Origin of the sequence: Streptomyces xylophagus, from assembly GCF_000716435.1 — a bacterium.
GTDB lineage: Bacteria > Actinomycetota > Actinomycetes > Streptomycetales > Streptomycetaceae > Streptomyces > Streptomyces xylophagus.
This window is the reverse complement of the sequence record NZ_JNWO01000014.1, coordinates 1-112,179: the sequence shown is the minus strand read 5'-3', so window position 1 is coordinate 112,179 and position 112,179 is coordinate 1. Positions and strand designations below refer to the sequence as shown.

The following is a 112,179-nucleotide window of genomic DNA, read 5'->3' as shown; positions in this document are numbered from 1 at the left end:
GGCTACGACCCCCGGCTCACCGGCGACGTCGACGCCCTCGCCGGACGCCTGAGCGAAGCCGTGCGCGAGCGGACCGGCGTCAAGCCGGTGCTCGACATGCGCACCGAGGAGGACCTGTTGAAGACCATGACCAGCGTCGCCAAGTTCCCCCGGGTGGTGAAGAGTTGATGGCCCGCGCCGACACCCTGGCCAGGGCCCGCACCCTGGACCGGCCCGAACTCGCCTACCTCGTCCGCTTCCCCACCTCCGAGGGCATCCGGGACATGGAACTGACCTGGACGGAACTCGCCCGCGACACCGACTGGGTGACCGCCCGCCTCCGGGACCACGGACTGGCCGCCGGACAGCGGGCGTTGCTGACCACCTCTGGCTTCGAGGGCTTCTGGGGCCACGCGGTGATCGGCGCCCTGCGCGCGCTGAAGGTGCCGTACGGCATCGCCGAGGCGATGGGCTGGGACCACCGCAGGACCGCCGTCTTCCACCGCGAACTCGCCCCGCACGCGGTCATCGGCCTGTCGGCGGAGACCCTGGAGGGGCTGGCCGGTGCGGCCGACGTCGGTGAGATGTTCCGGACGACGCCGGTCGTGCTGGCCCGGCCCGCCGCCGTACCGGTACTGCGCGGGGTGGGCGTGTCCGCCGCCCTGATCGCGACCGTGGGACCGGCCCTTGCCCTGGAGTGCCCCGAGCGCGGTGGCGCGCACGTCAACGCGGCCGAGTGGCGGGTCGACGCGCGGGACGGACAGCTGTCCGTGGCGGCGGGGGAGGAGCGCACCTCACTGCTTCCCGAGACCCCGCTCGGCATCGCCGGACGCGTGCTCACCGGCCGCTGCGCCTGTGGCAGCGAGGACCCACGGGTCCTCTTCGCCGAGGCCAACCAGCCCACATCATCGAGGAGTTGAGGATGTCCGAAGGAGTGGTCGACGGCCGGGTCGTGGTCGTCACCGGCGCCGGCAACGGGATCGGCCGGGCACACGCCCTGGCGTTCGCCGCGCACGGTGCGAAGGTCGTGGTCAACGACCTGGGCGGCGCGCGCGACGGCGGAGGCGCCTCGGCCGGACCCGCCCAGACCGTGGTCGACGAGATCGTCGCGGCAGGCGGCGAGGCGGTGGCCAACACGGACGACATCTCCGCCTGGGACGGCGCCGCCCGGCTCGTCCGACAGGCCGTCGACACCTACGGCGGACTGGACGTCCTGGTCAACAACGCCGGCATCCTGCGGGACCGGATGATCGTGTCGATGACCGAGCGGGACTGGGACAGCGTGATCGCCGTCCACCTCAAGGGCAGCTTCGCCACCCTGCAGCACGCCGCCGCGTACTGGCGCGAGCGCGCCAAGTCCGGTCACGACAACGACGCCCGGGTCATCAACACGACCTCCCCGTCCGGCATCTTCGGCAACCCCGGCCAGTCGAACTACGGCTCGGCCAAGGCCGGCATCGCGAGCCTCACCGTCATCGCCGCCGCCGAACTCGCCCGCTACGGCGTGACGGTGAACGCCATCGCGCCCACCGCGCTCACCCGGCTCACCGAAGACATCGAGATGATGCGACAGGCCGCCGAGGCCCAGGACCTCACCCCCGAAGCCATCTCCCCGCTCGTGGTGTGGCTCGGCTCGGCCGCCTCGCGCGAGGTCACCGGCCGGGTCTTCGGCGTCGTCGGCAACCGCATCACCGTCCTGGAGGGCTGGGTCAACGGCCCCGGCGCGAGCGCGGAGTCGCGCTGGACATCGGAGGAACTGACCTCGATCGTCCCGAACTTGGTGGCCAAGGCGGCTCCGAACGCCGACGCCCTGGGCAACCGGAACGGGGCATGAGGACATGACGACCACTCAAAAACCCGTCGCTGAAGGCCTGTTCACCTGGCCACCCGATGAGAGCACGCCTCTGCGGCTCATCGGCTCCGAGTGCACGGTCTGCGGACTGGTGAGCTTCCCCGCCGCCTCGGACTGTGTCCGGTGCGCGAGCACGGAGTCCAAGGAACGGCTCCTGGCGGAGCGCGGGACGCTCTGGACGTACACCACCCAGGACTTCCGGCCGCCGTCCCCGCCGTACGACGGCCCCGAGGCCTTCGAGCCATACGCGGTCGGCTATATCGAGCTCCCCGGCGAGTTGCTGGTCGAGGCCCGCCTCACCGAACCGGACCCGAACAAGCTGCGGCTCGGGCAGGAGATGCGGCTGACGCTCGTGCCCTACACCGTGGACGACGACGGCACCGAGATCGTGACGTTCGCGTTCGCCCCGGCGGAAGAGGAGACACCGTGACCGAGGCCGTCATCATCGGCGTGGGGCTTCATCCCTTCGGCCGGTTCCCCGGGAAGCCGGCACTGGACATGGGCGCGGACGCGGTACGGCTCGCGCTCGCCGACGCGGGCGTCAACTGGCCGCAGATCCAGGGGGGTTACATCGGCAGCTACGAGGTCGCCAACCCGGACGCGATCGTCGCCCGGCTCGGCCTGACCGGCGTACCCCTGCGCGGGGTGTTCAACGGCTGTGCCACGGCCGGTACTTCGGTGGCACTGGCCGCCCGCGCGATCGAGACCGGCGAGCACGACCTGACCATCGCGATCGGCCTGGACAAGCACCCGCGCGGAGCCTTCGCCGCCGACCCGTCCGTGGCCGGCATCCCCTCCTGGTACGGACAGACCGGCCTCTTCCTCACCACCCACTTCTTCGGCATGAAGATCAACCGCTATATGCACGACCACGGCATCTCCCACGAGACGCTCGCGCGCGTGGCGGCCAAGAACTTCGGCAACGCGGCCCGGAACGAGAAGGCCTGGCGCCGAACTCCCCTGTCCGTGGCGGAGATTCTCGCCTCGCCCGTGCTCAACTACCCCCTCCGCCAGTACATGTACTGCGGCCCGGACGAAGGAGCGGCGGCCCTCGTGCTGTGCCGGGCCGACCAGGCCCACAAGTACACCGGGAAGCCCGTACGGATCCGGTCAACCGCTCTGCGCAGCCGCCGACTTGGCGCCTTCGAGGTGCAGAGCCCGTCGTTCCCGGTCGGGGAGGTCGTCGCCAGCCCGACCGTGGACGCCTCGCGGGAGGCGTACGAACGCGCGGGCATCGGACCCGAGGACGTCGACGTCGCCCAACTCCAGGACACCGACGCCGGATCGGAGGTCATCCACATGGCCGAGAACGGCCTCTGCAAGGACGGCGAGCAGGAACGCCTCATCGCCGAGGGCGCCACCGAGATCGGCGGCAGACTCCCGGTCAACACCGACGGCGGGCTCCTCGGCAACGGCGAACCGATCGGCGCGTCCGGACTGCGCCAGATCCACGAGATCGTCCTCCAACTGCGCGGTGCGGCGGGAGACCGACAGATCCCCGGCACCCCACGCGTCGGCTACACCCACCTGTACGGCGCGCCGGGCGTCTCGGCGGTCACCATCCTGAGCACCTGAGGGCAGAGCGGACATGGCAGACGACATGCAGGACTTCGCGGCCGAGGCACGCGCCTTCCTCGACGCCCACGCGCCGAAGGCCCCCGACCGCACCGCCCCCACCTGGGGCGAGGGCGACGACTCGATGGCGTACTTCAGCAGCCTCCCGCCCGAGGCAGAGCGGGAGCACGTGCAACGGGCGCGCGACTGGCAGCGCGTCCGCCACGAGAACGGCTTCGGCTGGATCACCGGCCCGGTCGAGTACGGCGGCCGGGGCCTGACCCCCGTCCACGATCTGCTCTACGACGCCGTCGAGTCCGAGTACGAGGTCGCCGACACCGGAGTGCTCAGCGTGATCGGCCTCGGCATGATCGGGCCGACGATCCTCGCCCACGCCCAACCTCACATCAAGGAACGGTGGTTGCCCGCGATGTACCGCGGGGACGCCATCGCCTGCCAGCTGTTCAGCGAACCCGGCGCGGGCTCCGACCTGGCGAGCGTCGCCACCCGCGCGGTCCGGGAGGGCGACAGCTGGGTGCTGAACGGCCAGAAGGTGTGGACCTCGGTAGCCCAGCACAGCCAGATCGGGCTCGCCCTCACCCGCACCAACCCGGACGCGCCCAAACACCGAGGGATCACGGCGTTCCTGGTCCCCATGGACGCCCCCGGCGTCGAGGTCAGGCCGCTGCGGCAGATGACCGGCGGCGCGGACTTCAACGAGGTCTTCCTCACCGACGTCCGCATCCCCGACGACCACCGGCTCGGCGAGGTCGACGGCGGCTGGACGGTCGCCCTCACCACCCTGATGAACGAACGTGCGACCGTCGGCAGCGAGGGCGTGGGCCCGGTGGCCGCCGCACTGTCCCCGGACCACCTCTCGGCCCTGATGCGCGCCACCTGGACCTGGGACGACCGCGCCCTGCGCGCCCGGCTCGCGGAACTCCTCGTGGACACCCTCGCCACCCGGCATCTCAACACCCGTGCCCTGCGCACGCTGCGCGCCGGCGGCACACCGGGCCCCGAGATGTCCGTCTCGAAGCTGATGTACGGCCAGAACCTCACCCGCGCCGCACACTTCGTGTCCGACGTGCTCGGACCCCGGATCATCGCCGACACCGGGCAGTGGGGTACCTACGCCTGGTCCGAACTCCTCCTCGCCACACCGGCGTTGCGCATCCTCGGCGGCACCGAGGAGATCATGAAGAACATCCTCGCGGAACGCGTCCTCGGACTGCCCAAGGAGGTGCGGTCATGACCGCCGACGAGAGCGAACTCCGCGAACTACGGTCCTCCGTACGGGAGTTCCTGGAGGCCAAATCACCCGAGGAAGCCGTCCGCAAGCTCATGGAGAGCGAGCCGCGCTTCGACCCGGCGGTGTGGACACAGGCGGCTGATCAACTGCGGTTGCCGGGCCTGGCGATCCCGGAGGAGTACGGCGGTGACGGCTTCGGCCTGGTCGAACTCGGCGTCGTACTGGAGGAGATGGGCCGTGCCCTGCTGTGCGCCCCCTTCTTCTCGACGGTCGTACTCGCGGCACAGGCACTGCTCGCCTCCGGTGACCGGGAAGCCTGCGCACATCACCTCCCCAGCATCGCGGCCGGCGGGACGACGGCCGCGCTCGCGGTATCCGAGGACAGCGGGTCCTGGGACCCCGCCCTGATCTCCGCACGGGCCGTACCGGACGGGGACGGCGGCTGGAAGCTGAGCGGCCGTAAGTCCTTCGTCATCGACGGTACGACCGCCGATCTGGTCCTGGTCGTCGCCCGCACCGTCGCCGGTCCCTCGCTCTTCGCGGTGGAGAGGGAAGCCCCGGGACTGGCGGCAGAGCCCATGGAGACCCTCGACGCCACCCGGGCGATGGCCCGGCTGACGTTCGACGCGGTGCCCGCGACACTCGTCGGCGCGGACGGGGCGGCCGGGCGCACGATGGCCAAGGTGCTGGACGTCGCGTCGGTCGGGCTCGCCGCCGAGCAGGCGGGCGGCGCGCGCAGGTGTCTGGAGGCGAGCGCCGAATACGCCCGTACCCGGCACCAGTTCGGCCGGCCGATCGGTTCCTTCCAGGCGGTCAAGCACAAGTGCGCGGACATGCTCGTCCAGGTGGAACTTGCCGAGGCCGCGTCCCGGGAAGCGGCGCGACTGGCCGACGAGGGCTCCGCGGAGTTCCCCGTCGCGGCGGCCGTGGCGCACGCCTGCTGCTCACGGGCGTACATGTTCGCGGCCATGGAGAACATCCAGGTCCACGGCGGCATCGGCTTCACCTGGGAGCACCCGGGGCATCTGTACTTCCGGCGGGCGAAGTCCTCGCAGCTGCTGTTCGGCGGGCCCGCCGTGTACCACGAGCGGCTGCTGGACCGGCTCGGGATCTGAGGGTTCCATGGAGACGAGGAAGGCCCCGGGGTGAATTGAACCCCGGGGCCTTCCTCGTTGGTGCCAGTCAGCCCCGGGCCGCCTCGCCCAGCAGCGCCTTCGCGATGATGACCTGTTGGATCTGGCTCGTTCCCTCGTAGATGCGGAAGAGGCGGGCGTCGCGGTAGAAGCGCTCGACGGCGACCCCGCGCATATAGCCCGCGCCGCCGTGCACCTGGACCGCGCGGTCCGCGACCCGCCACACCATCTCGCTGGCGAAGTACTTGGTGCAGGACGGGCCGATCTTGGTGTCCGTACCGGCGTCGAACGCGCGGGCGGCCTCCAGGACCGTGGCGCGGCCGGCGTAGTAGTCGGTCATGGAGTCGGCGATCAGGCCCTGGACGAGTTGGAAGGAGCCGATGAGCTTTCCGGACTGGCGGCGGGTGCGGGCGTACTCGACGGACTCGTCGACCAGGCGCTCGGCCATGCCCACGCACAAGGACGAGATGTGCACCCGGCCGTGCGCGATGCAGCCCATCGCCGTGCCGAAGCCCCGGTTCAGCCCGGCCTCGCCACCGACGAGGGCGGACGCCGGTACGCGGACGTCGTCGAAGTACACGTCCGCCGTCCAGGCGCCGAACTGGCCCATCTTGTGGTCCTTGGGAGCCACCGTGAGGCCCGGAGTGCCAGCCGGGACAAGGAAGGTGGAGATGCCGCGGGTGCGCGGGGCGTCGGGGTCGGTGCGGGCGAAGACCATGAAGACGTCGGCGAGCGGGGCGTTGGTGATGTACCGCTTGGCCCCGTTGATCACCCAGTCGTCGCCGTCCAGGTGCGCCCTGGTGGTCAGGGTCGAGGGATCGGAACCCGCCTCCGCCTCCGTGAGCGCGAACGACGCCAGGACCTCGCCCGAGGCGATCCTCGGCAACCAGTCCGCCTTCTGTTCCTCGGTGCCGCCGACCATCAGGACGTGCCCGGCGATGCCGTTGTTCGTGCCGAACATCGAGCGCAGGGACGGGGTGGTGTACCCCAGCTCGAACATCAACTGCGCTTCCTCGTACATCGACAGCCCCAGCCCGCCGTACTCCTCGGGCAGGGCGAAACCGAACAGGCCCATCTTCTTGGCCGCCTCGCGGATCTCCGCAGGCATCTCGTCCTTCTCGTCGATCTCCGCCTCAAGCGGTACGACGCGCTCGCGCACGAAGCGCCGGACCTCGGACAGCACCGCGCTGAAGTCAGCCGTGTCCATGTCGACTCCCTTATTGCCCTTGGTTATCTGTTTCGGTCTCGTCCGGCTTCCGCTCCGGCCGGTAGCACACGGCCAGCAGCGCGGCGGCGCCCGCTGTACCGACTCCCACGGCCAGCAACGCGGGCCCCGCGCCCGCGCGTTGGCGGCGCAGCACCCCGTCCAGCGAGTACCGGCCGGGGCCCAGCGCGGCCAGGGCGACGGCCGCGCCGCCCACGACACCGACGTACTCCCAGCCGCCCTTGAAGACGAAGAAACCCTTGCCCCGATGGTCGGTTCGGGCCGCCACCGTCATGAGACCGACGGCCGCCGCTGCCGGGAGGGGGTTGCCCGCGCCGAGCGCGATCCCCACGCCGGCTGCCATCTCCGTCCCGGCGGCCATGCGCGCGTGCACCTCGGCGGGCCGCAGTCCTAGTGACTCGAACCAGCCGGTCGTGCCCTTGAGTCCGCCCGGCCCGGCGACCTTGTTCCAGCCGTGCGCGAAGAGCATCGGGCCGAGCGTCGCGCGCAGGACGAGCGCGGCGACGTCATGGCCCGCTGCCTTCACTGGCCGACTCCGGTGGCCCGTCCCGCGGGCGCGACGCCGTACAACTGCGGTACGGCGTCCACGAGTTCGTCGTAGGTGAGAGCCTGTCCCGACGCGCTGGGGTGGACGCCGGCGACGGTCCAGCCCTGGAGCCGGTTCAGCCGGTTGCCCTCGATGCGCAGGACCTGGCCGGTCAGCCAGGCCGCGCTGTCGGAGGCCAGGTAGACGACGACGCCCGAGGCGTTGGCGGGGTCGCGCGGGTCGAAGCCGTCGACGGCCTGGAGGGAGGCGCCGACGGACAGGCCGTCCGTCATCCGCGTGGCCGCGATCGGCGAGATGGCGTTCGCGGTGACGCCGTACTTGCGCATCTCCAGGGCGGTGAGGACTGTGAGCCCGGCGATCCCGGCCTTCGCGGCACCGTAGTTGGACTGCCCCTGGTTGCCGAACAGGCCTGTCCCAGAAGTCGTGTTGATGACGCGGCCGGTGACACGCTCGCCCCGCTTCGACGCCTCGCGCCAGTACGCGCACGCGTGCCGGGTGAGCGCGAAGGTGCCCTTGAGATGGACCGCGATCACGGCGTCGAATTCGGCCTCGGTCATCGAGAACAGCATGCGGTCGCGCACGATCCCCGCGTTGTTCACGACGATGTCGAGTCGCCCGAACTCCGCGACCGTGTCCGCGACCATGGTCTCGGTCGCCGCCCAGTCCGTCACCGACGCGTGGTTGGCGACCGCCTGCCCGCCCAACTTGGTGATCTCGGCGACGACTTCGTCGGCGGGGGAGTCGCCGGTACTCTCGCCGTGCACGCCGGAGCCGAGGTCGTTCACCACCACGGTCGCTCCGGCCTCGGCCAGCGCCAGGCAGTGCGCCCGGCCCAGACCCCGGCCACCGCCGGTCACGACGGCGACCTTGTCGTCGAGGATGCCCACCTGCTACCTCCCGGTTGTGTCGAGTTCGCGGAGTACGTCGTCGGTGTGCTCGCCGAGCGTCGGCGCACCGCTGCGCGGCTTGTCGTCAACACCCCAGAAACTGACGGGGGTTGCCACGGTCCGCAGCGGTGGCGCGTCACCCATGCCGGGCTGTTCGACGAACGCCCCGACGGCTTCGGCCTGCGGATCGGCCGCGACCTCCGCGAGCGTCTGCACCGGCGCCCACCAGACACCCTCGGCGTCGAATCGCGCCGCCCATTCGTCCAGCGGCCGGCTGGCGAACTCCTCGTCGAACACGGCGATCAACTCGCGTACGTGCGCACGCCGTTGCTTGCCCGTCGCGAACCGTTCGTCCGTCTCCAGGTCCGCGCGACCGAGCGCCTTGACGACGCCGGGCCAGTGCCGGTTGCCCTCCAGACCGACCAGCCAGAACCAGCGGTCGTCGGCGGCCCGGTAGGAGTTGTAGAGCGGGGACTCGTGCTCGGTGCGGTGGCGGGTGCGGCCGCGCCTGCCGAAGAAGTTCTGCAGGGCGAGGTCGTTCCCGTTGGCGTACGTTCCGGACCGCAGCAGCGATACGTCCACCACGCCGCCCTCGCCGGTGCGTTCGCGGCGCAGCAGCGCGGCCAGGACACCAGCCACCAGGTTTGCCGCGGCCGTACGGTCACCAAGTCCCGGACGGATGCCGGGCGGTGGCTCCCCGGCCGGATTGAGCATGGCGGCGATGCCGGGCCGCGCCCAGAAGGCGGAGACGTCGTAGCCGGCACGGTCGCGCTCGGCGCCCGTCCAGCCGTAGCCCGTCAACGTGCCGACGACCAGGCGGGGATGGCGGGCGCGCAGCTCGTCCGGGGCCAGGCCCAGGCGTTCCAGCGCGCCGGGGCGGAGGTTGGTGACGAAGACGTCGGCACGCTCAAGTAGCCGTTCCAGTACGCCTTTTCCGTCCTCCGAGCGCAGGTCGAGGACGATCCCGCGCTTGCCGCGGTTGTCGGTCTCGAACGGGGGCGCGCTGTCGATGTCCTGGCCGACGTGCCGGAGCGTGTAGCGGTTGGGATCGCCGGTCGGCGCCTCGACTTTCACCACGTCCGCGCCCCAGTCCGCGAGCATGGTGGCCGCGGCCGGAGCCGCCACCCACATGCCCAGTTCGACGACCGAAATGCCTTCCAGTGGCCGCACAACCCACCTCCCTGTCTGTCGGTACGACTGCTAGATGCCGCGGAAGTCGCCAGGGCGGCGTTCCCGGAAGGCCTTCAGTCCCTCGACCCGGTCCTCCGTGGAGAACAGCACCGAGACGGTCTCGCGTTCGTACGAGATCGCCGCCTCCAGATCCATCCCGAGGCCGTAGTCGATCAGCCGCTTTCCCGCCGCGAGGGCCAGCGGGGCGCCGGCCGCCAGCGCGGCGGCGAGTGCCTCGGCGGCGTCCAACACCTTGCCGGGCTCGGCGAGTTCGTTGACCAGGCCGAGCGCGTGGGCCCGTTCCGCGTCGATCGGTTCGCCGGTGAGGATCATCTGCTTGGCGATCGCGGGCGGGATCAGACGCGGCAGCCGCTGTGTGCCGCCCGCGCCCGGCAGTACGCCGAGCTTCATCTCGGGCAGGCCGAGCCGCGTGCCCCGCTCCGCGACCCGCAGGTCACAGGCGAGCGCGAGTTCGAGACCGCCGCCGAAGGCGAACCCGTGGACGGCCGCGACCGAGGGCTTGGGGAAGTCCTCCAACAGTGCGTATGCGTCGGTAAGTTGCTGGACGAAGGAGTGGAACTGCCGTGGTGCCGTGAACGACTCGATCTCACCGATGTCGGCCCCGGCCGAGAAGGCCCGGCCCGCTCCGGCCACGACCAGGGCACGTACGTCGTCGTTGTCGCGCAACCCGGTCAGCGCGCGGGTGAGCCGGTCCACGGTCTCGGAGCCGATCGCGTTGAGCTGCCCCGGCCGGTCGAGGGTCAACACGGCGATCCGGTCCCGGAGTTCGACACGCAGCACGGTGTCCACCTCAGACCATCGTGAGTCCGCCGCTGACCGAGAGCGTCTGCCCGGTCATGTAGGCGGCGTCGTCGGACGCGAGGAAGGCCACCACACCGGCGATGTCGGCGGGCTGGGCGACGCGGCGCAGCGGGATCGCCCGCAGGGTCGCGTCGTACATCTTCTGGCTGTACTCGGCGACCTGCCCGAGCAGCGCGGTGTCGGTCGGCCCGGGGCAGACGCTGTTCACGGTGATGCCGTGCCGGGCCACCTCGCGGGCCAGCGCCTTGCCGAAGGCGATGACACCGCCCTTCGTCGCCGAGTACACGACCTCGCCGGACGAGCCGACCCGGCCGGCGTCCGAGGCGATGTGGACGATCCGGCCGCCGCCCCGCTCGATCATCGGGTCGAGGACGGCCCGGGTCATCGTGATCGTCCCGCGCAGATTGACGGCGATGATCCGGTCCCAGGTCTCCTCGCCGCTGTCGACGAACCGGCCGATGACGTCGACGGCCGCGTTGTTCACCAGGACGTCCACCGGGCCGAGTTCGACGGTCACGCGTTCCACGGCTGTGCGTATGGCTGCGCTGTCGGAGATGTCCGCGCCGACTCCCGTGGCGCGCACGCCGTACCGCTCCGCGAGCCGGCCCGCGACCTTGCCGGCCGCCTCCGCGTCGAGATCGCAGACGGCGACCGCGGCTCCCTGGGCGGCGAGTCGGTCGGCGATTGCCTCGCCGATGCCGCGGCCCGCTCCGGTGACGAGTGCCACCTTGTCCCGTACGCTCACGCGCCCTCCCTCGCCCGGCTGCCGATACAGCGCTATCGTATAACTACTTCAGCTAAATAAGCGAGATGCCTGAGCGGAGTCGAGCATGCGCCGAACGATCTTCACCGAGGAGCACGAGCTGTTCCGGGAGACCGCCCGCTCCTACTACCTGCGGGAATGCGCTCCGTACGCCGAGCAGTGGGAGCGGGACGGGCAGGTGAGCCGGGCCGCGTGGGCGGCGGCGGGCAAGGCCGGACTCATCGGCTGGCAGTTCCCGGAGGAGTACGGCGGCCAGGGGATCTGGGACTTCCGCTACAACGCCATCATGGCGGAGGAGATGGCGGCCACCAGTTCGGTCGGCATCGGGCTCGGGCTGCAGAACGACGTCATCCCGCCCTATCTGACACGCCTCACCACCCCTGAGCAGAAGGCCCGTTGGCTGCCCGGAGTGACCAGCGGCGAGACGATCTGCGCACTCGCGCTGTCCGAGCCGGCCGCCGGATCCGACCTCAAGGCCATCCGCACCACCGCCCGCCGGGACGGCGACGAGTGGGTGATCGACGGCTCCAAGACGTTCATCACCAACGGCATCCTGGCCGACCTGGTAGTCGTCGCCTGCAAGACCGACCCCGACGCCGGGCACAAGGGCATCAGTCTGATCGTCGTCGAGCGGGACACGGAGGGCTTCGAGCGCGGGCGCAAGCTCGACAAGGTCGGCATGAAGGCGCAGGACACCGCCGAACTCTTCTTCCACGACGTCCGCGTCCCCGCCGAGAACCTCATCGGGCAGGAGAACCGCGGTTTTTACCACATGATGGGCAACCTCCCGACCGAGCGCCTCGCCATCGCCGTCTCCTCACTGGCGGCGGCCGAGCGGGCCTTCGAGCTGGCGCTGGACTACGCCAAAACGCGCACGGCGTTCGGGCAGCCGATCGGCGAGTTCCAGGCCAACCGGTTCGCCCTCGCCGACATCAAGGCCAAGCTGGGCGCTGCCCGCGTCTACGTCGACGGCTGCATCATGGCCCTGTTCCAGGGCGAGTTGACGCCCGAGGAGGCCGCGGCGGCCAAGTACTGGACCTCGGAGACCGGCTGGCAGGTCATCGACCGCTGCATGCAGTTGTTCGGCGGCTACGGCTACGTCAACGAGTACGAGATCGCCCGGATCTGGCGCGACAGCCGGGTGCAGCGGGTGTTCGGCGGCACCTCGGAGATCATGCAGGAGATCATCGGGCGCTCGCTGGGCCTCTGATGCCGGCCGGACTCATTGACTGGCTTGGATAAATAGGTTAGCTATTTAAGCGAGATGTGCGAGATGTGGGATGCGGCTCAAGGAGGCAACCGTGGTCACGGTCGACGTGAAGCTGCACCAGGACAGAGCCAAGCACGACCTGCCGCGCCCCCGCCTGGTCATCGGCGGCAAGGACGTCACCGACACGAGCGGCGGCCAGTACGAGCACCGCAACCCGGCGACCGGCCTCGTCCAGGCGCACATCCCGCTCGCGGGCCCCGCCGAGGTGGACCGGGCCGTCGCAGCCGCCCGCCAGGCCTTCGAGGTGTGGGGCACCATGCGCCCCACCGAGCGCCGCCGCCTGCTCACCCGCTTCGCGCAGCTCCTCCGCGACCACATCCCCGAATTCGCCGCGATCTGCCCGCTGGAGAACGGAGTCTGCATCGGCGGCTGGGCCTCGAACGTCGGACCGCACGTCGCCGAATGGACCGAGTACTACGCCGGCTGGGCCGACAAGATCGAGGGCATGGTCGGCGCGGCCTACAGCCCGCACGAGAACGTCGAGTACACCATCGCCGAGCCCTACGGCGTCATCGGCCACATCATCACTTGGAACTCACCCGCACTGTCCCTGGCGATGAAGGTCCCGCCGTCGCTCGCCGCCGGCAACACCGTGGTCATCAAACCGGCCGAGTCCACGCCGTTCTCCGCGCTGCTCTTCGCCGACCTGGCCCGCGAGGCGGGCATCCCCGAGGGGGTCGTCAACGTCGTCACCGGACTCGGTGACGCGGGATCGGCGCTGGTCACCCACCCCGGCGTGGACAAGATCTCCTTCACCGGAGGCCCCGCCACCGCACGCCGCATCATGGCCGATGCCGCGCAGAGCCTCAAACCCGTCGTCTTCGAGCTCGGCGGCAAGTCCGCCAACCTGCTCTTCGCCGACACCGACCTCGACACCGTGGTGCCGTACTGCGCGGCCTTCGCCATGAGCAACACCGGCCAGGGCTGCGCACTGCCGACCCGGCTGCTGGTCGAGCGGTCGATCTACGACGAGGTCGTCGCGCGCGTCGCCGGTGTGGTCGCGCACCTGCCGGTCGGTGACCCGCTCGACCCGGCAACGTACATCGGACCCCTCATCGACGAGGCCGCCCGCGACCGGGTCCAGGGCGTGATCGACAAAGCGGTCGAAGGTGGTGCGGGGCGGCTCGTGTACGGCGGTGAACGCATCGACGCCGACGGCTACTTCGTCTCCCCGACCGTCTTCGCCGACGTCGACAACCGCAGCGACCTCGCCCAGCAGGAGATCTTCGGCCCTGTCCTGGCCATCACCCCCTTCGACACGGAGGACGAGGCCGTTGCCCTCGCCAACGACACCGAGTACGGCCTGTCCGCCTACATCCAGTCCCGTGACATCGGGCGCGTGAACCGGCTGGTGCCGCGTCTGAAAGCCGGGACGGTCTACGTCAACCCGGGCCCGAACCCCATCAGTTCGCCCACCACACCGTTCGGCGGCGTCGGGACGAGCGGGTTCGGCCGGGAGGGCGGCAAGGCGGGTCTCGACGAGTTCATCCACGTCAAGGGTGTCGGCATCAGCCGCGCCTGACGCCCGCCTTCCGAAAGCCCTGGGAGCCAAGAGCATGCATTCCGCACGCCGCCTGACGTTCGGCGACATCATCCGCGAGCACCGAAGGTCCTTTCCCGACGGCATCGCCCTCGTCGACGGCGAAGTCCGGCTGACCTGGCCGCAGTTGGACGAGCGGACCAACCGTCTCGCCAACGCCCTCACGGCCGCCGGGGTCGGCCCCGGCGACCGCGTCCTCTGGCTGGGACAGAACTCCTTCCGCATCTGGGAACTGCTCGGCGCCGCCGCGAAGATCGGTGCCATGGTCTGTCCCGGCTACTGGCGCTGGGCCGCCCCCGAAATGGCGTTCGCCGTAGAGGACTTCGACCCCCGGGTGGTGATCTGGCAGGACGAGGAGATCGGCGACACGGTCGGCAAGGCGCGGGCCGAACTGGGCAGCGACCACCGGGCGTTGTGGCTGCGGCACGACTCCGAGGCCCCCGGCTCCTACGAGTCCTTCCTGGCCTCCGGCGCGGCCGAGGACCCGGCCGTCGCCGTGGACCCGGACTCCGCGCTCCTGGTCATCTACACCGCGGCGATCTCCGGACGCCAGTCCGGCTCGATGCTCTCGCACCGCAACCTCCTTGCCATGGGCGCGAGTTCCGCCTGGATGGGGGACATCGGCACGGAGACCGCCTTCCTCGGCGCGGGCCCGATGTTCCACATCGGCAACTACCAGTTCTGGGGCGTCCCGGCCTTCGTACACGGCGGCAAGAACGTCGTCGTCCGCCGGGTCGTCGCCGAGGAGTTGCTCCCGCTGCTGGCGGCGGAGCGGTGCACGCACGCGTACCTGATGCCCCCGACGATCGCCCAACTCGTCGCCCTCAACCGGGAAGCGGGCCACGACCTCTCGCACCTGCGGGCCAGTGTCGCGGCCCCCCTCTGGCAGGGCACGGTCCCCACCGACACCAGCCGCTTCACCCGCAACGGCGGCGGCGAGGGCCGCGGCTACGGCCAGACCGAGGTGACCGGCTTCGCCGTGACCGGCGCCTACGGCGGCACGGGCACCGGCAACGCGGGACGCCCCGGCCCCTTCACCGCCGTACGCATCCTGGACGGCACCGGCAAGGAGTGCGCAGTCGGCCAGGCCGGTGAGATCTGCGTCCGGGGCGACCTGGTGCACCTCGGTTACTGGAACCGGCCCGAGATCAACGAGCAGCGTTTCCGCTTCGGTTGGTGGCACACCACCGACCTCGGCCGGCGCGAGAGCGACGGCACGATCAGCTTCCTCGGCACCACGACCCGCATGCTCAAGTCGGCCGCCGAGAACATCTTCCCGGCCGAGGTGGAGAACTGCATCGAGTCCCACCCGGCGGTGAAGGAGGCCGCAGTGATCGGTGTCCCGAACGAGCGCTGGGCGCAGGACGTCAAAGCGGTCGTCGTCCTCCACCCCGACGCCGAACCGGTCACGGCCGCGGACGTCATCGAACACTGCCGGGCGCGGATCGCCTCGTACAAGAAGCCGAAGACGGTGGAGTTCGTCGAGGCGCTGCCGCGCACCAAGGACTTCGCCAAGGACTACGAGGCGCTCGACGAGCGCTTCGGCGGGGGCGGTTACCCCGGCGGCGACCAACTCGGTGCGGGGCGGTGACGCCGTGAACGGCCGCCAACCCGTCGTCGTCGGCGTGCACGCCACCGAGCAGGCGCTGTCCCTCCCACACCGCGACGCGATGGGCCTCGCCCTCGAAGCGGTGCGTGGCGCGATCGAGGACGCCGGGCTGACTCCGGCGGACGTCGACGGCGCCCAGGTCGACTGGCCCGGCCCGGGTGGTGTGCCCGGCGAGGGCAGCTCCTGGGCGCGGATGCTCGGCCGGGACCTGCGCTGGACCAGCGACTCGATGCTCGACAACGCCGGCTCGCGGGGCCTGCTGAAGGCGGCGGCGGCCGTACGGGCGGGGTTCGCCGACACCGTCGTGGTCGGCGGCTGCAAACTGGTCTCGCGCGGTGCGGGCCCCGTCGGCGCCGGAGTCCCGCTGGAGTTCGCCGACGTCTGGGGCAGCTACGTCGTCGCCCAGTTCGCGCTGGTAGCGGCCCGGCACATGCACCAGTACGGGACGACCGCCCACCAGCTCGCGGAGGTCGCCGCCACCGTCCGCAACAACGGCACCACCAACCCGGAGGCGATGATGTACGGCCGCGGCCCGTACACCGCCGACGACGTGCTCGCCTCCCGCATGGTGGCCACACCGTTCCACCTGCTGGACTGCTGCATCGTCGGCGAGGGCGGCGCCGCCCTCGTGGTGACCACCGCCGAACGGGCCCGCGACCTGCCCCACCCGCCCGTCGCCGTGCTCGGCGGCGGCATGGAGTACCACCAGGCCGCGTACGCCAACCCCGCGCTGTACCGGGAGGTCGGCCAACTCGGCCGGGACGCGGCCACTCGCGCCTACGCCATGGCGGGCATCGGCCCGCAGGACGTGGACGTCTTCTCCCTCTACGACCCCAACTCCTTCGAGATCATCCGGCAGTTGGAAATCCTCGGGCTGTGCGGCGAGGGCGAGGGCGGCCCCCTGGCCGCCAGCGGCGCCATCGCCGTCGGAGGCAAGCACCCCGTCAATCCCGACGGCGGCTGCCTGGCGTACGCGTGGAACGGAACCCAGCAGATGACCCTCAAAGTCGTCGAGGCCGTACGGCAGTTGCGCGGCACCGCCGTCCACCAGGTCGAGGGCGCGGAGCTGGCGGTCGTCGGCAACGCGGGCTCCGGCGCGCAGCACTACGAGATGAGCGTGCTGGGGAGGATCCGATGAGCCGCCCCGTGCCCGTGGCCACCCCGCTGTCCCGGCCGTTCTGGGACGCGGCCCGGCGCGGAGATCTGGTCGTCCCGCACTGCCCGGCCTGCGGGCTGCGCTTCCTCGTGCCCGAACCCGCCTGCCCCGGCTGCATGTCGGCGGACTGGCGGTACGTGCCCAGCGCCGGCCGGGGCACCGTCTACTCGGTGACCGTGGTCCACCGCGCACCCGGCCCCGGCTTCGAGACACCGTTCGCGCTGGCCGTGATCGACCTGGACGAGGGCGGCACCCTGCTGTCCCACGTCGACGCGGGCGACCCGGACGACGTGACCATCGGCATGCGGGTGCGCGTGGACTTCCGGCCCCTCACCGACGAGATCACCTTGCCGTACTTCGTGCCGGTCCCAGGCGACTGAAGGAGATGGATGCCGTGGCGAACACGCCGGTACGGGTCCCGAAGATGGCCGAGCTGGTGGCGGCACAGCTGCGCCGCAAGATCGTGCGCGGGGAACTGGCCGAGGGGGAGGCGCTGCCCGCCGAGACGGCCCTGATGGCGGAGTTCGCCGTCTCCCGGCCGACGCTGCGCGAGGCGTTCCGGGTACTGGAGTCGGAGTCGCTGATCAGCGTGCGGCGGGGCGCCCGGGGCGGGGCACGGGTGCAGGTCCCCGAGGGCACGGTCGCCGCCCGCTACGCGGGAGTCGTCCTCGAATACCGCGGTACGACCCTCAAGGACGTCTACGACGCCCGTACGGTCATCGAGGCACCGTGCGCCAGTCTGCTGGCCGAGCGCCGCACCGACCGGGACCTGGAGCGGCTGCGGGCCTCCGTCGCCGAGGCAGAGGGGCTCATGGACGACCCCTCGGCCTTCATCCGCGCCCACATGGAGTTCCACGCCCTCGTCGTCGAACTCGCCGGCAACGAGACGCTGAGCGTCCTCAACGGCATGGTCCGGCACATCATCGACCAGGCGAACTGGTCCCACGTCGACCTCGACGCCGGCAGCCCCGAGAACATCCGGGCCAACCGCCGGGGCTTCCGCGCCCACGGCGCCCTCGTCGAACTGGTCGCCGGGCGCCGCACCGAGGCCGCCGAGGAGCTGTGGCGCCTCCATCTCCAGGAGGCCGAGGACTACCTGCTGCAGAGCAGGTCCATGACGACGGTCCTGGACCTGCTCTGCTGACGTACGGTCAACTCCCGTGCAGCTCCTGCACGATCGGCTCCCACACCTCGGCGTCGATCTCGTACGCGGTGTAGAAGGACACCCGGTCGACCAGACTCCCGTACCGGCGCGTGATCTCGCCCGCGACCCGCTCCGGCTCCGCGACGACCGCGAAGGTGTTCAGCACCTCGTCGTCGACGAGCCCGCCCATCGCCTCCCACTTGTCCTCCCGGGACGACTTCGACAACGCGTTCAGCTCGTCGCCGAGTTCGCCCCAACCGTGCAGCTCCAGGACTCCGCGATAGGCGGGTGTGCTGCCGTAGAAGGCGATCTGGCGGCGGGTGCAGTCGATCGCGCGCGCCAGCTCCTCCTCGGTGCGGCCGGTCGCGGTGAGGAGGAGATGGGAGACGGAGAAGTCGCCGCGCGTGCGGCCGGACCGTTCGAGGCCCAACTCGACGGTCGGGAGGGTCACTTCCCGCAGATACCGCTCGGTGGTGAAGCCGTGTGCCAGGAGCCCGTCGGCTACCTCGCCCGCCACCCGGGTCATCGCCTCACCGACCGCCGCTACGAAGACCTTGGGGGCGCCGCCGGGCGTGGGCGGGGGAGAGAAGAAGGGGGACATGAGCGTGTGCGTGTAGAAGTCGCCGCGGAAGTCGAGCTTCTCACCCTCGTTCCAGGCGGCCCAGATCGCGCGCAGCGCGCTCACGTACTCCCGCATACGGGCGGCGGGGCGGCTCCACGGCATGGCGAAGCGCCGCTCGATGTGCGGTTTGATCTGGCTGCCCAGGCCGAGCGAGAAGCGCCCGCCGGAGTAGGCCTGCAAGTCGTGTGCCGTGTAGGCGAGTTGCATGGGGGAGCGGGCGAACGCCACCGCGATCGCCGTGCCGACCTCCAGCCGTTCGGTGTGCTCGGCCGCGAGCAGCAGCGGCAGGAACGGGTCGTGTTGCGACTCCGAGGCCCACAGGCCGTCGTAGCCCGCCTTCTCGTGGTGGAGGGCCTCCGCCACGACTTCAGCGGTTCCCCACACACTGAGCTTTCCGTCGACCTTCATGCCGTTCCCTCCACTGTGACCGCGTCCAACCCGATGTGCCGCGCGAGCAGTTCGCGATGGAACGCCGGGTCCCCGAACAGGAGTTGTGACGTCTTGGCTCGCTTCAGATACAGGTGGGCCGGGTGCTCCCAGGTGAAGCCGATGCCGCCGTGGACCTGGATGTTCTCCGCCGTCGCCTGCAGACACGCGTCGGAGCAGAACGCTTTGGCAAGACTCGCCACCGCGGGCAGGCCCGGGTCCTCGTTCGCTGCCGCGAGCAGCGCATAGTGCGCGGCGGCACGCGCCGATTCCACTTCGAGGAGGACGTCGGCGAGCAGGTGCTTCACCGCCTGGAAGGAACCGATGGCCCGCCCGAACTGGTGCCGTACCTTGGCGTACTCCACCGCCATGTCCAGTGCGCGGGCGGCCACCCCGACCTGCTCGGCGGCGAGTGCCACCGCGGCCCGGTCGAGCACCTGCGAGACGAGGTCCCAGCCATCGCCGTGCGTACGCAGCCGGGTCGCCGGTACGTCGTCGTAGTCGAGGCGGGCCTGCCGGCGGGTCGGGTCCATCGTGGGGAGGGGAGCGCGGGTCAGTCCGGCCGCGTCGCCGTCCACCCAGAAGACACCGATGCCGTGTTCGGTCCGGGCGACGGTGAGGACGACGTCGGCGGTGGCACCGTCGAGGACGAACATCTTGTGTCCAGTCAGCAGCCAACTGCCGCCCGACTCGCGGGCGTTGAGAGCGATGCCCGTCGCATCCCAGCGGGCCGAGTCCTCGGTCAGGGCCAGTGTCCCGACCAACTCACCCGAGGCGAGCCCCGGCAGCAGACGCTTGCGGGCGTCCTCGTCGTCGCAGCGCAGCAGCGTGGTCGTCGCCAGTACGGCCGAGGAGAGAAAGGGCGTGCACACCAGCGCCCGGCCCAACTCCTCCATGACCACGCCCACTTCGACCGGCCCGCACCCGGCGCCGCCGTACTCCTCGGGAACGGCCAGCCCCTGCAGGCCGAGTTCCGTCCCCATCCGGCGCCACAGTGCCCTGTCGAAGCCCTTCGGTGTCTCCATCAGCCGCCGCGTCTCGGTCTCGGGCGAGGTGTCCGCGAGGAACGCCCGTACTGTGCGCCGCAGTTCGTCCTGCTCGTCGCTGAACGCGAAGTCCATGCCGCTCAGCCCTCCGTACCGGCTCGGCGACGCCCACGCGAGGCGATGATCTGCTCCACCGCGGCGATGTGGCCCGGGTCGTGCATGCTGTCCCGTTCGGCGAGCAGCGCCGGCTCCAGTACGGCGGCCATGGCCTGCTCCAGATGGAGGTTCACCGCCCGCTTGGTGCCGCGCAGCGCCTGTGTGGGCAGGGCGGCCAGGCGTCCGGCCAGGTCCATGGCTTCGTCCAGGAGCTTGTCCTTCGGTACGACGCGGTTGGCGATGCCGAGCCGGACTGCCTCTTCGGCGTTCACCCGCTCGCCCAGGAAAAGGAGTTCCTTCGCGCGGGTCAGGCCGACGAGCAGGGGCAGGACGAGCGCGCCGCCGTCGCCCGCGACGAGACCGACCTGGACGTGCGGGTCGGCCACATAGGCGTCGTCCGCGATCAGCACCAGGTCGCTCAGCAGGGCCAGGCTGCAACCGAGGCCCACGGCGGGCCCGTTGACCGCCGCGATCACCGGCAACGGGCAGCGGACCAGGCCGGTGATGATCCGCCGGGCCTCGTCGACGTTCTGCTGCCGGAAGGCGGGGTCGCGCTGGACCCGGGTCATGATGTCGAAGTTGCCGCCCGCGCTGAACGCCCTTCCCCGACCGGTGAGCACGACCACCCGTGCCTCGGGGTCGTCGGCGACCGTGTCCCAGACCGACGCGAGGCCGGAATGCAACTCCTCGCTCATCGCGTTGAGCTGGTCCGGCCGGTTCAGCTCGATCAGCCGGACCGGCCCGACGGCCGTCACCACCAGATCCGTCATCTCCACCGCCACCATCCAGGAACAGTTCAGTAGAGTTGAATGCTATAACTAATTGAGCTTTATGAGAACCAGGTCGTGGAGTGCAGAGCCCGACGGAGGACGCGCATGCCGGAGCAGGAGTACGAGACCGTGCGGGCCGAGGTGGCGGACCGGATCCTCACCGTCACGCTCAACCGGCCCGAGAAGCTGAACGCCTTCAATCCGCAGATGATGGGCGACCTGCTCGACGTCCTGGACGCGGCCGACGCCGACGACGACGTACGGGCGATCGTGGTGACCGGAGCCGGGCGCGGTTTCTGCGCGGGGGCCGATGTCAGTTCCGGCGGGTCCTCCTTCGACCACCGCAGGGCGGGTGCCTGGCACCGGGACACCGGCGGCCGGGTCGCGCTGCGGATCTTCTCCAGCACCAAGCCGGTCATCGCGGCGGTCAACGGCCCGGCGGCCGGCGTCGGCGCCAGCATGACCCTGCCCATGGACATCCGGCTGGCCTCGACCTCGGCGAAGTTCGGCTTCGTGTTCGCGCGCCGGGGCATCGTGCCGGAGTCCGCGGCCAGTTGGTTCCTGCCCCGGGCCGTGGGTATGCAACGGGCCATGGAATGGGTGGCCACCGGCCGCGTCTTCGGCGCCGACGAGGCCCTGTCGGCCGGGCTGGTCCGCTCCGTCCACCCGCCGGAGGAACTGCTTCCGGCGGCATACGAACTCGCCCGTGAGATCGCCCAGAACACCTCGGCGATTTCGGTCGCCCTCTCCCGCCAGATGATGTGGCGGATGCTCGGCGAGCCCCACCCGATGGCCGCGCACCGCCTCGACTCGCGCATCATGAGCCAGATCGGCGGCGGTCCGGATCCCGTGGAGGGCGTCGAGTCGTTCCTCGCCAAGCGGCCGCCCGAGTTCCCGGGCCGGGTCAGCAAGGACATGCCGGCCGTCTATCCCTGGTGGCGGGAGGAGGAGTTCCTGCCCTTGGGGGAGTAGGCGGCACTGGAGCAGGGGGAGAGCGCGCTCGCTTGCGGACTCCGGTGTGCGGACGGGCAGTTGTGCCGACTGGAGCGCGCTCTTCCGTCGTATGCCCTCAGCTCTTCTGGTCAGATCAGAAGGGATCGGTGAACGAGATCGGCTTGCCGGTGGCGCGGGCGTACGCGATCTCCCTGCTCGTGGACTCGCCGATATACCCGCCCGGGTTGACGACCAGAACCCGGTCGGCCAGGTCGATCTTGCGCAGGTGGAGGGCGCCCAGCGCGGTCCTCTGCTCGTCGGTGATCAACTCATCCGCTTCGTGATCCTCGGCGCGCAGGAAGACGCCCGGCGCGACGACGATGACACCTGCGAAGGTCAGTTCACGGTTGGCCGCGCTCATCTCGTCCACGAACCGAGTAGAGCCGCAGATGCAGACGATCTCAGGTCGGTCGGGCACGGCTCAGTCCTTCGGCTCGAACGGGAAACCGTCAGTGCGCGCGCAGCCATCAAGGGCGGGCGCAGGAGCCAGCAGTTTACGCAGCGAGATGGACGCCCCGCGGCTGGACCGTCGCAGGCGGAAGGCGTGGCCCGTGCTGGGAATGACACTGCTCGACGCCGGAGTCCATGGTGCACCCGGCTCACCACCTGCCGTTGGCAACACGGCCTGGGGACCGCTCCAATCGCCGACCGGATCATGGCCGAAACGCTCCCCGGCCCCACCGCCCGAGACGACCGGGCGATCATCGAGGCGGCCCTCGGCCACTGCCGCCGCGGCCACCACGCGGTCGTAACCCGTCCGGCGCGACCGGCCGAGGACGATCTCGTGGACGCCCGGCTGGACGTGCGCGGGACCGCCTGCCTGCGGATCGTCTGCCGCCCGCCTCCGCCGGCCACGGTCTCCGGCATCCTCGACGGGTCGATCATGGCTACGATCCGACGGCCCGCGGCCCCCCGCCCTGGACACGGCCCGACCCGCCCCGACACTTTGACGGACCGATGAGATCTGTCCGAAACATTGTCGTCGTATCCCCGAAGTGTTAGCGTCCGGACGGCGGGCATTCAGTTGAATGCGTTAGCTATTCCGCCCGGGACGGTGACCATGAGCGATGGTTTCCTGCACGATTCTTTCCACGGTGTCGACTGGGGAGTCGCCACCGCGGACGCCATCGCGGCCCCGCCGCCCCCTCCGCCGGAACGCGCGGGGCACTTCCGGCAGTGGACCGACGACATCCGGCAGCTGGTCGGCGTCACGCCCGACACGCACCGGATGGTCGCCGGATGGCCGCTGGTCCAGCCCGACGGCCCCGGCAGCTGGGACCACGTGGCCCTGGACCGCTGCGACCGCGAACTCGACTCCCTGCTCGCCCTCGGCCTGCGCCCTTGTCTCACTCTCTTCGACCGGTCGCTGCCGCCCTGGCTGGAGGAGCGCGGGGGCTGGCTGGAGCGCGACACCGCCGAGCACTTCGCCGCCTACGCCGCCGAGCTGGGCCGCCGCTACGGCGACCGCGTCATCCGCTGGATCACCTCCACCGACCTGGCCGGACCCACCCTCGCCGACCACGTGGCCGGGATGTACACCCCGGGCCGGGGCATCGGCCGCGCCGGCCTGCCCGCGGTCCACCACATCCTGCTCGCCAACGGACTCGCGACCCGCGCGCTCCGCGCCGCCGGCGTGAGCGGCCGGATCGGTACCACGGTCACCCTCGTCGGCGGCTACGCGGCCACCGAGGACCCCTTCGACCGGCTTGCCCTGGACCGCCTGCTGAGCTGGACCAACCGCCTCTTCCTCGACCCCCTGCTGCTCGGCGAGCACATGGTGACCGAGGACGACGTCTCACCCATCGAGGACACCGACTGCGTACGCCTCGGGGACATGGACGTCATCGCCACCCCGCAGGACCTGCTCGGCCTGTCCTGGCACACCCCGTTCCGCGTCACCGCACCGGAGAACCTCGCCCGCGCCCTGCCCGCCGACAAGTGCCAGAGCAGGCTCAACGAGGTCAACCGACTCCTCGTCGGCCTGGGCTTCGCGGTCGTCCCCTTCGACGACGTGGAGACGACGGCGTACGGCTGGCCCATCCTCCCCGAGGGCCTGGCCGACGCCGTCGCGGACCTCCACGACCTCTACGGTGACCTGCTGCCGCCGCTGTCCGTCGTCGACAACGGCATGGGCGACCTGGACCTCGTCGACGAGACCGGCCACAGCGACGACGCCCGCCGCCGGGCCCTGCTGCGCGCCAGGTTGTCCTGGCTGGGCCGGGTGATCGAGCGCGGTGTGGACGTCTGCGGCTACGAGTACTGGTCGGTGCTCGACAACCTGGAGGCCAAGTTCCGCTACACCCGCCTCTACGCGATGGCCGTCCCCGACCACGAACCCCCGCCGCGCCCGCCGATGCCCTCGGACTGGCTGCGGGCCGGAGCCTTCGCGGGCCCCGAGGCTCCGGGGCCGACGGCCGGGCTGACCCTGGTCCCGCCCGGCCCCCGGGATCAGCGCGTCGGAGCCTCGTAGTCCCGGCCCCGGATCAGCCGCACCGGCGTGTAGACGAGCACGTCCTCGTCCCGCTGGTTGCGTACGGTGATCCGGCTGGTCACCACGCCCCGGCCGGGTTTGCCCGACGGCCGGGAGGCCGTGGTCTCGACGACGGCGTACAGGGTGTCGCCGACGTACACCGGTCCCCGCACGGTCAGTTCCATGTGCAGGAAGGCCAGGCCCGTGCCGTGCAGCACGTTCGTCTGCAGGACGAGTCCCTCGGCGATGCAGTACGTCAGCGCGCCCGGGACCAGGCGCCCGCTGTAGCCGCCGTCGGCCGCGTGCGAGGCGTCCCAGAAGAGCGGCTCGTTGAATCCGCCCCAGGTGACGAAGTTGACGAGGTCGGTCTCGGTGACCGTGCGGCGGGCGGTGCGGAAGATCTGCCCGACCGGCATCTCCTCGTAGGTCAACCCCCTTACCAGCGGGGGGATTTCGGTGGCGGTGGTGGGCTCTGCCGTCATCGCGCGCTCCTCGTGCTTCGTGTGTCCGTGGGTCACAGGTCGATCGGGTGCTTGCCGCCCACGCCCTCGAAGTCCGGGGCGCGCTTCTCGCGGTGGGCGGCGAGTCCCTCGACGACCTCGTGCCCGCCGAACCCGAAGAACTCCAGCCCCAGCGAGGCCTCGAAGAGCGGCTGGGCCGTGCGGTACCAGTGGTTGAGGGACCGCTTGGTCCAGCTCAGCGCGCTGGCGGGCCCGGCGGCGAGCAGGGTCGCGACCCGTAGTCCCTCGGCGTGCACGTCCTCGTCGTCCACGCACTTCGACACCAGGCCGATCCGCTCGGCCTCCTCGCCGGTCAGCGTCTCGCAGGTCAGCAGGTAGTACTTGGCCTTGGCCATCCCGCACAGCAGCGGCCAGCAGATCGCCGCGTGGTCGCCGGCCGTCACCCCGAGCCGCGTGTGCCCGTCGACGATCTTCGCCTTGCGTCCGGCGATCGAGATGTCCGCCAGCATGCCGATGACCAGCCCCGCACCGACCGCCGGGCCGTGGATCGCGGAGACCACGGGCTTCGAGCAGTTGATCACCCCGTAGACCATGTCCCGCGCCTCCCGCATCACTCGGGCCCGCACGGCGTAGTCCTCGGTCAGGGCCTCGATGGAGTCGAAGGTCCCGCCGGCCGAGAAGGCCTTGCCCGCTCCCTGGACCAGCACCGCGCGGGTCTCCTCGTCCCGGTCGACGACCGGCCAGACATCGGCCAGCTCACCGTGCATGCGCGGATCGACGGCGTTGAGGTTCGGCGCGTCGAGCACGATGCGCAGCACACCGGGCGCGGGCCGCTCGAAGGTCAGGCTCGTGAACGGGGCGTAGGGATCGGTCACGTCGCGCTCCTGGTGTATTCAGTGCGGATACTATAATTATCTAACTGTATCGAGAGGCGGGCGGCAAGCGTCCGGCACACGGGCGCACCGAGGACGGGAAGCTCGGCATGGATCTCACCTTCAGCGAGGAACAGGACGAACTGCGCACGGTCGTACGGTCGTTCCTCACCCGGCACGCCACCGAGGCCGACGTGCGCCGCCTGGCCGCCGACCCGCGCGGACACGATCCGGGCATCTGGCGGCGGATGGCCACGGAGATCGGACTCCAGGGCCTCGCCGTACCGGAGGAGTACGGCGGCTCCGGCTTCGGCTACGTCGACCTCGGCGTCGTCTTCGAGGAGACGGGCCGCGCCCTGCTGTGCGCCCCGTACTTCGCCACCGTCGCCCTGGCCGCCGAGGCGCTGCTGCGCTGCGACGACGAGGCCGCCCGCGCCGACTTCCTCCCGGGCATCGCCGCCGGCGAGACGGTCGCCACGCTCGCCCTCACCGAGGACGACGGACGCTGGGACGAGCCGGGCATCCACCTCAACGCCCGCGCCGGAGCGAGCGGTTGGCGGCTCACGGGCGCGAAGACCTACGTCCCCGACGGACACCTCGCCGACCTGATCCTGGTCGCCGCCCGCACCCCCGCCGGCGTCAGCCTTTTCGCGGTCGAGGCCGCCGACGCCCCCGGCCTCACCCGCGACCCCCTCCCCACCCTCGACCAGACCCGCAAACAGGCCCGCATCACCTTCACGGACACCCCCGCCCGCCTGCTGGGCACCGACGGCACGGCCTGGCCCGTGATCGAACGCACCCTCGCCACGGCCGCCGTCCTCCTGGCCGCCGAACAGGTCGGGGGAGCCGCCGCCGCCTTGGACGCGGCGGTCGCGTACGCCAAAATCCGCGAGCAGTACGGCCGCCCCATCGGCTCCTTCCAGGGCATCAAGCACAAGTGCGCCGACATGCTCGTCGAGATCGAGTCCGCCCGCTCGGCCGCGTACGCCGGACTGTGGGCCCTGGACGCCGGCGACGAGACGGAGATCGCCGTCGCGGCGGCCCTCGCCCAGGCCTTCTGCTCGGAGGCCTTCACCAAGGTCGCGGGCGACAACATCCAGGTGCACGGCGGCATCGGCTTCACCTGGGAGCACCCCGCGCACCTCTACTTGAAGCGGGCCAAGAGCTCCGAGGTGCTGCTCGGCACACCCGCGCACCACCGGGAACTGCTCGCCGCCCGGCTCGGCATCTGACACCCAGGAGAGACAGACATGGAAGTGGACTTCGGGCCCGCCGTACGCGACTTCCGCGACGAACTGCGGGACTGGTTCGCGGACCACCTCGTGGGGGAGTTCGCCGAACACCGGGGCGTGGGTGGCCCCACCGACGGAGCGGCCTGGGACGTACGCCTGGCCTGGGACCGCGAGTTGTCGGCCGGCAACTGGCTGGGCGTGGGCTGGCCGAAGGAGTACGGCGGACGCGGCCTCGGACTCCTGGAGGAGATCGTCTTCGAGTATGAGTACGCCCGCGTCAACGCTCCCTACCGCGCCACCGTCAACGCCCTCGACCTGCTCGGCCCGATGCTCCTCGCCATGGGCGACGAGGCCCAGAAGAAACGCTTCCTGCCACCGATCCTCGCCGTCGAGGAACTGTGGGGACAGGGCTTCAGCGAACCCGGCGCGGGCTCCGACCTGGCCTCCGTCCGCACCCGCGCCGAACGCGACGGCGACCAGTGGGTGGTCAACGGGCAGAAGGTGTGGACCTCGTTCGGCATCCACGCCGACTGGCTCTACGTCCTCACCCGCACCGACCCCGACTCCCGGCGCCACAAAGGCCTGACCCTGCTCCTCCTCCCCACCGACCAGCCCGGCGTGGAGATCCGGCCCATCCGCAACCTCGCAGGCCAGGACGAGTTCGCCGAGGTCTTCCTCTCCGACGCGCGCACCGGCGCGGACATGGCCGTCGGCGAGGTAGGTCAGGGCTGGCGCACCGCGATGGCCACGCTCGGCATCGAACGCGGCACCACCCTGCTGCCCCAGCAACTCGGCTTCGAGCGGGAGGCCGAGGCACTGATCGAACTGGCCCGCTCCCGGGGCGCGTTGGACGACCCCATGCTGCGCCGCCGGATCCTGGACGCCTGGATCTCCGTACGCATCATGCGCACCACCAACCTACGCACCCTCGCCGAACTGACCGCGGGCCGCACACCCGGCGCCCAAGCCACCACGGCGAAGCTCTACGCCTCGACCCGCCACCAGCAACTCGGCCACCTGGCAATGGAGTTGGCCGGACCCGCCGGACAGATCGTCGGCGAGGACTACGAACTCGACACCCGACAGCGCTCGTTCCTGCTCTCCCTCGCGGAGACGATCTACGGCGGTTCCAGCGAGATCCAGCGCAACATCATCGGGGAGCTGGTCCTCGGTCTGCCGAGGGAGCCGCGGCCATGACCTCGACCGAGGACCGCCTCGACCGCATCGAGTCCCACCAGGCCATCCAACAACTGCCCATCCGCTACGCCCTGGCCGTTGACTCCCGCGACCTCGACGCCTGGGTCGGCTGCTTCCGCCCGGACGTCGACATGGGACGCCACGGGCGAGGACGGCAGGTTCTACGGCAGCACATCGAACCCCTCGTGCGCGGCTTCCACCGCTCGGTGCACCAAATCTGCGGCCACCGCGTCGAGTTCACCGGCCGCGACACCGCGACCGGCGCGGTCTACTGCCGCGCCGAGCACGAGGTGGGGGACCGGTGGATCGTGATGGCGATCTGCTACTTCGACGACTACGCGCGCGTCGACGGCGACTGGTACTTCTCCCGGCGCCGCGAACAGCACTGGTACGCGGCCGACGTGACCGACCGCCCGCAGGCCGTCGGCTTCAACGGGTGGGAGGGCGCGGGAAATCCGGCACTGCCCGACGCCTTCCCCACGTGGACGGCCTTCTGGAAGGAGACGTGATGGCACGGTTGGCAGGCAGGACGGCGCTGGTCACCGGCGGAGGACAGGGCGTGGGCCGAGGCATCGCCCTGGCGCTCGCGGCCGAGGGCGCGGCTGTGGTCATCACCGGCCGCACCGAGACCAAGCTGAAGGACACCGCAGGGGAGATCGCCGAGCGCGGCGGCAGGGCCTACACCGTGGTCGGGGACGTGGGGGAGCGGGACGACATCGACCGGATGGTGGCCGAGACGGTACGGGAGTTCGGCGGCCTCGACGTGCTCGTCAACAACGCCCAGTCCTCGGTGCAGCGACGGCTGGAGAAGACGTCGTACGACGATGTCGAACTCACTTACCGCAGCGGGCCGTTGGCCGTCTTCCACGCGATGCAGGCGGCCCTGCCCCACTTGAGGGAGAGCCGGGGCAGTGTCGTCAACCTCGGTTCCTCGGCGGCGGTGCAGGGCGAGGCGACCTTCGCGGCGTACGCCATGGCCAAGGAGGCGATCCGTGGGCTGAGCAGGGTCGCCGCGCGGGAGTGGGGCCCGTACGGGATCCGCGTGAACGTCGTCTGCCCGGCCGCGCTCAGCCCGGCGGCGGAGGATTATCTCGCCGCGCATCCGCGGAAGGCGGAGGAACTCGCGCGGGAGATTCCGCTGGGGCGGCTCGGCGAGCCGGAGGCGGACATCGGCAGGGCGGTGGCCGCGCTGGTGAGCGACGACATGGCCTATCTGACCGGCGCGACACTGATGTTGGAGGGCGGCAGGACCCTCATCGGGTGACCGTTGTTAGACGACACCCCGCGCGCGCAGTCCCGCGAGCTGATCCTCCGTCACCCCGGCGAGCCCGCACAGGACTTCGGCGGTGTGCTCGCCCAGCGCGGGCGGCGGGGTGTAGCCCTCGACCGGGGTCGCCGTGAGCCGTATCGGATTGGCGAGCAGGGGCAGGGGGCCCGAGACCGGATCGTCGACCTCGACCAGCATCCCCCGGTGCTGGATCTGGGGATCGGCGAAGACCTCGGGCATCTCGTTGAACGGGCCCGCCGGCACGTCGTGTTCGTCCAGGAGGGCCAGCCAGTCGTCCCGGGTCCGGGTCCGCATGATGTCTTCGAGCACCGGCAGGATCTCCTCCCGGTGGGTGATCCGGGCGGAGGTGGTCGCGAACCGGGGGTCCTGGAGCAGGTCGGTGCGGTCGGCCGCCGCGCAGAAGGCGGCGAACTGCTTGTCGTTGCCCGCGACGAGGAAGAGCGGTTTGTCCGCGCAGTGGAAGGCCTGGGAGGGGATTCCACCGTAGCCGCCGTTGCCGCGCCGACGCGGAACCTCTCCGGAGACCAGGTAGTTCATCGCGAAGTGCGACAGCGAGGCCAGCCCACAGTCCAACAGGGACAGGTCGACGAACTGGCCCTCGCCGGTTGCGTCCCGGTGCCGCAGCGCCGCCAGGACGGCCGTCGAGGCGTACAGGCCGGTGAGGATGTCGACCATGCTCACGCCGACCTTCATCGGCTCGTCTGGGTGGCCGGAGACGCTCATCATCCCGGACATGGCCTGGAAGATGCCGTCGTAACCGGGGCGCCCGGCATAGGGACCGGTCTGGCCGAAGCCGGTGACGGACAGGTAGACCAGGCGCGGGTTGAGCGCCAGCAGACTCTCGTGGTCGAGGCCGTACTTCGCCAGCGTCCCCGCGCGGAAGTTCTCCACCAGGACGTCCGAGCGCGCGGCGAGCGAGCGGATCAACTCCTGTCCCTCGGCGGTGGCGTGATTGACAGTCACGGACCGCTTGTTGCGGTTGCAGGAGAGGTAGAAGGCTGCGGTGTCCGTCCCGGGGGCGAACGGCGGACCGTACGTCCGTGAGTCGTCGCCGGTGCCCGGCCGCTCGACCTTGATGACCTCCGCGCCGAGGTCGGCCAGCATCTGGGTGGCCAGCGGTGCGGCCAGGATGCGGGACAGGTCGAGGACGCGGATCCCGGCCAGGGCGGTCGACGGCATCGAGGTCTCCCTCTGTTCACAGGCATCGAATGAGTTATATAAATAATACATCTGGCGCCCTGGCTGTGGCTCGGATGATTGCTTCAACTATCCAATTCATGTAACTATATGGATCGGCTGACCGGCCGAGACCGGAGGGCGTGCGGATGACCGTCGCGGCGAGAACCCTCACCGACCAGGAGCAGCGCGAACGCCGCGAGTGGTTCCGGGCCCGCTGGGAGCGCGGCGTCGCGTTCAACCGCCTCTGTCGGGTGCGCATGGTCCGCTGGGACCCCGACGGCGTCGAGGTCGTCCTTCCCTACGCCGAGCAACTCACCGCCCACGAAGGCGTCTTTCACGGCGGAGTGATCTCCGCGCTCATCGACACCGCGGGCGCGGGAGCCGTGATCGCCGGGCACGACTTCCAGAAGGGGAGTCTGCTCAGCACCGTCTCGATGTCGGTGCAGTACCTCGCGCCCGCCCGGGGCCCGGAGGCCGTCGCCTACGCGCGCTGCGTCCGCCGGGGCCGCAGGCTGCACTTCGCCGACGTCGACGTGATGACCGACGGGGTCGTCTGCGCCCGGGGGCAGGTGGTGGTGACGATCTCCGGAGAGCGACCGGGCGTCGGCGAACCCATCCAACCCATTCAACCTATTCAATCCATCCAACCCATCGACGCCATCGAACCGCTGACCGAGGAGTGACGCGATGCCCGACGAACCCGACCGGGACCTGGTGCTCTACGAGGTCGACGAGGACGGTGTCGCCACCGTCACCCTCAACCGGCCCGAGCGCAAGAACGCGTGGAGCCTCCCCATGGAGCGCCGCTTCTTCGCCCTCCTGGACGAGGCCGCCGCCGACCCCGCCGTCCGCGTCGTGATCGTCACCGGCGCGGGCCGGGCGTTCTGCCCCGGCATGGACGTCCAGCGGCTGGAGCAGAACGCGCAGCCGGGCCAGTCCCTCAACCTCCAGGCCCGCGTGCCCATGTACAGCAGGCGGAACATGCCCAAGCCGCTCATCGCGGCCGTCAACGGCGCCTGCGCGGGCATCGGCCTGGTCCAGGCGTTGATCTGCGACGTACGCTTCGCCGCCCGAGGCGCGCGCTTCACCACCGCCTTCACCCGCCGCGGCCTCGCCGGCGAGTACAACCTCCCGTACGTGCTGCCGCGCGTCATCGGCCTGGAGAACGCCCTCGACCTCCTCCTGTCCGGCCGCGTCTTCGACGCCGACGAGGCGAAGCAACTCGGCCTCGTCAGCCGGGTCGTGGAGCCGGAGGATCTGCTCGACGCGGCCCGCGCCTACGCCCGCGACATCGCCCGCAACTGCTCACCGCGCGCCATGGCCGTCGTACGGCATCAGGTCTACGGCGATCTCGACCGGCCCTTCACCGAAGCGCTCGCCCGCTCCTACTCCGCCATGGAGTTCTTCGCGGGCTCGCCCGACTTCCGTGAAGGGGTGGCCAGTTTCGTGGAGAAACGGGAGCCCAAGTTCGAGGGACTGCCCCCGGACTTCGACCCGGACGAGGCCACTCGCGACGCGTTCCTGCCGTACTGACCGAGGAGCAAGACCGCTTCTGTGTGCACTGACAGAGGAGAAGGAAGATGACAGGGCAGCCGTTCCCCGTCGAAGCCGGGCACATCCTGATGTTCGCCCGGGCCATCGGCGACGAGAACCCGGCGTATGTCGGCGAGGGCGCACTCGCACCGCCCACCTTCACCATGGCGAGCGCGCACCACGATCCCGACTACCGGCTGCGGCCCAAGCCGGGGGAGGAGTGGTTCGGGTCCGGCGCCGGGCCCGGCGTGATGCCCGAGGGCGGTGGCGGCCTGCACGCCGAGCAGCACTTCACCTACCACCGGCCGGTACGCGCGGGGGAGACCCTGTACGCCACCACCGTCACCGGCCGCAGCTGGGAGAAGCGGGGCCGCACCGGCCTGCTCCTGTTCAGCGAGCGCATCACCGAGTACCGGGACGCCGACGGCGAACCCGTCGTCAGCGCCCGCACCGTGGCCGTCGTGCCCGAAGGCCCCGCCACCCGGAAGGACGACGTCCGATGAGCCTGAGTGCCGACGACGTCAAGGTCGGCGAGACCCGCGAGAGCGTCCTGGTCGACGACCTCAAGCGCACCCGAATCGTCCAATACGCGGGCGCGTCCGGCGACTTCAACCCGCTGCACACCGACGAGAAGTTCGCCACCGAGGTCGCGGGCTACCCCGGTGTCTTCGCCCACGGCATGCTCACAATGGGCATGACGGGCCGTGTCCTGACCGACTGGGTCGGCGTCGAAGCGCTGCTGACCTTCGGGGTGCGCTTCAAGGCTCAGGTGTGGCCCGGCGACACCCTGACCGCCACGGCGACCGTCGAGTCGGTCGAGGACTCGCCGGACGGCCCGGTCGCCCACTTCTCGCTGCGAACCGTCACCCAGGACGGCGCCGAGGTGGTCACCGGCACCGCTTCGGCCCTGCTGGAGTCCTGAACCGGTGGGCGCCGAGGCGGAGTTCACCTGGACGGCGACGGTGACCGCCGCCTACGACCACTCCCGTCCCGCCGTCCGGTTCGGGGACCTCACCTGGACCGGACGCGAACTCCTCGACCGGGCGGCGGGCGCCGCGGACTGGCTGGACACCCTCGGCCTCGACCCCGGCGCCCCGGTACCCGCCCTGGCCGCCACCTCCGCCGACGCCCTCGCGCTCGTCATCGGCGGCGCCGGGTCCGGCCACCCGCTCGCCCCGCTCGGCGTCCGCATGACGCCGTACGAGATTGCGGCCGTCGTCGAGGCCTCCGGAGCCCAACTCCTCCTCGCACAGCCCGAGTTCGCCGAACTCGGCGATCAGGTCGCCCGGCTGTCCGGCCGCCGCGCCGTCGTCGTCCCCGAACTCGGCCCGAGCACAAGACCGTTGACCGCCGAGCAGGACGACCTCGCCGTCGTCCTGCACACCTCCGGCACGACAGGCCTCCCCAAACCCGTCCGCATGACCCAACGCCGCCTGGCCGCCCGCGCCCGCGTCAACGGCCGCCTCTGCGCGCTCGATCCGGACAGTTTCTACGGGGGCAGCGCCCCCTTCCACCACATCGCCGGCCTCGGCAACATCGCCGTCGCCCTGGCAGCGGGCGCGCTGATCACCGGCCTGCCCCGCTTCACCGTCGAGGGCTGGGCCCTGCTGCGCGAGCTCGGCGTCACTCACACCAGCATGGTCCCGGCGATGCTGGAGACCCTGCTGACGGCAGGCCAGGCGCACCACGAGACGCTGCGGGTCCTGCAGTACGGTGGCGCGCCGGTCCGCCCCGGCACCCTGCGGCGGACGTACGAGGCGATGCCCGGCGTCCGCATGCTCAACATGTTCGGGCAGACCGAGGGTTCGCCCATCAGCGTGCTCACCCCCGAGGACCACAGGGAGGCTGTCGCCGGCCGCACCGAACTGCTGCGGTCCGTGGGACGGCCCGCCCCCGGCGTCGAGCTGCGGGTGCGGGACACCGGGCCGGACGGCGTCGGTGAGATCCACGCCCGCGCCGACCACTTCTTCCGAATCGACGCCGAAGGCTGGCTGCACAGCGGCGACTTGGGCCGCGTGGCGCCGGACGGCTACCTCTACCTGTACGGCCGCGGCACCGACATGATCATCCGGGGCGGCGAGAACGTCCACCCGTTGGAGGTCGAGACCGTCCTGGCCGCGCACCCCGGTGTCGCGGACGTGGCCGTCACGGGCGCCCCCGACGAACGGCTCGGCCAGACCGTCGTCGCCTTCGTCGTGCCGGCCGACCCCGACGCCCCGCCCGAACCCGCCTCGCTCAGGGCGCACGCCCGCACCCGGCTGTCCGGATTCAAGGTCCCCGTCCGCTGGTGGTTCGTGGACCACCTGCCGCGCAACGCCAACGGCAAGGTCGTACGGCAGCGACTGCGCGAACCCGGCCAAGGAGAAGCCCATGACTGACCACTCCGTCGTCGACCCGGAGAGCGTGGGGGTGGACCCGCACCGGCTGGACGTCCTACTGCGCCGGATCCGCCTGGAGGTCGAGCAGGGACCGCTGCCGTCGGCGCAGGTCGCCGTCGCGCGGGGCGGTCGCCTGGTGGCGTTCGAGACCTGGGGGAACGCCGGCCCGCACACCCGATACGTCCTGCAGTCCGTCGGGCGGTCGATCGTCGCCGGAGTCGTGTGGAAGCTGCTCGGCGAGGGACTTCTGCACCTGGACGAGCAAGTCGCCGCGATCATCCCGGAGTTCGCGCCGAACGGGAAGGAGACAGTGACGGTCGAGCAGGTGCTCACGCACACCGCCGGCTTCCCCTTCGCCCCGCTCGGGTACCCGAAGATGCTGGACCGCGAGCAACGGCTGGCCGCCTTCGGGCGCTGGCGGCTCGACACCCCGCCGGGGACCCGCTTCCAGTTCCATCTCACCGCCGCCGCATGGCTGATCGCCGAGATCGTCGAGCGGCGCACGGGGCTGCCCTTCGCCGACTACCTCCAGGAGCGGATCGCCCGGCCGCTGGGCCTCACCTCGATCGAACTCGGTGTACCGGTCGACCAACAGCCCGGCACCGTCGCCCCGATGACCGCCACCGACCGCACCGACGACACCCAGGAACCCGACCCCTGGGGGCCGTGGTACCTCGCCGACCCCCGCGTCCTGGCGGCTGGCGAGCCCAGCCATGCCCTGGTCGCCACCGCCGCCGATGTCGCCCTGTACTTCCAGGCGTTGGAGCACTCGGGCCTGTGGAAGCCGGAGGGGGTGGCGGAGGGCACCCGGATCCGGCTGACCCAACTCCCGTACGGGGAGCAGATCTACGGGGGCGGCGGCAGTCGACGTACCAGCATGGGCCTGTTCGTGACGGTGGCCGGTCCGGACGCCGGCAGCCAACTCCCGTCCACGGGCTCGCCGTCGCTCTTCGGTAGCGCGGGCGCCGCCTACCAACTCGGCTTCATCGACCCGGAGTCCGGGCTGTCCTTCGCCTGTCTGAGCAACGGTTATCCGCTCTCCGGCTACGACCACTCCCGGCGCGGCACGGCACTGCTCACCAACATCGCGAACCTGGCGGCGGACCTGGTCCGATGACCCGGTCCGCCGCCAGGCGGGGCGCGTTCGAGGCTCAGCGGCTGATCAGCTGCTGGGCGTTGTTGTACATGATGTCGTCCTGGACCGACTCGTCGAGCTCGGCGAGGAGCTTGCGGTAGTCGGCCGGGTTGGCGATGCCCTCCGCGTGCGGGAAGTCCGAGCCCATCACGATCGACTCGTGGTAGCCGAGCCGCTTGACCAGGCTCGGGATGTCGTCCTCCGGGTAGGGCACCACGCGGATGTGCTTGCGGAACACCTGGCTGGGCCGCTCCGCCAACTGGCCGCCGATCCAGGGGCCGTTGCGGCCCATGCCACGGCTCTTGTCCATGTGCCGGACGAAGTGGGGCACCCATTCGGCGCCGAACTCGGAGACCAGGACGTTGATGTCGGGGAAGCGCTCGAAGAGGTTGTCGAAGATCAGCGCGGAGAGCGTCTCCTCGATGGGGCGCTGGCCGTAGGTGTTCATCCACTGCCAGGCCGACATCCGGAAGTGGATCGGGCTCGCGTCGTGGCCCCAGGCCGGGGCGACGTGCGAGTTGTAGTAGAACTCGCTGATGTGGTAACAGACGCTGGCCTTGGCCTCGTTGACCAGTTTCCAGAACGGGTCGAAGTACGGGTCGCCCGGTGAGCGGCCGTACTGCGGACCGGTCGGCAGCATAATGAACCGGGCGCCCTTGTCCAGGACGTACTCCAGTTCCTTGACCGCGTGGTCCAGGTCGCGCAGCGACAGCAGCGCGGGGGAGTAGATGCGGTCCTGGTGGTTGAAGCCCCACACCTCGTTCATGTAGCGGTTGAACGAGTGGTAGTTGGCGTAGAGCGGCTCGACGCCCTGCACGTACTCCTCGGCGACCAGTGCCCAGCCGCCCGGGTAGATGATCGTCTGGTCCAGGCCCTGCTCGTCCATGACGCGCAGCCGGGCCTCGCGGTTCTGGTACGACTCGTGCATCGGCTCGAACTGGTACGTCTCGTCGGGGTTGCCCGAGGCCATCGCCTTGAGCATCTCCTTGAGCGAGCCGGGCCGGTAGACCTGCCCGAACTCCGGCTCCAGACAGACCACGATCCGGTCCCCGGCGAGGATGACCTCGCGGCCGTCCGGGAGCGTCACCGGGGCCACCGCCTGGCCGAGGAACTCCTTCGGGAGGTAGCGGGTGAAGGAGTCCCGTTCCTCGTACATGTGCTGGTCGCAGTCGAAGATTCGCTTGCGCTGTTCGGCCATGGCCGTCGCCTCCGGACCCCAGGTCTATTCAGTACGCCTCCTATAATTATCTAACTGTTTCGGAGATGCAAGGGGTGAGGGTGGGAACGGCTCGGTGATCCTTGATCCGCGCGGTCGGTCGAAGAGGGTCTGCCCGGTCAGTCGAGGAGTTCGAGCACCGTCTTGGGGCCGGCCCCGTTCACGACGTCGTCGGCGCCGCTGATGTGGCGCTGCCACAGCTTCTCTGCCTCGTCCGCCTTGCTCGACTCGATCAGGCCGACCAGCCGCACATGGGCCCGGTGCCCCTTCAGGGCCTGCGCCTTCTGGGTCGCGGCGTCGGTGGCGGCCGCGGTGTACGAGGCGTTGGCCCGGTCGATGATGTTGCGCAGCATGCCGCACAGGAGGATCAGCGTCTGGTTGCCGGTCAGCTCGACAAGCAGGGCGTGGAAGGTGTCCTGGGCCTCGACCAGGCTCAGCGGGTCGTCCAGTACGGCCTTCTCGGCCGCCACCGCGTCACGCAGTCGCTTGATGTCGTCCGCCGTGTGCTTGGCGGCCAGTTGGCGCACGCACGGCGGCTCGATGACGGCCGCGGCGCGGTAGACGTCGCCCAGGGTGGCGCCGCGGTATTCGAGGATCAGGCCGGCGAAGCGGGCCGCGACATCGGAGTCCGGCGCGCTCACCCGGGCGCCGCCGTGCGCGCCGCGGCGTACCGTGATCAGCGACTCCGACTCCAGGACGCGGAACGCCTCGCGCAGCGTCGGTCGGGAGATGCCGAACTGCTCCATCAGTCCCGACTCCGGCGGCAGGGCGTCGCCCGGCTTCAGCTCGCCCCGTACGATCTGGCGGCGCAGCTCCGCGGCCACCAGCTCGGCGGTCTTCGGGACACGCACCTGACGTCCGACGCGGCCACGCGCGGGGACGGGCACGATCGGCGTTTCTGCGCGGGCTGCCTCGGCCACGGCGGGCTCCTCCATATAGCAAAATGAATCGTCTTAGTGCATCGAGGGTACCAGGTCAAGGTCTGTGTGATCTTCCCTCGGCGGGGCCTGAATCTGGTGCCCGGACCGTGGTTGGGTATATAGATGATTCATCTAGCTATAAAGCCAACGCGGGCTCTGGGAGTGACCTCGATGAACGAGCATGCGACCCCGGTGATCCTCAGCGAGCTGACCGGCGACGGAGTCATGCTGCTCACCCTGAACCGGCCCGAGCGGCACAACGCCTGGACGCTGGAGATGGAACTGCTCTACAACGAGCTGTTCGACCGCGCCGAGGCGGATCCGGCGGTACGGGCCGTCGTGCTCACCGGCGCGGGACGCAGTTTCTGTCCCGGCATGGACATGAGCGTGCTGGACGGCGCGTCCTCCGGCGCGCGCCCGTGGCCGACCGACCGGCTGCCGCCACGCACCCGGCCCATGTCGTTCCCCAAGCCCCTGGTGGCCGCCGTCAACGGCGCGTGCGCCGGCATCGGCTTCAACCAGGCGCTCATGTGCGATGTGCGATTCGCGGTGCCTGGCGCCAAGTTCGCCGCCGCGTTCAGCGCGCGCGGCCTGGTGGCCGAGGACGGCGTCTCATGGCTCCTGCCCCGGCTCGTCGGCTACGGGAACGCGAGCGACCTGCTGCTGTCCTCGCGCCGCGTCACTGGCACGGAGGCGGAGGCGATGGGCCTGGTCAACCGTCTCGTCGAGCCGGAGGAACTGCTCCCGACGGCGCTCGCCTACGCCACGGAACTGGCCCGCTCGGCCAGCCCGTACGCGATGTCCCTCATCAAGCGGCAGCTCGCCGACGACCAGGCGAGAAGCTTCACCGAGAGCCGCGACACCGCTGCCGCGCTGCTGGCCACGGCGAAGCGCGCGCCGGACTACCGCGAGGGCGTGCGCAGCTTCATCGAGCGCCGGCCGCCGGAGTTCGCCGGGCTGGGCGAGAACGCGCCGGAGCCGGCGGAGGCCTCGTCGTGAGCCGCGTCGAACTCCCGCTGCATCGCCGGACCATCACCGTCACCGCCCACCAGGAGCCCGGCGGCGAGGAGATCTCGGTCGAGGCGGAACTGCGGGACGAGCGGCCGTGGGCCGAGCCGGAAGCCGCCGACATCCATCGGATGGTGCTGACGGTGCGGGTCCGCCTCACGGACATGACCATCGTGGCCGCCGACGCGGACATGCGGACGTTCCCGCACGCCGAGTGCCCACTCATCACCCCGGTCTTCGACAGCCTGGTCGGCCTCGGCGTCACCGCCGGATACAACCGGGCGATCCAGGAGCGGTTCCGCGGCGTCCTGGGCTGCTCCCACCTCTACGAACTGGCCCGGGTGCTCGGCCCCGCCGTGGTGCAGGCGGCCATGTCCGCCAACGCGCGCCGCCGTGACGCGGGCGAGCCCGCGAACGGCCCGCGCGCCACGGCCGGGGTGTTGAACAGCTGCCACATTTGGGCGCCGGACGGCGTGGGTCTGCGCAAGCTGGAGGCGGGCTGGCGCCCGGGGACCGGGCCGCGTCCAGTACCTGAACTCGGGACGTTCGAGACACGCGAGTGAGCCCGCGAGGCTGCGCGGCGGCTGCGTGAAGGCGAGGCCGGGGTGGTCGGGGCGGGGTGGTCGAGGCCGACCGCGCGGACGCGGAATCGGCCCCGGGCGGGCCTACTTGGACCCGACCGGCACGGCGGCAGCCGCTGGCCGACCGCGACCTGAGACGCCGCCGGACTTGTCGATACCAGCCCTCCCTGAATCGGCCTCGGCCGGCTGCCGCCGAACTTGTCGTAACCGGCCGTCGCTGAACCGGCCTTGACTGGCTGCCGCCGAACCTGTTCGCAATCAGCCCTCGCTGAACCGCCCTTGACCGGCCGCCGCTGAGCCTGCCGCAGCCAGCCGTCCTGGAGCCGGCTTTAGTCGGCCGCCGCCGAACTTGCCGTAACTAGCCGTCGCTGAACCAGCCTTGGATCGGTCGCCGCCGAACCTGCCACAACCAGCAGCCACCGCCCCCGCCTCAACCAGCCGTCGCCCTCGGCTCCCGCGGCAACCCCAGCACCTTCTCCGCGAGGATGTTCCGCTGTACCTGCGAGGTGCCCGCGTAGATCGTCCCGGAGCGGGCGATCAGGTACGTCGTCGACCAGGACGCCGAGGAGTTCGCGGCGCCGGGGTCGTCGGTGCGGTACGTGCGCAACGGTGGGCGGCCGACCGGCACTTGGCCGTGCAGGCCCATGATGTCCATCGCGAGATCGGTGACCTTCGTGTGGTACTCGCTCCAGTACAGCTTGGCGATCGACGACTCGGGCCCCGGCTCCGCGCCCTTGAGCCAGCCGGTGAGAATCCGGTAGCCGAGGTAGCGCATGATCTCGACCTTGGACCAGCACCAGGCGATCCGCTGCCGGATGACCGGGTCCTGGTCCTTCCGGTACAGGCGGGCCAGTTCCACCAGGCGTTCCACTTCGGCCCGGAACAGGATCGGGTTGGTCGCCGCCTCCTCCCCGCGCTCCACGCCCAACAGGCTCTGCGCGACCGTCCAGCCGTTGTCGACGCCACCCACGACGAGGTCGGCGCGGGTGCGGGCGCCGTTGAAGAAGACCTCGTTGAAGTGGAGTTGGCCGCTCATCATGCGGAACGGCCTTACCTCGACGCCGGGTTGGTCCAGCGGGACGAGGAGGAAGGAGATGCCGCGGTGCTTGGAGGCGTCGCGATCCGTGCGGGCCAGGACGAAGATCCAGTCGCTGTGGTGGGCGCCGGACGTCCACACCTTCTGGCCGTCGATCACCCACTCGTCGCCGTCACGGACCGCACGTGTCGTCAACGACGCCAGGTCCGAGCCCGCGTCGGGCTCCGAGTACCCCTGGCACCAGGTGTCTTCGCCGCTGAGGATGCGGGGCAGGAAGTAGCTTCGCTGCTCGTCCGTGCCCCAGCGCAGCAGCGTGTTCGCCAGCATCTTGACGCCGAAGGTGTCCTGCGGCAGCCCGAACGGCACACCGGTCAGGGCCAGTTCCTCCATCAGGACCACCTGGTGGAGCTTGGACAGGCCCCGGCCGCCGTACTGCTCGGGCCAGGTGAGGGAGAGGTAGCAGTGCTCGGCGAGCAGGCGCCGCCAGTCCCGGGCGAAGGCCCAGGCGGCTTCCTCGTCGAGCGCGCCGATGCCCTTCCAGGCCGGCGGCAGTGTCTCGGCGAGGAACCCTTTGACCTCGGTGCGGAACGTCTCGGTCTCCGCGGGATAGCTGATGTCCACCCGTGTGCTCTCCTCGCCCGGCCTCGCCCGCCCAGCCGATCGCTGTATTGATTGTTTCAGCATAATAGGTTATCTATTTAGAAGGAATAGTGGGGGACGGCGTCGAGCCAAGGGCGGGCTGACATGGGACTGCTGGACGGCCGCAACGCGGTGATCACCGGCGGCGCACAGGGCATCGGTTTCGAGATCGCCGGAGTCCTCGGCGCCGCGGGCGCGTCCGTCGTCCTCGGCGACATCAACGAGGTCGCCGCCGCGGAAGCCGCCGAACGCCTCGCCAAGAACGGCGTCGCCGCCGCCTCGCTGCGCTGCGACGTCACCGACGAGGACGAGGTCGCCGCCCTGGTCGCCCACTGCGGCGACACCTTCGGCCCGGTCGGCGTCATGGTCAACAACGCCGGGATCACCCGCGACGCGACCCTGCGCAAGATGGCCCTGTCCGACTTCCGCGCGGTCGTCGACGTCCATCTGACCGGCGCCTGGAACGGCACCCGGCACGCCGCCGAGGCGATGCGCGCGCACGGACGCGGCGGCAGCATCGTCAACATCTCCTCGATCGCCGGCAAGGTCGGCAACTTCGGCCAGACGAACTACAGCGCCGCCAAGGCCGGACTCGTCGGCCTCACCAAGGCCTCCGCCAAGGAACTCGCCAAGGCGGGCATCCGCGTCAACGCCGTACAGCCCGGCCTGATCCGCACCGCCATGACCGAGGCGATGCCGCCCGCCGCGTGGGACGCGAAGCTCGCCGAAATCCCCCTGGGCCGCGCGGGCGAACCCGCCGAGGTCGCCCAGGTAGTCCTCTTCCTCGCCTCCGACATGGCGAGCTACGTCACCGGAGCCGTGGTCGAGGTGACCGGCGGCCGGTACATGTGACCCCTCATGAAAGGCCTGGCCGATGCCCGCCCTCCTGCGTGACGCGGTGATCTGCGAACCCGTGCGTACCCCCGTCGGTGGCTACGGAGGCGTCTTCCGCGACGTACCGGCGACCGAGCTGGCCGCCGCCGTCGTACGCGCCGTACTGGACCGCACCGGTATACCGCCCGCCGCCATCGACGACGTGCTGCTGGGCCAGTGCTACCCCAACGGCGAGGCCCCGGCCATCGGCCGCGTGGCCGCCCTCGATGCCGGCCTGCCGGTGGAGGTACCGGGACTCCAGATCGACCGCCGCTGCGGTTCCGGACTCCAGGCGATCATCACGGCGGCGATGCAGGTGCAGACCGGCGCGAGCGACCTCGTGCTGGCCGGCGGAGTCGAGTCCATGAGCCAGGCCGAGTTCTACACCACAGGCGTCCGCTTCGGCGTGCGCGGCGCGGGCACCACCCTGCACGACCGACTGGCCCGCGGCCGAGTCACCTCCGGAGGCGTCAACCACCCTGTTTCCGGCGGGATGTTGGAGACCGCCGAGAACCTGCGGCGCGAGTACGCCATCCCCCGCGAGGAACAGGACCAACTCGCCCTGCGCTCCCACGAGAAGGCGGTCGCCGCCCAGCGCGAGGGACGCTTCACCGACGAGATCGTCCCCGTCACCGTACGGACTCGCAAGGGCGAGACCGTCGTCGACACCGACGAACACCCGCGCCCCGACTCGACGTTGGAGAAACTCGCGAGCCTCCGCCCCGTACTCGGACGGCAGGACCCGCAGGCCACCGTCACCGCGGGCAACGCCAGCGGACAGAACGACGGCGCCGCCCTCTGCGTCGTCACCCACCCCGAGCGCGCCGCCGAACTCGGCCTGCGCCCCCTGGCCCGCCTGGTCTCCTGGGCCGTCGTGGGCGTGCCGCCGGAAACGATGGGCATCGGGCCAATACCCGCCACGGCCAAGGCACTTGAACGCGCGGGACTCAAGCTCGCCGACATCGACCTCATCGAACTCAATGAGGCCTTCGCCGCCCAGGTGCTCGCCTGCACACGCGAATGGGCCCTGACCGAGGCCGACTTCGAGCGGTTCAACGTCAACGGCTCCGGCATCTCGCTGGGTCACCCCGTCGGCGCCACCGGCGGCCGCATCCTCGCCACACTGCTGCGCGAACTCGACCGCCGCCAGGCCCGCTACGGCCTGGAGACCATGTGCCTCGGCGGCGGCCAGGGCCTGGCCGCCGTCTTCGAACGGCCCACCCACACCACCGACGCCAAGGGAGGCCGCTGATGGCCGGACTGATCGCATACGGCGCCTACGTGCCGTACCACCGCCTCGCCCGGGCCGATATCGCCGCCACCCTCGGGACGGCCCCATCCCGGGGCACACGCGCGGTCGCGGGCTACGACGAGGACACCACCTCGATGGCCGTCGAGGTGGCCCGGTCCGCCCTCGCCAGGGACGGACTGCGCACCCGCATAGGCCAGTTGTTCCTCGCCACCGCCGCGCCCGCCTACCTCGACAAGACGAACGCGACCGCCGTCCACGCCGCGCTCGGCCTCGACCCGCACGTCCTCGCCGTCGACATGGCGGGCTCCGTCCGCTCCGGCCTCGGCGCGCTGGTGACCGCCGCCCGCTCCCCGGTGCCGACCCTGGCGGTCTTGTCCGACCTGCGCACCGGTCTGCCCGGCGGCGGCGAGGAGAGCGCGGGCGGCGACGGCGCGGCGGCGTTCGCCTTCGGCGGCCACCGCAACGGCGCCCCCGTGCTCGCGGAGCTGCTCGCCCACGACACGGTCAGCGACGAGATCCTCGACCGCTGGCGGCTGCCCGGCGCACCCGCCTCCCGTGTCTGGGAGGAGCGCTTCGCCGAGGAGATCTACGTGTCCCTCGCCGACAAGGCGCTGACCGCCGCCCTCGACCAGGCGGGCCTGGACCGCGGCGCCATCGACCACCTCATCGTCTCCGGCCTGCACGCGCGCGCGTGCGCGACGGTGCGTCGTACCGCAGGCGTACGTCCCGAGGCCGCGACCGGCGACCTCACCGCGCAGATCGGCAACGCCGGCACCGCGCAGCCCGGCCTGCTTCTCGCCGACGTCCTCGACCGGGCCGAACCCGGCCGGATCATCGCGCTCGTCGTGCTCGGCGACGGCGCCGGAGTCCTGCTCCTGCGCACCACCGACGCCCTCCCCGCACACCGCGCCGCCCGCCCGGTCGCCGCACAGATCGCCGCGGGCAGCGCCCCCATGCCGTACGCCACCTACCTCTCCTGGCGAGGCCTCCTCGACCGCGAACCACCCCGCCGGCCCGACCCGGAGCCGCCCTACGCGCCGCCCGCGCACCGACGCAACAGCTGGAAGTACGGCTTCGTCGCCTCCCGTTGCGAGAAGTGCGGGACCCGGCATCTGCCGCCGGACCGGGTGTGCGTGTCCTGCCGGAGTGTCGACGCCATGACCGACGAGCCGATGGAGCACGTGCCCGGGACGGTCGCCACGTTCACCGTGGACCGGCTGGCCCACACACCGAGCCCGCCGATGCTCGTCGTGGTCGTCGACTACGACGGCGGTGGCCGCTTCCGCTGCCAGCTCACCGACGCCACCGAGGCCGACGCCGTCATCGGCGCCCGGGTCGAGATGACCTTCCGGCGTACGGTCACGGCCGCCGGCGTCCACAACTACTTCTGGAAGGCCCGGCCGCTGCGCACGGGCGAGACCGAGGGGACAGCCGTATGAGCTCGCACGGAATCCGGGACCGGGTCGCGATCGTCGGCATGGGCTGCACGCCCTTCGGCGAACACTGGACCCGCTCGGCGGACGACCTGCTGGTCGATGCCGTCGGCGAGGCCGTCACCTCGGCCGGTATCACCCTCGACGACATCGACGCGTTCTGGCTCGGCACCCAGGCCTCCGGAGTCTCCGGACTGACCCTCAGCCGCCCGCTGCACCTGCCGTACAAGCCGGTCACCCGCCTGGAGAACATGTGCGCCACCGGCTCCGAGGCGCTGCGCAACGCCTGTTACGCGGTCGCCTCCGGCGCCTACGACGTGGCGATGGCGGTCGGCGTGGAGAAGCTCAAGGACTCCGGCATGTCCGGGCTCTCGGGCACCTCGATGCCGGGCGCGGGTGACGACAGCCGCGGCGAGATCACCGCCCCGGCGAACTTCTCCCTCCTCGCCCCCGCCTACGCCGCCAAGTACGGCCTCGCGGAAGAGGAGTTGAAGGACGTCATCACCCGCATCGCCTGGAAGAACCACGCCAACGGCGCCCGCAACCCCCGCGCCCAGTTCCGCAAGGAGGTGCCCCTGGAGCGCATCCGGTCGGCGCCCATCATCGCGGGCATGCTCGGTGTCTTCGACTGCTCGGGAGTCTCCGACGGTTCGGCCGCGGCGATCGTCGTACGCGCCGAAGACGCCTACCGCTACACCGACAAGCCGATCTTCGTGAAGGCGCTGTCCTTCGTCGCAGGCCCGGCGGACGGACTTCTTGACCCCGACTACGACTTCACCACCTTCCCCGAGGTCGTCGTCTCCGCCCAGGAGGCCTACCGGCAGGCGGGCATCACCGACCCGCGCGCCGAACTCGCCCTCGCCGAGGTCCACGACTGCTTCACACCAACGGAGTTGGTGCTCATGGAGGACCTCGGCTTCTCCGCGCGCGGACAGGCCTGGAAGGACGTCACCAGCGGCGCCTTCGACCTGGACGGCTCGCTGCCGGTCAACCCGGACGGCGGCCTGAAGGCCTTCGGCCACCCCATCGGCGCCTCCGGGCTGCGCATGATGTTCGAGGCCTGGCTCCAACTCCGCGGCGAGGCACCGCCCGAGCGGACGGTCGCGTCCGTGGCCGAGGGCCGCACCCTCGCCCTCACCCACAACCTCGGTGGCGGACCCGGCGAATGCGTCTCCTTCGTCTCCGTCGTCGGCAGCGAACTCACCGACTGAGAAAGGTGGTTGAGTCATGGGACGACTCGACGACAGGATCGCGATCGTGACCGGAGCCGCGTCAGGCATCGGCGCCGCCACCGCCCGCCGCCTGGCGGCCGAGGGTGCCCACACGGTCGTAGCGGATCTGAACCTCGACGGAGCCAAGGCGGTCACGGAGGAGATCCGGGCCGCCGGCGGATCAGCCACCGCGGTCCCTGTCGACCTGGGTGACATCGACTCCGTACGGGCCTTGGTGGCCACGGCAGTTGACACCTACGGCGGCCTCGACGTCCTGCACAACAACGCGGCGGCCACCCACCTCGCGGCCCGCCAGGACCTCGCCGTCCTGGAGGCCGACCCGGCGGTCTGGGACGACACCATGCGGATCAACCTGCGCGGCACCATGGTCGCGATCCAGGCCGCCGTCCCGCACATGATCGCCCGCGGCGCCGGCTCGATCATCAACACCTCGTCCGGCGCCGGTCTCGCGGGCGACCTGCGCAATCCCGCGTACGGCGCCTCGAAGGCCGCCCTCATCAACCTCACGCAGTACGTCGCCACCCAGTACGGCAAGCAGGGCGTGCGCTGCAACGCCATCGCCCCGGGCTTCATCGTCACGCAGGCCAGCGCCGATTCGGCGCACGGGGCGATCCGGGAGAAGATGCTCCGCCATCACCTCACCCCGCGCCTCGGCCGACCCGAGGACGTCGCGTCGGCGGTCGTCTTCCTCGCCTCCGACGAGTCCGCCTTCGTCACCGGGCACACCCTGCGCGTCGACGGCGGACTGCTCTCCCACCAGCCGTACGTCGCGGACCTGCGCGACGCCTGACCCACCGTCAGGCCGTCGTCTCCGGCTCCAGGTCGCCCAGGTAGGCGGCCCGGACCGCCGGATCGCGGCGCACCTCGTCCGGGGTGCCGGCGCAGATCCGGCGGCCGAAGTCGAGGACGACGACCTGGTCGCAGACGCTCATCACCATGTCGACGTCATGCTCGACGAGCAGCACCCCCATGCCCCAGTCCTCGGCCAGCCGCCGCACCAGCTGGGCCAACTCCCGTGTCTCGTCGTCGGACAGCCCCGCCGCCGGTTCGTCCAGCAGCAGCACCGACGGAGAAGTAGCCACCGCCCGCGCGATCGCCAGCAACCTCCGCTCGCCGTACGACAGGTCGCCCACCGGCCGGTCCAGACTGTCCTGCAGTCCGAACTCTCTTACGGCGACGACTACTTGGGCGGGCAACGGGCGGCTGCCGGGACGGACCAGGTCGGTGAGCCAGGTCCACCGGCCCGGTCGCTCGCAGGCGGCGTAGAGGTTGTCCAGCACCGTCATGTCCTCGAACAGCTCCAGCGACTGGAACGACCGGCTCAGCCCCGCTGCGGCCCGCCGGTGCACCGGCACCCGGGTCACGTCCCGCTCGCCTAGGCGGACGCTGCCCGACGCGGTCCGGGTGAAGCCGGTGACGGCGTCGATGGCGGAGGTCTTGCCGGCGCCGTTGGGGCCGATGAGACCCACCACCCGGCCCGGTTCGACGTCCAGCGAGAGCCCGTCGACGGCGACGACACCGCCGTAGCGGACGGTCAGGTCGCGCACGAGCAGGGGGAGCGGTGCGGCGCGGGGTACGTCGGGCAGGGGATCCGACTCCTCCTCGGGTACGACGGCAGCGCGCTGCGGGCGCAGCTTTCGCTCAAGTCCCCTTGCCTGCCTGCCGAGTTCCTTGCCGATGCCGTCCTGGTTGCCCACCAGGGTCAGCACCAGGACGATCCCGCCGATCAGCGGCATCCACTCGCTCAGCCCGGGCAGCACCAGGTCCCCGAACCGGGCGCCGACCGTGCCCGCGGCGAACGTGGCGCCGAACAGCGGGCCGACGAGGAAGCCGACACCGCCGATGACGGCGAGCCCGAGCGCGGTGACGGAGTCGAAGCTCGCGAAGTCGGAGAACACCACCGATGTCGAGCGGAAGCCGGTCAGTACTCCGGCGAGCGCGGCGATGGCCGAGGACAGGCCGAAGGCGTAGAGCTTGGCCGCGCGGACGTCGATGCCGAGGGCTGCGGCGGCCCGCTCGTTGGCCCGTACGGCGATCAGACGGCGGCCGGTCCTGCTGCGCCTGACATTGGCGACCACGAGCGTGGCGGCGACGAACAGGACCAGCACCACGGCGGCGTAGCGCTGCGGATGGTCGACGCCGGAGATGCTGATGCCGAAGAGCGTCTGCTTGCCGACCGCGATGCCGTCGCTGCCGGGTGTCGTCGACAGGTCGGTGTTCTGGAAGACCATCGCTTCCAAGGTGGTGCCGAGCCCGAGCGTGATGATCGCGAGGTTGACCCCGCGCGTGCGCACCGCCGGCAGCGCGAACAGCAGGCCGATCGGTACCGTCCCCAACACGCCTGCCAGCAGAGCGAGTTCGAAGGGCCAGCCCCAGTCCGCCGCCGCGTGCCCGGCGATGAAGGCGCCGGTTCCGGCGAGGGCGTAGGCCGCGAGGGAGACCTGGCCCGCGTAACCGGTGACCACGATGATCGACAGGATGATGAGCGAGAGCACGAGGGTGCTGGTGATCGCGTCGGCCCACAGCGGGGTGGACAGGCTCACCAGCACCAACCCGATCACCACGGCCAGCGCGAGCGGGACGGGGCGCACCCTGCCGGTGCCCAGCGCCGGGAGGCGGTCGAGGAACGTGCCGCGCAACGGCAGCGCCCGGCCCCGCGCGACCAGCACCAGGGCGATGAAGAGGAACGGCACCGACGAGGCGAGTCCGGTGACGCCGGAGCCGAAGCGCGTCAGTTCGGACTGCGCGACCCCCATGACCAGACCGCCTGCCAGGGTGACGGGGAACGAGGAGAACCTGCCGATCAGGGCGGCGGCCAGCGCGCTCAGCAGCAGTGTGGTCAGCCCGGTCACCGAGAGGCCGATCACCGGGACGATCAGGATGGCCGTGAGCCCCGCGAGCGCGGAGCCCAGCGCCCAGTTGCCGGCGGCGATCAGGTCCGGGGACCAGCCGAGCGAGGCGGCGATGGCCTCGTTCTCGGCGACCGCGGTGGTGCCCAGGCCGAACAGGGTGCGCTTGTAGAGGAGATGGAGTACGGCGGTGACGGCGATCGCGATGCCGAGCAGCCACACGCGGTCCTCGGAGACCGTCGCCCCGGCGATCGTCAGCAGCCGGGTGGGCAGCTTGCCCGGCACCAACTGCAGGCTGTCGCCGTAGCGTTTGACGGCGATCGCGGTGAGCACGATGAACACCGCGAGGGTGCCGACCAGTCGGGCCAGGGTGGACGCCCTGCGCAGCGGGCGGATCACCAACAGGTGGGTGAGCACGCCCAGTACGGCGGAGGTGAGGACGCCGCACGCGGTGGCGGGCCAGTACGGCACGCCGTGGTTGACGGTGAGCTCCCACTCCACGTAGGCGCCGGCCATCCCGATCGCGCCGTGCGCGAAGTTCAGGACACCGGAGCCCCGGTAGACCAGCACGATGCCGTGCGCGGTGAGCGCGTAGAGGGCGCCGAGCCCCAGGCCGAGCAGGGCGAAACGCAGGACGTCGTCCATCCGAGGGACCTCCCAGACACGGGCCAGACATGGGACGAGACAGTGCATTCATTTAAATAATTGTGCCGAGAGTACTTCACTAACCCAAAAATGCACCCCATGCTGTTCGGCATCTCGACGTCGCCCACTTTGGGCGCGAGCCCCGGAGGGACCATGAACGACTCACGCCGACGCAGAAGCGCCGCAGCCAGCTGTCTCGCGGTGACCGGAGCCCTGCTCCTGGCAGGGTGCGGGGGAGAGGCCGCAAGCAGCTCGGCCGAGACCTCATCGCTGAAGGGCACCCCGGTCAAGGTGATGGTCTGGGCGCCGGAGAACACCCAGGGCAGCGCCCAGCCCGGGATCCACCTCACCGCCACGGCCTACGAGAAGTGGATCAACGCCAACGGCGGGATCAAGGGCGGACCCCTGAAGGTCGAGTTCTGCAACGAGAAGGGCGACCCCGACGAGGCCGAGAAGTGCGCCCAGCAGGCCGTCGCGGACAAGGTGGCCGCGGTCGTCGGCTCCTACAGCCTCGCCGGGGACCGGTACATGCCCATCCTGCAGAAGGCCGGCATCCCCTACATCGGCGGCACCGGAGTCTCCGCGGCGGAGTTCTCCAACCCGCTGTCCTTCCCGGTCAACGGCGGCACCCCGGTGGTCTTCGCCGCCCACGGCCGCCAACTGGTCGAGCAGGGCTGCAAGAAGATCACCGGCGTACGGTACGACGTGGCCGCCGCGGCCGTGGTCTCGCAGTTCCTCACCCTGGGCGCGGTCTCCGCCGGCGGGGCGCCGCCCAAGGACCTCAAGGTGCCGCTCACCGCCACCGACCTCGCCCCGCAGGTCGCCGCGACCAAGGGCAGCGACTGCGTGAGCGTCATCCTGGGCACCGCCTCCGGCCTGTTCGTCAAGTCGTACGTCCAGTCCGGCGACAAGACCAAGCTCGCCAGCGTCGTCGGCAACCTCACCCCGCAACTGGCCGCGAGCACCGGCGGTAGCAGCGGCCCGTTGGAGGGTGCCGCGATCACCGGCTACTACCCGCCGACCTCCGACGCCGTATGGAAGGACTTCGTCGCGGCGGCCAAGGGCAAGGACATCGACACCACCAATGGTGCCAACGCCACGACCTGGGTGGCCTTCAAGGTCTTCACCGAGGCCGCCAAGAAGCTGCCGACCATCTCGGCCGAGGCGCTGGTGAAGGAGCTGAACACCACCTCAGGCATCGACACCGGCGGCCTGACCCCGCCCCTGAACTGGAAGGCGTCGACGGCCCTGCCGATCAAGGGACTTGACCGCATCCACAACACGACCGCCACCGAACTCACCATCCGCGACGGGAAGATCGAGTGGGCCAAGGCCGGATCGACCTTCGTCGACGTCCGCAAGGTGCTGACGGCCGCGTCGCACGGCTGAGCCCGCTTCGGCGCGGCCAAGTCCCTGTCGGTCCGCCTGACTTCGCCTGACCCCGGCCGACTCCGGTTGAGGAGAGACCTCGTGCACGACACAGATGTGCCCCTGATTGCGACCCGCGCCCTGTCCGCCGGATACGGCAGCCGACCCGTCGTGAGCGACCTCGATCTGGAGGTCCGGCCGGGCGAGGTCGTCGCCCTGCTCGGCCCCAACGGCGCGGGCAAGACCACCACCCTCAGGGCGCTGTCCGGCGACCTGACCCCGATGAGCGGCGAGGTCAGCTGGCTGGGCACCCCCGGCCACGCACCCCTGCACCGCCGCGCCCGCGAGGGCCTCGCCTATGTCGGTGAACGGGCGGTCTTCACCCGCCTCGACACCACCGACAACCTACGGGTCGGGCGCGTGCCGGCCGACCGGGCCGTCGCGCTCTTCCCCGAACTGGAGAAGCGACTGAAGACCGGCGCCGGCATGCTGTCCGGCGGCGAGCAGCAGATGCTGTCGCTGGCCCGCGCCCTGTGCCGTACCCCCCGGCTCCTTCTGGCCGACGAACTCTCCCTGGGACTCGCCCCGTTGGTCGTCGACCGCCTCCTGCGCGCCGTCCGCGAGGCGGCCGACCAGGGCCTCGGCGCACTGCTCGTCGAACAGCACGTGCGCAAAGTGCTCGACATCGCCGACCGCGTCTACGTCCTGCGCCGCGGCCGGGTCGTCATGGCCGGCACCCCGAAGGAACTGCGCGGAGACCTCGACGCCATCGAGTCCTCCTATCTCGCGAACAACCCGACGTCATGACTGATGGAGGTGGTTGCCGTGCCCAGCGCACGTGAGCAGATCCGGGCCCTCGTCCGGTCCGGTGACACATTCGACCAACCCGCCCGGGAACTGCGGGAGTTGCAGCTTGAAGCGGCGCGCGAGGCCTTCACCGCGCACCGTGAGAGCATCCCGCTGCTGCGCACCCGGGCGGCGGAGAGCGGCGTCCACGGGATCGAGAGCCCCGACGACCTCGTCCCCCTGCTGTTCTCCCACACGAGCTACAAGTCGTACCCCCTCTCCCTCATCACCGGCGGCCGGTGGGACCGCCTCCTGCGCTGGTACACGACGGTGTCGGCGGTCGAGCCGGGAGACGTCGACGTCGAGGGCGTGAACGACATCGACGACTGGACCGACCGCGTCACCGCCGCCGGCCACCGCCCGTACATCACCAGCGGCACCTCGGGAAAGGTCTCCTTCCTCAACTGCGACGCCGGCGACCTGAGTTTCCTGCACGACATCCTCGCGAACCTCACCTGCTGGCCCGACCCGCTGCCACCCGAACCGACCCGCCGTGGTTACCTCCTCGCACCGGCGAGCGGTCCGATGCGCTCCATCGACGGCTACCGCTGGCACGCGGAGGTCTTCGTCCGGCCCGGCGAGACCCGACTGCTGACCGAAGACCCCATGCGGGTCTCGGAGTTGATGAGCAGCGCCCTGCTGCGCCGCCGGATGGCGGAGGGCACCGCGACCCCGCAGGAGATCAGCTCCTTCGAGGCCGCGTCCGGGGCCCGCGAGGAGGAACTCGGTGCGGCCGTAGCCGAGATCGTCGACGACATCGCCGCACACCGGACCGAGCCGCTGCTGATCGCCGGGATGAACAACCAGCAGTTCACCCTGATCCAGGCCCTGCGGGCCCAGGGCGTACCCGACGGGAGCCTCCACCCGGACACGCTGGTCCTCAGCGGCGGCGGCAACAAGAACGGGGTCCTGCCCGACGACTACCAGCAGCAATTCGCCGCCTTCTACGACGGCGTACGGCGGGTGCGCAGTTACGGCATGACGGAGCTTCAGGGCTCCTGCCTGGCTTGTGAGTTGGGCAACTATCACGTACCGCCGTGGGTGATCCCGCTGGTCCTGGACGAGCCGGGCGAGAAGCTGCTGAACACCGAACAGGGCGTCGTGGAGGGCCGGTTCGCCTTCCTGGACGTATCGCTGGAGGGCCGCTGGGGCGGGCTGATCAGCGGAGACCGGGTCTTCGTCGACTTCTCGCCCTGCGCCTGCGGCCGACCGGGACCGACCGTCCTGCCGGACATCCGCCGCTACGGCGACCTCGGCGGCGAGGACAAGATCACCTGCGCCGCGACACTCGACTCTTATGTGCGGGGGATGATCCACGGATGAGCACCACGACCGACACCGAGGTCGTGCACGTGGTGCGCGGCGAGGTCGACCACGGCTCACCCGTCGCGTACGGCCGCGCCGGTTCCGCCTTCACCGCACCGGCACTCGACCTGGACCGTCTCGTGTGGCCGCGTACCGAACCAGGCCCCGCCTTCCACGTGCCCGTAGCGGAGATCGTCGACCTGCTGGTGGAGACCGGCGAGGCCCTCAAGGCGGACCGCGAGGGCCTGCTCGCCGAGGCCCTCGACCGCATGGTCAGGGTCAGCCCGCTGCCTGCGGAGGTCCTCGAACGTGCCTACGCCGTTCTATGGCGCAGCTTCCAACGGCCGGGCCTGTACGCCCAGATCGACCACGAACTCGGCGGAGCGGACGTGCTCGACGGCTGGCGCGAGGTGCACCTGCCCGAGAACCGGACGGCAGCCATCCGCGCGTTCCCACCCCGCCTCGTACACGTCATCGCCGGCAATGCCCCCGGCGTCGCCGCGATGTCCGTCGTGCGCGGTGCCCTCACCAAGGGTGTCAACCTGCTGAAGCTGCCCTCGAACGACCTGTTCACCGCGACCGCGATCCTGCGCACGATGGCGGCGGTGGCTCCCGGCCACCCCGTGGTCCGCTCGTTCTCCGCGGTGTACTGGCGCGGCGGCGACGAGACGGTGGAGAGCGTGCTGTTCCGCCCGCAGTTCTTCGACAAGTTGGTCGCCTGGGGCGGCGAGTCCACGATTCGCGGCGCACTGCGGTACGTCGGCCCGGGCTTCGAACTCGTCTCCTTCGACCCCAAGACCTCCATCTCGCTCATCGGCCGCGAGGCGTTCGAGTCCCCCGAGACCCTCGCCCGAGCCGCTGACGCGGGCGCCGCCGACGCCACCTTCTTCAACCAACAGGCCTGCGTGGCCAGCCGCTTCCAGTTCGTCGAGGGCTCCTGGGCGGACGCCGACCGCTACGCCGCCCTGCTGTGCGAACGCCTGGGCGTGGCAAGGGAGTTCAGCTCGGCCGACGGCCCGCGGGTCGCCGCGGGACTCCGCGAGGAGATCGATGTCCTGCGCTCTCTGACCCCCGACTACCGGGTGTGGGGCGGCTACGACGGCCGGGGCCTGGTCATCCGCTCGCCCGAACCGGTCGACTTCCACCCCGACGGAAAGATCGTCGACGTCGTCCCCGTCGGCGCGCTGACGGAAGCCGTCGCACACGCCGGAGTCGCCACGCAGACGGTCGGCGTGTACCCGGACACCCGCAAGGCGGAACTGCGCGACGCCCTCGCCTGCGCCGGAGTGCAGCGCGTGGTCTCCCTCGGCAGGGCGGGCGGAATGCCGCCGGGCCTCTCCCACGACGGCTTCTACCCGCTGCAACGGCTCATGCGCTGGGTGAACGACGAGTGACGCGGCGGACCCGCGACCCGGTTGGAGCACGCCGCTGCCCCAACCGGCGCGGGCCCGGCCTCAGTTCAGCGCGTCACCGACCAGGAACTCGTCCGCCGTTCCCTTGTCGGCCGTCCCTTGCGGCAGGTTGGTCGGTGGCTGCTACTTCAGGCCGAGCGTGGCGCAGGCCGTCGCGTACTTCGGGGTGCAGATGTCCTTGACGGAGTAGATGCCGTCCGCGATCACCGTGTCCTTGATGTTGTCCTTCGTGAGGGCGACCACGGGCACCAGCATCGTGGGGATCCTCTTCTCGGTGGGGCTGTCGACCGTGTCGCGGGTCAGTGCGTCGAACTGGATGTCGCGGCCCTGGACTTTGTACACCGCCATCTCCGCGGCGCGGGTGGCCTCTTCCGGGAACGGTTTGTACGCGGTCATGTACTGCTCGCCCGAGACGATCCGCTGCACCGCGTCCAGGTTCGCGTCCTGACCGGTCACCGGCGGGATCTTGGTGGCGCCCGCGTCCTTCAGTGCCTCGATGACGGCGCCCGCCAGTCCGTCGTTGGCCGCGTAGACGGCGGCGATGTTGTCGAGGCCGACCGCCTGGATGGCCTTCTTCATGTTCGCCTTGGCGACCTTCGGCGACCACCCGGCGGTGTCGTACTCCTTGGCTATGCGGACCTTGTTCTCGAGTTCGCTGAGGGCACCCTCCTTGAACTTCGCGTAGTTCGTGTCCTCAGGGTCGCCGTTCATCATGACGATCTTGCTGGATGCCGCCTTGCTGCCGAGCGCCTCGATGATGGCGCGGGCCTGGAGCTCACCGACGAGTTCGTTGTCGTGCGAGACGTACGCGGCGATCGGGCCCTGGGCGAGCCGGTCGTAGGCGATGACGGGGATGCCGGCGTCCTTCGCTTTCCGGACGTCCGGCGCGATGGCCTTGGCGTCCAGCGCGTCCACCAGGATGACGTCGACTTTCTGGTCCACCATCTGCTGGAACTGCCGGCTCTGTTTGCCCTGGCTCGCCTCGGCGTTGGCGTAGACGACCTTGCCCTTGCCGTGGGTGAGTGCGGCGACCTCCTTCTTGATGACGGGGTGGTCGAAGGCCTCGAAGCGTGCGGTGTCCTTGTCGGGCAGGAGCAGTCCCACAGTGATGTCGTCGCCCTTCTTCGGAGACGCGGAGCTGCCACTTCCGCCGACTCCGTCGATGACGCCGCACGCGGTGAGCGCCAGCGCGGACGCGGACGCGGTCAGGGCTGTCGCGAGACGACGCACGGGGATTCCACAAAGGGCAGGAGCGCTCACGTCGGGAGCCTTTCGAGTGTGGGGGGAGCAGGGTGGCTTTCGGCGGTCATTGATGTCCGATGAGAAGTAGCTGCCAGGCAGGGGGATACGGCCCTTGCGCCTGCGGGGGCAGGAAGGCTTCGACCTGGCCTCCGCGACGGGAGGAGCTCCTTCGCTTGTGTGATTCCTGTCTCCGGCCGTCACCGTCGCACTTCCTCGATGTGGACGGGGTGGTGATCGCGGAGAGAGGTTGTGGCGGCTTTGGCGACCCGGTTTGATTCGACCGCGTTCGTGAGGGTGCAGCGGGAAGAACGATCGCCGTGGACGACCTTGGCGAAGGCGGCGAGTCCGGCGCGGAGGGCGTCGGCGGAGCGGTCCATGAAGAAGGTGGGGGGGGACACCCGAGGGGAACGCCGTGTCGGGCTCGGTGGCGTGGACGTCGAAGGCCGGCAGGGCGGCGTCGCGGACATCTCGCAACGCGGTCGAGGTGGGGGGGCGGGGCCCACGCCACGACAGCTTGACGGGCTTGGTCGGTCCGGCCGAGGAAACCCACGGCGGGAAGTACTTGAGGAATCCATGGATACGAAAGACCGTGAACTCCCGCTCAACCAGGGCCCCATCAGCACGCCAGATGACGCCATCGTGCTCGGCGTCGAACGGCCGAGGCCAATTCAGCACACCTCGTGACCAAATCTGGCGTCTTCTGATCGCATATTTTTATTCCGGATCACAGAGTACGTGAGATGGCGAAAAAGCCATGCGCCGCAGCAGTCGGAGCTGGTACATATTCAGCAGCCTTCTTTCGGGGGATTTAATTATTGGGAAGGACTCCGTCATGATCACTGAAGCCCTTATCACCGGAGTGGCCACTGGCATGGCTGAAGCCCTTGCCACGCACAGTTGGGTAACCATCCGCAACAGGGTGCACCGCGAAATGGGGCCGGCCGGTCAGCAGCTCCTGGAGGAAATGGACCGGCACCATGAAGCGATCATGGCGCTTGACTCCAGAGAGCGACGAAGTGCCGCCTTGGGGCTGCTCCCAGAGGTGCAAGATCAGCTTCAGTCGCTCGTTCGCGATCACGAAGACGCGGTCACTCAGGGTCTGACCAATCTGGGCACCTACTTCAACAGCAGTCATTCCCCGCGAAGCGCCATGACTCAAACGATCCAGGGCAGTGGAAACCTGGCGGCCGCCACAGGGCAGGGGAACATTAATCAGGCTACGAAGGGCGGTCACATCGGTGACAATAAAAAGGTGTCCTTCGGCGGCCTGGTCGCTATCGCGGCCGTCATCATTGTCGTACTGATTTTTGTCGGCAAGATGGCGAGCTCAGTCTTGGGAGGAATCAGCGGGCCAAGTATCACCGCGGACTCGACCTGTGGCGACTGGCTTAGGGCCGACCAATCCACCCAGTATCAATCGGCCATGAACATCGCCGTTGAGAGGAATTCTCCGGAAAAGGGCGACCCGTTCATCGTGCAGAACATTCAGTACGACTGCCAGAACAACACCGACACCAAGCTCCGGGACATCATCAAGCCCGCACAGTGATTTCAAGGGTAATGCCCCCACCGGAGGTTCAATGTCGCTGATTGAGATGGCCAACCAACACTCCGAGCGCTTCGAGCCCGCCTTTGCGCAGCTTGACATTCCTGCGGTTGAAGGAGAGGTCAATTACGCCGCACTCGGTGTCTCCTTCCGTCGTAAAGGAAGGGTGGCAACTGTTCTTCCGAGACAGGGAGAGGAATTGGTGACTCGTCACGCGGTGATCGCATCGGCAGTCGGACTGATGAACTCTCAAGGGCAGCCACCAGAGATCGGCGGCACGAACAAGTATGCCCCTGTGCAGATCGCCTACGGAGCCGGAGAGCTGCTGGTCACGGATCGCCGCTTGGTCCTGCTGCTCACGCGGGCCGAGTCCATCGTCGGCGACATCAGTATTACGCGCGGGAAAGTGCTCGTCGCCGTGATGACTTTCGACCACGTACATTCTGTGGCAGTGGAGCGGAAGAACGGGTTTCTCGGCCGGGTGAAATATACTCGCTCACTCATACAATGCCTTTCTCATGTTGCGGCCCTCACGATCACAGATGTTCTTGGCCTTGTCGGCGAAGGCCCACAGCCCGCGCCGACAGACAACCCGTTGTTGACTCTGAACAATCTGGTGGTAGAGGCTGCCGCTAGGAGTCGAATGCACAACGTGAAGAGCGATCAAGAGCGTGAAATACTTCAACGCGCCCTCAACGGTGAGCGTTCGGTCGACGGGAATGAAATCGTCGCTCAATTGTGCCCGTAGTGCAGCAGAGGTGAAGCGTTCTCAGGCTGTGAGTCGGAGAATGGCTGTCGTGTGCGATGAGAAGCAGCCGACCGAAGTCCGTGCGGCCCGAGGGGCCCCTCAGGCTGCCATCAGCGCCGCCAGGGCGCGGTCCATCGCGGCGTTGAACTCTTCCGGCGTCAGCGGCAGACGGGACTTGACGTCCCGACTCCACTGGTCGGCGAGGACCTCGGCGGCGCCCGCCTCAACACCGTCGAGCGCCGCGTCGGCCAGGTCCGACGGAGCGATCTTGTCCACGGGCCAGCCCGCCGCCATGTCTGTGTCGGCCAGGCCGAGGTGTACCGCTGTGACGAGCGTGCCCTGCTCGGCGAGCTCCAGGCGGACGCCGTTGGTCATGGCCCAGGCGGCGGCCTTGGTCAGGTGGTAGGCGTTGGCGCCCTTGCCCCCGAACCACGACATGGCGGAGAGGACGTTGACGATCGCGCCCCCGCCGTTCCTGGCGAGCGCCGGCGCGAACTCCCGGATCATTCCCAGGTGGCCGAACATGTTGGTCTCCAGCTCGTGCCGCACCGCGTCCAGCGAACCGGTCACCAGGTCGGTTCCCGTACTGATTCCCGCGTTGTTGATGAGCAGCGAGACGTCCGGGGCGGCCTCGGCGGCGGCCCTCACGGATGCGGGATCGGCGATGTCGAGGGGCAGCACCTCGACCCCGGGCAGGTCCACGGTCTCCGGTCGGCGGGCCGTCGCGTAGACCTTGTGGGCGCCCCGTTCGAGCAGACGCTGGGTGAAGGCGCGGCCCAGGCCGCGGTTGGCTCCGGTGACAAGGGCGACGGAGTTGTTGATGTCCATGGCCGGTACGCTAAAACCTGACGCTAACGTCAGAGGCAAGTGCTGGTCATCAAGGCCGGGGTGAGAGGAATCACCATGACCGTCACAGAGGCCGCGGCCGAGCGGCTGATCCGGATCGGCGAGGTGGCACGAGGTGCCGGCGTCTCAGTGCGCGCCGTGCGCTACTACGAGCAGCAAGGGCTGCTCATCGCGGAGCGCAGCCCGTCCGGCCAGCGCCTGTACCGGCAGAACGCCATCCCCCTGGTCACCTTCTTCCAGCAGATGTTCGCCGCCGGCCTCACCAGCCGAAGGATCACCGAACTCCTGCCGTGCTGGGACTCCGGGCACACCGACGCCGCGCAACGAGCCATGCTGCGGGCCGAGCGCGAGCGCATCCAGGCCAAGATCGACGACATGCAGGCCGCCCTGGACCACCTCGACAAGGTCATCGCGATCACGGACACGCACCCGTAGGCGCGGCCGGCCAGACGCCTCATCAGTGGATCCTGAGGATCTGAGAACGGACATCTCGTGGTCATGAAGAACTGTCCGCCGCAGTTCAAGGCGGACGCGGTCGCGCTGTACCAGTCGCGGTCCGGGGCAACTATCAGGTCGGTTGCCGCCGATCTAGGGATCAAGAACTGCTGACGTTCGGCTGTCAGCCCGCCCCCTTGTGGATACCGCGTGCCTCCGGTGATACCGCGGCCGACGGCCAGCCGTCAGCCCCTACGACACCACGAGTTCAACCTCAGGCGAGCTCTGTGTGTGCCGCGTTGAGGAATGCGACCTTGGGGGTGCGCAGTTGGTCCCACATGCCGGCGTCGGAGGATTCCTCCCATAGGACATCGTTCAATGCCTTGACGTATGCCCGGGCACGTTGATGGAGATCCGAGCCGAACAACATGTGGATCATCCGTTCATGGATCCAGAGGGTGTCCATGACGTCTTTCGCGCTGGTGAACCACTCGGGCGTGGTACTGCGATCCTCAGCGGTCCGCTCGGCCTGCTGAGCGGTCTCGACGAACTCGCGCAGCAACTGCAGTTGCTCTGCACGACGGGCCTCGGCCAGGTCCTTGGCCTGCCGTCTGTCTTCGGTGCGAATGGCCTGTCGTTGGGTGGTGAGCTGGGCGAGGGAGGACAGACCGCCACCCAGCCCGACTCCGATCAAGGACGCGATCGACGCCCATACTTGTGCCTGCATGCCAGGTGCGTATCAAGGATCGCCGGAATGCGCAGCCCGGTGAGGCGCGTGAACCTGGCGCGTGGATCAGGCCGAATGGCGCCTCGAACTGGGGCCGCTCACCTGGGGTACGTGCCAGACGTACGGGCTGCCTTCGTCACCAAGACCGCTTAGTGGCAGCGCGCAGTAAGGACGCGCCAAGAGGTGTGAGGGTGTGCAGGACCATCGGACCGTGCCGGTGGCTGCTGATGAGGCCCGCGTCCCGGAGGGCGGTCGTGTGCTGGCTGGCGGTCGGCGCCGAGACCCCGGCCGTGCGTGCGAGCTCCCCGGTGGTGGCTCCGGTCGCCGTGGCCCGCAGCACGACGGCGCGGGTCCGGCCCAGCAGCACGGCGAGGGGTGCGGTGTCGGCGGGGGCGGGGGCGGGAGCTTCGTGGAGCAGAGGGTAGACGAGGACCGGCGGCAGTAAGGGATCCGCCAGCGCGATCGGCCATCCCCAGCAGAAGTACGACGGCACGAGCAGCAGTCCGCGTCCGCCGAGTCGGAGGTCGCAGTCAATGGCGGGATATTCGACATGGAGTACGGGAGCCTGCCATCGGATGGTGGGTCCGAGGCCACGCAGAAGTGCCTCTGTGCCGCCGTGCAGAAGTGCTCGGGCCCGGATCGACCGCTCCGCGTCGATCCGGGCCTGGGCACGATCGTTGTACGGCGCGATGGCCGTGTCGTAGTACCGCCGCAGGCAGTCGGCCAGATCTTCGCGTACGTCCCGTTCCACCAGGCGCTCCGCCCAGGAGGGCGCGGTCGTGATGCTCGCGAAGTGCCTCACTTCGCGCCGGATCCGGTCCGGCGGAGTCGTCACGATGGCCGTGAGCCCCGCGTCGAGGCCGTCCGCCGCCTCGGCGGGATTGAGGAAGTCCGGGTAATACGCGGCTCTGGGGAACAGCGGTATGAGCGTCGTTCGCACGATGCGGTCCAGTCCGGTCTCGGCCAGCCGCTGCCTGGTGTCCCGATACCACCCGGCGTGCGCCCACCGCCCCTGCCGGGTCTGGAACCGGCACAGGCTCAGCCCGATCTCCCACAGAGGATCCGGCTCGGCCGCCATTCGTGTACGCGCCAGGTCCGCGTCGGTGAAATGGATACGGAGCATCAGATTCCCTTCCGGTGCCCTGGTTGTTCAGAGCCGGGTCGAATCAGCATGGGCATGCCCAAGTGCCGCCGACAGCCTGCTTTACGGGTCAATGACCCGACACTCACCCGGACTTACCGAGACCAGTTGGAATCCGCACGGACAGCCAGTTGCCGTTTCTCGCGTGGTGCCGTAGCGACTGCCGCCGATGTCCCCCCCCGGCTGACCGGGCCATGAGGCAGGCGGTCATCGGGCGCCATGAAGTCGTGCTCGCCCGTGCTGCCTCGCCTGCCCCGTCCCGCGGGACAGCTGCGCGGACCGTGACGCAATCGGGTGCGGGAGCCGGGCTGCCCGGCGAGGAGCCCGGCCGTCGACAGGCGTCCCGCTCGCCACTCACCGCCCACGCCACCAACCTCTGCACACCTTCTAACAAAATTATCATCGAAATTGTTAACAATCTCCCTGCCCCGCTCACCGTCCCGGCCTACAGTCGGGGACTCGTATGAGCCGCACAGCCTGACCTGCCCGCGGCGTCGCCGGGGTGGTGCGCAGGTCGGCTGTGACCACGCAACTCGCCGTACAAGGAGGTCCACGGGTGGACATCAACCGCAGAACTGTGATCCGGAGCGCCACGGGCGTCGCAGCCCTGGCCGCGGTCGGAACTGCCGAGGGCGCGGCAGGCACGGCTTTCGCCGCTACGTCGTCGTCGAGCAGTTCGTCCAGCAGTTCATCGAGCACGACCTCGGCGTACTCGCTGGAGTTCGACTCCACCGCCTGGTCGTACGACGCGACCAACGACGTGTACTACCAGGTCGGGAAGGTGTACGTCACGAACCCGGCCGCGACGGACTACGAGAACCTGTCGATCTACGTGCCGGGCGCCTATCTGACGGCCACCGCGAACAGCGACGGGACCACGTACACCGCGAAGATCAACCCGAAGGGCACCGTCGGCCAGTACGCGGGACGCACGGCGCCGATCGTGATCCCGGTCAACACCCCCGGCTACGCCCAGCAGGCGCCGGCCACGTCGTACAGCTACACCAGCGTGTCGCAGTACCTCGATGCCGGGCTCATCTACGTGTGGCCGGGCCTGCGCGGCCGGAACAGTTCGACCAGCACCCGCTCCGACGCGGCCCCCTGGGGCGTGACCGACCTGAAGGCCGCGATCCGGTTCCTCCGGTACAACCGGAGCGTCCTGCCCGGCAGCACGGACGACATCGTCCTGTTCGGCATGAGCGGCGGCGGCGCCCAGGACACCGTGGCGGGCACGTCCGGCGACAGCCCCCTGTTCGACCCGTACCTGCGCACGATCGGCGCGGCGATGGAGGACGCCCAGGGCCGGCCCCTCAGCGACGCGGTCGCCGGTGTCATGGCCTGGTGCCCGATCACCAACCTGCAGGAGGCCAACCTGTCCTACGAGTGGAACATGGGCCAGTTCGCCTCGACCGGCACGCGCGCGTCCACCACGTGGACCAGCGCCTACTCGGCGGACCTCGCGAAGGCCTGGCCCAAGTACCTCAACCGGCTGGGGTTGCGCGACGAGCACGGCAGGCGCCTGGAGCTGACCGAGTCCAGCAACGGCACCTACCTGTCCGGCAGTTACTACGACCATCTGATCGAGGTGATCACCACCTCGCTGAACCACTTCCTGTCCGACAACACCTTCCCGTACACCATCACCACCCAGGGCGGCCCGCCCGGATCGGGCCAGACGGGGACCTCGACCACGTACGAGACGGTTGCCGACTACATCGCCTACCTCAACACCAGCAGCACCTGGGTCACTTACGACGCCACGACCAACACTGCCACGGTGTCCGGCCTCGAAGGCTTCGTCAACAGCCAGAAGAACGCGAACAAGCCGGTCGGCGCGTTCGACGGGTACTCCCGCGGGCAGGGCGAGAACAGCGTGTTCGCGATGGGGCTCAACGCTCCGTCGCACTTCGCGCCGCTCACGCGTGACGTCATCAAGGCGAACCAGACGACGTACGCCACGTACTCCGACTGGAACTCCGCCTACGACGCCTCGGCGTACGACAGCGACTTCGCCCAGAAGGACAGCGTCGGCAAGGACATGGCCTGGCGGGCCGACGCGTACAACCCGCTGTACTTCCTCTCGCCCGCCTTCGCCGGCTACCGGCGGTCCCAGGTGGCGCGGCACTGGCGCATCCGCACCGGCATCATGCAGGGCGACACGGGCAACACGACCGAGATCAACCTGCAGTTGGCCCTGCGGAACTACGGCATCCGCGATGTCGACTTCGCCACCGTGTGGGCCATGGCGCACACCATGGCCGAGCGCACCGGTGACGCGACGACGAACTTCATCAGCTGGGTGGAGTCCGTCGTCAAGAAGTGATCGTCGGTTCGGACAGCCCGGGCGCCTGACCGACGAGCCTCGGTCAGGCGCCCGGCACGTTCAGAAGGCGTGCGCCATCAGTTCCGCGAACAGCGCGTGCTCGTCGACGTCGAGGCCCCGCGAGCGGAACCAGCCGCAGATGTTGGCGCAGTCGCGCTGGAGGAAGGTCATCCCGTTGAGGTTGCCGACCAGGTCGACGATCTGTGGCAGATCGATGATGACCAGCCGCTCGCCCGCCGCCAGGATGTTGTAGGCCGAGAGGTCGCCGTGCACGACGCCGTTCTGCACCATCGTCGCGAGCGCGTCGGTGAGTTGCTCGAAGTACGCCGCCAGCAGCTCGGGTGAGGGTCGCGTCTGGGCGAGCCGGGGCGCAGTCCGGACGGTGCCGTCCTCGTCGGCGACGGTGATCCACTCCATCAGGATCTCGGTGCCGTCGATCTGGACCGGGTAGGGAACGGGAAGCCCGAGTTTCCAGAGCCGCACCAGCGCGGCCCACTCGGACACCGCCCACTCGCCGGCCGCGACCTGGCGGCCGAAGGTGCTCTTGCGCTTGACGGCCCGCTCGTCACGTGAGCGCTTCATCGAGCGGCCCTCGGTGTAGGACGCCGCGCGGTGGAAGGACCGGTGCTCGGGAGAGCGGTACCGCTTGGCCGCCATGACCACGCCGCCGTCGGCGTCGAGCGGGTCGGCACGCTCGACGAGGTGGACGTCGGCCTCCTTGCCGGTCTTGAGGACGCCGAGTTCGGTGTCGATCGCGCCCTGCGAGGTCACCACCCAGTCCGGGAGCGGCTCGGGGCCTCGACAGAGGGGTTCGACGTCGAGCCAGGTCGACCAGCGCCGGCCGTCCTCGAGGTCGTCGTAGGAATGGAAGGCGAAGACGAACCGGTCGTCGACGTCGCCCAGGTCGTCCGACGGCGGGACGTGGCGATAGGGGTCGGCGCTGAAGTCGTCAGGAAATGCCGGGTGTCGAGGGTGCTGCGGGAGATCGTCGTGAGACATCGCGGGAGGTGCTCCATGTGGTGAGAGAGAGGTGGTCTGCGGGCAGGCCGAGGACAGTCGTGGTCACGGTCGTGCCTCCTCTCGTGGAGCACCGGGCAGCTCCCGGTGTCCCGCCCATGCTGAGGGGCGGACACCGGGAGCGGCAACCGAATAAAGCCGGCCCGCGTCCCCACAGGACGGCAAAAGCGGCATTGCCCCGGCGAGGGGAGTCGATACGCTGGGGGGTCGGCCATGAACCGGGGGCGGGGCTGGGGGGCGGGGGCCATGGATCCGCGGATGCAGTTGTCGGTGGGCGGATACGTCTGTGAGCGCGAGCTCGGCCGGGGCGGGCAAGGGGTGGTGTGGCTCGCGCGGGACCGGGCGGGGCAGCAGGTCGTGGTGAAGTTCCTGCTGCCGGGCAAGGAGTACGACGAGGTCGCGCTCGCCCGGGTACGTCGGGAGTTCGGTGCGGCGAGCCGGGTCGGTGAGGTGGCCACGGCGCGGGTCCTCGACGCCGACCTGTCCGGGCGACACCCGTACATCATCAGCGAGTTCGTCCCTGGCCCGACGATCCACGAGCATGTGAAGACCAACGGCCCGCTGCCCTCCGGGCGGCTCCAGTCCCTGGCTCTGACCGTCGCGCACGCGTTGGCGCAGGTGCACCGGGCGGGTGTCGTGCACCGGGACATCAAGCCGTCCAACATCCTGCTCTCCCCGGACGGACCGCGGATCATCGACTTCGGTATCGCCCGCGACGACCGGTCGCCCGAGTCGGCGCTCACCACACCGGGCGGTGCGCTCGGCTCGCCCGCGTACATGTCGCCCGAGCAGGCCAAGTCGCTCCAAGTCACCGGTGCCTCCGACGTGTTCTCGCTCGGCGGCACGCTGTACTTCGCGGCCACGGGGCGGCATCCCTTCGAGGGGGAGAGCGATTACGAGGTGCTGGTCGCCGTGTGCACCCGGGACGCGGACCTCACGGCGGTGCCGGAGCCGGTCCGTTCGGTCATCGCCGACTGCCTGCGCAAGGACCCGGCGAAACGTCCCACGGCTGCCCAACTCGTCACCCGGCTCGCGGGGTTGACGGAGAGCGCGAGGACGGAGTCGCGCACGCCGTCGCGATCGTCCGGACCCAGGAGCGGCGGCACGGGCTCCGGCAGGAGCGCCAAGCAGCTGCGGCTGTGGGGGTTCGCGGCCGGTAGCGCCGCTGTGGCAGTGCTGCTCGCCGTCGTGCTCAGCACCACTTCGGGGGGATCGGCGACGGAGGGCGGCCCGCAGGCCCACGGCTCGGCCTCCGCGTCCTCGTCGTCCGGGAGGTCCACGGGCTCCGTGAGCTCTCAACTCCTCTCGTACACCGACGATTTGACCGACTCGGGCGACTGGTTGCACAAGGACCCGGCCCTGGCGAGGATCACGCACCAGGGCGGGACGATGCTGGTGGATCCCAGACCCGAGCTGGAAGTGTGGCCGCAGGCGCCCTTCGAACCGTCCTCGTTCGCGGTACGCCTGAGCACCCAGACGGAGTGGTACGGCGGCGAGGGCGGGGTCGGGCTGTGGTGCGACGGCTCGGGGGACTACGCGAAAGGCTCCCGCTGGGCGACGTACCTGACGACGGATCAGGAGGCGCTGATCGTGCGGGAGTTCCGGTTCAAGGGGAAGTTCCAGCACGACCGGGTCGTCGAGGTCGACCTCGCGGACGTGGGTATCAAGGTGCGGAGTCAGCGAGAGGTCGACATGTCGATGACCTGTTCCGCTGCCGGCGCTGGCCGGATCAAGGTGGAACTCGCCGTCAACGGCACCCGGGTCGCCTCGTACACCGGCGCCGCCTTCGACGCACGGGGCTGCGGTGTGGCCGCCTTCCACTACAGCGCGACCGACCCGCAGGGCACGGCCTACCACGCGGGTTTCGAGCGCTTCACCGCGACCGAGCTGTCGGCGCGCTGACGAGGTGGGTGGCACGCCGGAGACCTCCTTCGCATCAACGCTCCCTCGGCTCTCCTTGCGGAAGTGGTAACTCCGCCCGGACGGAGGGCAGAACGGGTCCATGCAAGACGACAAGGACCCAACGAGTCCCTGGAGGTGGTGACTTGACCGTCATCGTCGGCCTGGTCCATCGCGGGCGTGTCCACCTCGGCGGAGACTCGGCGGGCAGCAGCGGGTCGCAGCTCACGATCCGCCGCGATCCGAAGGTCTTCACCAACGGCCCCTATGTGCTGGGATTCACGAGCTCGTTCCGTATGGGCCAGCTCCTGCACCACGCCTTCGAGCCCCCGCACCCGGAAGGTGACCTCGACCGTTTCATGGCCACGCGCTTCATCAACGCCGTCCGGACCTGCCTCAAGGACGGTGGATGGGCCCGCAAGGACTCCGAGCAGGAACAGGCGGGCGTCTTCCTCGTCGGCATCAACGGCCGGCTCTTCGAGATCCACGGCGACTATCAAGTCGGCGAGCCCGTCGAGGGATATGCCGCCGTGGGCTCCGGGGACGACCTGGCCCTCGGCGCCCTGCACGCCACCGCGAAGCTCGGCCTCAAACCGCGCGAGCGCCTGACCGCCGCCCTGCGTGCCGCGGATCACCACAGCACATATGTCTCGGCCCCGTACGCCTACGTGAAGACACCCCGCCCGGCGTGAGCCCTGGGGCTGGAGTGACGTAAGTGCAGGTTGTTGCGGCGGAGCCGTCGCCTCCGCCCTCCGACAGTGGCTGATGTTCGACTGTTGAACGCAGGTCAACGGAACTGCCCAGGCTCCCTTATCGGTCAGGCGGAACGTGACTGATTGTCGATGTGGGGCACTGTATGTCCGTCCGGCACATGCCTGTTGGGCAGGTCTCTGTCCGTATTGGGCGTATCTTGTTCGCGCTTGGTCGGTTTCTCTTCGTGACGTGTCCGGAAGAGACCGCCTCGTGGCCCATATCGCACAGTTGGGAGTCCCTGCAAGGCGCCGGGTTTCAGTCAACCTCGTAAGGTGATCTTGGCTGAGATGGGTCGACAAGTAGACAATATTTCGGGCAGGCGCCCAAGGGCGACGAACCACTGCCCGACGAACGACCTCCGGATCAAGCCGGACACGGAGGCAGCGTGCAGGAGGGGTTGTGGAACGCTATTTCACCAGCGGGTGGCACGAGGACCTGCGCCAACGCGTGCGCGAGTTCGCCGAACGCGAGGTACGTCCGCGGATAGCGGAGATGGAGAAGTCGCGCACCGTGGCGCGCGAGCTGTCCAGTCTCATCGCCCGGCAGGGCTGGATCGGCGTGACCATTGGCAAAGAGTACGGCGGAATGGGCGCCGGGCACCTGGCCAAGACCATCACCATCGAAGAACTCGCCCGTGTATGCGGTGCTATGGGAGCCATGGTTCAGGCCTCCCAGCTCGGTGTGGCAAAGATCATTCACTTCGGGAACGCGGAGCAGAAGCGGAAGTGGCTGCCCCGCATCGCCGCCGGCGACTGCCTCCCGACCATCGCCGTCACCGAACCGGAGTCGGGCGGCCATGTGCTGGGCATGGGCAGCACCGCCGTCCGTGACGGCGACGACTACATCCTCAACGGCCGCAAGGTCTTCGTCGGCAACAGCCACGTCGGCGACGTGCACGGCGTGGTCGTGCGCACCGGCGAGGGCTCCAAGGGGCTGTCGGCCTTCCTCGTCGAGTCCGACCGCCCCGGCTTCTCACTCGGCGAACAGGTGCCGGCCATGGGCCTGCACGGTTTCAGCTTCGGCGAGATCATCTACGACAACTGCCGTGTACCGGCGGCGAATCTGCTCGGCGGCGAGGGCAAGGGCCTGGCCGTCGCCTACTCGTCGAGCATCCTCTACGGCCGCCCCAACCTCACGGCGGTCTCCCTCGGCATCCACCAGGCCGTCTTCGAGGAGACCACGGCGCTGTGCATCGAGCGCGAGCGCTTCGGAGCACCGCTGGGCGACCTCACCAACATCAAACTCAAGCTGGGCAGGATGAAGTCCCGGCTGATGACGGCCCGCCTGGCCGCCTACCACGCCGTCCACCTCCTCGACCAAGGGCTCTCCTGCGACGCGGAGTTGATGAACGCCAAACTCCTCAACGTCGAGGCGGCCGTCGACTCGGCCCGCGACGGCATGGAGATCCACGCCGCCAGCGGTCTGTTCACCGACCGCCCGGTGGAGCGGTATCTGCGCGACGCCCATCACATCTACGCCCCCGCCGGCACCTCCGACATCCAGCTGCTGAGGCTGGGCGAGGTGGCCCTCGGTACGGCCAAGGGCCAGTGGTCCGAGCGACTGGCCGACCTCGTACGGACCGTCCAACCCCAGCGCCGCCTGGGGCAGTTGGAGACGGCCGGCACGTGAGGTGAACACCGGGGAGCCACGGACACAGTGTCGTGCCCGCGGCTCCCGTCCTGAACGTCTTCCGAAGTCGGCGCCCCCGCACAGGAGTCGGCGGACTCAGATACCGCCCCGGGTCTCCATCGCGTGGAGCCGGTCGACCAGTTGCTGCGCCAGCGACTTGATCGTCGCCAGGCCCTCGCGCCCCCACGGATGGGTGTCCGTGTCGACCACGCAGATCGTGCCCAGGGCCATGCCCGTCTTCCAGTCGATCAGCGGCGCGCCCATGTACGAGCGGATGCCTATCTCGTCCACGACACTGTTGCCCGCGAATCGCGGGTAGTCGCAGACGTCCTCCAGGACCAGCGCCTTCTTCCGCACCACGACGTGCGGGCAGTAGCCCTGATCACGTGTCATCGTCCGGCCGACCTCCGGCTGCTCCTCCGGCGCCAGCTGGACGCCCGGACGGCCACCGGCGTACAGGCCCGCGAAGTACTGACGGTTCTCGTCGATGAAGTTGACCATCGAGAAGGGCGCGCCCGTGACATGCGCCAGGTTGCGGGCGAACTCGTCGAACTCCGCGATCGGCGCGTCCCCGAGGCCGAGTTCACGCAGCCGCGCCACCCGGGCGGCCGCCTCCCGGTCCTCGGGAGTGAGCAGCAGATGACTGGTCGGGTCGTACGAGTTCTGGGTGTTGTAGGGAACCGGGGCTGACATGCAGGCTCCATTCGGTCGCGTCGAGCGGGGCTCAGCGCGACGGGTAAAGCTCCGCGGGCGGGGTGCCGGGAGTCGAGGCGAGCAGATGCTGTACGAGGGCGATCAACACGCGGGTACCGGAGTTGCACTGCCGCGCGTCGCACATCACGACGGGTACGTCGGGCTTGAGGTCGAGGGCCGCGCGGATCTCGTCGGACTCGTAGTGATAGGAGCCGTCGAACTCGTTGACGGCCACGATGAAGCCGATGCCACGCCGTTCGAAGAAGTCGACGGCGGCGAAGCAGTGGTCCAGCCTGCGGGTGTCCGCGAGCACCACGGCCCCGAGCGCCCCGTTGGACAACTCGTCCCACATGAACCAGAACCGCTCCTGCCCGGGCGTGCCGAACAGATAGAGGACGTGCTCCTTGTCCAGGGACATCCGGCCGAAGTCCATCGCCACGGTGGTGGTCGACTTGTCCTCGATGCCCACGAGGCTGTCGGTGCGGGCGCTGACCGAGGTCAGCAGTTCTTCGGTGCTCAGCGGCTCGATCTCGCTGACCGCACCGACGAACGTGGTCTTGCCGACCCCGAAGCCCCCGGCTATGAGGATCTTCAGGGCGGTGGGGAAGGGGTCAGAGCCGCTTACGTAGTCCATGCAGCACCGCCTCCAGGAGGTTTCGGTCGGTCGGGGAGGCCGCCTCGACGGCACGCGGCGAGCGCAGGGTGAGCGCCTGATGCGTCACGAGGTCGGAGAGCAGAACTTTGGTGGTCACGGCGGGCAGCCGCAGATGCGCGGCCACCTCGGCGACCGAGATGGGCGTACCGCACAGGGTGAGGACCTGGTCGTAGTCGGGCCCCAGATAGCTCTGGGGCCTGGTACCGGTGGCCATCACCAGGGTGAGCAGGTCGAAGTGCGCCGAGGGACGGGTACGACCGTTGGTGACGGTGTACGGCCGTATTAACCGCCCTGCCTCGTCGTCGAGCCACGACCCGTCCTCCGCGTCCGACATGGTCAGCGCCTCGGATCCATCGACGAGCCGGCCCCCTGCTGTCGGACCGGCGTGGCCAGGTAGGGACGAACGCTCTTGACCAGCATGGCCATTTCGTAGCCGAGGACGGCCGCGTCGGCCTCCCGGTCGGCCAGCACGGCCAGACAGGCGCCGGAGCCCGCGGCGCACACGAACAGCAGGGCGCTGTCCAGTTCCACGACCACCTGCCGCACATCGGCGCCCTGGGCGAACTGCGCGCCCGCGCTGCGGGCCAGCGAGTGCAGACCGGATGCCAGGGCGGCCAGGTGCTCGGCCTCGGCCGCCGTCTCCAAACCGTCGGCGGCCTTCGCGAGGCCGTCCGTGCTCAGCAGCACAGCGCTGCGGGTGTAGGGGACCCTCTGGACGAGTCCCGCCAGGAGCCAGTCGAGGTTCTGCTGGCCGGCGTGCATGTCGCTCACGATGGCGTTCTTCTCCTTGATGCGAGTAACGGAGCCTGCGGTCAGCGAGCGCTGTCAGTGGAAGGCTCGTCGGGTTCGTTGTCGGCGAGGCTGACTCCGCGCCGGAACATGGCCATCAGTCCCGGATCGTGCTCGACCTCTTGTTCCTCGGTCTTGCGCGGGGCCGGACCCTCACGCAGCTCCGGTACGAGATGTTCCTGCGCGTGCCGCTGCGGCAGCCGCGGCCGCTCGTCCCGGGACTCCCGGGCGTACGGCACGGACCCGCGCTCACGCGGCGCCGCCGGTTCCACGGTCCTCGGGTGCGGTTGCTGCTGGTGCGCGACGGGCATCGGGGCGTTCCCGGTGCGGGCCGGGGGCAGCGGCTGCCGGAACGTGGGCGGCGGGGCGGCGGGCTGGTGCGCGGGGGCCTGCACGGCCGCGTGGTGGGCCGGGGGTATCTGGACCGGCGGCCGGGACATGTCGGCGACCACCTGGGCGTGGCCCTGGGCCGGCAACTCGCCGGGCTCCTCGCCCATCAGCCCGCGCGGGATGACCAGGATGGCCTGGATACCGCCGTAGATGTTGCTCTGCAGCCGGACCGCGATGCCGTGCCGGCGGGCCAGCGCGGACACCACGTACAGGCCGATACGGCCGTCCGCGAGCAGCTTGCTGATGTCGATGCGGTCCGGCTCGGCGAGCAGCGTGTTGATACGGGCCTGCTCCTGCGCGGGCATGCCCAGACCGCGGTCCTCGACCTCGACGGCGAGACCGGCGGTCACGCGCTGGGCGCGCATCAGCACCTGGGTCTGGGGCTCGGAGAACGTCGTGGCGTTCTCGACGAGTTCGGCCAGCAGGTGGATGACGTCGGCCACGGCGTGGCCGCGCAGGGTGCCCTCGATCGGGGGTACCAGCTTGACCCGGGAGTAGTGCTCGACCTCGGCGATCGACGAACGCAGCACCTCGGTCAGCGTCACCGGGCGGGTCCACTGGCGGCGGGACACCGAGCCGCCGAGCACGGCCACGTTCTCCGCGTGGCGGCGGATACGGGTGGCGAGGTGGTCGACGTGGAACAGGCCCTTGAGGAGCTCGGGGTCCTCGACCTCGTTCTCCAGCTGGTCGAGCATGTTGATCGCGCGGTGCACGAGCGACTGCAGACGCCGGGCGAGGTTGACGAAGACCTCGACGCGCTCCTCGCTGTCCGGCGCGGAGGCCCGGGCGAGCTGCGCGGTCTGCGCGACGACGGTACGGGCCTGCCACAGGCCCACACCTATCTCGTACGTGAGCCGGCCGAGCGGATCGGACTGCGAAGGCGGCTGGTGCGTGAACGGCACCTGCGCCACCGGCTCGCCGCGCTCCAACCGCTGGAGCACGTCCTGCAGATCGGCCTGGCCCGTGGCGACCGTGCGGCGCAGTGACGCGTACTGCTGGGAGATCCCGGCGGCCTCGGTACGACCGAGCCGTACGCCACCGAACAGGATTCCGCAGCCGAGGACGGCGGCGACAGCGAGCACCGTCCAGGTGGTCCCGTCGGCGTAACCGCTCTGCGTACGCAGCACGATCAGGACGACGGCGGCGGCGAGGATCGCCATGGCGGCGGCGGGCAGGACGGCGAGCCGGACCGAACGTGACCGAGTGGCCGAATCCGACGGTCCGTCCTGGGTGGAGGACCGGGCGTGTCTGTTTCGCGCGGAGCCCGATCCTGTCGTTCGATCGGGCTCCGAGGGCACAGCATAGGAGGGGATTTCGGGCATCGGAGTCCTCTCGATCAACCGGGTGGGACACACGGCGCGCAGCGCACATTAACCGTCAAGTCCGGTAAGGAATGGGACAGTTAACGGTCAGCCACCCTACGCCACCATCCTTAATGAGACGTAATCACGTCACGGTAGACGTCCAACCTGGCCTGCTGAAACGGTTCTCTGCTGCTTCCTGTGAAGGGAACGGGCGCTGTCTACGCGGCAAAGGACCCATTTGCCGCATCCGGCAACACTCCGGAAACGCAGAGTTGGCTCAACTGTTGTCTGCGTGAGCCGGAAAGTTCGTCCTGTTCGGCGGCTGTGCGCGGCGGACCCGACGCCGCTCGGCCCCCAACTGTGTGAAGAGGTCGAGGAGTTCCGGTGCGTCCACGGTGGCTGGATTCACCACCCTCTCGGCAGGAGCTCCCTGAAGCAGGCGTTTGACGGGGACTTCGAGCTTTTTGCCGGTACGGGTGTGGGGGATCGCCGGGACCTGGAGGATCTCGTCGGGGACGTGACGGGGTGAGGCACCGGTGCGGATCGCTTCGCGGATACGGTCGCGGAGGGCGTCGTCGAGGGTCACGCCGGCCGCGGGAACGACGAACAGTGGCATCCAGTAGCCGCCGTCGGGTTCCTCCGCGCCGATGACCAACGCCTCGGCGACCTCGGGGAGTTGCTCCACCACGTCGTGGATGTCGGCGCTGCCCAGCCGCACCCCGTGCCGGTTGAGGGTGGAGTCGGAGCGGCCGTGGACGATGACCGAGCCGTGCGAGGTGAGGGTGATCCAGTCGCCGTGCCGCCAGACACCGGGGTAGGTCGAGAAGTACGCCTCGCGGTAGCGGGTGCCGTCGGGGTCGTTCCAGAAGTACAGCGGCATGGACGGCATGGGCCGGGTGACGACGAGTTCGCCGACCTGGTCGATCACGGGGAAGCCCTCGGCGTCGTAAGAGGCAAGCGCCACGCCCAGGTTGGGGGCCGACAGCTCTCCGGCCCACACGGGGGTGGTGGGCGCGCTGCCGGCGAACCCGGAGACGACGTCGGTGCCGCCGCTGGTCGAGGCGAGCTGGATGCGGTCGCCGACATGGTCGCGGACCCAGGGGTGGGCGGACGCGGGCAGTGCGGAGCCGGTGCAGCCGATCGCGCGGACGGACGACAGATCGTGCGTGGCCGGTTCGATGCCGAACTTGGCCATCCCCAGCAGGAATTGGGGGCTCGTGCCGAACACCGTGACGCGGTGGCGGGCGGCCAGTTCCCACAGGATGTCGGGACGGGCGAGCGGGGCGGGACTGCCGTCGTAGGTGCAGGTGGTCGCGCCGGTGAGGAGGGTGGAGGCGACCAGGTTCCACATCATCCAGTGGGTGGTGGTGTACCAGAGGAGCCGGTCGCCGGGGCCGAGGTCGGAGTGCAGGGCGAGGGTCTTCAGGTGCTCCAGCAGGACACCGCCATGCCCGTGGACGATGCCCTTGGGGAGGCCGGTGGTGCCGGAGGAGAAGACGACCCAGAGGGGGTGGTCGAACGGCACGGCGGTACAGACGAGTTGCTCGGTACGGGTGGAGGCGTCCTCCCAGGGGACGATCAGGGAAGGGTAGTTGGCGACTGGCCCGGGGAGGCCGACGTGGTCGACCAGAACCGTCGCCTTCAACGTCGGGAGCGCGCGGGCGAGTTCGAGGGCTGCGTCGCGGCGGTCGTGGATGGTCCCGTTGAAGAGGTAGCCGTCGGCGGCGAACAGGACGGTGGGTTCGAGCTGGGCGAAACGGTCTGCGGCGGCAGTGGGGGAGTAGTCCTGCCCGCATACGGACCACACGGCACCCAGACTTGCGGCGGCGAGGAACGCGACGATCGCGTGCGGGGTGTTGGGCAGATAGCCGACGACCCGATCGCCGCGACCCACCCCGAGATCGCGGAGAGTGGCGGCGACGGAGGCGACCTGTGCGCGCAACTGATCGGCGCTGACGGGGCGGGCGGCACCCGTCTCGTCCAGTGCGATGATCGCGGTCCGGTCGGAGTCCAGGTTCCGCAGGGCGTGGTGGGCGTAGTTGAGGGTGGCGCCGGTGAACCAGCGGGCGCCCGGCATGCGTTCGTCGGCCAGCACCTCCTCGTACGGGGTGTCCGCGTCGACGCCGAAGTACTCCCACACGGCACCCCAGAAGCCGGCCAGATCGGTGACGGACCAGCGGTGCAGGGCGGCGTAGTCCGCGCCGTCCATCCCGACGTGACGGGCGAAGTCCACGATGCGACTGCCTGCGGCGGCCTCGGCGTCAGGGGTGAAGAAGGGTTCCGGGTGTGGCGGGTTCATCGCGTCGTGCTCCTCAACAGGCTTGTGTGGTCGGTCCGTTGGGCGTGGTGGGGGAGGGGGAAGAGATTTCGGGTGGTGTGCAGGAGGGACGCCCAGGCGGCGGTGTCCGTGAAGGCATGTCGGCCCGACGGCACGACGTCCATCACCACGCGGTCGGGCCGCACGAGTACGGCGTCCACCCTTCCCGCCCGCATCCAGCCGGCCAGCACACCGTCGTCACCGAGTCCGCTCACGTCGATCGTCCGGGCCCCGAGGGCGTGGCTGACTGCCGTCAGCGCGGGGGCGAGGGGGACGGCGGTCAGTACGGCGAAGGAGCCGCCGAGAAGGTCGTCGAGCCGGGTACGCCGGCCGTCGATGGTCAGCCAGGGTTGCGGGCAGGGGGTGCCTGGGAGGGTACGGGGGAGTCGGGGGTGAGGAGTGGTGGGTCGGGGTTGAGGGTGGAAGTCGCCCGCTGAGCCGGCGGGGTGCCCGCGTTCCGGGCAGAGGCTGTCCGCCGGGCCTTCGAGGCGCCCGGGTTCCAGGCGGAGGCCGCTCGCCGCGCCTTCGGGGTTCTGAAGAGGCGGGCCGGACACGTCTGTTGAGGCACCGGGCTGGTGAAGCGGCAGGCAGGGCAACTCTGTTGAGTCACCGGGGTGGTGAAGCGGAGCGCGGGACCGGTCCGTTGAGTCAATGGCGTGCCGAAGTGGCAGGCGGAAATTGTCCGCTGAGCCATCAGACCGCCCCCGTTCCGCGAAGTCACCGTCCGCCGGGGCTTCGGAACGCCGGTTCACCGCTCGACTGTCACTTGCCGGGCTTTTGGAAAGCCGGTCCTCCGCTCGACCGTCACTCGCGGGGCTTTTGGAAAGCCGGCCTTCCGCTCGACCGTCACTCGCCAGGCCTCCGGGACGCCGGTCCTCCGCCCGACCCCCATCCGCCCAGCCCCCGGAACGCCGGCCCTCCACCCGACGCCCACCCGCCAGACCCCCGGAACGCCAAGCCCCCGCCCACAAGCCCTCCGCCAAACCGCCAAGCGGCCCTGTGCGCCGCCGCACAAGCGGCCCCGCCGACAACGCCGGACTCAAGTCACGCCCGGCCAGCGCCACCAGTCCTGGTACCCGGCACATCGCCCCCAGAGCGCCCCGACGCAGCGCGGCGGCGCTGTCCTGACCCCCGGTCATGGCCCAACCCATCGCTACCGCGAGTCGGATCACATGCCGGGCGTGCGGCTTGCGTTCGGTCTCGTAGGTGTCCAACAACCTTTCCTCGCCGCCCTGTCGGAGCACTCGGGCCAGCTTCCAGGTCAGGTTGTGGGCGTCGCGCAGGCCCGTGCACAGCCCCTGTCCGACGAAGGGTGGCGTGAGGTGGGCCGCGTCGCCGAGGAGGAAGACGCGGTCGCGGCGCCAGTGGTCGGCGATGCGGGCTCGGAAGGTGTACGGCGCCTGCCGCACCACCTCGAAGTCGGCGCCGTAGGGCACGTCGACCCACGGCGCCACCAACTCCCGTAGCCGATCGTGGTCCAGCTCGGTGTCGGCGTCCGGCAGCCGGAACTCCCAGCGGTAGCGGTCCTCGCCCACCCGCATGAACGTCGCCGGGCGTGCCGGGTCGCAGACCTGGTCCACGCCCTCCCAGCAGCGCACCGGAAGCGTGGTGCGCACGTCGACGACCGTCCAGCGTTCCTCGAAGCGCAGGTCCTCCCACGTGGCCCCGATGGCGGCACGGGTGACGCTGTTGGCGCCGTCGCAGCCGAGCACGGCGTCCGCCCGCAGTCGGTGTTCACCCGCGCTGTCGCGGTAGGTCACCCGGACCGGACCGGCACCGTCCTGCTCGACACCGACGACCTCCACCCCGCCCCGCAACTCGCACTCCGGCGCGCGGGCCAGCGCCTTGCGCAACAGCCGTTCCAGCTCGGGCTGGTCGAACATGCTGGTCTGCGGGAAGCCGTGCGGACCCTGCTCGGCGCGCGGGAACTCGGCCATCACCCGGTGCCGGGGGTCCAGCAGTCGCAGCCCCCGTGAGGGGCGGGCGATCGCGGTGAACTCCTCTTCCAGACCCGCCGATTGGAGAATCCTGCGTACCTCGTCGTCGACGGCGACGGCACGCGGCAGGGGGTAGATGTCGTGGTGGCGTTCCAGGACGACGGTCCGTACGCCGTGCCGGGCCAGCAGCAACGCGGCCGTCACGCCCACCGGTCCGGCTCCGACGATCACCACGGGTATGTCTGTCGAGTCGGTCTCGACGCTCATGTGCGGCTCACTTCAGGGTCTCAGATCGCGTCGGTCACGGGCGTGCGCTGCTCACCGAGGTCGAGGCGTCCGTCCGGCGTGGCGATGGAGGCGGTCACGACATCACCCGCATGCAGGTAACGCGGGTTGCGCGCCTGGCTCTTGAAGAACGCCTTCCACTTCACGGCGGGCGGCAACAGCGCGCCGAGCTTCTCGACGGCCTTCGGCGGAGCCTTCAGCGCGGTGCCGCCGGGGGTGCCGGTCAGCAGCAGGTCGCCGGGTTCCAGCGTCTGGAACCGGGCCAGCAGCGTGAGCGCCCGCGCCGGCCGCACGATCATGTCGGCCAGGGTGCGGTCCTGCCGCGCCTCCCCGTTGACGCTCAACTTCAGCCGCAGATCGAGAAGATGGGCGAAGTCCTCCGCCTCCAGCAGGCAGAGGTACGGCCCGGTCGGCGTGAACGTGGGGTACGACTTGCTCTCGTAGAACTGCGTCTTCGTCAACTGGACGTCCCGCGCGCTGACGTCATTGGTGACGACGAGCCCGGCGACGTACGACGGCAGGTCCCGCTCCTCCACGACTGTGCCGACGGGCAGCAACGCCCCCATGACGAGCCCGAGTTCGACCTCGTAGTCGAGGAAGTCCACATGAGACGGGCGGACGATGGCGTCCCCGGGGCCGCTGACCGAGCCCGACGCCTTGCGGAAGAAGGCGGGCGGGATGTCGCCGCGGAATCCCGAATCGCGGGCGTGGCTGCGGTAGTTGACCATCTGGGCGACGACCCGGCAGGGAGTGGTGACCGGGGACAGCGCCACCAGATCGGCGACCGGCGTACCCGGCTCGTCGCCGGCCGCGGCTTCCCGGACCGCGTCACGGTCGTCGAGCAACTCGGCGGTGGTGACGGCCTTCGTGCCGATGCGGACGGCGTGTGAGTTGCGTACCGCCCACCAACCCTCGGCGGTACGCAGGACATTGGTGCTCATGAGCTCATCGCTTTCATCAGGCCCAACAGGCGTGCCGGGTCGAGTTCGTTGTCGCCGCGCAGGGCGTGCAGTACTTCACGGACCTTCGCGGGGGACGGGTTCGTACCGAGGAAGTCACGGGTGGCAGGCGGCCCCCACTGGGCCAGCCCGCTCGCGGACATAGGAGCCCAACCGGGCTCCAGATCGCGGGAGAACAGGTCGCCGTCGGCGAAGTGCTCCAGCATGAAGTGGTCCGGATCGCGCCAGTAGTCGAAGAGCTGGCTGCCCTGGATGTGCCGCCCGATGCCCCAACTGCGCTTGTAGCCACGCTCCTTGAGGTATTCGCCGCCCACGGCGATCGCGTCCAGGTCCGTCACCTGGTAGGCGGAGTGGACGTAACCGTTGCCCGGCCCGAGGTGCATGGCCAGCGTGTGGTGGTCGACGGGCAGGTCGCCCAGGTCGCACCGCAGGAACGCCATCGTTGGGCCCCGGTCGCGTTGCCCGTCCAGGAACAGGAAGTCCGACACGATCAGGCCGAGCGTGTCCAGATACCAGTCCAGGGCGCGGCCGAACACCCTTGTCTCCAGCACCACATGACCCAGGCGCTGGATCCGGGACGGCTCCCGGGGCGGGCGCTGGGTGGTGTTCCTACGGCTGTGATCCGTGCCGAAGTTCAGTAGCAGCGGCTGCTGTTCGGGGAGCGACGGGAGTGACTCGGCGCAGTGCGCCACGCGCACGGGGAAGCCCGAGGGGTCCAGCAGGTGCACGGACCTGCCGCCGCCCGGGACGTCGGCGTCCTGTACGTCCGTCCCGGTCGCCCGGGCCAGCCGGTCCAGGTCGGCCCGCTCGGCGGCGCGGAACGCCGGGCCGATGAAACGGGACGTACGGCCGCGCCGGATCACCATGCAGGGGGAGCCCGCGAAGGTGCCGCGCAGCCACAGAGCGTCCGGCGTACGGGCTGCCACGGAGAAGCCGAAGTCGAGGGCGAACACCTCCGCCCGGTCCAGGTTGGGCTTCTCGAACTCCAGCCAGGCCAGGTCGGCCACCTTGATCACGGGGTTCCGGGAGCGGCCGGGGTGCTCGCCGCGCGGGGCACCCCGCTCGCTGTGGAGGTCCTGGTGGGCCGTTCTGACGTCCATGGTCTCCTCGTTCGCCGCCGGGCAACATCGCCGTAATGAGGAAATCATCAACTTTGACACTCTGGTCGTCAATAGCCCATCCCCAATGAACTGATTGATTCATCAGAACTGTGGGGTGCGAGGTTCCGTTGCTAAGCTCGCGCGTATGCCGACGTCAGCCCCGCCCCGCAACCGCTTCGAGCGCCGTCGCGCCGAGACCCGCCAGGCGCTCGTCCGGGCGGCCCGGCAGATCCTCGCCGAGACCGGGGACACCAGCGCGAGCATCCAGACCATCGCGGAGCGCGCGGACGTCGGCTTCGGCTCCTTCTACAACCACTTCGAGTCGAAGACGGAACTGTTCGACGCGGCCGTGGTCGACGCCCTCGAAGAGCTCGGTCAGACCTTCGACGAACATCTCCGGGACATCGACGATCCCGCGGAACTCGTCGCGGCCGGCCTCCGGCTCAGCGCCCGCATGGCCGACTCCCGGCCGGAACTGATGCAGGTGCTGCGCCACCGCGGCCTGCGTCACATCCACTCCGCCCGCGGCCTCGCCCCGCGCGCCGTACGGGACTTGGAGGCCGGTGCGGCCTCCGGGCGCTTCACCGTCGCCGACACGACCGTTGCCGTGGCGGCACTTGGTGGTTCGTTGTTGGCGTTGCTGGAACTGCGGTTCGCCGAACCGGAGTTGGACGGTGAGGAGGCGGCCTCGAACCTCGCCGAGATGCTGCTGCGCATGCTCGGTGTCGCGGCGGGCGACGCGCACGACGTGGCGCGGCGGGCGCTGCCCGACCTCAACTGACGCGCCGGACCTTGCCGTATTTCACCACTTTCTTCCCGAGCTCTTCCCTCCGACCGGTGAACCTCACCGGCTCTTTTCACCTCTACGACATGTAGTAGGGGTGACCCCCGCGTGAACTGCCGACCGACGGGGACGGAGCGAGGAGAAGGACGCCATGGATGACGGTCCCCGTGCCGGCGGTGGTCTCCGGTCGAGGCAGGGCGACGCGCCCTCCATGGCGGGGCCGCTGTGGGCCCGGCCGCTCACGACCGGGCCCGCCGCGCCGCAGCAGCTGCACCGGGGGATGACGCTGATCGCCGCGATCAGCCTGTTCATCGGCACCCGCTCCGCCTGGACGCGGGCCATGACCTCCCATCCGCCCCTCGCCGGGATCATCTCCGTCTGTTACGCCGGAATCCTGGTCGCCGGTGTCCTCGCCCTCACCACGCGCACCCGGCGCGCCCTGATCCGGGTGGACGCCGGCGTCCTGCTGCTCGCCGTCGTGCTGGTCCTCTGCGGCTACTGGCTCAACCACGCCGGCACCGACGAGGGCGTGCTCACCGCGCAGGCCGCGACCCAGATCCTGCACGGCCACCCCGTCTACGGTCAGCCCTGGCCATGGCTCTTCGACTCCTCGTCCGTCGGCATCACCAAGACGATGTCGGGCGGCGCCGACTACACCTACGGCTATCCGCCGCTGACCGCGCTGCTCGCCGCCCCCGTCCACGCCGTGATCCACTCGACGGCCGCCGCCACCCTCGTCACCACCGGCGCGCTCCTCGCGGGCGCCGTCCTGCTGTGGCTGCTGCTCCCGGCGCCCTGGCGGTCCGGCGCCACCGCCGTGTGCCTCGGCTTCGGCTTCCTGCCCGGCTACGCCTACTCCGGCTACCCCGCGGTCCTCGCCCTGGCGCTCCTCATCCCGGTGGTGGTCAGGTGGCCCGACACCGGAGCCGGCGGCCGGCTCGGAGTGCCCGGAGTACTGCAGGCCCTCTGCCTCGGCGCGGCCTGCGCCACCCAGCAACTCGCCTGGTTTCTCACGCCGTTCCTCCTCGTCGGCCTCTACGCCGTCCGGCGCGGCGACCTCGGCCCCCGGCTCGCCCTCGGCGTGGTCGCCCGCTACACCGGGACCGCCGCACTGACCTGGGCCGCGATCAACGCCTACTTCGCCACCCAGGACTTCCACAGCTGGCTGCACGGCCTGCTGCTCCCGCTCACCCAGAAGGCGATCCTGCACGGCCAGGGCCTCATGGGGATCTCGTACTACTTCACCGCGGGCAGCAGGCACCTCGACTACTACTCCTACGGCAGCCTCCTGCTCCTCCTGGGCCTGCTCGCCGCCACGGTGTTCTTCGTGCGGCGGCTCGGCCCGGCGATCACCGTGCTGCCCTGGCTGAGCTTCTACCTCGCCACGCGGTCCCAGGACGGCTACTTCCTGATGATGACCCCGCTGTGGCTCGCGGCGGCCGCCACCGTCCCGGCCTCCGCGCTCGCCTCGGCCTGGCAGCCCCGCATCCCGCACGTGACCGGACACCGCGCCAAGGCCGTCCTCGCGGCGGGGCTCGTCGCGCCCGCCGTGCTGTGCGTCACGGTCGCCGCGGCCAGTGCGCCGCCGCTGCGGATGAGCATCACACCGAGCTTCGTGGAACGGTCGGGCCATCGGGACATCACCGCCCTCGTGACCCGTGTCGTCAACACCACGGCGACACGGCTCACCCCGCACTTCGCCAGCCGCCTCGGGCAGGGCGCCTCCGCCTGGTGGACCGCCTCCGGCGGCCCGAAGTCCCTGGCTGCGCACGCCTCCGCGACGTACGTCGTGAAGCCGCCCGGCGGTCTCCGGCGGGTGCCGGGCGGGTCGCATCCCCGCTTCTATCTGATCGCCGTGACAGGGTCCCCGATGACCATCACCACATCGAAAATTCCGATCAGTTGACCAAACTTGACGCAAAATGCGAACCCGTAAATGAGAAAGGCGCTACAACGCTCTCATCTGAGATTGTTATATTGCGCAACCACGCAAGCGAGACGGGAACCCCGCCTCGCCCGACCCGACACGGCCGCGCGCCCCTGGCCGCAGCACCGACGGCCTGAACGGCCCGACCGTTTTGTGGGAGTGCCAGATGACCGACCTCGGGGACGGCCCCGTGGGCCATGCCACGCGCAGTCGCACCCGAGGGGTGCCCAGGCAGCGTGCCGGTGAGGCGGACGAACCGCTGCCCACCGGCGGCCGGGCCGCTGCCAGACAGGCCCAGCGCGGCGGATCCCGCGCGCACGGTCGCGCCGCCCAGCGCCGCCGCGCCAAACAGGCCCCGCGCGGCAGGCGGGTGTTGAAGATCACCGCGATATCCCTGTCCGTGCTGATCATGGTGACCGCGGGCGCCGGCTGGTGGTTCTACGAGCACCTGAACGGCAACATCAACAGCGTCGCGATCGACGACGGCGCCGGCGGCAAGGAGAAGGCCGACGCCTTCGGCCGTACGCCGATCAACCTCCTGGTGATGGGCAGCGACGCCCGGACCAGCGCGACCGACTGCAAGCTCGGCGGCGGCTGTTCGCAGACCGGCGTGCAGACCGGCAACGGCAACGCGGACGTGGAGATGGTGGTGCACATCTCCGCCGACCGCTCGAACGCCACCGTGATGAGCATCCCCCGCGACACCATGACCCAGGTCCCCGCCTGCAAGGACCCGGACAGCAAACAGGCGACGGCCGGCTACTACGGCCAGATCAACAGCGCGCTCCAGTACGGCCAGGAGTGCCAGGTCAAGACCGTGCACGCGCTCACCGGCATCACCATCGACCACTTCGTGCAGATGGACTTCTCCGGAGTGGTGAAGATGTCCGACGCGGTCGGCGGCGTCTCGGTGTGCGTCGACGCCGACGTCTACGACACCTACTCGCACCTGAAGCTCGCCAAGGGCACCCACACTCTCAAGGGCAACGCGGCGCTCGAGTTCGTCCGCTCCCGGCACGGCTTCGGCGACGGCAGCGACCTGGGCCGTACCGTCTCCCAGCACCTCTTCCTGAGCGCGATGATCCGCAAGTTCAAGAGCGCCGGCACCCTCACCGACCCCACGGCCGTCTACAACCTCGCCGACGCCGCCACCAAAGCGCTCACCGTGGACACGGGTCTCGGTACCGTCAAGAAGCTCATCGGGCTCGCCGCGGACCTCGACAAGGTCCCCACGAAGCGCATGACGTTCACCACGATGCAGACCGGCGCCGACCCGGCCAACGCCAACCGGGTCGTACCCGCCGCCGCGGCCAAGAGCCTGTTCGCGACCATCGCCAACGACCAGTCGCTGACCAGCTCGTCCGGCAAGAAGACCGCCGCGGCCACCGCGACGGCCACGGCAGTCGCCGTACCCGCCGCGCAGATCGCCGTGACCGTGGAGAACGGCACCAGCATCAGCGGCCGTGCCTCCACCGTCGCCACCGCCCTGATAGCCGGCGGCTTCAGCTCCGGCACCACCACGGGCAACGCCTCCGTCAGCGCGACCACGACCACGCTCACCTACGGCACCGGGCAGAAGGCCGAGGCCCAGACCGTGGCCAAGGCGGTCGGCCTCGCCTCCTCGCACCTCAAGCAGGGCACCGGCACCGGTCTGACCCTGGTGATCGGCACGGACTGGCCGAGCGGCACGACGTACCCCGGCTCCACCTCGTCCCCGGCGCCCGCCGACACCAAGGCGGCCACCTCCAACGCCCAGGCCTCGACCGCCGACCAGTCGAAGTCCTGCGCCAAGGTCAGCACCTACAAGACGGTCAGCCTCAACGGCGTCCCGATGACCCCGACCCAGGCCTACCGGGCGGCGACCAACAAGAAGGACTCGGCGTCCTGACCGAGAGCTAGAGCGCGGCGGCGGTCCAGGTGATGCGCGGGGGATCGACCCGCGCGCACAGCGGGCCGCCGTCCGCGTCGGTCAGACCGAGACGGCCGGTCAGCAGTCCGTCGCGCGAGGCGGCGGCCAGGACGTCCTCGGGCACGGAGTCGAGCATGAGCTTGGCCCGCCGGAACATCGTGAAGACACCGGCCTCGTCGACCGTCCCCCACGACAGATAGACGAACCGGCGCCCCAACCGGTGCTGCACATAAGGCCCCTTCACCACGATGCCGTCCGGCGAGGCCTCCGCCGTGCACTCCAGGTTCCAGCTCGCGGACGCGGCGTCGCCCGGCGTCGGGTCGAGAAGTTCCGCCGGCCGGTCCCGGCGCTGCACGGCGACATGGACGTTGTCGTACGTCGCGACGGGGTTGTCGGCGGGGGCGGGGCAGGTGCGGCCGGGCAGATCGACGGCGTCGATGCGAATGTGCATACGGGCCATCATGCCGCGTCCGCTCCCCGTACCCTCAGTCGATCAAGGGGAAGTGGCAGGCGGTCCGGCGTCCGGAGGCCGTCACGGTCAGCTGGGGGCGTTCAAGCGCGCAGCGCTCCCGCGCGTAGGGGCAGCGGGTGCGGAACGGGCACCCCGTCGGCTTGTCCACCGGGTTGGGCACCTCCCCGGTGAGCACGATCCGCTCCCGGGGGACCTCGTCGCTGAGCGTGCCGTCGTCGATGTCAGGGACCGCCGACAACAGCGCCTGCGTGTACGGATGGGCCGGCTCCTTGTACAGGGCCTCCGTCTCGCCGAGTTCGACGATCTCACCGAGATACATGACCGCGATCCGGTCCGACACATGCCGGACCACCCCGAGGTCGTGCGCGATGAAGACGTAGGTGAGCGCGAACTCCTCCTGCAGATCGGCGAACAGGTTCAACACCTGCGCCTGGATGGACACATCGAGCGCGGACACCGGTTCGTCCGCGACGATCAGCTTCGGGTTGGTCGCCAACGCCCGCGCGATACCGATGCGTTGCCGCTGCCCGCCGGAGAACTCGTGCGGATACCGGTCCAGATGGGCCGCCGCCAGTCCTACGACGTCGAAGAGCTCGGCGACCCGTCGGCGCACGGCGGCACCGTCGCCGTAGCGGTGCACGAGCAGCGGCTCTGCCACGATGTCCCCGGCACGGCGGCGCGGGTTCAGCGAGGCCTGCGGGTCCTGGAACACCAGCTGCATCCCCGGCCGCACGGGACGCAGCCGCCGCGTGGACAGCGTGCTGATGTCCTGACCGTCGAACTCGACCCGCCCGCCGGTGAGTTCGGTGAGCCGGACCAGACAGCGGCCCAGCGTGGACTTGCCGCAGCCGGACTCGCCGACGATGCCGAGCGTCTCACCGCCGCGCACCTCCAACGACACACCGTCCACGGCACGGAGTACTTTGCGGCGCCGGGAGAGCCCGTCAGCCCGCAGGGGATAGTGCTTGGTCACGTCCGAGGCGCGCAGCAGCACCTCTGCCGTTGTCGTCTGCGCGCTCATGGTGTCGCCTCTCGTTCCCTGTCCGGTACGTCCGTCGCCGTCGCCCGTGAGGTCAGGCGCAACGAGGCGCGGTCCTCGTCGGGCAGCCAGCAGGCGTCACGGTGTGCGCTGTCACCGAAGTCCCTCAGCACCGGCCGCTCCTCGCACCGGTCGTGCCGCAACCGGCACCGGGGCGCGAACGCACACCCCTCCGGCAGGCTCCCGGGCGCCACAGGCATCCCCGCGATGGTGGGCAGCCGCCGCAACCTGGGCCCGCCCACGCGCGGCACCGAGTCGAGCAGCCCCCAGGTGTACGGGTGCCGCGGCCCGTGGAACACCGCCCGGCGCGGGCCCTCCTCGGCCGCCCGGCCGCCGTACATCACCAGGACCCGGTCGGCGATCTGCGAGATCACGCCCATGTCGTGGGTGATGAGGACCACCGCCGAGCCCTCAGCGTTCAACTCCCGCATCAGGTCGAGTATTTGGGCCTGGACCGTCACGTCCAGGGCCGTGGTCGGCTCGTCGGCGATCAGCAGTGCGGGGCCGCACGAGAGGGCCATCGCGATGACCGCGCGCTGCCGCATGCCGCCGGAGAACTCGTGCGGATAGGAGTTCGCCCGGGAGGCCGCGTCGGGGATGCCGACGTCCGAGAGCAGGCTGACGGCACGCGCGTGCGCCTCCTTGCGGGGCACCTTCTCATGCGCCCGGATCTGCTCGGCGATCTGCCAGCCCACGGTGTACACGGGGGTGAGCGCGGTCATCGGGTCCTGGAAGACCATGGCGATCTCCCGGCCCCGTACCGCCCGCATCTCCTTGTCGGGGAGGGTGAGCAAGTCCCGTCCACGGAAGCGGACTTCGCCCTCGACGGTGACGTTCGGACTGGTCAGCAGGCGCAGTACGGCCAGCATCGACACGCTCTTGCCCGAGCCCGACTCGCCCACCACGCCCAGGATTTCACCGGGCGACACCGAGAAGGAGAGGCCGTCGACGACCGTGACGGAGCCTCGGCGGGTGCGGAACGACACCTTCAAGTCACGTACGTCCAGCAGGGGTTGGTCAGGCATGGCGGGCCCTCGGGTCGAGTCGGGCGTACAGGATGTCCACCAGGGCGTTGGCGAGGACCACGAAGAACGCCGCGTACAGGACCGTTCCCATGATCACGGGCAGGTCCAGGTTCTGCAGGGCGTCGAACGTCAGCTTGCCGATGCCGGGGAGGCCGAAGACCACCTCGGTGAGCAGCGCGGCACCGCCCACGAGCGCGCCGAAGTCCAGGCCGAACAGCGACACGATCGGGATGAGGGAACAGCGCAGGGCGTGCCGGATCAGGATGCGCCGCTCGGAGAGGCCCTTGGCGCGCGCGGTGCGGACGTAGTCCTCGTTCAGGGCGGAGACGACCTCCCCGCGCAGCAGCCGGGCGTAGATCCCGGCGTACAGCAAGGCGAGGGTCAGCCAGGGGAAGAGGAGGTGCAGTGCCCACTGGCCGGGGTGGTCGAGGCCGACGTATCCCGGTGGCGGCACCCAGGAGAACACCGAACTGTGCAGCTGCTTCTGGGTGATGAGGTTGACGACCTCGCCGAGCCAGTAGGCCGGCAGCGAGACCCCGACCACGCCGACGAGCATGATCAGCGGGTCGGCCGCCTTGCCGCGCAGGGCTGCCGCAGCGGTGCCCATGATGATGCCGGCCGTCATCCAGATCAGCGCGGCGCCGATGACGAGCGACAGGGTCACCGGGGTGGCCTGCACGATCTGCGGGATGACGCGGGAGCCGCGGTTGACGAACGACTCCAGGTCACGGTCGATCAGCAGGTGCCGCATCATCAGCAAGTAGCGGATGGGCATGGGTCGGTCGAGGCCGAAGGAGTGCCGCACCTGGGCGAGCGTCGCCGGGTCGGCGTTGCGGCCCGCGATACGGGCGGCGGGGTCAACTCCCGGTGTGGCGAAGAAGATCAGGAAGACCAGCACACTGATCGCGAACATGACGAGAAGGGCGGAGGCGAAGCGTTTGACGATGAACCGGAGCATGTGGCCCTCACACCCCTCCGCGCAGGCGGGCGCCTGGGTCGAGCGCGTCGCGTACCCCGTCGCCGAGGACGTTGAGCGCCGCCGTGGTCAGCGCGATCAACAGGCCGGGCGCGATCGTCACGGCGGGCCGGGTGTAGAGCAGCCCGAGTCCGTCCTCGATGATCGTGCCCCAACTGGCGTCCGGCGGCTGGACACCGACCGACAGGAAGGACAGCGCCGACTCGGTGAGCATCGCGAGTGCGGTCATCAGGGGGACGAAGACGATCGCCGTCGGCAGGACGTTCGGCAGCACCTCGCGACGCAGGATGCGCGCCGTCGGTGCCCCGGAGCCGACGGCCGCCTGGATGTACTCCTTGTTGCGCAGCACCAGCACCTGACCGCGCAACGGCCTCGCGATGTACGGCACATAGATCGCCGCGATGATCGCGACGGGCAGCCAGAGACTTCCCGCCTCGACGGTAAGCGGGCCGAGGTGCAGCCCGTCGGTGAGGAGGACGACCGAGAGGCAGATCGCCAGCAGGTACACCGGGAAGGCCCAAATGACGTCCAGGACACGGGAGATGACGGCGTCCACCACCCCGCCCGCGTACCCGGCGACGACTCCGACGACCGTACCGAGGGCGCAGGTGAGCAGCGCCGCCGTGAACCCGATGAACAGGCTCGTCCGGCCGCCGTAGAGCAGCCGGGCCATGACGTCGCGGCCCTGGTTGTCGGCGCCGAGGAAGTAGTGGGCGGGGTCCCAGGTCGGGCCGATCGGGGTGACGCCGAGGCCGAGGCCGGTGCTGCTCGGGGTGAGCACCGGCACGGTCTTCCCGTCGACGACCGTGGTGCCGGAGACATGGGACTGGAAGGGGTCGGTGTGGGCGATGTGGGCCGCGTACAGCGGCGCGCACAGGGTCGCCAGGACGACGAGGAAGAGGACGACGGCCGCGGCCAGCGCCGACCTGTTGCGCAGCAGGTCGGCGCCGGCCGTCCGCCAGGGGCCCGGCGAGCGCCGGGCCTCCGCGGTGGCCAACTCGGGTGCGACGGTGCTCACTTGACCCACAACTGGCCGACGAGCATGTAGAACTGCTTGCTGAACTGGTAGTTGCCCAGCCGCTTCGACGTGAAGTCGATGATCTTCGGGTTGATCAGCGGGACGAGCGGGGACTGCTCCATGAACTCCTGGTCGATCGCGCCCCATTGCTTGTTCGCCGCTGTCGGGTCAGTCTGCGCGGTCTTCAGCGCGGTCTGCATCTTCGCGTCGATGCCCTTGTCGCAGAAGCCCGAGATGTTGATGCTGGAGTCGCTTCCCGGGTGGAACGCGGCGCAGGACAGCAGCACGTTGAGGAAGTCCGAGGCCGCAGGATAGTCCTGGTACCAAGAGGTCAGGGCGAGTTGGACCTTGTTCTTGGTGTTCTGGATGTAGGTGAACTGGATGTTCGCCGACAGCGGCTTGAGCGTCGCCTTGTAGCCGAGCTGGGTGAGCAGGCTCTGCAGGTACTGCCCGATCGACTTGTTGACGTCGTCGTCCTGCACGACGATGCCGACCTCCTGCCCGGCCGTACCGGACTGCTTCACCAGCGCCTTGGCCTTGGCGAGGTCCGCGGCAGTCCAGGTCGTGCCGCCGCCCTTGGTGTAGTCGCAGGAGTCGACGTGCCCGGGGAAGCCCGGCGGCAGGATCGTGCACGCGGGGGAGGCCAGGTTGGGGCCGCCGTACAGCCGCACCACGGCCGACCGGTCCACGGCCCAGTTGATCGCCTGGCGCGCCAACTTGTTGTTGAACGGGGCCGAGTTGACGTTCAGCGTCGCGTACCAGAATGCGGTCAGCGGGTTCACGTGCGCCTGCGAGGTGTACTTGGTGCCGATCTCGTTGAGGCGGTCGGCGGGCGGCGGGTCGAACATCCAGTCCGCCTGGCCGTTCTCGACGGCGGTCACCTCGGACTCGACGGTCTGCCCGAAGGTGTAGTCGATCTGGTCCGGGTAACCCTGCGGTTCGGCCTCCCGCGACCACTCCTTGAAGTGCGGGTTGCGCACCAGCTTCAGCGCACGGTTCGGGTCGTAGGAGGCCGCCATGTACGGGCCGGTCGTCGGCAGCGGCTTCGTGCCCGCGTCCTTCGTCGGCGAGTCCTTCGGCACGATGCTGGCGTGCGGGACGGCGAGCTTGTACGGGAACTCCGAGTCCGGCGCCGTCAGGTTGATGGTGACCGTGTTCGCGGTCGCGTCGCCGGTCACGCCGCCCTTGAGGGTGCAGGACGCGGGTGTCTTCAGACAGGCGGTGGCGCCGACGATGCCGTTGTAGAAGGTGCCGGCGGTGGGGCTGGAGACCTTGAAGATGCGCTGGAAGGACGCCACCACGTCGTCGGTGGTGAGTGCCTTGCCGTTGGAGAAGGTGATGCCCTTGCGGAGTGTGAAGGTGTAGGTCTTGCCGCCGTTGGTGACCTTGGGCATTGCCGCGGCCAGGTCCGGGACGACGGTGAATGACGACTGGCCGCCGACCTTCTTGAACGACAGCAGCCCGTCGTACATCGACTGGTACAACTGCCAGTATTGGAGCGTGTAGTTGACCTGCGGATCGAAGCTGCCGGCCGCCGCATGGGCGACCAGCTTCAGCGTGCCGCCCTTGTGCTGCGGCTGGAACGCGGAGGAGCCGGACGCCGACGAGGACGTGCTCGGATCGGAGGAGGAGCCGCCGTCGGAGGACGAACAGGCGGCTGCGGTCAGGGCGAGGGCGACGGTGGCGGCGGCGAACGCGCCCCGTCTCGTGCTGCGGGACATCCAGGGAACTCCCGTCGGAGGAAAGGCTGTTGGGTCGGCCGGGGGATGGGCCGGGGATGGGCCGGGGATGGGCCGGGGATGGGCCGAAGGGGCTCAGTCGGTGGAGTCGAGGAAGGTGCCCACGACCCGGAGGTACAGCTCTTCCTCCTCGACGTGCGGCATGTGGCTGGAGCGCTCGAACATGTGCCAGCGCACGTCGGGAATGTGGTCGGCGAACGGACGCAGCGTGTCGGGAGTCGCCTCGTCGTACCGTCCGGACACCAGCAGGGTCGGTGCGTCGACCAGATGCAGCCGGTCGATCACGGACCAGTCCTTCATGGTGCCGACGACATGGAACTCGTTCGGCCCGTTCATCGTGTGGTACACGGTTGGATCGGCCGCGATGTTCTCCCAAGTCGCCTGCACCTCGGGCGGGTTGGGGGTCAGTCGGCACACATGGCGTTCGTTGAAGACCTGCTCGGCGGCGAGGTAGTCGGGGTGGTCGGTGGTTCCGGCCGCCTCGTGGAGGAGCAGGGTCCGCTGGACCTCGGGCGGGAGTTCGGCGCGCAGTTCGGCCGCCGCCGCGAGCCACAGCTCCATGGACGCGGGGGAATTGGCGATGACCAGACCGCGCAGCCCGGCCGGCCGGCGTACGGCGTGCTCGGCGGCGAGCATGCCGCCCCAGGACTGGCCGAGGAGGTGATAGGCATCGGCGATGCCCAATTCCTTGAGCAGATTGTCGAGTTCGTCGAGGAAGAGCTGGACGGTCCAGAAGTCGGCGCCCTCGTCGGGCAGATGGGTGGACAGCCCGGTGCCGAGTTGGTCGTAGTGCACCACTTGGCGGCCCTGTTCGGCGATGCCCGCGATGCTGAGCGTGTAGTTGTGACCGGCGCCGGGGCCGCCGTGCAGCACGACCAGCGGGGTCCTGCCGGGCTCGCCGGTGATCCGGTACCAGGTGGAATGGCCGTTGAAGTCGACGGTGCCGGTGTGATTCGGTTCGGGAATCGCCACGCGAGGGCCTCCCAGACGGGCCGGACGCGAGCCGGCCTCTGGCGGAATCGGAAAAGGATGTGACGGATGGCTGCGATAGTGATTGGGTAAAAGGTCAGCGCACAAGACCTTTTAGCGGGGGCTGGGCAAGAAGTAACGGCGAGTTCACGTGGCCCGCCCGCGTTTACAGGAGCGGCATTGAAGGAGGAGGACAGCTGACATCCGTACCTGAGGCATCCGAAGCCGGGGACGAGTTCTCGCGCGTCCTCGACCGCGTCCTTCTCGGCGGCTCCCCGTCCTCGGCGCTGCGCCCGGTCCGGGTGGCCTCGGCGGTCGACGAGGTGTCCGACCGGCTGCTCACCGCGATCGCCGTCGGCGACTTCCTGCCGGGCGAACGGCTGCCCGCCGAGCGCGAACTCACCGGGCTGCTGGGTGTCAGCCGCCCCACCGTGCGCGAGGCGGTCGCCCGCCTCCAGGCAGTGGGCGTGGTCGAGATCCGCCGCGGGCGCAACGGCGGCACCTACGTCCGCGACAGCTGGACCGAGTCGACGGCCGCCGCCGTCCGGCACACCCTGCTGCCCCGCTGGGAGGAGTTCGAGCAACTCTTCGACCTGCGCGGCCTGGTCGAGGGCATGGTGGCCGCGACGGCCGCCCGACGCCGTAGCTCGAAACAGCTCGCCCCCATGCGGGACGCCCTGTCCGCCTACCTCTCCGCGAGCACCCCGCGCGACGCCCACACCGCCGACAGCGCCTTCCACCAGGCCGTCCGCGAGGCCACGGGCAACCCCCAGATCGTCATGCTCAGCCAGGACCTGCTCGCCCGCATCAGCCTCGGCTTCCCCGTCGAACCATGGGGCAAGGGCGAACAGACCCACTTCCACCAGGGCGGCGAGGACCACAAATCCCTGTACGAGGCCATCGCGGCGGGCGAGCCCGAACGCGCCGAGGAGATCGCCCGGGACCACTTCACCATCAGCGCCGACCTGATCCGCGACGTCCTCGCGCGGGTCCGGGCGCACTAGGCGGAGACGGCACCGGACATGAAGAGACCCGCAGGGCAGACCGGCGTCACGTTCAACCGGGGACTCGCGCTCACCAAGGGAACGGGCCTGGCCGCGAAGATCCCGGCGAACGTGTCCGAGGCCTGGCTCGCGCACATTCGCTCGCTCGCCACACCCTGAACTCGACTACGGCAGCCGGACCACGCCCGTGACCTCGGCGGTCCCGCCCAGCCGCACCAAGGGCTCCGCGCTCGCGGTGATCGTGGCCGGACTGCCGAGGGAGTCGCCCATGTCGACGGCGATCTCGGTGACGCCCCGACCGGCCAGGTCGGCGGCGAGGCACGCGGTGCTGTTGGCGTTCGCGATGTCCTCCGGGACGCCGATCGACGGCGCGAACATGCGCGCCGCGATCCGGCCGGAGCGCGTCGGCACCGAGTAGACGTAGCAGCCGAGGAACCCGAACCGGTCGCAGGCCGCCCGGAGTCGACCGAAGTCCGGGGCGAGCGCGGCGAGAACGGAACGTGAGGCGACGGGCACCAGCAACCGTGCCCGCCCGACCGAGGCCACACGGGTACCGGGAGCGAGCATGTCCCGGGTGACGCCCAGCGTCGGCACGACGAGCCCGCACTCGGCCGCCGTCGGCTCCCGCAGCGCGACGGGACCGGGCTCGAAGGCGGCACGCACCCGCACCCCCTCCCGTACGGCCCACCCGGCGAAGGAACGCCCCGCCGCACGCAGGGTGCCCCGGTATTCCGAACCCCCGGCGCGCTCCGCGAGGAAGGCCAGGGCGGCGACCGTGCCGTGGCCGCACGCGGGCAGTTCGCCCTCGGCGGTGAAGAAGCGAAGCGCCACCTCGGACCCGCGCGGCGAGACGAAGACGGCATGCGACGTCCCGGCCAGCACCGGCACCAGGCGCCGCTCGTCGTCGCTCAACGGCAGCTCGCCCAGCACTGCGGTGGGACTCCCGCCGACACCCTCGCGCAGACACGCGCGGACGATCGTGACGGACAGTCGGCTGATCACACGAAAACCGTACTATGTTCTGTCGCAACATCAGACATTCGGAGCAAATATGCAAAAAACGGATGAGCTGCTTGATGTGGCGGAGATGGTGGCCCCGCCCGCCGTCCACCCACCCGAGCGACGGCGCCGCACCCTCCGCAGACCCCCGCCCGCAAAGGCGGTGGTCATCGCGCTCGGCCTGGCGGCGGCCGTCCTCGTGCTCTCGGGCACACCGTGGCTGAACGGCCCCGCCGTCGCGGCCTGGCGCACGGTCTGCCTGGCCATCACCGTGCAGGCCCTGCCCTTCCTCCTCCTGGGAACAGCCCTGTCGGGGGCCATCAACGCCTTTGTCCCGGCAGACCTGTTCACCAAGGTGCTGCCCAAGCGCGCCGCGCTCGCCGTACCCGTCGCAGGCATCGCGGGCGTGGTCCTGCCGGGCTGCGAATGCGCGTCCGTGCCGGTCGCCAACAGCCTGATCCGCCGGGGCGTCACCCCGGCGGCCGCCTTCGCCTTCCTGCTCTCGGCGCCCGCGATCAACCCGATCGTGCTGACCGCCACGGCCGTCGCCTTCCCGGGCAGCCCCGCGATGGTGCTGGCCCGGCTGCTCGCCTCGCTCGCCACCGCCGCCGCCATGGGCTGGCTCTGGCTCTGGCTCGGCCGCGAGGAGTGGCTGCGCCCGGTCGTACGGCACACCGGACACCGGTCGGGGCACAGCCGCTTCACGGAGTTCCGGCTCGGTTTCCAGCACGACTTCCTGCACGCCGGCGGCTTCCTCGTGCTGGGCGCGATGGCCGCGGCCACCTTCAACGTGACCGTCCCGCGCTCCGTCCTCGACACCTTCTCCGGGTCGCCCTGGCTGTCCGTGCTGTTCCTGGCCGCACTCGCCGTCGTCCTCGCGGTCTGCTCCGAGGCCGACGCCTTCGTCGCCGCGTCGCTCACGGGCTTCTCGCCCACAGCCCGGCTGGCTTTCATGGTGGTCGGCCCCATGGTGGACCTCAAGCTGATCGCCCTTCAGGCGGGCACCTTCGGCCGGGCGTTCGCGGTGCGGTTCTCCACCGCGACCACCGTCGTGGCCGTGGCCGCCAGCGTCCTGATCGGAGGCGCCCTGCTGTGAAGCGCACCGCCCAAGTACTGCTCCTGGTCCTCACCGGCCTGGGCCTCCTGCACACGGCCCTCTTCACCGACCTCTACCTCCGCTACGTCAAGGAGGGCCTCCGCCCGCTGCTGATCGTCTCCGGCGTCCTCCTCCTGTTGCTGGGTCTGACCCACGCGGCACTCGACCGCGGATCAGGAGATGAGGAGGGCCACGACCATGACCACGGACACGACCACTCCACCGCACCCCGCATCGCCTGGCTGCTCTTCCTCCCCGCGCTCAGCCTCCTCTTCTACGCCCCACCCGCCCTCGGCGCTTACACGGCCGCGCACGCCGGCAGCGAGACCGTCAAAGAGCAGAAGCGGTTCGCCGCACTGCCCGCGACCTCACCCCTCCCGATGACCCTCACGGACTTCACGACCCGGGTCCAGCAGGACAAGGAGCTGGCCATCAGAGGGCGCAGTGTGGAGATGACCGGCTTCGTGACACCGGGCCGGACCGGCGGCGGCTGGGACCTGACCCGCATCATCTTCACCTGCTGTGCGGCCGACGCCCAGACGGTCAAGGTCCACATGTACGGCACCCCGGCCCCGCCCGCCAACACCTGGCTGGCCGTCACCGGAACCTGGCACACGCAGGGCGCACTCGGCACCAGAACCGCGGCGGCGGCCCTGGACGTCCACGGCACCCGGCGCATCGCCCAACCGGTCAACGCCTTCACGGACGACCTGCCGCTCACCCCGTCCTGACGCCTGGCCGGGAAAAGGGGTTGGCCCGGTGGGCCACCGCCCGCATGCTGAAGGAATGCGACTGGTCTTCATCCCGATGGCCCAGGGCAACCGCCGTGTCGTCGTCCACCGCGACGACGGCGTGGTTCTGGAAATGCGCTCCTACGATCGGAAATACCGGGTTCCCCACGACCTCGCCCACGCTGTCGCCGAACGCGAACTCCGGCTGTCGGCAGGGGTGTTCGGCTGCGTCGCCGCCGGAGCCGTCTTCTCCTCGATGCGGGTGATCGACGGTTCGCCCCGCCATGACGCGGCGGCGCGCAGCAGGCGGATCATCAAGGACAACGCCCGCGCGATCACCCTCGCCGAAGTGCTGAGCGGCGTCGTGCACGACGCGGTCGAGGACCCGCCGCCCGTGCCCCTGTTCAAGAGGGCGCGCGAGGTGTGGGGGATCGTCGAGGAGAAACCCTTCCCCTACACCGAGGCCACTCTCGCGGTCGCGGTGGAGACCCTGAGCGCGTTGACCGAGCGCTGGAGTCACCTGAGGCCCGAGGAAGGGCTCGAATTCACCTGGCCCCCGGCGCTCAGCGCGCCGGTCAAGTCCCCCGGAAAATCCAAGAGTTAACGGGTCATTGGGGCACATCCGGTGTGAAGGCAGGGGCAACGCGTAAATCATCTTGTCATGAACCTGCGATCCGACGGGCGGATCGCGGTCTCATGGAGGTGTTGGATGCACCGCAGACTCGCCACCGGTCTCGCCGCCTCGACTCTGGCCCTGGTCGCTGTCGTCGCCACCGCGACAGCCGCCACCGCCGCCCCCGCCGACAAGCCCCAGGTCCTCTCGAGCTGGACCCAGACCAGCGCGTCCAGCTATAACCTCTGGGCCGCCGCCCGTGCCAACCAAACCGCCTGGTCCGCCTACGAGTTCGACTGGTCCACCGACTACTGCTCCGACTCGCCCGACAACCCCTTCGGCTTCCCCTTCGCCACGTCCTGCGCCCGCCACGACTTCGGCTACCGCAACTACAAGGCCGCCGGCACCTTCAGCACCAACAAGTCGCGGCTCGACAGCGCCTTCTACGAGGACCTCAAGCGCGTCTGCACCAAGTACAGCGGCGCCACCGCGACCGCCTGCAACAGCACGGCGTGGACGTACTACCAGGCCGTCAGGGTCTTCGGCTGACGGACCCTCAACTGGTCGGACCGTGCGGGACGTCGACCCTCGGCGTCCCGCAACTCCCTGTCCAGCAGGGCGGGTTGGCACCTCTCATACGGCGACGACCCGGACTCCCGCCTCCTCGAACCGCCGCACCATGTCCGGCCCCACCGCCGTGTCCGTCACCAGCGTGTTCACCGCCTCCGCCGAGCAGATCCGGGCGAACGCGCGCTGCCCGAGCTTGCTGGAGTCGGCCGCCACGATCACGCGCTCGGCGCGCTCGCACAGCAGCCGGTTGATCGCGGCCTCCGCCTCGTCGTGGGCCGCCGCGCCGTGCGTCACGTCGAAGGCGACCACGCCGAGCACCGCCACATCGACGGTGATCTGGGAGAGCACCCCGTCCGCGAGGGGCCCGACGAGTTCGTACGACTGCGGGCGCGCGACCCCGCCGGTCAGCACGATCTTGAACTGGGGCCGTACGGCAAGCTCGTTGGCGATGTTGAGCGCGTTGGTCACGATGGTCAGCGCCGGTGATCCCGAGGTTCCGGAGGTGAGATCGCCGCGCACGGCCAGGGCGCGGGCCACCTCCGTGGTCGTCGTACCGCCGGTCAGGCCCACCGCCTCGCCCGGCGCGACGAGTTCGGCGACCGCCTTGGCGATCCGCTGCTTCTCGGAGGCGTGCCGGGCGGTCTTGTAGCGCAACGGCAGTTCGTACGACACCCCGTGCACGACGGCGCCGCCCCGGGTGCGCACCAGCATCTGCTGCTCGGCGAGTTGGTCGAAGTCACGGCGGATCGTCGCGGCCGACACCGCGAGGTCGGCGGCCGCCTCCTCGACGTCGAGCCGGCCGCGCTCGACGAGCAGCTCCAGCAGCGCCTTCCAGCGGGCGTCGCGCGACATCCGCACTCTCCGTTCCTCGATTCTCCGGCGACCCTAGCGCACACCGCTCCCGCCGAAATGCTTGATTGTGCTTGAAAGATCGCTATATCTTGCAGGAACAAGCATCAACGGGGAGGGGATACGGCATGACGTATGTCGAGGACGAGCTGAACAGCCAGCCCGAATGCTGGGCCCGCGCCGCGTCGGAGGCGGCGGGACACAAGGCGGTGCTCCCGGCGCCGGGGGAGCGGGTCGCGATCGTCGGCTGCGGCACCTCGTACTTCATGGCCCAGGCCGTCGCCGCCCTGCGTGAAGGCGCGGGCGAAGGTGAGACCGACGCCTTCGCCGCCTCGGAGTTCCCGCACGGGCGGACCTACGACCGTGTCCTCGCCCTCACCCGCTCCGGCACCACCACCGAAGTGCTGGAACTCCTGGGGCAGTTGAAGGGCCGCACCCCCACCACCGCGATAACCGCCGACCCGCACACCCCCGTCATGACGGCCGCCGACGAGATCGTCGTACTCGACTTCGCCGACGAACGTTCCGTCGTACAGACCCGGTTCGCGACCACCGCGGTCACCCTGCTCCGCGCCCACCTGGGGCTGCACACCGACGCCGTGGTCGCCGACGCGCGCACCGCGCTGGCCGCCGAACTGCCCCAACAGCTCGTCGCCTGCACGCAGTTCACGTTCCTCGGCCGGGGTTGGACCGTCGGGCTCGCCAACGAGGCCGGGCTGAAGATGCGCGAGGCCTCCCTGTCCTGGACCGAGGCCTACCCGGCGATGGAGTACCGGCACGGCCCGATCAGCATCACCACCCGCGGCACCGCGACCTGGATGCTCGGCGAGGCGCCCGAGGGACTCGCCCAACAGGTGGACGCCACCGGCGGGTTGTGGATCGACGGGGGTCTCGACCCGCTCGCCGAACTCGTCCGCGCCCAGCGCCTGGCGGTCGCCGTCGCCGCGTACCGCGACCTCGACCCGGACCGGCCGCGTCACCTCACCCGCTCGGTGATCCTCGCCCCCTGAAGCCCGGCACCCCAGACTCCAGGAAAGGACAGGCCGTGCCCCTCGTCACCACCGGCGAGCTCGTGACCCGCGCCGCCACCGCCCGCTCCGCGGTCGCCGCCTTCAACATCATCACCCTGGAACACGTCGAGGCCGTCGTCGCCGGCGCCGAGTCCGCCGACGCCCCCGTCGTCCTCCAAGTCAGCGAGAACGCCGTCAAGTTCCGCTACGGCCGTCTCCTCCCGCTCGCCCGCGCGGCCGTCGCCGTAGCCGAACGGGCCGCCGTACCCGTCGCGTTGCACCTCGACCACGTCCAGAGCGACGACCTGCTGCGCCAGGCGCCCGATGCCGGATTCAGCTCAGTGATGTACGACGCGGCCCGCCTTCCGTACGCCGAGAACCTCGCCGCGACCCGCGCGGCCGTCGACTGGGCACACTCCCAAGGCCTGTGGATCGAGGCCGAGTTGGGAGAGGTCGGCGGGAAGAACGGGGAGCCGCCCCTAGACGCCCACGCACCCGGCGCCCGTACCGACCCCGTCCAGGCCCGCGCGTTCGTCGCCGACTCCGGCGTGGACGCCCTGGCCGTGGCCATCGGCAGCTCGCACGCGATGACCACCCGTACGGCCACCCTCGACCACGACCTCCTCAAGCGGCTCACCGCCGGCCTGGACGTCCCGCTCGTCCTGCACGGCTCCTCAGGAGTCCCCGACGACGAACTGACCGCGGCCGTCGCCGGTGGCATCACCAAGGTCAACGTGGGCACGGCCCTCAACCTCGCGATGACCGGCGCGATCCGCGCCTTCCTCGCCGCACACCCCGAGGCGGTCGACTCCCGGAAGTACCTGAGCCTGGGGCGGGAGGCGATGGCCGGCACGGTGGCCCGGATCATCGGAGTGCTCGCCGGACGCGCCGGGACTACCGCTTGACGGCCTTCAGCACCACGAACTTCGCGTCGCTGGCGACCAGTTGACTGTTGCCGAACAGCCGCTTGAGCTTCACGTGGTACGCGAGATGCCGGTTGCCGACCACCCACAGCTCGCCGCCCGGACGCAGCGCGCGCCGCGCCCCGGTGAACATCCGCCACGCCGTCGCGTCGGTCGTCGCCTGGTGGGAGTGGAACGGGGGATTGTTGAGCACGAGGTCGACACTGTCGGCCGACACCCCGACCAACCCGTCCCCGACCCTGAACTCGGCCTGCCCCGGCACGCCGTTCGCCTTGTACGTGGCCTCCGCCGAGGCGACGGCCTGGAACGACTCGTCCACGAACAGCACTTCGGCCTCCGGATCGGCCAGCGACACCGCCGTACCGACGACACCGTTGCCGCACCCGAGGTCGACCACCCTGCGGGGGCCGCGACTTTCGGGCAGGTGCTGGAGGAAGAAGCGGGTGCCGATGTCGAGGCGCTCGGCACAGAACACGCCCGCGTGGTTGACCACCGTCCGCCCCGAGACCACGCCGATGCCGTCCGGCAGGGCATAGCTGTGCGGCCAGGGGTTGGTGGCGCGCGCCGACGACCGTGGCGTGCAGTGGATCAGCCGGGCCTTCTTCTCGGCCAGCGAGGTCCGGGTCGGGCCGAGGATCCGCTCGAACAGCTTCAGCGTCGAGGTGTGGATCTCCTTCACCATCCCGGTGCCGACGACGACCGTGTCGGCGTGCACCGCGGGCGCCAGCCGCAGCAACTGGTCCTCCAGGAGCGCGAGACTCTTGGGCACCCTCACCAGCAGCACGTCGACACGCTCCGGCGGCGGGTCCTGGGTGGTGAGCAGCCGTACGGAATCCGCGGCGATCCCGTTGCGCGCTAGGTTCGCCCGGGTCGCCTCCTGGGTGAGGAACGAGTCCGTGATCTGCACCGGACGGTGCTGTGCGAGCGCCGTGGTCAGGGCGCCCCAGCGGTCGCCCACGATCACGACCGTGCCGGACAGCGGGGTGTCCTGTTCCGCGAGCTGCCGCAGAAGGTATTCGTCGGAGGCGTCCCAGGCGCGCAGCCGGTCGCGCGGGTCCTCGGGGAAGCGGGCCAGGGCGCAGTCGCCCCACGGAGTCGTCATTCGGTCGATATGGTCGTCCATCGTGCGCCAAGGCTAACCGAGTCCCAGCTCACGGCCGGTCGGGCAGGATGGGGCCATGGACGCCGAGCTGTTTCCGAGGGCTCGTACTGAGGTCGCGCCGGGTGCGGTGCACCTGCCGGACTGGCTCGACACCGACCGCCAGCGCGACCTCCTCACGGCCTGCCGTGAGTGGGCCCGCCCGCCGGCCGGTCTGCGCACGGTCCGCACCCCCGGCGGCGGCACGATGACCGCCCGCCAGGTGTGCCTGGGCTGGCACTGGTACCCGTACGCCTACTCCCGCACGGTGACCGACGGCGACGGCACGCCGGTGAAGCCGTTCCCCGCCTGGCTGGACGAGCTGGGCCGGCGGGCGGTCGCCGACACACTGGGGGCGCCGACGGCGTCGTACGACATCGCACTGATCAATTTCTACGACGGCGACGCCCGCATGGGCATGCACCGCGACAGCGACGAACAGTCCGACGCCCCCGTGGTGTCCCTCAGCCTCGGCGACACCTGCGTCTTCCGCTTCGGCAACCCCGAGACCCGCACCAAGCCGTACACGGACGTTGAGCTGAGGAGCGGCGACCTGTTCGTGTTCGGCGGCCCGTCGCGGCTGGCGTATCACGGGGTGCCGAGGGTGTACGAGGGCACGGGGCCGGGGGAGTTGGGGCTGAAGGGGAGACTGAACGTGACGCTGAGAGTCAGTGGCTTCTGAGCTGGGGGCGACTTTCGAAGGGGCGCGGGGAACTGCGCGATCAGCCCCCACAGGGCCGCCACTGTGAACGCAACCCCCAACGGCTATCGGTGCGGATCATGGGAGACTCCCCTCATGAGCGGCAAGGCGGACCCCCGGCCGGCGGGGGAAGGGACCACCTCGAGGGCGCGGCTGGACCGGGGCCGCGGTGCGCTCGGCCCCGCGCTAGAGCTCGTGCACACCGGCCGCGCGCCCACCCGAGCCGTCCTGACCGCCGAACTCGGCGTGACCCGGGCGACGGCCGGCGCGGTCGCCGCCGAGCTGGAGGCGCTGGGCCTGATCAGGGTCGACGCCCGGCCCGGCGCGGCGGCCGGTTCACAGGGCCGCCCCTCGCACAGGCTGGCGCTCGCCGAGGACGGGCCGGTCGTACTGGCCGCGCAGGTGCACGCCGACGGCTTCCGTGCCGCGCTGGTTGGACTCGGCGGCCAGATCGTGGCGACGGCACCCGGCTGCGAGGCCGTGGACGCCGATCCGGCGAAGGTGCTCGGTTCGGTCGTCGAGGCCGGTACCGACTTGCTGCGCGAGACCGGTCGGCGGTGCGTGGGCGCCGGGCTCGCCGTACCGTCCGCCGTGGCCGAGCCCGAAGGACTGGCGCTCAACCCCCTCCACCTGGCCTGGCCCGCGGGCGCGCCCGTGCGCCGGATCTTCGCCGAGTGCGTGCGCGCGGCCGGCATCGCCGGACCGGCGTTCGCGGGCAACGACGTCAACCTCGCCGCGCTCGCCGAGCACCGGCACGGCGCGGGGCGCGGTGCCCGCGACCTGTTGTGCGTGGCGACCGGACACCGGGGGGTGGGCGGCGCGCTGGTGCTCGACGGGCGTCTGCACACCGGGAGTTCGGGGCTGGCGCTCGAAGTCGGGCACCTCACCGTCAACCCCGAAGGGCGCCCCTGCCACTGCGGCAGCCGGGGATGTCTCGACGTCGAGGCCGATCCGCTCGCCTTCCTCACCGCCGCCGGTCGTGAGCCCGGACCCGAGGTGTCCCTGCTCCAGGAGTCCAACGACCTGATCCGCCACCACTACGACGACCCGTCCGTCCGGCAGGCCGCCGAAACCCTGATCGACCGGCTCGGGCTCGGGCTGGCGGGCCTGGTGAACATCCTCAACCCCGACCGGATCATCCTCGGCGGACTGCACCGCACCCTCCTCGACGCCGACCCGCAGCGGCTGCGCGCGGTCGTCGCCGACCGGAGCCTGTGGGGGCAGAGCGGAGGCGTGCCGATCCTCGCCTGCACCCTCGACCACAACAGCCTGGTCGGCGCCGCCGAGTTGGCGTGGCAGCCCGTGCTCGACGACCCGCTGGCGGCCCTGTCCTGACCTCGCGGACGGCACGTGACGGAAGGAATCGACGAGCCCGTTGGGAGCCGGGGCAGAGTAGGTCTATCGTCGGAAACCTAAGGCCAGAGGATGGAGGGCGGCCGGTGATGCCGCAGGATGAGCCCGTGATCGGATGCACGGGGCAGGTGATCATCGGAACCCGCGGAAGCGCGGGCCCCGGCGAGATCCTGGTGCGCGTCCGGGGCGGCTCCGAGACCTTCCTCGCCTGGTCGGACGATCCTCTGCCCACGGGGGCGACCGTTCTCGTGATCGAGTCACGTGGACGGCGTGAGGTCCACGTCATCGAGTGGGTGGATCCATTGGACGCGCTGGGCGGGGACCCCGCCGGCGCTGAGTGAGGAGTACCAGAATGTTCGGTTACCGCGTTCCCGCCCCCGATGAGGCGATGCTGATCTCGGGTGGCAGGCGGGGACTGGGGGGCGCGCCGTTCCGAGTGGTGACGGGGCACGGAAAGTTCGTGCTCCCGGTTTTCCGCAAGACCCGTTTCCTCACCCTGGCGATGTGCGAGGCAGAGGTCACCGAGACCTGCGTGACCCGGCAGGGCATCGCTCTCAACGTCCGCGCAGTGATCGCCTTCAAGGTCGGCAACGACACCGAGAGCATCATCAACGCGGGCCAGCGCTTCCTGTCCGACCAGGACCAGATGTCGGTGCTGACCGGCCGGATCTTCGCCGGTCACCTGCGGTCCATCATCGGCTCGATGACCGTCGAGGAGATCGTCACCGAGCGGCAGAAGCTCGCCGCCGAGGTGCTGGACACCTCGAAGATCGAGATGGCGAAGATCGGCCTGATCGTCGACTCGCTGCAGATCCAGTCGATCGACGACGGCGACACCGGCTACATCGAGGCCATGTCCGCGCCGCACAAGGCGGCCATCCAGCGGCAGGCCCAGATCGCCCAGGCGCAGGCCACCCAGGCCTCGGCCGAGGCGCAGCAGGTCGCGGCCCGCAACCAGGCCGAGTACGCCCGGCAGACCGCGGTGGTCAAGGCCGAGTACTCGGCCGAGGTCGACCGTGCCCAGGCGCAGGCCGCGCAGGCCGGACCGCTGGCGCAGGCCCACGCCCAGCAGGAGGTGCTGGCCGCGCAGACCGAACTGGCCGAGCGGCAGGCCAAGTTGCGCGAGCAGCAGCTGGTCGCCGAGATCGTCAGGCCCGCCGAGGCCGAGGCGCAGCGGATCAAGCTGCTCGCCATCGCCGAGGCGGAGCGCATGAAGATCCAGGCCGAGGCGGCGGCCTCCTACGACCGGGTCGCGCTCGACCGGATGCTGATCGACCAGCTCCCGCAGATCGTGAAGGAAGCGGCCGGCGGCCTCGCCGGCGCGAACGTCAACGTCCTCAACGGCGCGGACGGCCTCGGCGAGATCGCGGCCGGTCTGGTCTCGCAGGGCCTGACGATCCTGGACTCGGTCCGGGGCAACCTGAGCGGCGCGGACCCCGACGGCCGCCGCCCCGGCGAGGACGTCAAGAACCTGCTCCAGCTCCAGGCGAAGAAGGACGACAAGAAGGACGACGGCCCGGTGGACCTCGACTGACACAGTCGCGAGTGGCCGGTCGCTCGACAAGTCTCGAGTGGCCGGCCGCCCAGCAGGGCCCTGAGCGGCCGGTCGCCGCTACCACGGAGCCGTCAGGCTCCACAGCGTCGCCACCAGCGGGCGGCGCAGATCGGCCCGCCGTACACACAGCCCGATCGGGAACGGCTCAGGCGGCGGGTCCGCCGGGATCACCGCCAGCCGTTCCCGTACGGCACTGTTCTCCAGCACGAGGCGGGGCACCACGCCCGTCCCGCAGCCCAGCGCGACCAGCGTCAACAGCCCTTCGTGGCCGTCCGGTTCACAGGCCACGTCCGGTGTCCTGCCGCGGGCGCGGAACCAGCGGTCGGCCGCCTCACGGACCAGACCGCGGTGCGGGAGGACGAACGGACCGTCCAGGTCGGGATCGGGCCGGTCGCGCGCGGTGACCAGGACCAGCTCGGTCACCGTGACCGTCCGGCTCACCAACGGCTCCGGCAGCCGGGGCGGGATGCCCGCGACCGCCACGTCGGCCTCGCCCTCGTCCAGCCTGGCCAGCGCCGCCGCCGCGTCACCGGTGCGCAGATCGAGCCGCACCTGCGGATGCGCGGCTCGGAACGGCGCCAACAGGTCGGGCAGCAGGGCCTGGCAGGCGGTCACCGTCGCGAACAGCGTGAGATGGCCGGTGAGTTCGGCCGGGTCGGGATGCTCCTCGCGGTAGATGCGCCACAACTCCACGGCCTGGACGGCGTATTCACGGAAGCGGTGCCCCTCCGCCGTCAGTGACACCCCGCGCGCCCCGCGGTCGAACAGCCGGTGTCCGATGCCGGCCTCCAGCCGCTGCACGGTCCGGGTGAGCGTCGCCGGACTGACATGGCAGTCGAGACTCGTCCGCCCGAAGTTCAGCGTCTGCGCCAGATGCAGGAAAAGCCGCAGCTCCCGATGGTCGTCCCGCATACCGTGACCTGGCCCTTTCAGTTCACGCAACAGCCCGCTGCACAGGTTGCGCTTGCCGCAACACCCGCCCGGAGCCTACAACTCGACCATGACCTCGACCACGCACACCTCCGCCGTGTTCGCCCTCGAGACGATGGACGTGCCCGGCGGCACGGAGACCATCCTGCGCGGCGGCCGGCACCTCTTCCCCCTCCTCCCGCAGGCCTTCGCCGACGTCCACCGCATCGGCGTCATCGGCTGGGGCCCGCAGGGCCGCGCCCAGGCCCGCAACCTGCGCGACTCCCTCGCGGGCACGGACATCCGGGTGAGCGTCGGACTGCGCCCCGGCTCGGCATCCGCCGCCGACGCCCGCGCGCACGGCTTCACCGAGGAGGACGGCACCCTCGGCGACTGGATCGCCGTCACCGCCGACAGCGACCTGGTGATCCTGCTGATCGCGGACGCGGCCCTCGCCGCCCATCACGAGGAGATCTTCGCCGCGTTGAAGCCCGGTGCGACCATCGGCCTCTCGCACGGCTTCCTGCTCGGTCATCTCCGGGCCTCCGGCGGCGAGTTCCCGCCCGGACACGGCGTGATCGCGGTCTGCCCCAAGGGTATGGGCGACTCCGTGCGCCGCCTCTACGAACAGGGCGCCGAGATCAACGGCGCGGGCATCAACAGCAGTTACGCCGTCCACGCCGACCCCGACGGCAAGGCCACGGACCGCGCGCTCGGCTGGTCGGTCGCGCTCGGCTCGCCGTACACCTTCCGCACGACCCTGGAGAGCGAGTACCGCTCCGACATCGTGGGCGAACGCGCCATCCTGCTCGGCGCCGTCCACGGCATCGTCGAGAGCCTGTACACCCACTACCGGCTCGCCGGCGACGACCCGGTGACGGCGTACGAGCGCTCCTGCGAGAACGTCACCGGACCCATCGCCCGCACCATCTCCCAGGCCGGACTCCGCGCCGTCCGCGAGAACCTGGACCCGGCCGGACGGGACGTCTTCGACCGCGCGTACTCGGCGACCTACGGCCCCGCCCGCGAGATCGTCGCCGAGATCTACGACGAGGTCGCCGACGGCACCGAGCTGCGCAGCGTTGTCCTCGCCGAACAGCGGCTCGGGGCACGGGAGATGAGCAGCATCGGCGGTTCGCCGATGTGGGCCGTCGGCGCGGAGGTGCGAGCGCGCCGGGCCGAACGGGCCCTGCCCGTCGAGCCGTTCACCGCCGGAGTGTTCGTGGCGACGATGACCGCCCAGGTCGACGAGTTCGCCGAGCGCGGCCACCCCTGGTCCGAGATCGTCAACGAGTCCGTCATCGAGGCGGTCGACTCCCTGCTGCCCTACATGCACGCCCGCGATGTGGCGTACATGGTCGACAACTGCTCCCGCACCGCCCGCCTGGGCACCCGCCGTTGGGGCCCCCGCTTCCAGTCGGCCTACGAGCAGATCGCCTACCCGGCATCCGAACTCCCGTCGAACGAGGCCCTGTTGACGGCCTTCGACACCCACCCCATGCACGAGGCCCTGGCCGCGGCGGCGAAACTGCGGCCGTCCGTGGACATCTCGGTGGCCTAGATCAGCGCGGCGCGGGCGGAACTCCTACCCAGGGTTCCGCCCGCGTGCCAGGTGCCGGTGATCGTCACCCAGGTGTCGGCGGCCAGGGCCGGGATGCCCGACAGAGCGGTGCCGAGCAGCAGGAAGGGCAGCGCCTGCGTGGTGACGGCGAGACACACGGTCCGCTGCACCCGAGCACCACATGTTCGATGTCCGCGTTGAACACAGCGGGCTGTCAGCCTTCGGCGACCGGCTCCGAGGAGAGGCGCCACTCGACGGCGAACGCGCGCGCGGGGTTCTCCGTGAACACGCGCCGCACCAGCTCCTCACCCAGCTCCACCGCGAGCCGTGGCCCCACCCGCCGCAGCAGGTACGGCATCCCCGGGCCGCCGTCCACCGAGCGGGCCCCGGCGACCACGGTGTCCCCGCCGAGCAGCAGGCGGTCGCCGTAGCCGGCCTCGGCCAGCGCCCGGACGCTGTCCGGCATGCGCCAGTCCGTGGCGTGGTGGGCGCGGGACGGGCCGTCGAACGCGAGGTAGGCGCCCGCGTCGGCGGCCTGGCGCTGGACGACGAGGTCGGGGGAGCGGTTGAGGTGACCGAGGATCACCCGGTGCGGTTCGACTCCCAACTTGCCGCACAGCAGGTCGAGTACGTCCAGCGCGCCCGTGCCCAGCTCCAGATGGACGGCGATCGGCGCTCCCGTCGCACGGTGGGCCTCGGCCGCCGCGGTCATCGTCCAGCGGGCGTGCGCGTCGAGGCCGTGGAAGCCGCCCGCGACCTTGATGATCCCGGCGCGGACACCGGAAAGCCCGATGCCCACCTCCAACTCGGCGACGAACACCTCGGCCAGCCTGCCGCGCAGGCTCTCCAGCAACTCCGGGCTGTAGTGCGCCGCTTGATGCAACCCGGTCGCACAGACCACATGCACACCCGTCGCCCGGGACAGCAGAGGCAGATCAGCGACCCGCCGCCCCATCCCGTACGGCGTCCACTGCACGACGCTGCCCCCGCCGACGGCACGGAACGCGGTCAACTCGGACCGCGCGGCCGACGCGTCGCCCAACTCCTGGCCGGGAAGCCGAGCGCTCCGGAGAAAGAGGTGGTCGTGCGCGTCGCACACACCCAGCAGCCGTGGGTCCACATCCCCAAGTACCGTACGGACGACGTCACTCACCACTGCCGACCTCGCGGTAACGCGCCCCGCCCCGGCGCCGAGAGATGCAGTACCTGGAACACGTCCCCCTCCGCCTTCGGCGAGTCCTGCTCCCAGAGCGAGAAGTGGACCAGCTCCCAGCTGTGCGGGTCGACGGCCGCCGCCGCGAGGACCGCGCCGTCCTCTCCGGCCAGCCGCCGGGTCTCACCCACAGCCTCCTCCACGACCGCCGCCAACTCCACACCCTCCGCCATCCGTTGGCACCGGCGTACGGCGACAGCGGCTGGCGAACCCGCCGCACCGCCGTCCTCGTAGGCGAGGCCCGTCCACTGCACCACCTCAGGCCGCCCGAAGTCATTGACGAGCCCCTGGAAAGCACCGCCCCAGAGGAAGCGGTTCATGCCCTCCACCGTGTTCCACAGATAGAACGGCGCGTACTGGTTGACCGGCGAGCCGTGCACCCCGCGCTCGCGCAGCAGATACGCCTTGAAACCGAGGCCGCCCCAGTCGTCGAGCAGATGCCCGACCCGTGCGACCCGGCCCCGGATGATGCCCATGTCGTAGTCGCCGGGAAGAGTGAGTTCGTACTGCATCGCGTGCATCAAGTGCCTCCTCAGAAGGGGGAGTTCTCCGCCGACCCCTGTCGGGTGTCGGGGTGGTTCCTGGTGCTCCGCACGTGCCCGGACTCCTATCGGGGAGCGGAGGGCGCGAGCAGGGCGAGCAGTCCCCGGACACCGGCGTCGAAGGCGGCCGGTGAGCCGGACGCGCGGGCCAGGACGTAACCGCCCTGTACGGTCGCGAGGATCGTCGAGGCGATCTCCTCGCCGTCCAGCTCCGCCCCGAACTGCCCCTGTTCCTTGCCCTCTTCGACGATTCCGGCGAGCCGCTCACGGATCGCGTCGAGCGTCGCGTCCACCGGCTCCCGCAGCTCCGCGCTGGCGATCACCTCCGGATCCATCGTCAGCCGCCCGACCGGACACCCCCGCAACACATCACGCTCGCGCCGCAGATACGCCTCGATCCGCTCGTACGGCGTCCCGGGCCCGTCGAGTACTTCCTCTGCGGTACTCAGCAACTCCTCGGCCGTCCGCCGGATCGCCGCCAGCGCCAGATCCGGCTTGCCCTTGAAGTGGTGGTACATACTGCCCTGCCCAGCTCCAGCGCGCTCCAGAATTGCCTTGGGGCTGGTGCCGACGTAGCCGCGCTCCCACAGCAGCTCGCGTGTGGACTCGATCAGTCGCTCCGGGGTGCTCATACAGTCAGTGTACATACTGGTAGTTACAGTAGTGGACGGCTTGTCGACGGCTTATGGAGCAGCCGGCACCCCCTCACGTACTCCCCGCGAGGTACCCGCACTGCCGCTGGCCGTACGACGACCCGGCCCCCTCCCCGGAGCCAGTCTCGATACATCACAGGAAGCCCATCGAGGGCTCCAGGCTCCTTGGAGATGAATCGACATGCAGACTCTGGCGAACTGGAACGGCGGCGGCCCCGGCCCGTGGATCCTGTTCTTCCCGCTGATCTGGGCGGCCGTAGTGGTCGGCGTGGTCACCGTCCTGCGCCGCACCGCCTGGCGCGGCCGCGGCGGCCCGTGGCGCGCGATGGCCGACCCCCGTCCCACCGGCGACTCCCCGCTCGCCGTCCTCGGCCGCCGCTTCGCCTCCGGCGAGATCGACGAGGACGAGTACTGGCGCCGCCTCTCCGTCCTGGACGAGCAGTTCGGCCGCACCGGCAAGGGAGGCGGCCCGGCATGACCACCGCGACCACCACCCGCACGGCCGCGCGGGTCGTCGACGCCGTCAAGGTCTACGGCGTCGGCGACACCGCCGTGCGCGCCCTGGACGGGGTGAGCGTCGACTTCCCGGCCGGCCGCTTCACCGCGATCATGGGACCCTCGGGCTCCGGCAAGTCCACCCTGATGCACTGCGCGGCAGGCTTGGACACGCTCAGCTCGGGCACCGCCCACATCGGCGACACGGAACTCGGCACCCTCGACGACCGACGCCTGACCCTCCTGCGCCGCGAACGCGTCGGCTTCGTCTTCCAGGCCTTCAACCTGATCCCGACGCTGACCGTCGCGGAGAACATCACCCTGCCCCTCGACCTCTCCGGAGCCAGGGGCGACCAGGAGTGGATCGACGAGCTCATCGGCATCGTCGGCCTCCGCGACCGCCTCCATCACCGCCCGTCCGAACTCTCCGGCGGCCAGCAGCAACGCGTCGCCGTGGCAAGGGCGTTCGCGGGCCGACCCGAGGTCGTCTTCGCCGACGAGCCGACCGGCAACCTCGACTCCCGCTCCGGCGGCGAGGTTCTCGGCCTGCTCCGCAGTGCCGTACGGCAGACGGACCGCACGGTCGTGATGGTGACCCACGACCCGGTCGCCGCCGCCCACGCCGACGAGGTCGTCTTCCTTGCCGACGGCCGCCTGGTGGACCGTATGGAATCCCCCACGGCCGAAAAGGTCCTGGACCGCCTGAAGGCCTTCGAGGACGTGAGGTCATGAACGCGTCCGTGCGCCTGAGCATGTCCTCCCTGCGGGCCCACAAAAGGCGCTTCGCCGGTACGTTCCTCGCCGTGTTCCTCGGGGTCGCCTTCCTCGCCGGGACCCTCGTCATGGGCGACACCCTGCGCGCCAACTTCGACACCATGTTCGGCGACGCGACCAGCGGCACGGACGCCGTGGTCCGCAGCGCCGACGCCATCACAACACCCGGCGAGAGCCAGGGCGTTCGGCAACCGGTGAGCACGGCCCTGGTGAAGACCGTCGAGCGGGTCCCCGGCGTCGCGGCGGCCGCCCCCAGCATCCAGGGCGCGGGCCAACTCGTCGGCGCCAACGGCAAAGCCGTCGGAGGCAAGGGCCCGCCCACCCTAGCCGGGAACTGGATCACCGACCCGCAGCTCAACCCGTACCGGCTCGCCGAAGGCCGCACCCCGGCCAGGTCCGGCGAGGTCGTCGTCAACCGAGGCGCCGCAGACAAGGGCCACTTGAAGATCGGCGACACGACGACACTGCGCACACCCGACCCCGTCAAGGTGACGATCGTCGGCCTCGCGACCTTCGGCGGCGAGGACGGCATGGCACAGGTGACCTACACCGGGATGACACAGGCCGACGCCGAGAAGTACCTCACCGCCAGGCCCGGCGAGGCGGCGACCATCAGCGTGCGCGCGGGCCCCGGCATCAGCCAGCGACAACTGGTCGACCGCCTGACTCCCGTACTCCCCAAGGGAGTTGAGGCGATCACGGGCCAGCAGTCGGCACAGGAGAACACGGACATGATCTCCTCCCAATTCCTGACGATCTTCACCACGTTCCTCCTGGTCTTTTCGGGCATCGCCCTGCTGGTGGCGACCTTCTCCATCCACAACACCTTCGCCATCGTCATCGCCCAACGCACCCGCGAGAACGCCCTGTTGCGGGCCCTCGGCGCCTCCCGCCGCCAGATCACCGCAGCCACCGTCGTCGAGGCGAGCGTCGTCGCCGCGACCGCGTCGGCGGCCGGACTCGCAGGCGGCATCGGTATCGCAGCAGGCCTACAAGGACTGTTTCCGGCGATCGGATTCCCGTTCCCCGAAGGCGACTTGGTGATCCGCGCCCTCTCCATGGCCCTGCCGCTGGCCGTAGGCATCGTCGTCTGCCTGGGCTCCGCACTCATGCCGGCCGTCCGGGCAGGCCGCACCGCCCCGCTGGCCGCACTGCGCGAGACGGCCGTGGACCAGTCCGGCGCGTCCCGCGTCCGCGCGGTGACCGGACTGGCCCTCGCCGCCCTCGCGCTGGGGACCACCCTCACCGGCATCCTGGTCTCACCGTCCTTGCTGCTGGCGGGAGTTGGCGCCGTACTGGCCCTGGTTGCCTTCGTAGTCCTCGGCCCCGTCGCTTCCTCCACGGCGGTACGCGTCCTAGGCAGCCCCCTCGACCGGCTGCGCGGCGTCACCGGCGGCCTCGCCCGCCGCAACGCCCTGCGCAGCCCCCGCCGAACGGCCGCCACCGCGAGCGCACTGATGATCGGCGTGGCCGTGGTGTCGCTGTTCACCGTATTCGGCGCGTCGTTGAAGGCCACCATGGACCAGACCGTGTCCCGTTCCTTCGCCGGTGACGTAGCCGTCAGCACTCCCTCCTTCGGAGCGGGCGGCAGCGGGCTGAGCCCCCAACTCGCAGGGGCCATCGGCAAGCTGCCCGAAGTGGACACAGCAGTGGGCCTCGGCCGTGGAGTAGCCGAAGTGGACGGCAAGGGACGGGCGTTGACCGTCACAGACCCCACAGCCCTCGCCCGCACCTTCGACCTGGGCACGGTCCAGGGCTCCCTCCGCAACCTCGGAACCGACGGCATCGCCATCACCAGGACGGAGGCCGACCGCCAACACCTGACCACCGGCAGTACAGCCCAACTGGCCTTCACCGACGGTGAGAAGAAGACCTTCACGGTCCGCGCGGTCTACGGCCGGTCCGAACTCGCCGGCGACTACGTCATCACCCGCGCAGCCTGGTCCCCGCACCGCACCCAGGACTCCGACACGCTAGTCGCCGTCTCCTTCAAGCAGGGCGTGGACGCGACCGCAGGCAAGGCTGCTGTCGAGCAGATCGCCGCCCACTACGGCAACCCACAAGTCCAGACCCGCCACGAATACGCACAGTCCTCGGCCGGCGGCATCGACATGATGCTGACCCTCGTCTACGCCCTGCTCGCCCTCGCGGTCCTGATCGCCCTGCTGGGCATCGCCAACACACTGACCCTGGCGATCCACGAACGCACCCGCGAACTGGGCCTGTTGAGGGCGGTCGGCCAGACCCGTTCCCAACTCCGGGCCATGGTCCGCTGGGAGTCGGTCCTGGTCGCCGCCTTCGGTACGGTCGGCGGACTCGCCCTCGGCGCCTTCCTCGGCTGGGTCCTGGTCAAGGCCTCGGACGGCGCGAGCGACAGCGCCTTCGCGATCCCGCCCGTGCAACTGGTCGTGGTGGCCCTGGTAGGCCTGGCCGCAGGAGCCCTGGCCGGCTTGCGCCCGGCACGCAGGGCAGCCCGCCTGGACGTACTGCGGGCAATAGCCACCGACTAACCAACCACCGGCAGAGAAACGCAGGGCGTCCACCCTCACCAACGGCGAGGGCCCACCAAGTCCGACTATGCCAACGCGTCGGCCGAGAGGGAGCCGTAGGGGCGCGCCGGTGTCGAGAGCCCCAGCGCGCGGAGGCGCGCAGCGCCGAGCACGGTGGGGCTCTCGACACCGG

Annotated in this window: 110 protein-coding genes and 1 pseudogene (1 of these 111 only partly in view); 63 read left to right on the top strand and 48 right to left on the bottom strand. The window is 70.2% G+C overall.

Features of this window, described 5'->3' with window-relative positions; genetic code table 11:
• The 7 genes in view from OO70_RS29055 to OO70_RS29025 are tightly spaced (at most 13 nt apart) and all read left to right on the top strand, a layout consistent with a single transcriptional unit that may run on beyond the window.
• Window positions 1-168, top strand: partial view of a phenylacetate--CoA ligase family protein gene (locus OO70_RS29055; RefSeq protein ID WP_043677544.1) — the 3' end only. 1,155 nt of this gene lie to the left of the window's left edge; the window shows 168 of its 1,323 coding nt (coding positions 1,156-1,323); its start codon lies off the left edge, out of view; its stop codon occupies window positions 166-168.
• On the top strand, window positions 168-899 hold the full coding sequence (locus OO70_RS29050) for a hypothetical protein (RefSeq protein ID WP_043677543.1): 732 nt from the start codon (window positions 168-170) through the stop codon (window positions 897-899). The genes OO70_RS29055 and OO70_RS29050 overlap by 1 nt, the downstream gene beginning before the upstream one ends.
• 2 nt (window positions 900-901) lie before the next feature.
• A complete protein-coding gene (locus OO70_RS29045) occupies window positions 902-1,813 on the top strand; it encodes an SDR family oxidoreductase (RefSeq protein ID WP_043677542.1) in 912 nt (303 codons plus the stop codon).
• 4 nt (window positions 1,814-1,817) lie between these two features.
• Window positions 1,818-2,261, top strand: a complete 444-nt coding sequence (locus OO70_RS29040) for a Zn-ribbon domain-containing OB-fold protein (RefSeq protein ID WP_043677539.1) — start codon at window positions 1,818-1,820, stop codon at window positions 2,259-2,261.
• Entirely contained in the window at window positions 2,258-3,406 is a 1,149-nt protein-coding gene (locus tag OO70_RS29035; RefSeq protein ID WP_043677537.1) for a thiolase family protein, read from the top strand. The genes OO70_RS29040 and OO70_RS29035 overlap by 4 nt, the downstream gene beginning before the upstream one ends.
• 13 nt (window positions 3,407-3,419) lie before the next feature.
• On the top strand, window positions 3,420-4,640 hold the full coding sequence (locus OO70_RS29030; RefSeq protein WP_043677535.1) for an acyl-CoA dehydrogenase family protein: 1,221 nt from the start codon (window positions 3,420-3,422) through the stop codon (window positions 4,638-4,640).
• Window positions 4,637-5,752, top strand: a complete 1,116-nt coding sequence (locus OO70_RS29025; RefSeq protein WP_043677533.1) for an acyl-CoA dehydrogenase family protein — start codon at window positions 4,637-4,639, stop codon at window positions 5,750-5,752. The genes OO70_RS29030 and OO70_RS29025 overlap by 4 nt, the downstream gene beginning before the upstream one ends.
• 67 nt (window positions 5,753-5,819) lie before the next feature.
• Here the strand turns inward: OO70_RS29025 and OO70_RS29020 are convergent, their stop codons facing one another.
• From OO70_RS29020 to OO70_RS28995, 6 genes are read right to left on the bottom strand one after another with little or no spacing between them, the layout of a single operon-like run.
• Window positions 5,820-6,977: an acyl-CoA dehydrogenase family protein gene (locus OO70_RS29020; RefSeq protein ID WP_043677530.1), complete on the bottom strand. Its 1,158-nt coding sequence runs from the start codon at window positions 6,975-6,977 to the stop codon at window positions 5,820-5,822.
• A gap of 10 nt (window positions 6,978-6,987) precedes the next feature.
• The gene (locus OO70_RS29015; protein ID WP_043677528.1) at window positions 6,988-7,521 is read right to left on the bottom strand and encodes a DoxX family protein; all 534 of its coding nucleotides are present in this window, start codon (window positions 7,519-7,521) and stop codon (window positions 6,988-6,990) included.
• Window positions 7,518-8,429, bottom strand: coding sequence for an SDR family NAD(P)-dependent oxidoreductase (locus OO70_RS29010; RefSeq protein WP_043677523.1), 912 nt, complete (start codon window positions 8,427-8,429; stop codon window positions 7,518-7,520). Before OO70_RS29010 ends, OO70_RS29015 begins: the two co-directional genes overlap by 4 nt.
• Before the next feature lie 3 nt (window positions 8,430-8,432).
• Window positions 8,433-9,599 carry a CaiB/BaiF CoA transferase family protein gene (locus OO70_RS29005; RefSeq protein ID WP_043677521.1) on the bottom strand — a complete coding sequence of 389 codons (1,167 nt, stop codon included), beginning with the start codon at window positions 9,597-9,599 and terminating at the stop codon, window positions 8,433-8,435.
• 30 nt (window positions 9,600-9,629) lie between these two features.
• A complete protein-coding gene (locus OO70_RS29000; protein WP_043677519.1) occupies window positions 9,630-10,409 on the bottom strand; it encodes an enoyl-CoA hydratase/isomerase family protein in 780 nt (259 codons plus the stop codon).
• 1 nt (window position 10,410) lies between these two features.
• Window positions 10,411-11,166 (bottom strand): SDR family NAD(P)-dependent oxidoreductase, encoded by a 756-nt coding sequence (locus OO70_RS28995; protein ID WP_043677517.1) that lies wholly within the window; start codon window positions 11,164-11,166, stop codon window positions 10,411-10,413.
• A gap of 85 nt (window positions 11,167-11,251) precedes the next feature.
• Here OO70_RS28995 and OO70_RS28990 point away from each other — a divergent pair, with 85 nt between their 5' ends.
• The 6 genes from OO70_RS28990 to OO70_RS28965 all read left to right on the top strand — a co-directional run bounded on the left by OO70_RS28990 (window position 11,252) and on the right by OO70_RS28965 (window position 17,903).
• The gene (locus tag OO70_RS28990; RefSeq protein WP_043677515.1) at window positions 11,252-12,394 is read left to right on the top strand and encodes an acyl-CoA dehydrogenase family protein; all 1,143 of its coding nucleotides are present in this window, start codon (window positions 11,252-11,254) and stop codon (window positions 12,392-12,394) included.
• A 91-nt stretch (window positions 12,395-12,485) separates the two neighbouring features.
• On the top strand, window positions 12,486-13,976 hold the full coding sequence (locus OO70_RS28985; RefSeq protein WP_043677513.1) for an aldehyde dehydrogenase family protein: 1,491 nt from the start codon (window positions 12,486-12,488) through the stop codon (window positions 13,974-13,976).
• Between the two features lie 34 nt (window positions 13,977-14,010).
• Window positions 14,011-15,585 (top strand): AMP-binding protein, encoded by a 1,575-nt coding sequence (locus OO70_RS28980; RefSeq protein ID WP_043677510.1) that lies wholly within the window; start codon window positions 14,011-14,013, stop codon window positions 15,583-15,585.
• 4 nt (window positions 15,586-15,589) lie between these two features.
• The gene (locus OO70_RS28975; protein ID WP_043677749.1) at window positions 15,590-16,741 is read left to right on the top strand and encodes a thiolase family protein; all 1,152 of its coding nucleotides are present in this window, start codon (window positions 15,590-15,592) and stop codon (window positions 16,739-16,741) included.
• A complete protein-coding gene (locus tag OO70_RS28970; protein WP_043677508.1) occupies window positions 16,738-17,139 on the top strand; it encodes a Zn-ribbon domain-containing OB-fold protein in 402 nt (133 codons plus the stop codon). Before OO70_RS28975 ends, OO70_RS28970 begins: the two co-directional genes overlap by 4 nt.
• A gap of 5 nt (window positions 17,140-17,144) precedes the next feature.
• Complete coding sequence (locus OO70_RS28965) at window positions 17,145-17,903, top strand: FadR/GntR family transcriptional regulator (protein ID WP_043677505.1); 759 nt, start codon at window positions 17,145-17,147, stop codon at window positions 17,901-17,903.
• Window positions 17,904-17,910: 7 nt separating this feature from the next.
• On the opposite strand, the gene OO70_RS28960 is transcribed toward OO70_RS28965, so the two are convergent.
• The 3 genes from OO70_RS28960 to OO70_RS28950 are packed head-to-tail and all read right to left on the bottom strand — an operon-like array spanning window position 17,911 to window position 20,863.
• Window positions 17,911-18,933, bottom strand: coding sequence for an LLM class F420-dependent oxidoreductase (locus tag OO70_RS28960; protein WP_043677503.1), 1,023 nt, complete (start codon window positions 18,931-18,933; stop codon window positions 17,911-17,913).
• Window positions 18,930-20,072: an acyl-CoA dehydrogenase family protein gene (locus OO70_RS28955; protein WP_043677501.1), complete on the bottom strand. Its 1,143-nt coding sequence runs from the start codon at window positions 20,070-20,072 to the stop codon at window positions 18,930-18,932. The genes OO70_RS28960 and OO70_RS28955 overlap by 4 nt, the downstream gene beginning before the upstream one ends.
• A gap of 5 nt (window positions 20,073-20,077) precedes the next feature.
• A complete protein-coding gene (locus OO70_RS28950; protein ID WP_234336952.1) occupies window positions 20,078-20,863 on the bottom strand; it encodes an enoyl-CoA hydratase/isomerase family protein in 786 nt (261 codons plus the stop codon).
• A 105-nt stretch (window positions 20,864-20,968) separates the two neighbouring features.
• Between OO70_RS28950 and OO70_RS28945 the strand changes: the two genes are divergently transcribed.
• Window positions 20,969-21,835: a crotonase/enoyl-CoA hydratase family protein gene (locus OO70_RS28945; RefSeq protein ID WP_043677500.1), complete on the top strand. Its 867-nt coding sequence runs from the start codon at window positions 20,969-20,971 to the stop codon at window positions 21,833-21,835.
• A 115-nt stretch (window positions 21,836-21,950) separates the two neighbouring features.
• On the opposite strand, the gene OO70_RS28940 is transcribed toward OO70_RS28945, so the two are convergent.
• Window positions 21,951-22,274, bottom strand: coding sequence for a hypothetical protein (locus OO70_RS28940; protein WP_043677499.1), 324 nt, complete (start codon window positions 22,272-22,274; stop codon window positions 21,951-21,953).
• A gap of 237 nt (window positions 22,275-22,511) precedes the next feature.
• Here OO70_RS28940 and OO70_RS28935 point away from each other — a divergent pair, with 237 nt between their 5' ends.
• On the top strand, window positions 22,512-22,817 hold the full coding sequence (locus OO70_RS28935) for a hypothetical protein (RefSeq protein WP_043677498.1): 306 nt from the start codon (window positions 22,512-22,514) through the stop codon (window positions 22,815-22,817).
• 99 nt (window positions 22,818-22,916) lie between these two features.
• A complete protein-coding gene (locus tag OO70_RS28930; protein ID WP_051741703.1) occupies window positions 22,917-24,326 on the top strand; it encodes a family 1 glycosylhydrolase in 1,410 nt (469 codons plus the stop codon).
• Here the strand turns inward: OO70_RS28930 and OO70_RS28925 are convergent.
• The gene (locus OO70_RS28925) at window positions 24,305-24,808 is read right to left on the bottom strand and encodes a MaoC family dehydratase (protein WP_043677497.1); all 504 of its coding nucleotides are present in this window, start codon (window positions 24,806-24,808) and stop codon (window positions 24,305-24,307) included. The genes OO70_RS28930 and OO70_RS28925 overlap by 22 nt on opposite strands.
• 32 nt (window positions 24,809-24,840) lie before the next feature.
• The gene (locus tag OO70_RS28920; RefSeq protein ID WP_043677495.1) at window positions 24,841-25,662 is read right to left on the bottom strand and encodes an enoyl-CoA hydratase/isomerase family protein; all 822 of its coding nucleotides are present in this window, start codon (window positions 25,660-25,662) and stop codon (window positions 24,841-24,843) included.
• A gap of 107 nt (window positions 25,663-25,769) precedes the next feature.
• Here OO70_RS28920 and OO70_RS28915 point away from each other — a divergent pair, with 107 nt between their 5' ends.
• Genes OO70_RS28915 through OO70_RS28900 form a run of 4 tightly spaced genes read left to right on the top strand, consistent with a single transcriptional unit; the run spans window position 25,770 to window position 29,352 of the window.
• On the top strand, window positions 25,770-26,891 hold the full coding sequence (locus OO70_RS28915) for an acyl-CoA dehydrogenase family protein (protein ID WP_043677493.1): 1,122 nt from the start codon (window positions 25,770-25,772) through the stop codon (window positions 26,889-26,891).
• Between the two features lie 18 nt (window positions 26,892-26,909).
• Window positions 26,910-28,088 (top strand): acyl-CoA dehydrogenase family protein, encoded by a 1,179-nt coding sequence (locus OO70_RS28910; RefSeq protein WP_043677491.1) that lies wholly within the window; start codon window positions 26,910-26,912, stop codon window positions 28,086-28,088.
• Entirely contained in the window at window positions 28,085-28,597 is a 513-nt protein-coding gene (locus OO70_RS28905) for a nuclear transport factor 2 family protein (RefSeq protein ID WP_078651594.1), read from the top strand. Before OO70_RS28910 ends, OO70_RS28905 begins: the two co-directional genes overlap by 4 nt.
• On the top strand, window positions 28,597-29,352 hold the full coding sequence (locus tag OO70_RS28900; protein WP_043677487.1) for an SDR family NAD(P)-dependent oxidoreductase: 756 nt from the start codon (window positions 28,597-28,599) through the stop codon (window positions 29,350-29,352). Before OO70_RS28905 ends, OO70_RS28900 begins: the two co-directional genes overlap by 1 nt.
• A 6-nt stretch (window positions 29,353-29,358) precedes the next feature.
• Here OO70_RS28900 and OO70_RS28895 read toward each other — a convergent pair whose 3' ends face one another.
• Window positions 29,359-30,555 carry a CaiB/BaiF CoA transferase family protein gene (locus tag OO70_RS28895; RefSeq protein ID WP_043677480.1) on the bottom strand — a complete coding sequence of 399 codons (1,197 nt, stop codon included), beginning with the start codon at window positions 30,553-30,555 and terminating at the stop codon, window positions 29,359-29,361.
• A gap of 146 nt (window positions 30,556-30,701) precedes the next feature.
• Between OO70_RS28895 and OO70_RS28890 the strand changes: the two genes are divergently transcribed.
• From OO70_RS28890 to OO70_RS28865, 6 genes are read left to right on the top strand one after another with little or no spacing between them, the layout of a single operon-like run.
• Window positions 30,702-31,238, top strand: coding sequence for a PaaI family thioesterase (locus tag OO70_RS28890; protein WP_043677474.1), 537 nt, complete (start codon window positions 30,702-30,704; stop codon window positions 31,236-31,238).
• 4 nt (window positions 31,239-31,242) lie between these two features.
• Window positions 31,243-32,088 (top strand): enoyl-CoA hydratase-related protein, encoded by an 846-nt coding sequence (locus OO70_RS28885; protein WP_043677472.1) that lies wholly within the window; start codon window positions 31,243-31,245, stop codon window positions 32,086-32,088.
• Between the two features lie 47 nt (window positions 32,089-32,135).
• On the top strand, window positions 32,136-32,591 hold the full coding sequence (locus tag OO70_RS28880) for an FAS1-like dehydratase domain-containing protein (RefSeq protein ID WP_043677470.1): 456 nt from the start codon (window positions 32,136-32,138) through the stop codon (window positions 32,589-32,591).
• Window positions 32,588-33,010 (top strand): MaoC/PaaZ C-terminal domain-containing protein, encoded by a 423-nt coding sequence (locus OO70_RS28875; RefSeq protein WP_043677467.1) that lies wholly within the window; start codon window positions 32,588-32,590, stop codon window positions 33,008-33,010. Before OO70_RS28880 ends, OO70_RS28875 begins: the two co-directional genes overlap by 4 nt.
• A 4-nt stretch (window positions 33,011-33,014) precedes the next feature.
• Window positions 33,015-34,466 (top strand): class I adenylate-forming enzyme family protein, encoded by a 1,452-nt coding sequence (locus tag OO70_RS28870; protein WP_043677466.1) that lies wholly within the window; start codon window positions 33,015-33,017, stop codon window positions 34,464-34,466.
• Window positions 34,459-35,583, top strand: coding sequence for a serine hydrolase domain-containing protein (locus tag OO70_RS28865; protein ID WP_043677464.1), 1,125 nt, complete (start codon window positions 34,459-34,461; stop codon window positions 35,581-35,583). The genes OO70_RS28870 and OO70_RS28865 overlap by 8 nt, the downstream gene beginning before the upstream one ends.
• Before the next feature lie 34 nt (window positions 35,584-35,617).
• Here OO70_RS28865 and OO70_RS28860 read toward each other — a convergent pair whose 3' ends face one another.
• Complete coding sequence (locus OO70_RS28860; protein WP_043677462.1) at window positions 35,618-36,799, bottom strand: amidohydrolase family protein; 1,182 nt, start codon at window positions 36,797-36,799, stop codon at window positions 35,618-35,620.
• A gap of 137 nt (window positions 36,800-36,936) precedes the next feature.
• Window positions 36,937-37,737 (bottom strand): FadR/GntR family transcriptional regulator, encoded by an 801-nt coding sequence (locus OO70_RS28855; RefSeq protein ID WP_043677459.1) that lies wholly within the window; start codon window positions 37,735-37,737, stop codon window positions 36,937-36,939.
• Between the two features lie 171 nt (window positions 37,738-37,908).
• Between OO70_RS28855 and OO70_RS28850 the strand changes: the two genes are divergently transcribed.
• On the top strand, window positions 37,909-38,736 hold the full coding sequence (locus tag OO70_RS28850; protein WP_043677457.1) for an enoyl-CoA hydratase-related protein: 828 nt from the start codon (window positions 37,909-37,911) through the stop codon (window positions 38,734-38,736).
• Window positions 38,733-39,308, top strand: coding sequence for a DUF2889 domain-containing protein (locus OO70_RS28845; RefSeq protein WP_043677455.1), 576 nt, complete (start codon window positions 38,733-38,735; stop codon window positions 39,306-39,308). Before OO70_RS28850 ends, OO70_RS28845 begins: the two co-directional genes overlap by 4 nt.
• 448 nt (window positions 39,309-39,756) lie before the next feature.
• On the opposite strand, the gene OO70_RS28840 is transcribed toward OO70_RS28845, so the two are convergent.
• Complete coding sequence (locus tag OO70_RS28840; protein WP_043677453.1) at window positions 39,757-40,983, bottom strand: acyl-CoA dehydrogenase family protein; 1,227 nt, start codon at window positions 40,981-40,983, stop codon at window positions 39,757-39,759.
• A 123-nt stretch (window positions 40,984-41,106) separates the two neighbouring features.
• Here OO70_RS28840 and fabG point away from each other — a divergent pair, with 123 nt between their 5' ends.
• The 5 genes from fabG to OO70_RS28815 are packed head-to-tail and all read left to right on the top strand — an operon-like array spanning window position 41,107 to window position 46,581.
• Entirely contained in the window at window positions 41,107-41,853 is a 747-nt protein-coding gene (fabG, locus tag OO70_RS28835) for a 3-oxoacyl-ACP reductase FabG (protein ID WP_043677449.1), read from the top strand.
• A gap of 22 nt (window positions 41,854-41,875) precedes the next feature.
• Window positions 41,876-43,126, top strand: a complete 1,251-nt coding sequence (locus tag OO70_RS28830; protein WP_199827426.1) for an acetyl-CoA C-acetyltransferase — start codon at window positions 41,876-41,878, stop codon at window positions 43,124-43,126.
• On the top strand, window positions 43,126-44,565 hold the full coding sequence (locus tag OO70_RS28825) for an OB-fold domain-containing protein (RefSeq protein WP_043677447.1): 1,440 nt from the start codon (window positions 43,126-43,128) through the stop codon (window positions 44,563-44,565). Before OO70_RS28830 ends, OO70_RS28825 begins: the two co-directional genes overlap by 1 nt.
• Window positions 44,562-45,770, top strand: coding sequence for an acetyl-CoA acetyltransferase (locus OO70_RS28820; protein WP_043677445.1), 1,209 nt, complete (start codon window positions 44,562-44,564; stop codon window positions 45,768-45,770). Before OO70_RS28825 ends, OO70_RS28820 begins: the two co-directional genes overlap by 4 nt.
• Before the next feature lie 16 nt (window positions 45,771-45,786).
• A complete protein-coding gene (locus OO70_RS28815) occupies window positions 45,787-46,581 on the top strand; it encodes an SDR family NAD(P)-dependent oxidoreductase (RefSeq protein ID WP_043677442.1) in 795 nt (264 codons plus the stop codon).
• A gap of 7 nt (window positions 46,582-46,588) precedes the next feature.
• Here the strand turns inward: OO70_RS28815 and OO70_RS28810 are convergent, their stop codons facing one another.
• Window positions 46,589-49,285, bottom strand: coding sequence for an ABC transporter permease subunit (locus tag OO70_RS28810; RefSeq protein ID WP_043677439.1), 2,697 nt, complete (start codon window positions 49,283-49,285; stop codon window positions 46,589-46,591).
• 153 nt (window positions 49,286-49,438) lie between these two features.
• On the opposite strand from OO70_RS28810, the gene OO70_RS28805 reads away from it, so the two are divergent.
• The 4 genes from OO70_RS28805 (at window position 49,439) to OO70_RS28790 (ending at window position 54,198) form a co-directional block, all read left to right on the top strand.
• Window positions 49,439-50,674, top strand: coding sequence for an ABC transporter substrate-binding protein (locus OO70_RS28805; RefSeq protein WP_043677436.1), 1,236 nt, complete (start codon window positions 49,439-49,441; stop codon window positions 50,672-50,674).
• Window positions 50,675-50,755: 81 nt separating this feature from the next.
• Window positions 50,756-51,460 (top strand): ABC transporter ATP-binding protein, encoded by a 705-nt coding sequence (locus OO70_RS28800; RefSeq protein ID WP_043677434.1) that lies wholly within the window; start codon window positions 50,756-50,758, stop codon window positions 51,458-51,460.
• 18 nt (window positions 51,461-51,478) lie between these two features.
• Window positions 51,479-52,822 (top strand): phenylacetate--CoA ligase family protein, encoded by a 1,344-nt coding sequence (locus OO70_RS28795; RefSeq protein WP_078651601.1) that lies wholly within the window; start codon window positions 51,479-51,481, stop codon window positions 52,820-52,822.
• Window positions 52,819-54,198, top strand: coding sequence for an acyl-CoA reductase (locus tag OO70_RS28790; protein WP_043677429.1), 1,380 nt, complete (start codon window positions 52,819-52,821; stop codon window positions 54,196-54,198). The genes OO70_RS28795 and OO70_RS28790 overlap by 4 nt, the downstream gene beginning before the upstream one ends.
• Window positions 54,199-54,339: 141 nt before the next feature.
• Here OO70_RS28790 and OO70_RS28785 read toward each other — a convergent pair whose 3' ends face one another.
• Together OO70_RS28785 and OO70_RS28780 are read right to left on the bottom strand one after the other, a co-directional pair.
• Window positions 54,340-55,446, bottom strand: a complete 1,107-nt coding sequence (locus OO70_RS28785) for a sugar ABC transporter substrate-binding protein (RefSeq protein ID WP_043677427.1) — start codon at window positions 55,444-55,446, stop codon at window positions 54,340-54,342.
• Between the two features lie 209 nt (window positions 55,447-55,655).
• Window positions 55,656-55,856 (bottom strand): hypothetical protein, encoded by a 201-nt coding sequence (locus OO70_RS28780; RefSeq protein ID WP_043677424.1) that lies wholly within the window; start codon window positions 55,854-55,856, stop codon window positions 55,656-55,658.
• A 434-nt stretch (window positions 55,857-56,290) separates the two neighbouring features.
• Here OO70_RS28780 and OO70_RS28775 point away from each other — a divergent pair, with 434 nt between their 5' ends.
• Window positions 56,291-57,007 carry a hypothetical protein gene (locus OO70_RS28775; RefSeq protein WP_043677422.1) on the top strand — a complete coding sequence of 239 codons (717 nt, stop codon included), beginning with the start codon at window positions 56,291-56,293 and terminating at the stop codon, window positions 57,005-57,007.
• A 31-nt stretch (window positions 57,008-57,038) separates the two neighbouring features.
• Entirely contained in the window at window positions 57,039-57,752 is a 714-nt protein-coding gene (locus tag OO70_RS54755; protein ID WP_158711529.1) for a hypothetical protein, read from the top strand.
• A 99-nt stretch (window positions 57,753-57,851) separates the two neighbouring features.
• Here OO70_RS54755 and OO70_RS28770 read toward each other — a convergent pair whose 3' ends face one another.
• The gene (locus OO70_RS28770) at window positions 57,852-58,580 is read right to left on the bottom strand and encodes an SDR family oxidoreductase (RefSeq protein WP_043677420.1); all 729 of its coding nucleotides are present in this window, start codon (window positions 58,578-58,580) and stop codon (window positions 57,852-57,854) included.
• Between the two features lie 75 nt (window positions 58,581-58,655).
• Between OO70_RS28770 and OO70_RS28765 the strand changes: the two genes are divergently transcribed.
• Window positions 58,656-59,033, top strand: coding sequence for a MerR family DNA-binding transcriptional regulator (locus tag OO70_RS28765; RefSeq protein WP_043677418.1), 378 nt, complete (start codon window positions 58,656-58,658; stop codon window positions 59,031-59,033).
• A 274-nt stretch (window positions 59,034-59,307) separates the two neighbouring features.
• Here OO70_RS28765 and OO70_RS28760 read toward each other — a convergent pair whose 3' ends face one another.
• The 3 genes and pseudogenes from OO70_RS28760 to OO70_RS57235 form a co-directional block, all read right to left on the bottom strand.
• Window positions 59,308-59,760 (bottom strand): hypothetical protein, encoded by a 453-nt coding sequence (locus OO70_RS28760; protein ID WP_043677416.1) that lies wholly within the window; start codon window positions 59,758-59,760, stop codon window positions 59,308-59,310.
• Window positions 59,761-59,896: 136 nt separating this feature from the next.
• Entirely contained in the window at window positions 59,897-60,883 is a 987-nt protein-coding gene (locus OO70_RS28755) for an ArsR/SmtB family transcription factor (protein WP_043677413.1), read from the bottom strand.
• Window positions 60,884-61,116: 233 nt separating this feature from the next.
• Window positions 61,117-61,251 (bottom strand): annotated as a pseudogene (locus tag OO70_RS57235) (IS630 family transposase); the annotation flags it as partial.
• Window positions 61,252-61,457: 206 nt separating this feature from the next.
• On the opposite strand from OO70_RS57235, the gene OO70_RS28750 reads away from it, so the two are divergent.
• Complete coding sequence (locus OO70_RS28750; protein ID WP_043677410.1) at window positions 61,458-63,224, top strand: hypothetical protein; 1,767 nt, start codon at window positions 61,458-61,460, stop codon at window positions 63,222-63,224.
• 60 nt (window positions 63,225-63,284) lie between these two features.
• Here OO70_RS28750 and OO70_RS28745 read toward each other — a convergent pair whose 3' ends face one another.
• Window positions 63,285-64,223, bottom strand: coding sequence for a serine protein kinase RIO (locus OO70_RS28745; protein WP_043677407.1), 939 nt, complete (start codon window positions 64,221-64,223; stop codon window positions 63,285-63,287).
• 264 nt (window positions 64,224-64,487) lie between these two features.
• Between OO70_RS28745 and OO70_RS51355 the strand changes: the two genes are divergently transcribed.
• From OO70_RS51355 to OO70_RS28730, 3 genes are all read left to right on the top strand, one after another.
• Entirely contained in the window at window positions 64,488-66,143 is a 1,656-nt protein-coding gene (locus OO70_RS51355; RefSeq protein WP_051741702.1) for a serine/threonine-protein kinase, read from the top strand.
• Window positions 66,144-66,286: 143 nt separating this feature from the next.
• Window positions 66,287-66,832, top strand: a complete 546-nt coding sequence (locus tag OO70_RS28735; protein WP_043677404.1) for a hypothetical protein — start codon at window positions 66,287-66,289, stop codon at window positions 66,830-66,832.
• Between the two features lie 460 nt (window positions 66,833-67,292).
• Window positions 67,293-68,522 (top strand): acyl-CoA dehydrogenase family protein, encoded by a 1,230-nt coding sequence (locus tag OO70_RS28730; protein WP_051741700.1) that lies wholly within the window; start codon window positions 67,293-67,295, stop codon window positions 68,520-68,522.
• A gap of 96 nt (window positions 68,523-68,618) precedes the next feature.
• On the opposite strand, the gene OO70_RS28725 is transcribed toward OO70_RS28730, so the two are convergent.
• From OO70_RS28725 to OO70_RS28685, 9 genes are all read right to left on the bottom strand, one after another.
• Window positions 68,619-69,215 (bottom strand): GAF domain-containing protein, encoded by a 597-nt coding sequence (locus OO70_RS28725; RefSeq protein WP_043677401.1) that lies wholly within the window; start codon window positions 69,213-69,215, stop codon window positions 68,619-68,621.
• Window positions 69,216-69,246: 31 nt separating this feature from the next.
• On the bottom strand, window positions 69,247-69,849 hold the full coding sequence (locus OO70_RS28720; protein WP_043677399.1) for a GTP-binding protein: 603 nt from the start codon (window positions 69,847-69,849) through the stop codon (window positions 69,247-69,249).
• Window positions 69,827-70,204: a DUF742 domain-containing protein gene (locus OO70_RS28715; protein WP_043677733.1), complete on the bottom strand. Its 378-nt coding sequence runs from the start codon at window positions 70,202-70,204 to the stop codon at window positions 69,827-69,829. Before OO70_RS28715 ends, OO70_RS28720 begins: the two co-directional genes overlap by 23 nt.
• A gap of 2 nt (window positions 70,205-70,206) precedes the next feature.
• The gene (locus OO70_RS28710; RefSeq protein ID WP_043677397.1) at window positions 70,207-70,644 is read right to left on the bottom strand and encodes a roadblock/LC7 domain-containing protein; all 438 of its coding nucleotides are present in this window, start codon (window positions 70,642-70,644) and stop codon (window positions 70,207-70,209) included.
• 38 nt (window positions 70,645-70,682) lie between these two features.
• Window positions 70,683-72,209 (bottom strand): sensor histidine kinase, encoded by a 1,527-nt coding sequence (locus OO70_RS28705; protein WP_043677395.1) that lies wholly within the window; start codon window positions 72,207-72,209, stop codon window positions 70,683-70,685.
• A gap of 421 nt (window positions 72,210-72,630) precedes the next feature.
• Window positions 72,631-74,652, bottom strand: a complete 2,022-nt coding sequence (locus tag OO70_RS28700) for an acetoacetate--CoA ligase (protein WP_051741698.1) — start codon at window positions 74,650-74,652, stop codon at window positions 72,631-72,633.
• Window positions 74,649-76,874: a bifunctional 3-(3-hydroxy-phenyl)propionate/3-hydroxycinnamic acid hydroxylase MhpA gene (locus tag OO70_RS56185; RefSeq protein ID WP_234336950.1), complete on the bottom strand. Its 2,226-nt coding sequence runs from the start codon at window positions 76,872-76,874 to the stop codon at window positions 74,649-74,651. The genes OO70_RS28700 and OO70_RS56185 overlap by 4 nt, the downstream gene beginning before the upstream one ends.
• Before the next feature lie 20 nt (window positions 76,875-76,894).
• Complete coding sequence (locus tag OO70_RS28690) at window positions 76,895-77,833, bottom strand: fumarylacetoacetate hydrolase family protein (RefSeq protein WP_043677393.1); 939 nt, start codon at window positions 77,831-77,833, stop codon at window positions 76,895-76,897.
• On the bottom strand, window positions 77,830-78,951 hold the full coding sequence (locus OO70_RS28685) for a VOC family protein (RefSeq protein WP_043677391.1): 1,122 nt from the start codon (window positions 78,949-78,951) through the stop codon (window positions 77,830-77,832). Before OO70_RS28685 ends, OO70_RS28690 begins: the two co-directional genes overlap by 4 nt.
• Before the next feature lie 145 nt (window positions 78,952-79,096).
• Here OO70_RS28685 and OO70_RS28680 point away from each other — a divergent pair, with 145 nt between their 5' ends.
• The 3 genes from OO70_RS28680 (at window position 79,097) to OO70_RS28670 (ending at window position 83,550) form a co-directional block, all read left to right on the top strand.
• A complete protein-coding gene (locus OO70_RS28680) occupies window positions 79,097-79,732 on the top strand; it encodes a TetR/AcrR family transcriptional regulator (protein ID WP_043677389.1) in 636 nt (211 codons plus the stop codon).
• A 154-nt stretch (window positions 79,733-79,886) separates the two neighbouring features.
• Complete coding sequence (locus tag OO70_RS28675) at window positions 79,887-81,641, top strand: hypothetical protein (protein WP_106971781.1); 1,755 nt, start codon at window positions 79,887-79,889, stop codon at window positions 81,639-81,641.
• Between the two features lie 187 nt (window positions 81,642-81,828).
• The gene (locus tag OO70_RS28670) at window positions 81,829-83,550 is read left to right on the top strand and encodes an LCP family protein (RefSeq protein ID WP_199827425.1); all 1,722 of its coding nucleotides are present in this window, start codon (window positions 81,829-81,831) and stop codon (window positions 83,548-83,550) included.
• A 7-nt stretch (window positions 83,551-83,557) separates the two neighbouring features.
• Here the strand turns inward: OO70_RS28670 and OO70_RS28665 are convergent, their stop codons facing one another.
• The 7 genes from OO70_RS28665 to OO70_RS28635 all read right to left on the bottom strand — a co-directional run bounded on the left by OO70_RS28665 (window position 83,558) and on the right by OO70_RS28635 (window position 90,812).
• Window positions 83,558-84,022 carry a DUF5990 family protein gene (locus OO70_RS28665; RefSeq protein ID WP_234336949.1) on the bottom strand — a complete coding sequence of 155 codons (465 nt, stop codon included), beginning with the start codon at window positions 84,020-84,022 and terminating at the stop codon, window positions 83,558-83,560.
• A 34-nt stretch (window positions 84,023-84,056) separates the two neighbouring features.
• Complete coding sequence (locus tag OO70_RS28660; protein ID WP_043677383.1) at window positions 84,057-85,064, bottom strand: ABC transporter ATP-binding protein; 1,008 nt, start codon at window positions 85,062-85,064, stop codon at window positions 84,057-84,059.
• Complete coding sequence (locus tag OO70_RS28655) at window positions 85,061-86,107, bottom strand: ABC transporter ATP-binding protein (protein WP_043677381.1); 1,047 nt, start codon at window positions 86,105-86,107, stop codon at window positions 85,061-85,063. Before OO70_RS28655 ends, OO70_RS28660 begins: the two co-directional genes overlap by 4 nt.
• Window positions 86,100-87,065 (bottom strand): ABC transporter permease, encoded by a 966-nt coding sequence (locus OO70_RS28650; protein ID WP_043677379.1) that lies wholly within the window; start codon window positions 87,063-87,065, stop codon window positions 86,100-86,102. Before OO70_RS28650 ends, OO70_RS28655 begins: the two co-directional genes overlap by 8 nt.
• A gap of 7 nt (window positions 87,066-87,072) precedes the next feature.
• The gene (locus OO70_RS28645; protein WP_043677377.1) at window positions 87,073-88,101 is read right to left on the bottom strand and encodes an ABC transporter permease; all 1,029 of its coding nucleotides are present in this window, start codon (window positions 88,099-88,101) and stop codon (window positions 87,073-87,075) included.
• Complete coding sequence (locus tag OO70_RS28640) at window positions 88,098-89,822, bottom strand: ABC transporter substrate-binding protein (protein ID WP_043677375.1); 1,725 nt, start codon at window positions 89,820-89,822, stop codon at window positions 88,098-88,100. Before OO70_RS28640 ends, OO70_RS28645 begins: the two co-directional genes overlap by 4 nt.
• Window positions 89,823-89,915: 93 nt before the next feature.
• The gene (locus OO70_RS28635) at window positions 89,916-90,812 is read right to left on the bottom strand and encodes a proline iminopeptidase-family hydrolase (RefSeq protein WP_043677373.1); all 897 of its coding nucleotides are present in this window, start codon (window positions 90,810-90,812) and stop codon (window positions 89,916-89,918) included.
• A 299-nt stretch (window positions 90,813-91,111) separates the two neighbouring features.
• On the opposite strand from OO70_RS28635, the gene OO70_RS28630 reads away from it, so the two are divergent.
• A complete protein-coding gene (locus OO70_RS28630) occupies window positions 91,112-91,813 on the top strand; it encodes a FadR/GntR family transcriptional regulator (protein WP_043677371.1) in 702 nt (233 codons plus the stop codon).
• 18 nt (window positions 91,814-91,831) lie between these two features.
• Entirely contained in the window at window positions 91,832-91,972 is a 141-nt protein-coding gene (locus OO70_RS54750; protein ID WP_158711528.1) for a hypothetical protein, read from the top strand.
• Between the two features lie 6 nt (window positions 91,973-91,978).
• On the opposite strand, the gene OO70_RS28625 is transcribed toward OO70_RS54750, so the two are convergent.
• The gene (locus OO70_RS28625) at window positions 91,979-92,815 is read right to left on the bottom strand and encodes a PhzF family phenazine biosynthesis protein (protein ID WP_043677369.1); all 837 of its coding nucleotides are present in this window, start codon (window positions 92,813-92,815) and stop codon (window positions 91,979-91,981) included.
• 49 nt (window positions 92,816-92,864) lie between these two features.
• Between OO70_RS28625 and OO70_RS28620 the strand changes: the two genes are divergently transcribed.
• The 4 genes from OO70_RS28620 (at window position 92,865) to OO70_RS28605 (ending at window position 95,801) form a co-directional block, all read left to right on the top strand.
• The gene (locus OO70_RS28620) at window positions 92,865-93,908 is read left to right on the top strand and encodes a permease (RefSeq protein WP_199827424.1); all 1,044 of its coding nucleotides are present in this window, start codon (window positions 92,865-92,867) and stop codon (window positions 93,906-93,908) included.
• On the top strand, window positions 93,905-94,639 hold the full coding sequence (locus tag OO70_RS28615) for a TIGR03943 family putative permease subunit (RefSeq protein ID WP_043677367.1): 735 nt from the start codon (window positions 93,905-93,907) through the stop codon (window positions 94,637-94,639). Before OO70_RS28620 ends, OO70_RS28615 begins: the two co-directional genes overlap by 4 nt.
• 55 nt (window positions 94,640-94,694) lie before the next feature.
• Complete coding sequence (locus tag OO70_RS28610; protein ID WP_043677365.1) at window positions 94,695-95,243, top strand: hypothetical protein; 549 nt, start codon at window positions 94,695-94,697, stop codon at window positions 95,241-95,243.
• 105 nt (window positions 95,244-95,348) lie between these two features.
• Complete coding sequence (locus OO70_RS28605; RefSeq protein WP_043677363.1) at window positions 95,349-95,801, top strand: phospholipase; 453 nt, start codon at window positions 95,349-95,351, stop codon at window positions 95,799-95,801.
• 84 nt (window positions 95,802-95,885) lie between these two features.
• Here OO70_RS28605 and OO70_RS28600 read toward each other — a convergent pair whose 3' ends face one another.
• A complete protein-coding gene (locus tag OO70_RS28600; protein ID WP_043677359.1) occupies window positions 95,886-96,674 on the bottom strand; it encodes a DeoR/GlpR family DNA-binding transcription regulator in 789 nt (262 codons plus the stop codon).
• 125 nt (window positions 96,675-96,799) lie between these two features.
• Here OO70_RS28600 and OO70_RS28595 point away from each other — a divergent pair, with 125 nt between their 5' ends.
• Both OO70_RS28595 and OO70_RS28590 read left to right on the top strand, forming a co-directional pair.
• Window positions 96,800-97,681 carry an SIS domain-containing protein gene (locus tag OO70_RS28595; protein ID WP_043677357.1) on the top strand — a complete coding sequence of 294 codons (882 nt, stop codon included), beginning with the start codon at window positions 96,800-96,802 and terminating at the stop codon, window positions 97,679-97,681.
• 35 nt (window positions 97,682-97,716) lie between these two features.
• Complete coding sequence (locus tag OO70_RS28590) at window positions 97,717-98,586, top strand: class II fructose-bisphosphate aldolase (protein WP_043677355.1); 870 nt, start codon at window positions 97,717-97,719, stop codon at window positions 98,584-98,586.
• Here the strand turns inward: OO70_RS28590 and OO70_RS28585 are convergent.
• Window positions 98,576-99,706, bottom strand: a complete 1,131-nt coding sequence (locus OO70_RS28585; protein WP_043677353.1) for a methyltransferase — start codon at window positions 99,704-99,706, stop codon at window positions 98,576-98,578. The genes OO70_RS28590 and OO70_RS28585 overlap by 11 nt on opposite strands.
• Before the next feature lie 76 nt (window positions 99,707-99,782).
• Between OO70_RS28585 and OO70_RS28580 the strand changes: the two genes are divergently transcribed.
• From OO70_RS28580 to OO70_RS28565, 4 genes are all read left to right on the top strand, one after another.
• On the top strand, window positions 99,783-100,424 hold the full coding sequence (locus tag OO70_RS28580) for an alpha-ketoglutarate-dependent dioxygenase AlkB family protein (protein ID WP_043677352.1): 642 nt from the start codon (window positions 99,783-99,785) through the stop codon (window positions 100,422-100,424).
• 114 nt (window positions 100,425-100,538) lie between these two features.
• Window positions 100,539-101,777 (top strand): ROK family protein, encoded by a 1,239-nt coding sequence (locus tag OO70_RS28575; RefSeq protein ID WP_043677350.1) that lies wholly within the window; start codon window positions 100,539-100,541, stop codon window positions 101,775-101,777.
• A 107-nt stretch (window positions 101,778-101,884) separates the two neighbouring features.
• On the top strand, window positions 101,885-102,136 hold the full coding sequence (locus OO70_RS28570; RefSeq protein WP_043677349.1) for a hypothetical protein: 252 nt from the start codon (window positions 101,885-101,887) through the stop codon (window positions 102,134-102,136).
• An 11-nt stretch (window positions 102,137-102,147) separates the two neighbouring features.
• Entirely contained in the window at window positions 102,148-103,329 is a 1,182-nt protein-coding gene (locus tag OO70_RS28565) for an SPFH domain-containing protein (RefSeq protein ID WP_043677347.1), read from the top strand.
• Window positions 103,330-103,407: 78 nt separating this feature from the next.
• Here OO70_RS28565 and ilvY read toward each other — a convergent pair whose 3' ends face one another.
• The gene (ilvY, locus tag OO70_RS28560; RefSeq protein ID WP_043677345.1) at window positions 103,408-104,262 is read right to left on the bottom strand and encodes an HTH-type transcriptional activator IlvY; all 855 of its coding nucleotides are present in this window, start codon (window positions 104,260-104,262) and stop codon (window positions 103,408-103,410) included.
• Window positions 104,263-104,350: 88 nt separating this feature from the next.
• Between ilvY and OO70_RS28555 the strand changes: the two genes are divergently transcribed.
• On the top strand, window positions 104,351-105,820 hold the full coding sequence (locus OO70_RS28555; RefSeq protein WP_043677342.1) for a ketol-acid reductoisomerase: 1,470 nt from the start codon (window positions 104,351-104,353) through the stop codon (window positions 105,818-105,820).
• On the opposite strand, the gene OO70_RS57095 is transcribed toward OO70_RS28555, so the two are convergent.
• The 4 genes from OO70_RS57095 to OO70_RS28540 all read right to left on the bottom strand — a co-directional run bounded on the left by OO70_RS57095 (window position 105,817) and on the right by OO70_RS28540 (window position 108,207).
• On the bottom strand, window positions 105,817-105,990 hold the full coding sequence (locus OO70_RS57095) for a hypothetical protein (protein ID WP_407702835.1): 174 nt from the start codon (window positions 105,988-105,990) through the stop codon (window positions 105,817-105,819). The two genes, OO70_RS28555 and OO70_RS57095, sit on opposite strands and share 4 nt — an antisense overlap.
• 44 nt (window positions 105,991-106,034) lie before the next feature.
• Window positions 106,035-106,973 (bottom strand): phosphotriesterase family protein, encoded by a 939-nt coding sequence (locus tag OO70_RS28550; protein ID WP_043677721.1) that lies wholly within the window; start codon window positions 106,971-106,973, stop codon window positions 106,035-106,037.
• Complete coding sequence (locus tag OO70_RS28545) at window positions 106,970-107,554, bottom strand: DUF4865 family protein (protein WP_043677339.1); 585 nt, start codon at window positions 107,552-107,554, stop codon at window positions 106,970-106,972. The genes OO70_RS28550 and OO70_RS28545 overlap by 4 nt, the downstream gene beginning before the upstream one ends.
• Window positions 107,555-107,640: 86 nt before the next feature.
• A complete protein-coding gene (locus OO70_RS28540) occupies window positions 107,641-108,207 on the bottom strand; it encodes a TetR/AcrR family transcriptional regulator (protein WP_199827423.1) in 567 nt (188 codons plus the stop codon).
• A 202-nt stretch (window positions 108,208-108,409) separates the two neighbouring features.
• Here OO70_RS28540 and OO70_RS28535 point away from each other — a divergent pair, with 202 nt between their 5' ends.
• Genes OO70_RS28535 through OO70_RS28525 form a run of 3 tightly spaced genes read left to right on the top strand, consistent with a single transcriptional unit; the run spans window position 108,410 to window position 112,007 of the window.
• A complete protein-coding gene (locus OO70_RS28535; RefSeq protein ID WP_043677335.1) occupies window positions 108,410-108,706 on the top strand; it encodes an SHOCT domain-containing protein in 297 nt (98 codons plus the stop codon).
• On the top strand, window positions 108,703-109,455 hold the full coding sequence (locus OO70_RS28530) for an ABC transporter ATP-binding protein (protein ID WP_043677332.1): 753 nt from the start codon (window positions 108,703-108,705) through the stop codon (window positions 109,453-109,455). The genes OO70_RS28535 and OO70_RS28530 overlap by 4 nt, the downstream gene beginning before the upstream one ends.
• A complete protein-coding gene (locus OO70_RS28525) occupies window positions 109,452-112,007 on the top strand; it encodes an ABC transporter permease (protein ID WP_043677329.1) in 2,556 nt (851 codons plus the stop codon). Before OO70_RS28530 ends, OO70_RS28525 begins: the two co-directional genes overlap by 4 nt.
• Window positions 112,008-112,179: the final 172 nt, after the last annotated feature.

Excerpts from the sequence above, each read along its gene's own strand:
- OO70_RS28860 (WP_043677462.1), bottom strand. The coding sequence starts at position 36,799 with ATGGCCGAACAGCGCAAGCGAATCTTCGACTGCGACCAGCACATGTAC.
- OO70_RS28885 (WP_043677472.1), top strand. The coding sequence starts at position 31,243 with ATGCCCGACGAACCCGACCGGGACCTGGTGCTCTACGAGGTCGACGAG.
- OO70_RS29040 (WP_043677539.1), top strand. The coding sequence starts at position 1,818 with ATGACGACCACTCAAAAACCCGTCGCTGAAGGCCTGTTCACCTGGCCA.
- OO70_RS28930 (WP_051741703.1), top strand. The coding sequence starts at position 22,917 with ATGAGCGATGGTTTCCTGCACGATTCTTTCCACGGTGTCGACTGGGGA.
- OO70_RS28925 (WP_043677497.1), bottom strand. The coding sequence starts at position 24,808 with ATGACGGCAGAGCCCACCACCGCCACCGAAATCCCCCCGCTGGTAAGG.
- OO70_RS28700 (WP_051741698.1), bottom strand. The coding sequence starts at position 74,652 with ATGAACCCGCCACACCCGGAACCCTTCTTCACCCCTGACGCCGAGGCC.
- OO70_RS28610 (WP_043677365.1), top strand. The coding sequence starts at position 94,695 with ATGCGACTGGTCTTCATCCCGATGGCCCAGGGCAACCGCCGTGTCGTC.
- OO70_RS29045 (WP_043677542.1), top strand. The coding sequence starts at position 902 with ATGTCCGAAGGAGTGGTCGACGGCCGGGTCGTGGTCGTCACCGGCGCC.
- OO70_RS28565 (WP_043677347.1), top strand. The coding sequence starts at position 102,148 with ATGTTCGGTTACCGCGTTCCCGCCCCCGATGAGGCGATGCTGATCTCG.
- OO70_RS28965 (WP_043677505.1), top strand. The coding sequence starts at position 17,145 with ATGGATGCCGTGGCGAACACGCCGGTACGGGTCCCGAAGATGGCCGAG.
- OO70_RS28640 (WP_043677375.1), bottom strand. The coding sequence starts at position 89,822 with ATGTCCCGCAGCACGAGACGGGGCGCGTTCGCCGCCGCCACCGTCGCC.
- OO70_RS28600 (WP_043677359.1), bottom strand. The coding sequence starts at position 96,674 with ATGTCGCGCGACGCCCGCTGGAAGGCGCTGCTGGAGCTGCTCGTCGAG.
- OO70_RS28680 (WP_043677389.1), top strand. The coding sequence starts at position 79,097 with ATGCCGACGTCAGCCCCGCCCCGCAACCGCTTCGAGCGCCGTCGCGCC.
- OO70_RS28960 (WP_043677503.1), bottom strand. The coding sequence starts at position 18,933 with ATGAAGGTCGACGGAAAGCTCAGTGTGTGGGGAACCGCTGAAGTCGTG.
- OO70_RS28530 (WP_043677332.1), top strand. The coding sequence starts at position 108,703 with ATGACCACCGCGACCACCACCCGCACGGCCGCGCGGGTCGTCGACGCC.
- ilvY (WP_043677345.1), bottom strand. The coding sequence starts at position 104,262 with ATGCGGGACGACCATCGGGAGCTGCGGCTTTTCCTGCATCTGGCGCAG.
- OO70_RS28595 (WP_043677357.1), top strand. The coding sequence starts at position 96,800 with ATGACGTATGTCGAGGACGAGCTGAACAGCCAGCCCGAATGCTGGGCC.
- OO70_RS28725 (WP_043677401.1), bottom strand. The coding sequence starts at position 69,215 with ATGTCAGCCCCGGTTCCCTACAACACCCAGAACTCGTACGACCCGACC.
- OO70_RS28745 (WP_043677407.1), bottom strand. The coding sequence starts at position 64,223 with ATGTCTCACGACGATCTCCCGCAGCACCCTCGACACCCGGCATTTCCT.
- OO70_RS28650 (WP_043677379.1), bottom strand. The coding sequence starts at position 87,065 with ATGCTCCGGTTCATCGTCAAACGCTTCGCCTCCGCCCTTCTCGTCATG.
- OO70_RS28685 (WP_043677391.1), bottom strand. The coding sequence starts at position 78,951 with ATGGACGTCAGAACGGCCCACCAGGACCTCCACAGCGAGCGGGGTGCC.
- OO70_RS28605 (WP_043677363.1), top strand. The coding sequence starts at position 95,349 with ATGCACCGCAGACTCGCCACCGGTCTCGCCGCCTCGACTCTGGCCCTG.
- OO70_RS28575 (WP_043677350.1), top strand. The coding sequence starts at position 100,539 with ATGAGCGGCAAGGCGGACCCCCGGCCGGCGGGGGAAGGGACCACCTCG.
- OO70_RS28570 (WP_043677349.1), top strand. The coding sequence starts at position 101,885 with ATGCCGCAGGATGAGCCCGTGATCGGATGCACGGGGCAGGTGATCATC.
- OO70_RS29025 (WP_043677533.1), top strand. The coding sequence starts at position 4,637 with ATGACCGCCGACGAGAGCGAACTCCGCGAACTACGGTCCTCCGTACGG.
- OO70_RS28815 (WP_043677442.1), top strand. The coding sequence starts at position 45,787 with ATGGGACGACTCGACGACAGGATCGCGATCGTGACCGGAGCCGCGTCA.
- OO70_RS28775 (WP_043677422.1), top strand. The coding sequence starts at position 56,291 with ATGATCACTGAAGCCCTTATCACCGGAGTGGCCACTGGCATGGCTGAA.
- OO70_RS28720 (WP_043677399.1), bottom strand. The coding sequence starts at position 69,849 with ATGGACTACGTAAGCGGCTCTGACCCCTTCCCCACCGCCCTGAAGATC.
- OO70_RS28895 (WP_043677480.1), bottom strand. The coding sequence starts at position 30,555 with ATGCCGTCGACCGCCCTGGCCGGGATCCGCGTCCTCGACCTGTCCCGC.
- OO70_RS28810 (WP_043677439.1), bottom strand. The coding sequence starts at position 49,285 with ATGGACGACGTCCTGCGTTTCGCCCTGCTCGGCCTGGGGCTCGGCGCC.
- OO70_RS28585 (WP_043677353.1), bottom strand. The coding sequence starts at position 99,706 with ATGACGACTCCGTGGGGCGACTGCGCCCTGGCCCGCTTCCCCGAGGAC.
- OO70_RS28705 (WP_043677395.1), bottom strand. The coding sequence starts at position 72,209 with ATGGCGATCCTCGCCGCCGCCGTCGTCCTGATCGTGCTGCGTACGCAG.
- OO70_RS28900 (WP_043677487.1), top strand. The coding sequence starts at position 28,597 with ATGGCACGGTTGGCAGGCAGGACGGCGCTGGTCACCGGCGGAGGACAG.
- OO70_RS28980 (WP_043677510.1), top strand. The coding sequence starts at position 14,011 with ATGCATTCCGCACGCCGCCTGACGTTCGGCGACATCATCCGCGAGCAC.
- OO70_RS28665 (WP_234336949.1), bottom strand. The coding sequence starts at position 84,022 with ATGCACATTCGCATCGACGCCGTCGATCTGCCCGGCCGCACCTGCCCC.
- OO70_RS28760 (WP_043677416.1), bottom strand. The coding sequence starts at position 59,760 with ATGCAGGCACAAGTATGGGCGTCGATCGCGTCCTTGATCGGAGTCGGG.
- OO70_RS28660 (WP_043677383.1), bottom strand. The coding sequence starts at position 85,064 with ATGAGCGCGCAGACGACAACGGCAGAGGTGCTGCTGCGCGCCTCGGAC.
- OO70_RS28535 (WP_043677335.1), top strand. The coding sequence starts at position 108,410 with ATGCAGACTCTGGCGAACTGGAACGGCGGCGGCCCCGGCCCGTGGATC.
- OO70_RS28825 (WP_043677447.1), top strand. The coding sequence starts at position 43,126 with ATGGCCGGACTGATCGCATACGGCGCCTACGTGCCGTACCACCGCCTC.
- OO70_RS28715 (WP_043677733.1), bottom strand. The coding sequence starts at position 70,204 with ATGTCGGACGCGGAGGACGGGTCGTGGCTCGACGACGAGGCAGGGCGG.
- OO70_RS28915 (WP_043677493.1), top strand. The coding sequence starts at position 25,770 with ATGGATCTCACCTTCAGCGAGGAACAGGACGAACTGCGCACGGTCGTA.
- OO70_RS28970 (WP_043677508.1), top strand. The coding sequence starts at position 16,738 with ATGAGCCGCCCCGTGCCCGTGGCCACCCCGCTGTCCCGGCCGTTCTGG.
- OO70_RS28850 (WP_043677457.1), top strand. The coding sequence starts at position 37,909 with ATGAACGAGCATGCGACCCCGGTGATCCTCAGCGAGCTGACCGGCGAC.
- OO70_RS28805 (WP_043677436.1), top strand. The coding sequence starts at position 49,439 with ATGAACGACTCACGCCGACGCAGAAGCGCCGCAGCCAGCTGTCTCGCG.
- OO70_RS28655 (WP_043677381.1), bottom strand. The coding sequence starts at position 86,107 with ATGCCTGACCAACCCCTGCTGGACGTACGTGACTTGAAGGTGTCGTTC.
- OO70_RS28880 (WP_043677470.1), top strand. The coding sequence starts at position 32,136 with ATGACAGGGCAGCCGTTCCCCGTCGAAGCCGGGCACATCCTGATGTTC.
- OO70_RS28555 (WP_043677342.1), top strand. The coding sequence starts at position 104,351 with ATGACCTCGACCACGCACACCTCCGCCGTGTTCGCCCTCGAGACGATG.
- OO70_RS28830 (WP_199827426.1), top strand. The coding sequence starts at position 41,876 with ATGCCCGCCCTCCTGCGTGACGCGGTGATCTGCGAACCCGTGCGTACC.
- OO70_RS28890 (WP_043677474.1), top strand. The coding sequence starts at position 30,702 with ATGACCGTCGCGGCGAGAACCCTCACCGACCAGGAGCAGCGCGAACGC.
- OO70_RS54755 (WP_158711529.1), top strand. The coding sequence starts at position 57,039 with ATGTCGCTGATTGAGATGGCCAACCAACACTCCGAGCGCTTCGAGCCC.
- OO70_RS28950 (WP_234336952.1), bottom strand. The coding sequence starts at position 20,863 with ATGACGGATCTGGTGGTGACGGCCGTCGGGCCGGTCCGGCTGATCGAG.
- fabG (WP_043677449.1), top strand. The coding sequence starts at position 41,107 with ATGGGACTGCTGGACGGCCGCAACGCGGTGATCACCGGCGGCGCACAG.
- OO70_RS28545 (WP_043677339.1), bottom strand. The coding sequence starts at position 107,554 with ATGCACGCGATGCAGTACGAACTCACTCTTCCCGGCGACTACGACATG.
- OO70_RS28690 (WP_043677393.1), bottom strand. The coding sequence starts at position 77,833 with ATGAGCACCAATGTCCTGCGTACCGCCGAGGGTTGGTGGGCGGTACGC.
- OO70_RS28770 (WP_043677420.1), bottom strand. The coding sequence starts at position 58,580 with ATGGACATCAACAACTCCGTCGCCCTTGTCACCGGAGCCAACCGCGGC.
- OO70_RS56185 (WP_234336950.1), bottom strand. The coding sequence starts at position 76,874 with ATGAGCGTCGAGACCGACTCGACAGACATACCCGTGGTGATCGTCGGA.
- OO70_RS28945 (WP_043677500.1), top strand. The coding sequence starts at position 20,969 with ATGCCGGAGCAGGAGTACGAGACCGTGCGGGCCGAGGTGGCGGACCGG.
- OO70_RS28820 (WP_043677445.1), top strand. The coding sequence starts at position 44,562 with ATGAGCTCGCACGGAATCCGGGACCGGGTCGCGATCGTCGGCATGGGC.
- OO70_RS29020 (WP_043677530.1), bottom strand. The coding sequence starts at position 6,977 with ATGGACACGGCTGACTTCAGCGCGGTGCTGTCCGAGGTCCGGCGCTTC.
- OO70_RS29050 (WP_043677543.1), top strand. The coding sequence starts at position 168 with ATGGCCCGCGCCGACACCCTGGCCAGGGCCCGCACCCTGGACCGGCCC.
- OO70_RS28755 (WP_043677413.1), bottom strand. The coding sequence starts at position 60,883 with ATGCTCCGTATCCATTTCACCGACGCGGACCTGGCGCGTACACGAATG.
- OO70_RS28670 (WP_199827425.1), top strand. The coding sequence starts at position 81,829 with ATGACCGACCTCGGGGACGGCCCCGTGGGCCATGCCACGCGCAGTCGC.
- OO70_RS28790 (WP_043677429.1), top strand. The coding sequence starts at position 52,819 with ATGAGCACCACGACCGACACCGAGGTCGTGCACGTGGTGCGCGGCGAG.
- OO70_RS28580 (WP_043677352.1), top strand. The coding sequence starts at position 99,783 with ATGGACGCCGAGCTGTTTCCGAGGGCTCGTACTGAGGTCGCGCCGGGT.
- OO70_RS28865 (WP_043677464.1), top strand. The coding sequence starts at position 34,459 with ATGACTGACCACTCCGTCGTCGACCCGGAGAGCGTGGGGGTGGACCCG.
- OO70_RS29030 (WP_043677535.1), top strand. The coding sequence starts at position 3,420 with ATGGCAGACGACATGCAGGACTTCGCGGCCGAGGCACGCGCCTTCCTC.
- OO70_RS28990 (WP_043677515.1), top strand. The coding sequence starts at position 11,252 with ATGCGCCGAACGATCTTCACCGAGGAGCACGAGCTGTTCCGGGAGACC.
- OO70_RS28525 (WP_043677329.1), top strand. The coding sequence starts at position 109,452 with ATGAACGCGTCCGTGCGCCTGAGCATGTCCTCCCTGCGGGCCCACAAA.
- OO70_RS28765 (WP_043677418.1), top strand. The coding sequence starts at position 58,656 with ATGACCGTCACAGAGGCCGCGGCCGAGCGGCTGATCCGGATCGGCGAG.
- OO70_RS28935 (WP_043677498.1), top strand. The coding sequence starts at position 22,512 with ATGGCCGAAACGCTCCCCGGCCCCACCGCCCGAGACGACCGGGCGATC.
- OO70_RS28675 (WP_106971781.1), top strand. The coding sequence starts at position 79,887 with ATGGATGACGGTCCCCGTGCCGGCGGTGGTCTCCGGTCGAGGCAGGGC.
- OO70_RS28910 (WP_043677491.1), top strand. The coding sequence starts at position 26,910 with ATGGAAGTGGACTTCGGGCCCGCCGTACGCGACTTCCGCGACGAACTG.
- OO70_RS54750 (WP_158711528.1), top strand. The coding sequence starts at position 91,832 with ATGAAGAGACCCGCAGGGCAGACCGGCGTCACGTTCAACCGGGGACTC.
- OO70_RS28875 (WP_043677467.1), top strand. The coding sequence starts at position 32,588 with ATGAGCCTGAGTGCCGACGACGTCAAGGTCGGCGAGACCCGCGAGAGC.
- OO70_RS28905 (WP_078651594.1), top strand. The coding sequence starts at position 28,085 with ATGACCTCGACCGAGGACCGCCTCGACCGCATCGAGTCCCACCAGGCC.
- OO70_RS28955 (WP_043677501.1), bottom strand. The coding sequence starts at position 20,072 with ATGGACTTCGCGTTCAGCGACGAGCAGGACGAACTGCGGCGCACAGTA.
- OO70_RS51355 (WP_051741702.1), top strand. The coding sequence starts at position 64,488 with ATGGATCCGCGGATGCAGTTGTCGGTGGGCGGATACGTCTGTGAGCGC.
- OO70_RS28540 (WP_199827423.1), bottom strand. The coding sequence starts at position 108,207 with ATGAGCACCCCGGAGCGACTGATCGAGTCCACACGCGAGCTGCTGTGG.
- OO70_RS28620 (WP_199827424.1), top strand. The coding sequence starts at position 92,865 with ATGCAAAAAACGGATGAGCTGCTTGATGTGGCGGAGATGGTGGCCCCG.